The following is a 112,697-nucleotide window of genomic DNA, read 5'->3' as shown; positions in this document are numbered from 1 at the left end:
CACCGCAGCTCACGTCGGTCAGGTCGTAACCCTGCTGGCGCGCCACGATGTGGGCGAAGTTCTGCTCGGACTGCAGACACTGAAGCGGTGTCCCCGGTGCCAGTGGAAGCACTCCGTTTCCTGCGCTGAAGCTGTCGCCGAGGTTGACGTGTTCGATCGAGGATGCGGCCGCGGTAGAGGGCGTCGCCAGCGCGACCACGACGGCTGCGACAGCTCCGAGCCCGAACCGTCTCGTCCTACTTCGCACCACGAACCCCCTTGCCGCCGGATACCGTCTTAGATGGTATCTCCGCACGAATCTGCTCTAGGTTCAGTGCCATGAGAACTGCAGATGCCACCCGTCGACGCCTACTGCTCTTGCTGACCGTCATCGGCTTCGTCGTCCCCAACACCTTCGTGGTGACGTACTTCAAGGAGCACGGTGTCAGTCGCGAGAGCGCAACCGCCTTCTTTGCCGAGTGGGTCGCCTCGACGCCGAATCGTGCTTTGACGGCCGATCTCGGCATCACCAGCGTCGCGTTCGGGCTCTGGTCCCTGTGGGATTCGAGGGACAACGGGGTCAAGCATTGGTGGCTGGTGCCCGTCGGTACCGGTTCGGTCGGAATCTGCTTCGCGGCACCGCTGTACCTTTTGCTGCGCGAGTACTCGCGATAATCCCCGTTCGATGAGCCAACTCTTGAGAAGGACGCACTCCCATGACCGATGACACGCTGGCCGACTTCGAGCGAACCGAGTTCACCGCCGACGGGCGGACAGCGCCCGTCTACCGCATCGGAACCGGGCCGGCTGTGATCGTGATGTCGGAGATGCCCGGCATCACTCCGAGGGTCGCGGACTTCGCGAGAACCGTCGCCGGAATCGGTTGTACGGCCGTTGTTCCGCATCTGTTCGGAGTCGACGGCAAGGATCCGCTGGCCGCGCCACTGGGTGCGCTCGGCACCGTTGCAACCATGTCCCGCGCCATGGTTCCGGCGTGTATCAGTCGCGAATTCACCATTCTGGCCACCGGAAAATCGTCGCGCATCGTGGTGTGGTTGCGCGCCCTGGCAGCGCAGGAGCACGAGCGCTGCGGCGGACCGGGCGTCGGTGCCATCGGAATGTGTTTCACCGGCGGGTTCGCGCTTGCCATGGCGGCGGACGATCGACTGATCGCACCGGTGCTCTCGCAGCCGTCACTTCCGTTCGCGGCCTCGAAGTCTCGCAGTCGATCCATCGACATCACTCCGGGCGACCTCGACAAGGTGAAAAGCCGTTGTGCGGCAGGGGAGCTCACGGTCCTGGGCATGCGTTTCGAAGGCGACAAGATGTGCCCACCCGCGCGATTCCAATGGCTGCGCGAGCAGCTCGGCGACGCATTCGTCTCGGTGGAGCTGCCCGACTCCTCCTTCAATCCGGAAGCCTTCGGACCACCGCATTCGGTCGTCACCGAAGGACTGATCGACGAGCCGGGGGAGCCGACACGAGAGGCTCTGGATCAGGTACTCGACCTGTTCCGTAAGCGGTTGCTCCCGACAGATTGAGTAGATCGCTGTCTCGGCCCTGCTGAGTGACCGAGCAACTCGGTCAGCGAGCCCCCAGATTCATGACCACGGAACGGTGGCCTGTAGAACCGCCTCCTTCAGCGCGCCGGTCCGCAGTGCCGTCACCGCCTGATAATCGGGATCGGCCACCATTTCGCTGAATGCCTTGCGCGAGGGGTACTGCACCAGCAGGACCGCATCCCAGGCCTGACCGTCGTCGGCTACCAATGCCGTCGAGCCGTCGCCCGCGTACAGCACCGTCGCGCCGTAGCGCGGAAGGAACGTCTCGTCCAGTGCTTTCGCATATTCGGCGTATGAATCGCGGCCACCGTCGGCGAACCGCAGCAGGTTGAGCATCACCACAGCACCACCGGGGTCTTCTTCCAGATAGCGCTTGAGGTCTTTTCCTCGGGGATCTATAGCCATCGATCGAGTATGCGTCAGCCGACGATCCGATGGAGCGGTAATTGCAACCGCGCACGCACCACCGACGGCACCAATTATGTGGCCCGCAGCCCGCGCTCATCGACCTCGGCATCGGACCGGTAGAGCCGCAACCCCGAGGGACAGATGGCCCCACGGGCGCAGCAGTCGTGGCCCGGGGAGCCGGTCGGTGTCCAATTTCTCCATCGTGAAGCCGGCGTCCGTCACCAATTCGGGGACGTTGCGAACGAGGTGGCATCCGCCGGCGACGCGTTGCTCGATGCCGTCGAGGCGACGCTGCCACGCGGGAACGCGGGGGTCCGGGGACAGACCGTGCTCGAGAAAGAACAACTTGCCGCCAGGACGAAGCACGCGTCCGATCTCGCGCAACGCGAGAGCGGGGTCGGGCACACTACACAGCGTGAACGTGCTGACCGCGGCGTCGCAGCACCGCCGGGCAGTTCGCCATGGCCGCTGTCATGGGGAGCGCGCTCGATCTCCTTCGCCGCGTGACAGCTCCTCGGGGAGACTCGACCGCTCGTTCAGCGAGTCGATCCGCTGTTGGACCCCGAGACGGTGGTTCCATGGTCAGCGTAGAACTTGCAGAGCGGGAAACCAGTGACTCGATAAATGGGAAGTGTGTCGTCCATGACTGACGTTGAGAAAGTAGCCGTGTTCGGAACTGGAGTGCTCGGTTCACAGATCATGATGCAGGCTGCGTACCACGGAAAAACCGTTGTGGGATACGACATTTCAGACGAGCTATTGGCCAAACTGCCGGATCGCTGGGAATGGATGCGCGGATACTACAAGCGTGACCTGAAGACTTTCGACGAGGCGCGATTCGACGAGGCCATCGAATCCATCACGACCACCACCAGCGTCGCGGAAGCCGTTTCGGACGCCGACCTGGTGATCGAAGCAGTTCCGGAGGATCTCGAGCTGAAGAAAAAAGTCTGGTCGGATATCGGCGCGTCCGCCCCGCCGAGAACCATCTTCGTGACCAACTCGTCGTCGCTACTACCCAGCAGTTTTGCGGAGGCTACCGGGCGGCCGGAAAAATTTCTTGCATTGCACTTCGCCAATCTCGTGTGGCGGTACAACACAGGTGAGGTGATGGCAACTGCTGCAACAGATCCCGTCTACTTCGATACAGTACTGAACTTCGCTTCGGAGATCGGTCTCGTTCCCGTTCCGGTCCGAAAGGAAGTTCCGGGATACGTGTTGAACAGTCTTTTGATTCCGCTGCTGCAAGCAGGAGCCAACCTCTACGTCGGCGGGGTTGCGAATCCAGCGGACATCGACAACGTGTGGCGAATAGCCACCGGGGCACCCGCCGGTCCGTTCCAGATATACGACACGGTCGGCTTCAACGTCGCAGCTCACATCGCGCGCGCGAGCGGTGGCGAGGATCAAGTGAAATTCGCCGATATGCTGCAAAAGGGTATCGACGCGGGAAAGACAGGCCTCGGGGACGGAGAGGGCTTCTACACATACGATGCCGACGGCCAGCGACTCGATGCTGTCGAGTCGTGGAACATCAACTGAATCGCTTTGACGTCGCTGCCCACGCACTCTGTCGTCGGCCCCCCTTTTTTTCCGTGTCCGATGCCCAATAGTGGACACCGAGGTCACTGGGTTCAGCCGAGCCGGATCAACCGAGTTGCCGCAGTTGAATCGCGGTGTCGAGCGCCAGCCGATGCCACGCCGATCGCGGATCTCGGCCGGTCAGTTCCTGGGCTCGGCGCAGTCGGTAGCGCAGAGTCTGCGGGTGCACATGCAACTGTGTCGCGGCGGCCGTGGCGGTGCCGGTGGCGATGAAGGCCGAAAGCCCCTCGAGGATGTGCGCATTCGCGGCCTCGGTGAGCGAGCCGAGAACGGTGCGCACCACCTCGCTCGTGTCCGCGGTGGGCCGCGCGGTCAACAGTGCCAGCAGCTGCCCGTCACCGGTGTCGAGCACGGCACGGTCCTCGAACGCGTGATCCGGTGCAGTGTCCAGAGCCTCCGAAGCCAGTCTCCACGCGCTGCCGACACCGGCAATGGTCGATCGCTCCACGAGGCATCCACGCACACCGGTCGCCCGGGATGCGACGTCGACGTGGGCGCGACCGATCGCAGACGGCAGCAGCAGGATCGCCCGCTGCTCCCGCCGGGTGCAGAGGTGACTCCGCTGGGTCGACGGCGTGGTGCGATCGGGTGGCGCGAGTCCCAGTGCGAGAACGAGAGATTCGACAGTGTCGTCGGTCAGGGATCGGCCCACGCCTGTCGGCTCCACCACCAGCAGATTCGGGTGACTCGGCAGTTCGAGGTCGAGTTCGCGGGCGCGATCGGCCACGGTTCCGGGCGAATTGTGTCTGCCCGCCAGTAAGTCGTCCAGCAAGAGGGCGTGAGCCTGCGCCCGATTGGACGTGAGTTGTTCGCGCGCAACGATGTACGCGCCGATGATCTCCTCGGATATCGCGTCGATGGCGTCGAGCACGCCCAGGCTCAGATCGGCGATGTCCGGTGGGTCGAGCGCATCGAGGTACTCGGTCGCCACGTGCCGAACGAACACGCTCGACGCAACTCTGTACGCTCTGAGCACGTCGGCCAACGGCCGGCCGTCGGCTGCGCGAGCCGCACCGATCGCGCGGAAGCGACTGTGATCACGTTCGTCGATAGCCGGATCGCCGCCCGCCCACAACGTCATCAGGCGACGAAGCGACCAGTAGGCAATCGCCTCGACATCGGCCAACTGCGGACCGTGCAGGGTGCGATAGACCGGGATTGCATCCCGCACGGCCTGTACTGCCGACGCCACCACAGTGACCAGTTCCTTTTCGATCTCGGCGACCACCGCTGCCCGGGCTGGGTACATCGCGGCATCGTCTCATATTTGTCAGTGACTGATAAACCTAATCATCATCGATGCTGATTTGCTTGAGTTACGGTGCTCACGACAGCACAGTCGAGGGAGACAGACGGGTCGAGCAGAAGAGTGGGGCAATGGACGCAGACGTGATCGTGGTGGGTGCAGGCTTGGCCGGACTGGTGGCGACCGCCGAACTGGCCGACGCCGGAAAGCGGGTGCTGCTCCTCGACCAGGAGCCCGAGCAGAACCTGGGCGGTCAAGCGTTCTGGTCCCTGGGCGGTCTGTTCATGGTCGACACCCCGGAACAGCGACGCATGGGCATCAAGGATTCCGCGGATCTCGCGTGGCAGGACTGGCTCGGCACCGCTACCTTCGACCGCGGCATCGACGATCCCGCCGGGGAGGACTACTGGGGCCACCAGTGGGCGCGCGCGTACCTCGATTTCGCGTCGGGGGAGAAGCGGTCCTGGCTGCACGCGCAGGGCGTGCGGTGGGTACCCATCGTCGGGTGGGCCGAACGTGGTGGTTACCTCGCCGAGGGACACGGGAATTCCGTTCCGCGGTTCCACCTGACCTGGGGTACCGGACCTGGGGTCGTCGCGCCGTTCGAGCGACGCGTGCGTGAGGCCGCCGACAAAGGATTGGTGCGCTTCGGTTTTCGGCACCGCGTCGACGAGTTCATCGTCAGTGCAGGCACAGTCGAGGGAGTCCGAGGCGCAGTTCTCGAACCCAGTGCCGCGGAACGAGGTTCGGGTAGTACGCGCGTGGAGGTGGGCGAGTTCGAGTTGCGTGCCGGAGCCGTGCTCGTCACCGCGGGCGGTATCGGGGCCAATCATGACATGGTGCGGGAGAACTGGCCGGCGCGGTTGGGGACGGCTCCGAAGTCCCTGATCTCGGGAGTCCCCGAACATGTCGACGGCCGCATGCTCGGCATCACCGAGAAAGTCGGTGGCCGCTTGGTCAACAAGGACCGCATGTGGCACTACACCGAGGGCATCAAGAACTGGAATCCGATCTGGAAGAACCACGGAATCAGAATCATTCCAGGCCCGTCGTCCATGTGGTTCGACGCGCGTGGTCGACGGTTCCCGGTTCCCAACTTTCCCGGATTCGATACCCTCGGAACTTTGAAAGCCATCCAGGACAGTGGATTCGAGTACTCCTGGTTCGTTCTGACGCAGAAGATCATCGAGAAGGAGTTCGCGCTCTCGGGATCGGAGCAGAATCCGGACATCACCGGGAAGAACCTCAAGCTCGTTCTCGGCCGAGTGTTGCCCGGTGCCAGCGAACCGGTCGAGGCGTTCAAGAAGAACGGCGAGGACTTCGTCGTCGCGGACACGCTCGCCGAACTCGTCCAAGGCATGAACAGGATCTCCGGCGAAAATCTGATCGAGCTCGCCGATCTGAAGCGGCAGATCGAGGCCCGCGACCGTGAGGTCGACAACCCGTTCACCAAGGACCTGCAGATCTCCGCAATCCACAACTCGCGTCGTTCGCGCGGAGAGCGCATCGCGCGTACCGCCTCACCGCACAAGATCCTCGATCCCAAGTCGGGTCCGTTGATCGCCGTGCGTTTGAACATCATTACGCGAAAAACGTTGGGCGGCATCCAAACCGACCTGCAGGGCCGTGTCCTGGACGGCGACGGACACGCGATCGACGGCCTGTGGGCGGCAGGTGAGATCGCCGGTTTCGGCGGCGGCGGTGTACACGGGTACCGCTCACTGGAGGGAACGTTTCTGGGTGGGTGCATCTTCGGTGGCCGGCAGGCCGGACGCGCACTGGCCGCGCAGGCATAACGGTGGCCAGGAGGATCGGTCGTCCCGCGCTGCCGGGTCCGACGGAGATCGCCACCACTGCGTCGGCGTGTCCCAGGTCTCCGGTGACGGTGTCGTTCCTCGGTGTCAGCACCGTGCTCTTCGACGACGGCCGATCGGCGATCCTCACCGACGGCTTCTTCTCGCGACCGTCGCTTCCGAAAACCCTTGTGCTGCGGCTTCATTCCGATACGCGGCGCATCGATGCGGCCCTGCACAGAGCAGGGATCACCACGCTCGACGCTGTGCTGTGTGCCCACTCGCACTACGATCACGCACTCGACTCGGCGGCGGTAGCGCTGCGCACCGGTGCAGTTCTGGTCGGCGGTTCCTCGACCGGTTTCATCGGGCAGGGTTCGGGGCTCCCGAAAGACCGGATCGTCGTGGTCGAGAACGGTGAGACGACAACGCAGGGCAACTTTGCCGTCACGTTCGTCGAATCGGTTCACTCGTATCCGGACCGAGCGCACGGAACGATCGAGCGGCCACTGACCCAGCCGGCTCGGGTGCGCGAGTACCGGTGCGGCGAGGCATGGTCGATGCACATCGAACACGTTCCGAGCGGCCGGACCGCACTCGTGCACAGCAGCGCCGGGTTTCGGTCCGGCATGCTCGACGGTCGCCGTGCCGACGTGGTCTACCTCTCGATAGGACAACTCGGCCGCCGACCGCGCGCGTTCATCGAGCAGTACTGGCAGGAGACGGCCGTGGCGGTCGGTGCCCGACGCGTGGTATTGACGCACTGGGACAACTTCTTTCGGTCCCTGGACCAACCACTGCAGGCGCTCGCGTACGCCTTCGACGACATGTCTGCCTCCGTCGATGTGCTGAACGCCTGCGCGCGAAGAGACGACATCGACCTCGAATTGCCGACCCTGTGGCGACGCGGCGACCCATGGGCCGGCCAAGGCTGACCTACGGATCAGCCGGTGCCGTCCTCGATCGTCTCGACGATCGTGCGTGCGCACAGTTCGGGGTCGTCGATCATCGGAACGTGACCGACGCCGGGTAGTGCGACGAACCGGGCTCCGGGCAGCCGTTGCCGAGCGACGGGAACGAACTCGGCCGGCGGAAAGATGCGATCGTGGGCAGCCCACGCGACGGTCACCGGACACGGAAGTTCGAGGAGCGGTTCCATGTTCTCGCGAGTGTCGAGCAGTTCGTACGCCGCCTCGCACCCGACGAGGTCCTGGAACGATCGGACAGCTTGCTGCCTCGTCATTCGATCTCCGTGGACCGCGATGTCGCGCATGGCAATTCGCCGGCCCAAGTCGAACTTCATCAGCGGCGGAGCGAGATGGCGGGTCGCGTCGGCCAGCTTCTTGGTGCGGATCAGCGTGGCTCGGCTGGCACCGGGCTTCTCGTTCTTCTCCCACAACCCGGCCGGTGAGAATGCGCAGACCGACCGCGCCCGACCCCGTCGAGCAAGTTCGACGGCCATCCATCCGCCCATCGAGTTTCCAGCGATGTGGACTGCGTCGAGGCCGCGCTCGTCGAGTTCGCGTTCCGCGGTATCGGTGACGGCAGCGATTGTCGCCCCGGCTGCGAGCGTAGGACCTCCGCGATGGCCGGCTGCAGTGGGAACGATGAGGTCGAAACGCTCGGCGAGCAGCGGTACGACATCGTCCCATGCTGCTGCAGACATGGTGACGCCGTGCAACAGCATAAGCGCAGGTCTGTCGGTCATCGGCTGAACTCTGCCAGTCGAGTCGAAACCTGTTCCGGGAGGGCGTCGTTCTGCTTCTGAGCAGCCGTCAACACGTCGAGGTGGTTGTATCCGCGGAGCTTGACGGGAACGTCGCTCGGGCTGTCCGACGCACCGAGGTCGAGCCCGCCGTCGCCCTGCAGCGTCAGCACCGGGTTGCGGGTGACGCCGTCTCGGTAGAGGTAGTGAGCGGCGATCGACGGCGCGGTCGGTTGACCGAGATCGGTGTTGATGGCCGTCGGGAAGTACCACTCGGTGAAGTCCAAAGGCGGTTCGCTCAGACTCCGCACGATCTGCGAGATGGAGCTGACTTCCTTCGATGGGTCGGTGTACGAGTTCGGGGTCATCTCGTCGTAGTCCTGCCAGGTGTAGACGACGGATGGGTCCCCGTAACTCGTCGGTGCTGCTTTGCGGTCGCTGCCGAAGACCTGACCCAGGAACGGAATCGTCGCGATCACCTCGTTCGGCATCGGGAAGTATTTGTCCTGTACGGGCCCGTTGCCGATGAAGCCGACGCTGGTCTGCAGAAAACCGAGTGGCTGAGAATTGTCGTCGAGCAACGCGCCGACAACGGCTTCGTTGGTGGCGTACAGCGTCCTGATGTCGGGGAGTCCGGTCGCGGCCATGATGGGGTCCTTGGACAGCAAGGTTCGCAATGTCGCATCGAAGTTGAGGCTGCGCGGCAGTCGGTCGACGACGTCGTTGACTCCAGTCGGGTCCAATCGAGCGGCAAGTCCCGCTATCGCAAGCAGATTCGTCGTTTCCGGATTGATGACGGCGGGCAATCGCGTCACCGGGTACACGTCGGTCAACGCACCCGACGCGGCCTCGACGGGGCCGGCGAGCGCCGGCGGAACTTCCGGAAGGTCGAGGTTTCTGATGGGGTTCGGCGGACCGGCCTTGATCACGGTGTCGAGTGCGAAGTACCCGGAGCACTGGTTGTATCCGGCATCGTCGGTGGTTGCCGGGTTGCCGTCGAAATCCCAGTTCGCGAAGTAACCGGTCAGGAACCCACCGAGGGAATGGCCACCGCACAATACCTTCTGCTTACGGATTTTCTGGTCGGGGAATTCGAGACGCAGCACGTCGTACTGGTCGCGCATGGTCTGCACCAGGCCCTGGTCCTCGAGCCACGCGGTGCCCGCGCCGTCGGCGTATCCGGCGAACGTGCGGCCGTGGACGGTTCCCCCGGCGAAGTAGTAGTCCGTGGCGATGTCGAGGTCGTTCGCGGCGAGTGCCGCCTGGGTTCCGGTGTGGTCCTCTAGGCAGTTCGAGCGGCGGTCCAGGGCCCAGAACTCGATGTGTCTGCCCTCGGCGTCCGCCGCGGCGACAGTGTTGCGGGCGACGGACTCGAAGGCACCCGCACCCTCGAACACTCCGGGCTGTGCCACGAGCACTCGGTCGGCGTCCGCTGAATTCTCGGGGCCGTCCGCGGCTCGATATCGCAGATAGGAGAGCCGATCGCACTCCGCCGGGTGCGGCGCAGAACCCGCGGGAAGCGGGGCGTCGAGATCGACGACCGTCGCGACGACCCCGGTGACGGGTGAGGACGACGTGATCTCGCGTTCGGTGCGGCCCGGCACAGGCTCAGCAGACACTGCAGCAGGTACCACGGCTGAAGTCGACGCCACCAACGATATGCACACGGCACCACGCACGAACGAGCGCCGCGCGAATTCCCCCAGAATTGTCATGGCCCCCACCATCGGCATGAATACATCGTGCGTCTGGGAATCTAGCATCGGACCGCGCCGCGGCGAACCGCAATGGGTCAGAGATCGTCGAGGGTGACCAGGCCGTCCTGCAGTGCACGGGCCACGAGCGACGCTTTGGTCGGTGCAGCCCGACCGACAGTGGCGTACTTCGCGCGAATTCGAGTCAGGTGGGTATTGACCGTGCCGAGTGCGATGTGCAGGACCGCACACACTTCTTGTTTGGAGTCGCAGCGCAACCACGCATCCAGGACCGCGATTTCGCGCGCGGTGAGTCCTGGATCGGCGAATGTCGCCGCTTCCTTCTGGGACCTGGGTGTGTCGGTGCCGGAAGTCACGGCGGTCCTGGCCCGCACGGTCGATGCACTGCGGCGCGGCGCGAACCTCTGCGCCGGGTGGATCGCGGTACCGGACGCAGCCTGAATCGTGGTCGACACACCTGTACTCGTCACTCGCATTGCATCCGACCCCCGTTGTCCGACTTGGGTGTTTCGAGTATCCGACCACGCGAGAAAATATGAAACAACACCAATGGCTTCGAGGCGGAACACGGCATTGGAGACTTTTATCGATCCAGCTTTATTTGCTTGTAAAGTCAGCGGTTCATGACACGATTGCTATAGTTCACTGTCCACCGGATCGAATATCGTAGGCGGTCGTCGTTGAGTCCGAAATCCACACCCCGCGAAGAACTGCTCCTGGCGGGCTCACGATTGCTGACCGATCTCGATATGTCGGTGCTGGCCAGATCGTTGTCGATTGCCTCTCTCGTGGAAGAAGCCGGTCTGTCGCATCAGACCTTTCACAACGCGTACCCCGGGTCCTCCCGTGCCGGGGAGCGTGGTGGCAAGGAAGCGTTCGTCGAGGACCTGCTCGCGCACGTGACCCTGCGATACACGAGACCCGGCGACGCAGAGCATCCCTCGTCGGATCTCGCGTCCTACTTCGAACAACTGACCTCCGGTCTGCTGCGCAGGAGAATGATCGGCGCGATGATCGCCTCCGACCATGCCGGAGCGCGATCGTCGTTGGCACCCGAATTCGCAGCCATGGACGCCGCCGTCGAGGACGCCGTCCGCCACAAGCTCCGTGCGCTCGGTGGTTCGGTGAGAACGCCGCTCACAGTGACCGGACTGTCCATGGTCATCGTCGCTCTGCTCGACGGGCTCGCCTTCCGTGAAACCATCACGCCGGGAACGGTACCCACGTCTCGGGCGTCCGCGGCCGTCGAATCGCTGCTGGATTGGGCAGTGGACCCGGTTCACTCGGATCGTCGTGAACGCATCGCGGGACCGGCGGTCGCGCCTGCTTCTCTCGAGGGTCTCGATCATGCGAGGGCCGACATCGAATCCGATGTCATCGCGGCGACCGAGACGTTGTTCGCGGCACACGGATATTTCTCGGTCACCCTCGCCGACATCGCAACTGCCTCCTCGCTCACTGTTGCCGATCTCAAACGCCTGTTCCCGAGCAAAGTCGACATCATCGTTGCCGCACTGACGCCCGAGTTCGAACGCGTCCTCCGGCTGGGTCGGGCGGATGCCCGACTGGAGGTGGAACCCATTGCTGCCCTGGAGCGTTCGGTCAATCGGCTTGCGGAGTTCGTGGCGCGCAACCGGTCGATGAGCTCGGGGATGTTGCTGGCCCTGAGCTTCGAGCAGTTTCACGAGCCGAGCACCGTCACCACCGTTCGGGAGCAACTCCCACTGCCCTCGGCGCTCACCCCGATCCTCGAACGTGGCCAGCGTCGAGGCGACTTCGGTACCGAGGCGTCGGCGAGCGAACTTGCGACGATACTCGCCAACAACGTGGTGATCAGATCCGTCTCGCGGTCGGAGGAAGGCCCGGAAGAAGTCTCCGACTACGTCCTGCGGGTGTTTCTGTCAGGGATACGCGCACGTTGAGCGGACCCGCGGGCCCGGACAGCTACGAGTCGGCGTCGGCCCGGGGTACCTCGAAGGCGAGCAGTGCAACGTCGTCCTGCAGGCCGTCCCCGAAGGAGGCCAGCAGAGCCGTGAGGTCGTCGACGATCTTCGGTGCCGTCGTCGGACCCTTTCTGGCAGCGAAGGATTCGAGGCCACCGTCGTCGTCGAAGCGTGTGCGTCCGGGGCCGACTATTGCTTCGGTCAATCCGTCGGTGTAGAAGGCCATGACGTCGCCGGGTCGCAGGGTCACCGATGCCGATGCGAAGTGCGGCTCGGCCAACGCTCCGACCAACTGGCCACCGGTGGTGTCGACGAAGTCCACGACGGCGTCGCGAGTGATGCGCAGTGCCGGGGGATGTCCGCCGCTGGCGAGGTGTATCTCGGCGCCGTCCGGTCCCGGAGTGATGGTGCCGAACACCACCGTGCAGAAACGTGGGTCGTCGCCGTGAAACTCGTGGTGCAGAACGGTATTGAGGTTTTCGAGCACCGAGATCGGGTTGCGGTCGAACACTGCTGCGGCGCGCAGGGTGTACCGGGTCAGTGAGGTCACCGCGGCGGCTCCGGCACCCTTACCGCTCACGTCGCCGAGGAAGAATCCCCACGTCTGCTTGTCGAGGGGGAACACGTCGTAGAAGTCGCCACCGACCTCGTCGATGGACGCGGGGTGATAGTGGGCTGCCACGTTCATGCCCGTCGGAGCGGACAGTATCGGCGGCAGCAGAGTGCGTTGCAGCGTCGACGCCAGAATCTGCACCTGCGTTTTCTCCGCCTCGGCCTGCTTGCGTGCTTCCTCCGAAGCACCCAATGCGTCCTGTGATCTGTCCAGAGCGGCCTCGGCGTTGTCCTGGGCGGCCTCGGCATTGTCGCGGGCGTCGATCAGATCTTTCTCACGCACATGGCGTTCGGTCTCGTTGTGCAGCGTCATCGTCACCGTCACGGCCCCCGTGGGCGTGCGCAGACTGTTGGCCAGTATCGATACGGCTATCGCGGCACGTCGATCGGGCGCGACGGTCAACTTCGCGGTCGCTCCGATCGGCGAGTCCGATCCCGATGTCGACGCGACATCCATCAGGGCCGTCAGCATCGGCTCGAACTCGATCGTGAACAGGTCGGTGACGGTCGTCCCGACGAGCGCCTCGCGGCTGCGCGCGGTGATCCGAGCGGCGGCCGCGTTGGCATACAGGATTCGGGAAGTGGCGACGTCGACCGAGAACACCCCGCACGGTGCGGTGTCGAGTAGATCAGCAGCCGTGGCAGACATGGGGACTCCCTTCGGTCATGACGAGCGGGTGGCGGATCTCGAGCGGTCGGCTGTGACCGGATCGGTCCACACAGCAGTCACCACGGTGCCGAAACCCGGTCGGTGGTCGACGAGGAGGTCGTCGGCCACCGCGGCTGCGAGGTGCAGACCGTGGCTGCGATTGGTCGTCGGCGTCGGTGGACGCCACGTCCCGGTGTCGGAGATCGTCACTGTCAGTGTCCGGTGTTCGTAGGCGGCGGTGATCGTCATCGTCCCGGGCTCGGGCACCGATCGATACGCGTGTTCGACGACGTTCGCCAGTGCCTCGTAGACACCGAGGACGATGTCGTCCACCAGACCGTTGCTGACACCGAGCTCGAGGGTCCAATGGTGCAATCGGCGCCGGATGGCAGTAGCCACGGCGGGCTCGGCCGGAGCGGTGTGGCTCCAGCGCAGGGGAAACGGTGTTCGGCCACTCTCGGTCATGACAGGAGTCCGAATCGGTACCGGCCGGTCATCGGTCGACCTCCGTGTCGAGAGCTGCCGACCGAACGTGGGCCACCGCGTCCGGCAGGGTTGTGAAAGTCGCCATCACCCGATCGATTCCGCTGAGCTGCACAGGCCGAACCACGACTCCGTCGACCGCCACCAGCGCCATTCGCGAGGCGTCGGGGAGTCGATCGCACACTCGCACCAGCACCGTTATCGCGCTCGACGACAGGAAGCTGACGTCCGTCAGGTCCACCACGAGTCCACCTCGAGCGGTGTCGGCAGCGGGAAACGCTACGGCCGACAGTTCCGGGATGGTGTCGAGGTCGAGTTCGCCTCGAACGGTGAGCACCTGCGTCGCGTCGTGGGCTGCCGCCACGATCTCGAAGGGGGCTCCGGTCGGCTCGTCTGGCATATGCCCGACGTTACCTGTTGTCGAGTCGGATTCACGACCGAAACGTGTCGACGAACAGGTCGCCTGCGCCCAGTACTTCCAGGACCATGCGGACCGATCGGGCAGGTGCGAGCACGGCGATTTTCCCCGGATGTACGTAGGTGGCGTCGATGATCGCATTGGCGACGCCGGAGTACATGAACGACACCTCCGACAGATCGACCGAGACCCGATCGGACGTAGCGGCCAGGCGGTCGAGGCTGTGCACGAATTCGGCCCGGGTGGACATGTCGAGTTCGCCCGACGCGCGCAGTGTGTTGTGGCCGTCCGGTCGCACGACGGTCTCGACTCGGAACACGCCCTCGTCGTCGCGAATGGAGCGTTCCATGGTTGCGGTGCTGGTCAACATGTCGTTACCTCTTCCCCGAAGCGCTCGTCCCGGTCGGTTTGCCCGCCCGGTGCCGATGCTGAGTTGTTGTGCTTTCAACGATGTCAGTGCGCAATTGCAGAAGGCTTCGCCCCATATCTCGAACGAGTAACGAAATATCTCGTTTCGATAACGGCGCTACCGGGCCAGCACGTCGATGAGTGAACCGGTGATCTTCTTCTTCATCCAGCCACGCACGCCTCGCTGGCCCAGCGCTGCCCGGGCAGCATTGAGGCCGGCTGCTCCGTGCACTCCGCCACCCGGATGCGCCGATGCCGAACCCAGGAACAGCCCCTCCACCGGCGTTTCCGACCGCCCCAGTCCCGGCGTCGGTCGAAATATCAACTGCTGCTGCAGCTGCGCGGTTCCGCCGTTCACCGCACCACCGTGCAGATTGGCGTCGGCACCGTACAGATCGCTCGGTCGTTGCACGACCCGCCCGACGACCGAATCGAGAAAACCCGGTGCGTGGGCCTCGAGGACGTCGTCCACCCGATCCGCCACGGTGTCGGCGGCCGCGTCGTCGACGACGCCCCTCGGCAGATGTGTGTAGGCCCAGGCGCTTTCGGTGCCCTCCGGTGACCTGCTCCGATCGGCGGTGGTCATCTGGCCGAACAGCATGAACGGGCTCCGAGGAAGAACTCCGGTGGTGAGATCTGCCGCCCAGTGCACGAGGCCGTTGTCGTCCGCACCGAGATGGACGGTGCCGGCATCGGCCAAAGACGGTGAGTTCCAAGGTATTCGGCGATCGAGCGCGTAGTTCACCTTGACCACCGGGGTGTCCCATTCGAAGGTGCGCAAGTCCTCGTGCACTCGGCGAGGTACGGCGTCGAACGGAAGTAGTGAACCGTACAGGGCCGGCGCGGACACGTCGGCAATGATCGCCCTGCGCGCCCGAAACGTGTCTCCGGCCGCGGTGTGCACGTCACGAGCGCGGCCGCCGCGCACCTCGATGTGCTCGACCGCCTGACCGCACTCGAGCACCGCACCCGACGCGGCACCACGGCGAATCAGCGCGGTCGTCAGCGCAGACGATCCGCCCACGGGGGTCGGAAACCCGACGTCCTGGGCCAGCATCGTGAGCAGCCAGCCCATCATGCCGCTCACCGGGGCATCGGTCGGGACGTCACCGTGCATGGCGTTGCCCAGCAACAGGCAGCGAGCTGCCTCGCTGTGGAAGAGCTCGTGAGCCATCACCCGGGCGGGGAGGGCAGCGAATCGCGCGAAGCGCAGTGTCTCGGGCACCCCCAAGGTGTGTACGAGTCGGGCCGCCGGGACGACGGGTGGAAACGGTCCGAACAACGAATTCATGAAGGGCTCGCGAATGCGCTCCCACTGCTCGAAGAGCCGCAGCCAGGTTCGGCCGTCTCGCGCGTCGTGTTCCGACAGCCGCGCAGCGGTGGTCTCGACGTCGTGGTGAACGACCGGCGCGTCGGTGTCTTGCGGTGACCGCGCATGGCCGTACACCGCGGGGGAGTGCGACCACTGCAGCCCGTGGCTTTCCAGCTCGAGTGCCGTCATGGCAGGCGAGGCGAGAGCCAGCGGGTAGAAGGCGCTGAAGAGGTCGCTGGTGAAACCGGACACGAGCTCGGCGCTGCGCACAGCGCCGCCGGGATGTTCGGCGGCCTCGAGAACCACGACGTCCCAGCCGGCGTCGGCCATCGCTGCCGCCGCGACCAAGCCGTTGTGGCCACTGCCGATCACGATCGCGTCGACCTCGGTGGTGGTCATGAGACTGCACTCCTCTGGTCGGTATCGGTCTTGCTGGTCAGCAGGTTACCGACGAAGTACAGCGCTACTCCCACAGCGAGGAGCAATCCGGCGCGCAGCCACGTTGCCGCGGACTGTTGGGTCAGTAGAACTGCGCACGTGATCAATGCCAGGACGGGGAGTGCTGTCGGTGTCCGGAAATGACCGGAGTCGGCCCGATCGCTGCGAAGTACCAGCACCGCGACATTGGTGCTGATGAAGACGAACAGCAGGAGTAGCACCACGGTCTCCGCAAGCGCAGCGACGGAACCGGTGCTGCACAACACCATCGCGACGACCGTGGTGGCGACGATCGCCGCCCACGGAGTCTTGCGCCCCGGCAGAACCTTGGCCAATGCGCCGGGAAGCAGACCGTCACGCGCCATGCCGAAGGTCAGTCGCGACGCCATGATCATGGTCAGCAGTGCGCCGTTGGCCACGGCTACGAGTGCGACGAGGCTGAAGACCCAGGGCGCAATACCCGCATCGGCAGCGGCGACGACCTCGAGCAGTGGACCGGTCGATTGCGCCAGGGTGTCGGCGGGCACGACGGTGGACACTGCGAGACCGACGAGCACGTAGACCACCCCGGCCGCGGTGACAGCGCCGAGAAGTGCTCGCGGATAGACCCGTCGCACATCCTCGACTTCTTCGGCGATGTTCGCCGACGTTTCGAATCCCACGAACGAATAGAACGCGAGCAGAGCCGCGCCGAGCACTGCGAGCGTCGGAGTTGTCTCGTCGGTGAATTCGAGGACCCTGGACGGCGTGCCGTCGCCCCGGCTCAGGACGAGACCGGCGAGGGCGACGATCAGCACCAGACCCGATACCTCGACGATCGTCATGGCGAGATTCGCCCGCAACGATTCGGTGATCCCGCGGGCGTTGAGCAGCCCGACCAGAAGCAGGAAGACAACCGCGGCCGGCACGGCAGGCACGTCGAGGAACACACCCAGGTAGTCGCCCGAGAAGGCGAGCGCCAAGCCTGCGGCGCTGGTGACACCTGCGGCGAGCATTGAGAACCCCACCAGAAACGACACGAGCGGGCGCCCGTACGCGCGCTGCGCGAACACGGCCGCGCCACCTGCTCGTGGGTACTTGGTGACGAGTTCCGCATACGACGCAGCGGTCAGCAGCGCCATCAGCAGCGCGACGAGCATGGGTAGCCAGATCGCTCCGCCGACCTCACCCGCGATCTCGCCGACGAGAGCATAGATTCCGGCGCCGAGCACGTCGCCGAGAATGAACACGAACAGCATCTTCCCCGAGACTGCCTGTTGCAGTGGGGACTTGCTCACGGAGCCGTGGACCGCTCTGCCAGCAGAGCGAGCCGGCGTAGTGCCTCGGCGTTGCGCGGATGCGACAAGAGATGCTGCACCCTGTTCGGCACCAGGTCGAAGGGCGGCGTGATCGCATGTTCGATGATCTCGATGCGGCAGCCGGTGGCAATCGGATGCAGCCGCAAGGTGATCGACGCCTTGCCGAACGGCAACGCTCGCGCCTCGAGCCGGATTTCGCGGTCGGCATGAATTCCCACCGAGCGCGTGATGTCGCTCAGGACGGCGGGCCAGGCACCCACCGAGTGGTGGATCGCGGCACCGGCGGCGGGCCAGGTGTCGTCGACTGCGCGAATTCGGGATGCACCGACCACCCAGGTGGCGTACGTCCATCCGTTCGCCAGAACGTTCCAGACGTCCTCACAGCTGGCTGTGGTGTCTCTGCTCGTGGGCACGATTCGGCCTCCGAAATCTCTCGTGGTGTTGTGTGAGCGCGCGATCGGTGCTCGTCGACACTCCGGGGCTGGAAGTGGGGCACTCTCGATGCTGCGATCGTTCGGTGAAACGACCCGACACTGCCGTATGCCCCGAAACGGTCCACCTCAATCGAAGGTAGGAGAGCAGTTCGCAGGGACTGCGCACCATCGCACCGGTGTGAGAAGGTACGGACGGGACGCATGCGGTCGAAAGGATGAAGACGTGGAACAGGTCGACATCTACGAACGAATCTCGCAGATGGCTCTCACGGCGCACGGAACGGTCGTCCACGGATCTTTGACGCAGCAGCAGGTGTTGGAGGAGGTCACGGCGGCGGCCGTGCGATTACTCGACGGCGTGGACCATGCGGGGGTCACTCTGGTCCGGCGAGTAGGCAAGGGTCGACGCCCGGAGTACCTGGAGTCGACGGCCTCGACCGGCGATGCGCCTCGCACATTCGATGCATTGCAGCACGAGCATGGACAGGGCCCGTGTTTCGAGGCCATCTGGACTCATCAGACGGTGCGGATCGAGGATGTCGAAACGGAAGACCGGTGGCCACGTCTGACTCGTGCGGTGGTCGAACAGACTCCGGTCCGCTCGGTTCTGTCCATCCAGCTCTACACCGACGGACAGGAACTGGGCGCGCTCAATCTGCTCGCCGAGGGCACCGGCCGGTTCGATCCGGAGACCGAGGATTCGGCACTGAACCTGGCCACACACGCGGCGATCGCGCTGTCCAGTGCTCGGCGTGGTGAGCAATTTCGCAGCGCTCTGGCTTCGCGAGATCGAATCGGTCAGGCCAAAGGGATCATCATGGAGCGTTTCGATGTCGACGCCATCCGCGCCTTCGATATGCTCGGCGCGCTGTCGCAGGAAATGAACGTGCCGGTGTCGATTTTGGCGGCGCAGCTGATCAGCCGTGACCACCCGACCAAGCCCGATCTGCCGAGCTGACCGCACTGACCCGCCGCTCGACCACCTGATTCGAGGCGCAGCGGTGCTTGTCATACTGAGCTCATGTCGACTATCGCGTACGTGATCGCAGGTTCGGAAGCCACCGGTGGAGCCGGTTTGCAGGCAGATCTCAAGACATTCGAGCGGCTCGGGGTCTACGGAGTCGGCACCATCACGTGCATCGTCTCGTTCGATCCGAAGTCCGGCTGGGGCCATCGTTTCGTCCCCATCGACAGCTCGGTCATCGCCGATCAGATCGAAGTTGCCACAGCCGCACACGATCTCGATGTCGTCAAGATCGGCATGCTCGGCACGCCCGCTACCGTCGAGACCGTGGCGAGCTCGTTGCGTCTGCAGCCGTGGCGGCACGTGGTGGTCGATCCGGTGTTGATCTGCAAGGGGCAGGAGCCGGGCGCGGCGCTCGACACCGACAATGCGCTTCGGCGCGACATTCTTCCGCTGGCCACCGTGATCACCCCCAACCTGTTCGAAGCGCAGACGTTGTCCGGGATGGACGCCATCACCACCGTCGACGATCTGGGCGAGGCGGCCAAGCGAATTGCCGATCTCGGACCGGGCTACGTGGTGGTCAAGGGTGGTGCGGGATTGCCCGGCGACGAGGCCGTCGACGTCGTCTGGGACGGTTCCGAACTGACCGTGTTGCGCGCTCCCAAGATCGGCGACGAGCGGGTCTCGGGAGCGGGCTGCGTCTTCGCGGCGGCCATCACCGCTGAGCTGGCCAAGGGTGTGGACGTGCTCGATGCGGTGGCAACCGCCAAGGACTTCGCGCACGCAGGCATCATCGGCCGAGTGACGAGCAACGCACCGTTCGCTGCAGTGGGATGGCACGACTGATCGCTCGCGTCTCATCGGCCGAATCTATTGCGCAGCAGCAAATTTCGGCGCAGGGTACGGCAGGAGGACCCCTGCCGGACCCTGCAGGCGCGAGCTCCAGGGCTACTTCTCGTCGGGATCGAGCGCGTCCTTGATCTTGCCCATGACCCCCTTCTCCGTACCGAGTGCCGCCGTTGCGGGGGCACCCTTGGCGCCGTCGTACGTCGCGTAGAGAAGTGGATCGGGGGCGGGAGCCGACGCTTTGCCGCCCTTGGGCTGCGGATCGGCGTAGAAGCCCATCTGGTGCACGCCGTCCGGTGCCAACCTGTCGGCCCAGCCGCCGGTGGAGGAGAACTCACCGTCCGAGAGATGCCACAGATCGAACGCGTGGTTGCCCTGTTCTTCGACGTCGAGAAGGGCGTTGGGGGCAACGACGTCCTCGAGGCCGTCGGCCTGCAGTTCCTCGATGGCTGCGAGCCAGAGGTTCTGGTGGTGGGTGTCGCGCGCCAAGTTGAATTGGAGCATCGCCTTGACGCCCGGGTCGTCGGTCATGTTGTACAGACGTGCGGTCTGCAGTCGGCCTTGAGCCTCGGCTGCGACGTTGGCGCGAAAGTCGGCCAGAAGGTTACCGCTGGCCACGATGAATCGGCCGTTCCAGGGGACGCCGTTGGAATCGGACAGTGTCGGCCCACCGCCGGAGACGATTGCCTGCTGGGGATCCATGCCGCCCATCACCGCTGCTACGACGGGGTCGGCCGCTGCCATTGCGGTCGAGTCCGTGGCCGGCGCACCTTCGAGCAACCGGGCCACCATGGTGGCCAGCATTTCGACATGGCCCATTTCCTCGGTGGCGATGTCCATGATCAGGTCTTTGTATTTGCCTTCCATACGGCAATTCCATCCCTGGAACAGGTACTGCATCGTCACGGTCATCTCGCCGTAGGCACCGCCGATCAGCTCTTGGAGCTTACGGGCGTAGACCGGGTCCGGCTTTTCCGGCTTGACGTCCATTTGCATGAAATCGGTATGGCGAAACATGTAAACTCCATTTCAGTACGTAGCGAATTGTCAGTGGCTCAATTCGGTTACCCGCCAAAAAATCAAGCAAACCGCCTGTGTAGCAACAGTTTCGGCTGAAATTATCGGCCCGAAACCGCGATTTCCGGCTGTGCAAATCGGCGCGTATTTCGGTGTCAGGTTTGCCTCCGCCGAATTGCGGGAAGAAGGAGTGCAGCAGTCGTTGGTCGATTCTTCGAAACAGTTCTTCGATCGGCTGCCGGTATCAGCGCACATCACTTTCGAGAGGTCCACATGGCAGACGAGTACTCCGCCGATTCCGACGCCGGCGCCACCGACGAAGATCGGACCACACGTGGTCACGCCGGTGAGGCGATCGTCGACACCCGCAACTGGCCGGGATACATCTGCATCGGTCTGGCGTTGGTGAGCCTCGGCCTCACTCTCACCGCGGCCGGGTACGGGTTCAGTGGTTGGACGTGGATCGGGGCGGTGGCCGCGCCGATCCTCCTGATTGCCGGAATCGTGCTGGTGCTGCTCGAACGCCGCCGCGTCAAAGCGCAGGAGGGTAAGTCGCTGACGGACCCCGCAGGGCATTGACCGACTCCGCGTCGTACGAGAGCCAACGGTCACCGTCGAGAGTCGTCGGTGTGCCCCTGGCCGAACTGGCCCTCTCACTCGGATCACCGGAACCCATCGAGTCCGTTCGGGTGACCGGGGCCAGTGACGACTCGCGAACCGTGATGCCCGGGGACCTGTACGTAGCGCTTCCCGGCACCCGTGTTCACGGACTGGATTTTGAGATCGAGGCGTTCGGGCGCGGAGCAGTCGCAGTGCTGTCCGACCGAGTGTCGACCGTACTGCCGACCATCGTCGTTGCGGATCCGCGTCGAAGCGCCGGTCCGGTCTGCGCCCGGATCCATCGGTATCCGGCCGATGCGATGGGCATGTACGGCGTGACCGGCACCAATGGAAAGACCAGCACCGCGTTGCTTCTCGCCGCTGGACTCGCCGCGTCCGGAGAGGTTGTCGGCACGATGACCGGCATAGGTCTTCGAGGACCACTGACGTCGGTGCCGACGGCACGAACGACACCGGAGGCCGCCACCGTCCAGCGCACACTCGGACGATTTCGCGACGAGGGGGCAACCGCCGTTGCCCTCGAGGTGTCCTCGCACGCAGTCTCCGAACACCGCGTCGACGGCGTGCGGTTCGCAGCGGTCGGGTTCACCAATCTCGGCCCGGACCATCTCGACTATCACGGCAGCATGGACGAGTACTTCGCGGCGAAGGCCGAGTTGTTCGCAGCCGACCGAACGGCCGTCGCGGCGGTGGGGATCGACGACGTGCACGGCAGAAGACTGGCCCGGCTGGTCGACGTTCCGTGCTGGACGTGGTCTGCAGCCGATCCGCGCGCAGACGTCCTGGGCGAGAACATCGAGTGCACCGGGGTCGATACGTCCATGACGGTGCGAACTCCGCTGGGTTCGCTGCACATTCGCCTACCCCTGCTCGGACCGCATCAGGCGAGCAACGCGCTGACAGCGTTGGCCGTTGCATTGGCTGCGGGCAAAGATCTCGAGTCGGTCGCCGCCGGGTTCGAGCGCGTCCGTTCGGTTCCCGGCCGGCTCGAACGTATCGACGTCGGGCAGTCGTTTCTGGCCCTCGTCGACTACATGCACAACACCGCGGGGCAGCGCAGTTTGCTGCCGTTCGTGCGATCTCTGGTGACCGGACGGGTCATAGTGGTTGTCGGAGCGACAGGGGAACGCGATCCCGGCAAGCGCTTCCCGCTGGGTGCCACCGCGGCGGCTCTGGCGGACGTGGTGATCGTCAGCGATGAGAGCCCGCTGTCCGAGGACGCCGATGCCATCCGCCGAGCAGTGGCAGAGGGCGCGAGAGCTGCGCGGTCGGCAGTGGTGATGGTGGAGCCGGATCGCCGTGCCGCGCTGGCTCTTGCGGTGCACACCGCCGGGCCCGGAGACGTGGTTGTGATCGCGGGCCGAGGCTGCGACACCGAGCAGGTCTACGGTCGTGAGATCGTCGAGTTCGACGATCGCGTGGTGCTTCGAGAACTGTTGCGCGACATCGTCTGAGTCACGTGGTTGTGCCGGTCGACGGTGTCGTCGACCGGCTCTACGTGATCAGCGAACTGCGCGTCGAACCTTCAGTGCGGCCGTTGCGGCGAGCGTGATGACGGCACCGACGACAGCGGCACCGAGCAGGGACACACCCTGAGCGAGCTCGAAGTTCCAGCCGAGGAAGTTGATGTTGGTGTGAATCGTGTTCTGCAGCACGAAGATCACCAGTGCTGCGACGAGGACGAGCGTGATGAGGAGGGCGAACTTGGAGGCGAATCCGCCGCGCCGCTTGGTGGTGGTCGTATCGGTCGATGTGGTCATGAGGGGAATCCGTTCTCTGGTGTGAAGTGGGTGGGGTGAAAAGCGAGTGCCGCCGATCATCGAGATCGGCGGCACTCGATGCGAAGGGGGGTGGTTACTTGAAGGTGCCCTTGATGTTCTCGCCGACCTTCTTCACGCCTGCCGAGCCCTGGTCCTTCTTGCCCTCGGCCTCGAGGTCCTTGTTGTCGGTGGCGTCGCCGACAACTTCCTTGGCCTTGCCGATGGCGTCTTCTGCTGCGTTCTTGGCCTTGTCGATGAAGCTCATGTGGGCCCCTTTCAGGTGGCTGTGAATGTTGGTAACGGATACTTAGTCGGTTTTGGTCGCCGAAAACAAACGCCGCCGTGATGCAGATCACATCACGGCGGCGTTCGGTCGGAGGGTCAGGTGAGGGAGACCAGCTCGGTGATGTCGTCATGGGGGAGGTCGCCGTCGACCACCGCGGTGACCACGGAACTGTTCAGCGTGATGGCACCCTTGTGGTTGTCCAGGAATGCGGTGTCGGCGGCGTCGCGACCGACCGAGATGCGCACCAGCGTCGAGCGCGGGGCGAGGCAGGTGGCATCGACGACGCGCCACTGGCCACCCACGAACGCCTCGGCGACGGCGTGGAAGTCCATCGGATCGCAGCCGGGTGCGTACACCGCCACCAGGCGGGCCGGAACGTTGACCGCACGCAGCATGGCAACCACGAGGTGCGAGTAGTCCCGGCAGACGCCCTGTCCGGCGAGCAGCGTGTCGACAGCTCCATCGATCGGATCACTGCTTCCGGGAACGTAGCTCAGGCGAGCGCCGACCCACGCGGAAATCTTGGCCAGCAGTTCCTCGGAGTCCGCGTAGTCGCCGAATTCGGTTGCGGCGAAACCGTAGAACTTGTCGGCCTCGGCGTACCGGCTGGGTCGAAGGTAGAGCGACATGTCGTAGTCGGTGACCGGTGCCGGGGTGGTGTTTCCCAAGATCGTGGCGTCGTACGACACCTGCAGGTTGCCGACATCGGCAGGCATGACGTGAATTCGGTTGCCGTGCGGCCCGCTCACTTCCTTCGCCTCGATCGGGGTGCCGTCGAGAACGAAGGACAGTGATTCGGTGACCGTCGTGCCCGGGTGTGGCGCAATCGCGATCTGGAATTCGAGCGTGGTGGCTGCGGTGATGTCTACATCGAGGCGTGCGGATACGTCGCGTTTGAGCACTTAGAACTCCCGGCAGGTGGTGGTGGATGAACGTGCTGCCAGTACCCGTATCCGCCGAAACCAACCCCATCTCGCTCTGCGAGTGTTCAGCGCCACCCCAGCGCCGGGGCGACGTCACGCAGCACAGTGTCGAGGACGTGCGCGCAGTAGTCGACGCCCAATTGGTTGGGGACGGTGAGCAGTAGCGTATCGGCGGCTGCGATCGCTTCGTCCGCAGCGAGCTCCTCGATCAGTCGGTCGGGTTCGCCTGCGTATGTCTTGCCGAATCGGGCTTTGCCACCGTCGATGTAGCCGACTTGATCGTCGCCGCTGCCCTCTCGACCGAAGTAGGCGCGATCGAGATCGTTGACGATCGGAAAGATGCTGCGGCTCACCGACGTTCGCGGTGCGAAATCGTGTCCGGCGTCGCTCCACGTTTTGTGGAATCGTTCGATCTGCTCGGCCTGCAACTGATGGAACGGCACTCCGGTGTCTTCGCTCAACAGCGTCGAGCTCATCAGATTCATGCCTTGGCGCGCGGTCCATTCGGCGGTTTCGCGGGTGCCGGCACCCCACCAGATGCGCTGTCGGAGACCGGGGGAGTGCGGTTCGAGGCGCAGGAGTCCGGGCGGATTGGGAAACATCGGCCGTGGATTCGGCTGTGCGAAGCCCTTGCCCTCGAGTAGATCGAGGTAGATGCGGGTGTGCTCGCGGGCCATGTCTGCGTGATCGGAACCCTCGGCGGGTGTGTAGCCGAAATGGCGATACCCCTCGATGACCTGCTCGGGCGATCCTCGGCTGACCCCGAGCTGCAACCGTCCGCCCGAGATGAGATCGGCGGAACCCGAGTCCTCGGCCATGTAGAACGGATTCTCGTAGCGCATGTCGATGACGCCGGTGCCGATCTCGATGGTGCTCGTCTTGGCACCGACGGCGGCGAGGAGGGGGAACGGTGACGCGAGTTGGCTGGCAAAGTGATGGACGCGGTAGTACGCGCCGTCGGCACCCAGTTCTTCGGCCGCGACCGCGAGGTCGATGGACTGCAGCAGCACGTCCGACGCCGACCGCGTCTGTGACTGTGGGGACGCCGACCAATGCCCGAAGGACAGAAATCCGATCTTCTTCATCACGCGCTCTTTCGTTGAAGGATCAACTATTCACTGTACTTCAGCGTGTGTCGGGTCGAATCCATTCCCGGCGTCGGGGCTACGCACCGATGCCGGCGGTCAAGAGCTTCGCCAGTTCGAGATAGGCGTCGCCGTCGCTCAGTCCGGTCAGGCGGAACACCTCGCGAGTCTGAATGCGAACCATGACCGAGGAGGCGACGTCGCCGACGAAGGCCGCGTGCACGTCGCGCACCTCGCCACTGGCCACGCCCTCGCTGATCAACTCCTGGACGCGGCGCGCGGCGATCGCGGTGTTCCGTTCGTACACCGAGCGGGCCGCCTCGAGTGACGCCAGGTCCGTCATGAACTGCTCGGACGCCGACTCCAGGGCTGCTCCCACCGCAGTCAGATACGTGGTGATGCGATTGCGGGTGCCATCGACCTCGGCGACCGCGCTTTCGACCTGCGTGGTCATGGACTTGAAGTAGTGCACGGTGGCACCGCCGACAAGCTGGTCCTTGCTCGACGCCAGTGTGTACAGCGTGGACTTGGAGCAGCGGAGGCGGGCCGCGATGGTGTCGAGCGTCAGGTGCGCGAAGCCCTCTGCCAGAAACAGACTCACGAGCTGGTCGAAGAGCTCGGAACGGCGAGCCGTGGCATGCGAGGTCACGGGTGCGTTCACATCAGGGATGGTACTGCATCGTCTTGTGCAGTACTCTGCATCAGTACTGCGGATCGCCCTGCAGTACTGATCCGAACTTTCCGGAGGTTTTTCACGTGCCCGTCGATCGTCTGTTGCCCACTGCCGAAGCGCGCGACCTCATCGCGCTGACCCGCGACGTGGCAGACAAGGTGCTCGACCCGATCGTCGACGATCACGAACGGCGCGAGGCGTACCCCGACGGAGTGTTCGACACCCTCGGCGAGGCGGGCCTGTTGAGCCTGCCGTACGCGGAGGAATGGGGCGGGGGAGGACAACCGTACGAGGTCTATCTCCAGGTTCTCGAAGAACTGGCATCGCGCTGGGCGGCAGTGGCCGTTGCGGTGAGCGTGCACGGCCTGGCCTGCCACCCCCTGATGGTTTTCGGTACCGATCAGCAGAAAGCCGACAAGCTTCCCGGGATGCTCGGTGGTGCACAGATCGGCGCGTACTCACTGTCCGAGGCGCAGGCCGGCTCCGACGCCGCCGCACTGAGCTGCAAGGCCACCCCGACCGAGGGTGGCTACACGGTCAACGGTTCGAAGGCGTGGATCACGCACGGCGGAGTGGCCGACTTCTACAACCTGTTCGCCCGGACAGGCGAAGGATCGAAGGGCATCTCGTGCTTTCTAGTTCCGGATGGAACCGACGGTCTGAGCTTCGGCAGGCCCGAGGAGAAGATGGGACTGCACGCGATCCCGACGACCTCGGCGCACTACGACAACGTGCACGTACCCACCGAGTGGCGAATCGGTGCGGAGGGGCAGGGGTTGCAGATCGCCTTCAGCGCACTCGATGCCGGACGGCTCGGAATTGCCGCTGTGGCAGTGGGAATCGCGCAGGCGGCGCTCGACGACGCGGTGAAGTACGCCCAGGAGCGGACGGCGTTCGGCAAGAAGATCATCGACCACCAGGGCCTGGGTTTCGTGCTGGCGGACATGGCGGCCGCAGTGGACTCGGCCCGCGCCACCTACCTCGATGCTGCCCGCCGGCGTGACGCCGGACTTCCGTACTCGCGCAACGCTTCCGTGGCAAAGCTGATCGCCACCGATGCTGCCATGAAGGTGACCACCGATGCGGTGCAGGTGTTCGGTGGCTACGGGTACACCCGCGACTTCCGCGTCGAGCGATACATGCGCGACGCCAAGATCACTCAGATCTTCGAGGGCACCAACCAGATTCAGCGTCTGGTGATCGCACGCTCTCTTGCCACGAACTGACGATCGAAATCTGCCATTCCACACAACGTAGGGGACATCTGCATGACGACAACCGAACCCGATATCCATACCACTGCGGGTAAATTGGCCGATCTTCGTAAACGTCTCGCGGTTGCGGAGATTCCGTCCGGTGAGGCAGCGGTGGACAAGGTCCACGCCAAAGGCAAGCTGACCGCCCGCGAGCGGATCACCGCCCTGCTCGACGAGGGCTCGTTCGTCGAACTCGACGCCCTGGCCCGGCACCGCTCCCAGAACTTCGGGTTGGCCGACAACCGGCCCTTCGGTGACGGTGTCGTCACCGGCTACGGCACCGTCGACGGCCGCGATGTGTGCGTGTTCTCCCAGGACGCGACCGTCTTCGGCGGCTCGTTGGGGGAAATCTACGGCGAGAAGATCGTCAAAGTGATGGACCTGGCCGTCAAGACCGGCCGCCCTCTGGTCGGCATCAACGAAGGCGCCGGAGCCCGCATCCAGGAAGGGGTCGTCTCCCTCGGACTGTACGGCGAGATCTTCCACCGCAACGTCCGCGCGTCGGGGGTCATCCCGCAGATCTCGGTGATCATGGGACCCGCCGCAGGCGGGCACGTCTACTCCCCGGCGTTGACCGACTTCGTGGTCATGGTCGACGGCACGAGCCAGATGTTCGTCACCGGACCCGACGTCATCAAAACCGTCACCGGTGAGAACGTCACGATGGAAGAACTCGGCGGCGCGAGAACCCACATGGAGAAATCCGGGGTCGCGCACTACGTCGCCTCCGGAGAACAGGACGCCCTCGACTACGTCCGCGACCTGCTGTCGTACCTGCCGTCGAACAATCGCGCCGACGCCCCCCGCACCGCACCGTCGGACCCGGTTGTCGGGTCCATCGAGGACTCGCTCACTGCCGAGGATCTCGAACTCGACACCCTGATCCCCGATTCACCGAACACCCCCTACGACATGCACGAGGTCATCACCCGGATCCTCGACGACGACGAATTCCTCGAAGTCCAGGAAGGTCGGGCACGCAACATCATCGTCGGGTTCGGGCGCATCGACGGCCGATCGGTGGGGATCGTGGCCAACCAACCCACCCAGTTCGCGGGCACATTGGATATCGACGCCTCCGAGAAGGCTGCCCGGTTCGTGCGCACCTGCGACTGCTTCAACGTCCCGATCATCACCCTGGTCGACGTACCGGGCTTTCTGCCCGGCACCGGCCAGGAATACAACGGCATCATCCGACGCGGCGCGAAACTGCTCTACGCCTACGGCGAAGCAACGGTCGGGAAGATCACCGTCATCACCCGCAAAGCGTACGGCGGGGCGTACGACGTGATGGGATCCAAGCACATGGGAGCCGACGTCAACCTCGCCTGGCCCACCGCGCAGATCGCGGTCATGGGAGCCTCCGGTGCCGTCGGATTCGTCTACCGCAAACAGTTGCTCGAGGCGGCGAAGAACGGTGAAGACGTCGACGCCCTCCGGTTGACGTTGCAGCAGGAATACGAGGACACCCTCGTCAACCCCTACATCGCCGCCGAACGCGGCTACCTCGACGCCGTCATCCCCCCGAGCCACACCCGCGGCCAGATCGTCACCGCACTACGACTACTCGAACGCAAACAAGTCACCCTCCCACCCAAGAAACACGGAAACATCCCACTATGAGCGGCGAAGCGAATCATGACGCAGTGAGCAACGAAACGAACGGCGACGCGAATCATGTTGCTGCGTCGCCTGGTTGGTCGTTTCGCGGAAGCCCCACCGACGCCGACATCGCTGCCGTTGTTGCTGTTCTGACCGCAGCGCGGTCTTCGGCGACCGTCGAAGCTCCGGTTGTATCGGATCTGTGGGGTCGTCCCGAGGATCTGCATCGATACGGACTTGCCAGTGCCCCAGCTCTTTTCGTCAATGCCCGATATGGCCAGTGAAGGAATTTCAATACATGACTACCTCGACTTCCCATAAGAAAATCTCGAAGGTTCTTGTCGCCAATCGTGGTGAGATCGCGGTGCGGGTGATCCGGGCGGCCGCCGATGCCGGGTTGGCCAGTGTCGCTGTGTACGCCGAGCCCGATGCCGATGCCCCGTTCGTCCGATTGGCCGACGAAGCCTTCGCTCTCGGTGGGCAGTCGTCGGCGGAGTCGTATCTGGTGATCGACAAGATCTTGGATGCGGCCGCCAAGTCCGGTGCCGACGCCATCCACCCCGGCTACGGATTTCTCTCCGAGAACGCCGACTTCGCCCAGGCCGTCATGGACGCCGGACTGATCTGGATCGGACCGTCCCCGCAGTCGATCCGCGACCTCGGCGACAAGGTCACCGCCCGTCACATCGCCGCCCGCGCCAAAGCCCCGTCGGTCCCCGGTACGTCCGAGCCGGTCAAGGATGCCGACGAAATCCTTGCGTTCGTCGACGAACACGGCCTCCCGATCGCGATCAAGGCCGCGTTCGGTGGCGGCGGACGCGGCATGAAAGTCGCCCGCACCCGCGAGGAAATTCCCGAACTGTTCGATTCGGCCACCCGCGAAGCGGTCGCCGCGTTCGGGCGTGGGGAATGCTTCGTCGAGCGCTACCTCGACAAGCCCCGCCACGTCGAAGCCCAGGTGATTGCCGACCAGCACGGCAACGTCATCGTCGCCGGCACCCGCGACTGCTCGCTGCAGCGCCGGTTCCAGAAACTCGTCGAAGAAGCCCCCGCCCCGTTCCTCACCGACGCCCAACGCAAAGAAATTCACTCGAGCGCCAAAGCCATCTGCCTCGAAGCCGGCTACTACGGTGCCGGCACCGTCGAATACCTCGTCGGCCAAGACGGCCTCGTCTCCTTCCTCGAGGTCAACACCCGACTGCAGGTCGAGCATCCCGTCACCGAGGAAACCTCCGGCATCGACCTGGTGCTGCAGCAGTTCAAGATCGCCAACGGCGAAGAACTGTCCATCACCGAAGACCCCGAACCGCGGGGGCATTCGTTCGAGTTCCGGATCAACGGCGAAGACGCCGGACGCGGGTTCCTGCCCGCCCCCGGACCGGTCACCACCTTCACCGCCCCCTCCGGGCCCGGTGTGCGCGTCGATTCCGGAGTCGAATCCGGCTCGGTGATCGGGGGCCAGTTCGACTCGATGCTCGCCAAGCTCATCGTCACCGGAGCCACCCGCGAGGAAGCGTTGGCGCGTTCGCGTCGAGCGCTCGCGGAGTTCACCGTCGAAGGGTTGGCGACGGTGATTCCGTTCCACGCCGCGGTGGTCTCCGATCCCGCGTTCATCGGCGACGGCGAATCCTTCGACGTCCACACCCGCTGGATCGAAACCGAATGGGACAACCAGGTCCCCCCGTTCACCGCCGGACAACCCATCGACGACGACGAGGTCCTGCCCCGGCAGTCGGTGGTCGTCGAGGTCGGCGGCCGACGCGTCGAGGTCTCCCTACCCGGGGAACTGTCCCTCGGTGGCAACGGCGGCGGACCTGCGGGAGCGGTGCGCCGCAAACCCAAAGCCCGCACCCGCGGCGGAGCCGGAGCCGGCGCGGCATCCGGCGACTCGGTCACCGCACCGATGCAGGGCACCGTGGTCAAAGTCGCCGTCACCGAAGGCCAAACCGTCGACGCAGGCGACCTCATCGCCGTCCTCGAAGCAATGAAAATGGAAAACCCCGTCAACGCCCACAAAGCAGGCACCATCACCGGCCTGACCGTCACCGCAGGCGACGCCATCACCCAAGGCACCGTCCTCGCAGAGATCAAGTAGGGGAGTGTCCGATGACTGCCCTCGCTGAATCGTTCGACGGTGGTACCTCTCCGGTGCATTCCACCGAGCTCGAAATCGTGTCCACGGTGCTGCGCATGGCGTCGGCCGCGCGGGTTCGTCTGGCGGAGGCACTGGATGCGCAGGGGCTGAGCTGGGCGAGGTACGAGGTGCTGGAACTGGTGTCCAGGCGAGGGCCGATGTCCTACAGTGCGCTGTCGCGTGAGTTGGTGCGACACCGGACGAGTATCACCGCCACGACGGCCAGTCTCGTCGAGGCGGGGTTGCTGGTGCGTAGCGTCAATCCGCGAAATCGGCAGCAGTACATGGTCGAGGCCACCGACTCGGGGCACCGTGCGGTCACTCGGGCCGAGCGTGCGCTCGAGCGCGCTCGGTCGAGGATGGCGGTCGATGCCGACTCTGCTCGGACGCTCGAGGTGTTGCGTGGCATCGAGAAACAGTGGAACGGTCGGCGCTGACCGGCGGGTGACAACACCGGCTATTCGGCTCTGAAGAACAAGTACCCCTGAGGTGATACCCCCAGGGGTACTTGCATACCCCCTTGGGTATGTGCGAAGGTGGGCAGGTTCGTTCGTTCGAGGGTTTCGTCTGCCCCGTTCGATACCCCCACCCGTATAGGAGCACAATGTCGCTGCGTGACGCCGAAGTTCTTCGCCCACCTGATGATCGGCCTCAGGCCGAGCCGGGCCTGCTCGGCCGCGCGGGCGGCTCGATGGTGACTCACCGGCGGTGGGTGTTCGGTGTGTGGCTCATCGTGCTCGTGGGCCTCGGTTCGTTTGCGCCCTCGGTGTTCTCGTCGCTGGCCGGAGCAGGATGGCAGGCGAACGGATCCGAATCCGTACAGGTTCGAGAGTTGGCCCAGCAGCACTTCGGCGGTAATTCCTCCGCGGCGGTGCAGGTGGTCGTCCACTCCGACTCGGCACCCATCACCGATCCCGCTGTTCAGGATGTGATTGCCGACGTCTCCGACGTATTCACCGGCGACACCAGATTCGGGGACGTCGTTGCGCCGCAACCGGGTATGACGATCAGCCCGGACGGCCGCACCGGCATCGTCATCGCCGGGGCGAACGGCACCACCGACGAGATGGTCAAAGCCGTCGACGATGTGAAGGAGCGGTTGACCGCGCTCTCGACCGACGGAATCGAGGTGTATCCCACCGGTTCGTCGGCCCTGTGGTCGGACTTCAACAAGGCGAACCACGATGCGATGATCCAGGCCGAATTATTTTCGTGGCCAGTCACATTGGCGATCATGGTGCTTGCGTTCGGATCGCTCGTCGCCGCGGGATTGCCGCTGCTGCTCACCGTCGCCGGACTCGTCGCATCCGCTGGTGGTCTCGTTCTGCTCAACGGTGTCACGCCGATCTCGGTGTGGGCCATGAACTTCGCGATGATGTTCGCCCTCGCGCTCGGAATCGACTACGCGCTGTTCATTGTCGCTCGATTCCGCGACGCGTTGCGCAACGCCGACCCTCGGGCCGCAGTGGCCGAAACCATGGACACCGCAGGCAAAGCCGTCGTGTTGTCCGGGCTGACGGTGCTGGTGAGTCTGTCCGCCGTGCTGCTCGTCCCCGCGCCTGCGGTGCGCACGATGGCGGTCGGGATCATGCTGGCCGTCGCCTTCGTATTGTTGGCGACGATGACACTGTTGCCCGCGGCGTTGGGTGCACTCGGACCCAAGGTCAATGCCGCCTCGTTGCCGTACGCCAAACGGCAGGAGCATCGATCCCCGAAGTTCGCCGCCTGGGGCGAGCTGTTGCACAAGCACCCGTGGCCGTTCGCCGTCGTCTCCGTGGGAATTCTGATCGCCCTGGCGCTTCCGGTACTCGGCTTGAAAGTAGCGATGCCGTCGATCGCGGTGGTGCCCGAGGACGCACCGGTGCGGCAGGGCTACGAACTCGTGCAGGCCCAGTTCGGACCGGGCGCACCGGGAGCGCTGCAGATCGTGGTGCCCGACGCCGATGCCGTCGAGACCGCGACCGCGGCTGCCGGGGTCGACGGGATCTCGATGGTGACGCCGCCGCAGAGTGCCGCTGACGGTTCGGGATTTGCTCTGCTGCAGGCAATTCCGTCGGTGGATCCGTCCGACGAATCGATGAGTACCGTTCTCGCCGATCTGCGATCCACGCTGCCCGATTCGGCACTCGTCGGCGGAGCGCCCGCGGAGAACCTGGACCTCCAGCAGGCCCTGAACGACTACCTGCCGATCGTCGTCGGGATCATCCTGGTCCTCGGGTTCGTGCTGCTTCTGGTGGCGCTGCAGGCCCCACTGATCGCGCTGCTCGGCACCCTGGTGAGCCTGCTGTCCACCGCGGCGGCCTTCGGAGTCGCCAAGTTGATCTTCCAGGACGGCCACGGGGCGTCACTGCTCGGTTTCACCCCGCAAGGATTCCTGGACGGCTGGGGCCCGGTGTTCTTCTTCGCGATGATCTTCGCCATCGCCATGGACTACACGGTGTTCCTGCTGGCCACCGCCAAGGAACACTACGAACGCTCGGGTGACTCCAGGGTTGCTCAGGTCGACGGGTTGGCCCACTCCGGGCGGGTCATCTTTGCCGCAGCAGCGGTGATGGTGGCAGTGTTCTTCACGTTCGCACTCTCCGATCCGCTGCCACCCAAGGAGATGGGCATCATCCTCGGTGTCGCTGTACTGCTCGACGCGTTCCTCGTTCGACTCGTGCTGCTTCCCGTCCTGTTGCGATTGACCGGGCACGGTGCCTGGTGGTCGCCGGCATGGCTGCGCGCCGTACTGCCCTCCATCCGCTTTTCGCACTGACACAACAATTTCTCAGGAGTCACCATGAACATCGCATTGTCCACCACACTGACCGACACCGACTTCGACACCGCGATCGACAGCACCAGAAAGGCGTTGTCGGAGCAAGGATTCGGAGTTCTCACCGAAATCGACATGCAGGCCACCCTCAAAGCCAAGCTCGGCGAGGACATGGAGCGTTACGTGATTCTCGGGGCATGCAACCCGGGACTCGCTCATCGCGCCGTCGGAGTGATGAAGCAGATCGGCCTGCTGTTGCCGTGCAACGTGGTGGTCCGAGAGAACATGGCCGTAGTGGGATCCGTCGTCGTCGAGGCGATGAATCCGGCCATCATGGTCGAGGTCACCGGTGAGCCCGAGTTGGGTGCGGTCGCCTCCGAGGCCACCGCGAAACTGCAGGCGGCGATCGCGGCACTGGGCGGTACCGGATCCGATCCCGCTTGATGCCCCCGGGGGTACCATCGGGTTCACTACCACAACCATCGAGGGGATCGACATGATCGGCGACGAAGACAGCATCGCACTGGTACTGAACCGGCTCAAGCGTGCGCACGGTCAGCTGGCCGGCGTCATCGGGATGATCGAGAACGGGCGCGATTGCAAGGATGTGGTCACTCAGCTCGCTGCTGTCTCCAGAGCGCTGGACAAGGCCGGATTCAAGATCGTGGCGACCGGTCTGCGTGAATGCATGACCGGCGAGAGCGCGGGCGAGAAGAAGCCGATGACCGAGGCCGAACTGGAGAAGCTATTCCTGGCGCTGGCCTGATCCTGGGTCGAATCCCACGAGGGAGCGACGGGAGAGCGAACAGTGGGAGTCGCGATTGCTCCGTGACGACGCTGTTGTGCGACGTCGAGGTCGACATCCGACGAATTCCGCTGCATACTTGACTTTGTCCAGAAAAGCGGAGGATAGTATTACTGTGATGCCGATCTCACCGTACGCGGAGCTGTTACGCACCGCCGACATGCGCGTGACCCGTCCCAGGGTCGCGGTGCTCGAGGTCGTCGGATCCAATCCTCATGCAGACACCGACACGATCCTCGGACTCGTGCGATCGGTGCTGCCCGAGGTGTCGCGGCAAACCGTGTACGACGTGCTCAATGCGTTGACCGCGGCGCGCCTGGTACGGCGAATCGAACCGGCAGGATCGCCTGCTCGGTACGAATCTCGTGTCGGCGACAACCACCACCACGCGGTGTGCCGCTCCTGCGGCGTCATCGCCGACGTGGACTGCGCGGTCGGCGAAACGCCGTGTCTCACCGCATCGGACTCCGTCGGTTTCACGATCGACGAGGCGGAAGTCATCTACTGGGGCTTCTGCGCACAGTGTTCGACTGCTCGAGGGCAGTCGACAGCTCCTGTTTCGTTCCCTCCCGGTTCTCGGACACAGCAGAGTTCGTGAACCGACCTCGATCACAGCCCGATCGTCACACCTTGGAAGGAAGCACGTGTCAGAAGATCACACAACACGCGAAAAAGAGATGAACGAGGATCAGCCACAGGAGTCGGGTGGCAAGTGTCCCGTCATGCACGACTCGATGCCGATGCCCGTCGAGGGTGGCAGCAACCGCGAGTGGTGGCCCAAGACTCTGAACCTCAAGATTCTCAAGAAGAATCCGGCCGTCGGCGACCCGATGGGTGCCGATTACGACTATGCCGCCGAGTTCAACTCCCTCGACCTCGCCGAGGTCAAGCGCGACATCGAAGCCCTCATGACCAATTCGCAGCCCTGGTGGCCTGCCGACTTCGGTCACTACGGCCCCTTCTTCATCCGCATGGCGTGGCACGCCGCGGGCACGTACCGCAAGCAGGACGGACGCGGCGGTGCCGGAGCGGGCATGCAGCGCTTCGCACCCCTGAACAGCTGGCCGGACAACGCCAGCCTGGACAAGGCTCGTCGTCTGATCTGGCCGGTCAAGCAGAAGTACGGCCGCAAGCTCTCCTGGGCGGACCTCATCGTGCTCACCGGCAACGTCGCCATCGAATCGATGGGCCTACCCACCTACGGCTTCGCCGGCGGACGCGTCGACGCCTGGGAGCCGGACGAGGACGTCTACTGGGGCCCGGAGCAGACCTGGCTCGGCGACGAGCGCTACGACGGTGATCGCACGAGCCTCGAGAACCCGCTTGCCGCAGTGCAGATGGGCTTGATCTACGTCAACCCCGAAGGCCCCAACGGCAACCCGGATCCGGTGCAGTCCGCACTGGACATTCGCGAGACCTTCGGCCGGATGGCCATGAACGACATCGAGACCGCGGCACTGGCCGTCGGTGGGCACACGTTCGGCAAGACGCACGGTGCAGCGGATCCCGACGTGCACATCGGTGCCGAGCCCGAGGGCGCACCCATCGAGCAGATGGGCCTCGGCTGGAAGAACAGCTACCAGAGCGGCGTCGGCGCAGACGCGATCACCAGCGGTCTCGAGGTCATCTGGACCCCCACGCCCACCCAGTGGGACAACAGCTTCCTCGAGACGCTGTACGGATTCGAGTGGGAGCTCTACAAGAGCCCCGCAGGTGCGCACCAGTGGCGCCCGAAGAACGGCGAGGGCGCGGATCTCGTCCCCGACCCCGCCGATCCCACCAAGCGTCGCCACCCGTCGATGCTGACCTCCGACATCGCGATGCGTGTCGATCCGATCTACGAGCAGATCACCCGTCGCTGGCTCGACCATCCCGAGGAGCTCGCAGAAGAGTTCCAGAAGGCCTGGTTCAAGCTCACCCACCGCGACATGGGACCCGTCTCGCGGTACCTCGGCCCCGAGGTCCCGTCCGAGACCTTGCTCTGGCAGGACCCGATCCCGGCCGTCGATCATGAGCTGATCGGTGAGGCGCAGATCGCCGAGCTCAAGAAGACGATCCTCGACTCCGAACTGACTCAGGAGCAGCTGATTTCGGCTGCCTGGGCCGCGGCATCGTCTTTCCGGGTCAGCGACAAGCGCGGCGGTGCCAACGGTGGCCGTCTGCGCCTGCAGCCGCAGGCAGGCTGGGAGGTCAACGAGCCCGACGAGCTCGCACAGGTCATTCGTGTGCTCGAAGGAATCCAGCAGTCGTTCTCCGGAACGGTCTCGTTCGCCGACCTCGTCGTTCTCGGTGGCGTTGCCGCACTCGAGCAGGCAGCCGGTGTCAGTGTGCCGTTCACTCCGGGCCGCATGGACGCGACGCAGGAGCAGACGGACGTCGATTCGTTCTCCGATCTCGAGCCGAAGGCCGACGGTTTCCGTAACTTCCTCGGCAAGGGCCAGAAGCTTCCGGCGGAATACTCCCTCGTCGATCGGGCGAACCTGTTGTCGCTCAGCGCACCCGAGATGACCGTGCTCGTCGGCGGACTGCGTGTGCTCGGAGCCAACTTCGGAAACTCGTCGCACGGCGTCCTGACGGACAAGGTCGGAACGCTCACCAACGACTTCTTCGTCAACCTCCTCGACATGGGCACCGAATGGGTCCCCGCCGCGGAGGACGGCATCTACGAGGCCAAGGACGCGGCGACCGGTGAGACGAAGTGGACCGGAACCCGCAACGACCTGGTGTTCGGATCGAACTCCGAATTGCGCGCTCTCGCTGAGGTTTACGCCTGCGACGACGCCAAGGACAAGTTCGTTGCGGACTTCGTCGCTGCCTGGGACAAGGTCATGATGCTCGATCGGTTCGAGCTGGCCTGATTTTCTGTACCGAACTCGAAGTTATGGATGGAAACCGTGCTCGATCCATCCATAGCTTCGAGTTCGTCGTTATCGGTCCGTTACCTTTCGTTGCCAATTCGTGTCCTCGGTCCCTGACTCGCTGCAATTTGCGAGCGGCAAGCTACAAGACATGACACACGACGAGGGGGCGGCAGGAGCCGTCGATCACAATATGGACGAATCACGCAAGGGAGCATCCGGGTTCGGGTCGTTCCTGGAGATGTTCCAGGATGCCTCCACCGACAAGTCCGACATCGAGCGCTGATCGTCAGCGAGTCCCGATCGTATTGGTGACCGAACCGATTCGTTCGATGCTCAGTTCGACGCGATCGCCCGGGGCGATCCAGCGGTCGAGTTCCAGTCCGCATCCGCGTGGCAGCGTGCCGGACGTCAACAGCTCACCGGGGTAGACGTTTTCGCCGCGACAGGCGTACGCGAGCGATTCGCCGACCGAGTACCGCATGCCTGCGGTGCCGGTCGTCGACCACACTTCGTCGTTGACCGTGACGCTGGCCGTCAACGAGTCCAGATGCGGTGCCACCTCGTCGGCGGTGACGATGTCGGCTCCCATGGAGCTGGCGAAGGTCTTGGTCTTGACCACCGGGCCGAACGGGGTGCGGCGCTGCTCCTCCCATTGGGTGTCGCGGGCACTGATGTCGTCGAACACCACGTACCCGCCGATCGCAGCGGTGGCCTCTCGCTCGGATACGTCGCGGACGGGCCTGGTCACCACGGCTCCGAACTCGAGCTCGAAATCCAGTACCCGGCTGTAGGACGGCCACTCGACCGGAGCTTCGTCGGCGACGACGGTGAGGTGATTGCCGGTGTAGTAGACCGGATGGTCGTCGAATCCCGGCCCAGGACGGAGCGCAGGAAACGTCGATCGAGTGGCGGCTTCGAAACTGCGGATGAAGGGGACGGCTTTCGGGAGGTTGCGGCGAACCAGGTTGTGCGCAGCCAGATCCCAGTGTGCCTCCCAGCCGAGGAAGCAGCGAAGCGACGCCGGGATCACCGGCAGCGTCGGTGCCGGTCGCTCGATCACCGCGACTCCCTCGGACACCGCACGCTGCACCACGGCCGACGCCGCGTCGCGCGCGCGTTCACCGGCATCGAGGAACCCGAGCACGGTGCGGGTCAGGGGGCGTAGGGCCTCGTCGGCCCCCAATGTCGACACCGCGGCATCGAGATCGACCCACGACCCCGACTCGGGTGCGTACACGGCCAGACGGTCTGCCGAGTCGGCAGCGATCATGCGTCGCAATCGCACTTGAGGAATCCGATCTTCGCGTGAGGGGGCTCCACAACGGTTGAGGAACCAGGAGTGTAAACGGCAGCACAGCTGTGGTGTCAAGACCTCCTCGTCGAGGACTAGCGTGGACACATGAGATCGCCTGTTCCCGAATACCTGGCTTCCGTGTTGGAGGACTGTCGAGCGTTCGACGGCGGGACGGTGACCGAGGGCAACCCGGTGGTGGCCTCGGCGGATCCCGACACGTTTGCAGTCGCCCTGGCCACCGTCGGGGGTTCGCTGCACGGAGCGGGCGATACCGACACCGAATTCTCGATCCAATCGATAGCCAAAGCGCTCGCGTATGCGCTCGCCATCGAGGACAACGGCATCGAAGCGGTGCTCGAGGCCGTCGACGTCGAACCGTCGGGCGACTCGTTCAACGAGATATCCCTGGAAGCGGAGACCGGAAGGCCACGGAACCCCTTGATCAATGCCGGTGCGCTGGCGGTGCATTCGATGATTCGAGGCCACGGGAGCGAAGAGCGGGCGGGGCGATTGACGGATCTTCTGAGCAGAATGGCCGGACGCGAACTCTCCGTCGACCGTCAGGTGTACGAGGCCGAACTGGAATCCGACGACCGGAACACCGCGATCGCACACCTACTGAAGTCGGTCGGCCACCTCGGAGCCGAGCCCGCCGATGTCGTCGACGGTTACGCACGGCAGTGCGCGGTGACTGTGACCTGCAACGACCTGGCCCGGATCGCCGCGGTGCTGGCGAACGGCGGGAAAGACCCCGAGTCGGGCGAACAGGTACTCGACCCGGCGATCGATCGCCACGTACTGGCGGTCATGGCGACCTGTGGAATGTACGACGGCAGTGGCAGCTGGCTCGCGACCGTGGGGATACCCGCCAAGAGCGGGGTTGCCGGGGCGGTCATCGGTGTATTGCCGGGTCAGGTGGGGATTGCCGTGCTGTCGCCGAGACTGAACGAGCACGGCAACAGTGTGCGTGGGGTGGCGGTGTTCGAGAGGCTGTCGCGCGATCTGGGTCTGCACATGATGCATGTCGCGCCCAGCGGTGAATCGGCGATCCGTAGCGTGACCGAGGACGACGGCGTGGCCACCGTGGAGCTGCAGGGCGATCTTCGGTTCGCGGGTGCTGAGGCGGTCACGGCTCGCTTGGTCGACGGTTTCGGTGAAAACACTTGCACAAAGGTCGATTTCAGCGAGGCACGTGCAATCGACGGCGCGGCTCGACGGCTCCTGAGCGATGCATTTCGCGCCCTGGAGGACGACGGTCACCGGGTCGTCGTCCACGACCCCGACGGGTTCATGGAGTCGCCCGACGGGTCAGAGTCGGCCGGCGAGAATCATGTTCCAGTAGGACAGCGGTAGGCCGTATCGGTCGAACGCCCAGGCGGCGCGCCTCGGCTTCAGCGGATCGAGGAACGACGGCAGCGATGGCGTCAGGGTTCCGGTGCGGTCGAACTCGGCGGCGATCAAGCTGTGTGCGCCCACCGCGATGGGGGCAACGGTGTAGCCGTCGTACTCCGACAACGGTTGCCCGCTGCGCGCTGCGATCAGATTGTCGACGAGAATCGAAATCTGCTTGCGCAGTGCGCCACCCGAGGAGTCGGTGTCGATGGCTGCGCCGTCACCCGCGGCCCAGACCTCCGAATACACCCGGTGGCGCAGAGTTTTTCCGTCGATGTCGACGACACCGTGCGGCGCAGAACCGGTCAGGTTCGATTCCTCCAGCCACGTCGGACCGCGGAACGGCGGTACGAGGTGCAGCATGTCGTAGCCGATGCGCTCGTCGACGCCGTCGTGGTCCGTGACGGTGATGTGTCCGCTCTCCGGGTGCAGTGCCGTCACCGCGGTGCGGGCGAGGATTCGCACGCCGAGCTCGCGTAGTCGCCCGACGACGATGGCGTCGAGCTCCGGCACACCCATCAGTCGAGGTCGATCCACCACCAGCGTGATGTCGATTCCCGGCATGCGGCCGGTGCGGGTCCAGTGGTCTGCGGCGAGGAACAACGGCTTGAGTGTGGTGCCGGTGCACCCGACCGGTGGGCGCGGCACGGTGAACACCGCACTGCTGTGGGCGGGTAGATCGCGTACCAGTTGCCAGGTGTGTTCGGCTCGGTCGAGGTAATTGCTGGTGACAGTGGGGGATCGGAGCGCAGCCCACACTCCGGGCAGCGCGTCGGTGTCGACGACGAGGCCCTGACCGAGCACCAGGTCGCGGTAGCCGTATTCCGTACCCGAGGCGCATCGCACCAGACGATTCACCGGGTCGATCGCAACCGCCGAGTCTTCGAGCCAGACGCATCCGGTCGGAATCACCGAACGCTGGGTACGCTCGGCCTCGGTCAGCGCCGCCTGACCGGAGCCCACGTACGACAGCAGTGGGCGATAGGTGTGCACCTGCTTGGGCTCGATGACCGCGACGTCGGAGATGCCCTTCTTCAGCAGTCGCGCTGCCGCGCTGATGCCTGCGTTGCCTCCGCCGACGACGAGCACGTCGTAGGTCGTGTTCGGGGTGGTCACAGCGACACCATGCGTGCTTCGACGGGTGCCCTGGCCGTCACCGAACGGATCACCGGGTGTCTGCTGTCGGCGCGATCACGGACTCGGTCGTCGATCGACGCACCTCGACTCGCGTCGGTACGAGATCGATGCCGGACTGCTGCAGAGCCGGTGAAAGCACCACGGCGAGCCGCTGATTCCAGCGTCCCAGTCGGATGGCGGTGGCGTCGAGCACGGAGTTGACACCTGCGGCGACGCCTGCCACCGACGACAGGTCGAGGATCAACGCTCGCCCTCGCTCGGCGGCCTCACCGAGGGTTTCGGCCAGAACAGGGACGTCCGAGTCTCCGATCGTGCCGATCACTCGTACGACGATGTCGGCGCCTGCGCTCTCGTCGACCGACAGTGTCATCTCGGTGACGAGGCTCTGCGAGTCGATCAGTGACGGAATCACTTCCACGAGCGGGGACGAAATGGACGGTACGACGATCATGAACACACTCCTGAGCAGCCGAACTCCTCGCCCGGCGCACGGGGAGTCGACAGTCGACATACGGGGACTGCGGGCTACTCCTCAACCACGCTTGGATGGACTACCCGGGGTGGGGTGTTCGTAAGCCTCGAAACGGCAACGGGTTTGACTGCGGGTCCGACGGGAATACGAGAACGATCGCTACACCGTGGGAGGCACGCCGATGACGACAGCCGAATCCGATTACGTTCGAACCCTGACCTCCGTGCACGCCGATCCCGGAGTGTACGAACCGCAGGAGGATTCGCTTCTGCTGTGCGACATCGCCGCCACGACGGGCATCGTTCCCGGCGCGCGGGTACTGGACATGTGCACCGGAAGTGGTGCTGTTGCCATCACTGCTGCACTGTTGGGCGCGCGTGAGGTGGTGGCGTTCGACATCGCGCCCCGCGCAGTGGACTGCGCCCAGCGCAACGCGCGCTCGGTAGGGGTCGAGGTGGACGTCAGAGTGGGATCCTTGGCAGAGGCGGCCGAACTCGAATCGTTCGACGTGGTGCTCTGCAATCCACCGTACGTTCCGTCCGAGATGATGCCGACCGGAATGGGGCTGCACCGTGCCTGGGACGCAGGCGAGGACGGCCGGATGGTGCTCGATCCACTCTGCCGAGCCGCTGCCTCCTTGCTGGCTCCCGGCGGGGTGCTGCTCGTCGTCCACTCGGAGTTCTCCGGACCTCGACGCACCGTGGACATGCTGTCCGACAACGGATTGTCGGTGACGGAGGTCAGCAGGCGCACCATCGATTTCGGGCCCGTGATGCACCGTCGCGCTCAGTGGCTCGAAGCTCGTGGAGTACTGGCTCCGGGTCGTCGAACAGAGGAGTTGGTGGTTGTTCGTGGCGACAGGCGATGACTCGGCATCTGCGCGCACAACGGTGAGAATCGTGCGCGGCGGACCGATGCTGATCGACGGACCGGTGAACATCGAACTCGACGACGGTACGCGAGTGGAATCGGATCGCTTCGTCGTCGCGGTGTGCACGTGTCGGCGTAGCAAGAACTATCCACTGTGCGACACGAGCCACCGCGCGAAGAAACGACCTTCTCAGTCCAACGAGGACTGACCGGCAGACCATCGCTTCATCACGTGGTCGGCGAGTTCGTTCTCGACGAAGTCCAGTGCACGCATTCCGAACACCACATCTGCCTCGAGTTCGGGCTCGTGGCGAAGAAGAGTGCCGACCACATCGTGACGCAGCACCTGCTCGTGTACGGCGTCGGCCTCGACGTGCTCGGCGTAGAACGCAATGCATGCAGCAGGGGCATAGAGCCTTTGCAGTCCCTGCACGTAGCGCTGGGAGCCGGGCGACGAGGTGATCTCGGTTGCCGCCAGGTGGCCAACGGTGGCACCGCGCAGTCCTCGGTGCAAACCGAACAAGGACATGAGATTGACCCAGGCCAAGGTCTGCGCCGGGACGCGATCGACGTAGCCGAGGTACGACGCATCGAGATTTGCGGCCACCATCGATTCGGCCCACAGATGCTGGTGCAGGCGATCGCCCTTGCCGCCGCCGTACTCATCGAATTCGACTGCCACATAAGAAGCTTTGGTCTGACCCGTCAACCGGGGGATCGCCCAGGCGTGCGGATCGGCTTCCTTGAGGTGATAGACGGAGCGGTGCACGAAGTACTCGCACATCTGCTCCCATGACCCCTCGTCGCGCAGGAACCACGACGGGCCGGTTCCCGAGGTCGCCTCGACGGACAGCGCGTCCATCTCGGCCACCGCGTCGGTGCCGGGTTCCACGTTCTCGCGTACGTACGTCAGAAACGCGGACTCGAGCGCTGCTCGTAGTCGGAGGAGTTCGGGGTCCCACTCCCAGGCGTCGGAGACACCTTCGAACCCGCGGTAGTGCAGTTCGTAACAGATCAGAAGCGACAGTTGCACGTCTCGTGACGTGGGATCGACCTCGGTCGGCGTCGCCACGATTGCAGTCCCGTTGGGCTCACCTGCGGTCAGGCACCGAGTGACGGCCTCGGAGATCGGCCCACAGGGGGTGGGCAGTGCGGGCGAGCGAGCGGTGGACGGGTCGACTGAGAACAACGCGGTCATAGTGGTGGCTACCCGTTGCCGGCCGGTACCAACCACTGACGGCCTGCGTGTTTGTGACCTGTCACAACAGGCAATGCGCAGTGCACGACATCGAACTTCGGAGTCGTTCCATCGGAAGGACCACATGCGCGCAGTGACCTGGCAAGGCAAGAGGAAAGTCAGCGTGGACACCGTTCCCGATCCGCGGATAGAACTGCCGACGGACGCGATCGTGAAGATCACGACCACCAACATCTGCGGTTCGGACCTGCACCTGTACGAAACACTCGGTGCCTTCATGGACGAAGGTGACATCCTCGGCCACGAGCCGATGGGCATCGTCGAGGAAGTCGGCTCGCAGACAGGGGATTTGGCAGTCGGAGACCGAGTGGTCATTCCGTTCCAGATCTCCTGCGGGCACTGCTACATGTGCAATTCGAGCCTGTACACCCAGTGCGAGACCACCCAGGTCCGCGAGCAGGGAATGGGCGCAGCACTGTTCGGCTTCTCGAAGCTCTACGGTCAGGTTCCCGGTGGTCAGGCCGAGTACCTCCGCGTCCCGCAGGCACAGTTCACGCACATCAAAGTGCCGGAGGGGCCGTCGGATTCGCGATTCGTCTACCTCTCCGATGTGTTGCCCACCGCATGGCAATCGGTCGAATACGCGGCAATTCCCGACGGGGGATCGGTGACCGTCCTCGGTCTCGGGCCCATCGGAGACATGGCAGCGCGTATCGCACAGCACAAGGGCGCGCGAGTGATCGCGGTCGACCTCGTACCCGAGCGACTGGCCCGCGCCGCGGCACGGGGAATCGAGACGGTGAACCTGGCCGAGCACAGCGGTGGCGTCGGCGACGTCATCCGCGAGATGACCGACGGCCGGGGCACGGACTCGGTCATCGATGCGGTGGGCATGGAGGCGCACGGATCTCCGGTCGGCAAACTCGCCCAGCAGATCGTCGGTATGCTCCCGGACGCCGTGGCCGCGCCGATGATGCAGAAGGCCGGTGTCGATCGACTCGGCGCGCTGTACTCGGCAATCGACATCGTCCGCCGCGGCGGAACCATCTCGATCATCGGGGTGTACGGCGGCATGGCCGATCCGCTGCCGCTGATGACCATGTTCGACAAGCAGATTCAGCTCCGCATGGGGCAGGCGAACATCAAGAAGTGGGTCGACGACATCATGCCGTTGCTCGGCGACGACGATCCTCTCGGCGTCGATTCGTTCGCCACGCACGAGCTGTCGATCGAGGAGGCTCCGCATGCATACGAGATCTTCCAGAAGAAGCAGGACGGTGCCATCAAGGTGTTGCTGAAGCCCTGACGATCTGCTTCGAATACAGCGATGCGGCCCGGAAGTTCACGGGCCGCATCGGTATTCGCAGAAGGGTCGATCAAGCTACATCAGTCGATGGAGATGACATCCTTGGCGATTGCTGCCACGCGTGTCTGTCCTGCGGACACGACTCCGTGGCGGTTCTTGTGTGCCTCTTCGTACGTCACGACGGTGCGAACGTCGGTCGGGTTCGTGAGGTCCTTGATGGCGGCGACGGCGTCCGAGACGTTCAGGTCGTCGTAGTCGGCGATCGGCAGCTCGTCGGCGTCGAGGGTTCCGCCGGCCGATCGTGCGGTGTGGATCGCGTCGGCGACGGTGTCGACTCCCTCGCTACGGGTGACGTCCTCGGCTGCCTCCAGTGCTGCATCGCGGCTCGCCGTCAGCGTCTTGACTGCCACGTCACCGGCGTGAGCGCCGCGGCCCAGCAGTGCGGCGAGGCGGTCCGGGGTGGCGCGAGCTGCGTCCAGCGCGCGGTCGAGACCGCGAGCCGACCATGTTGCCGGTGCGTTGACGATCTTGACCGCGGTGCCTGCTGCGGCCTGGAACGGAGTACGACGCAGCGCTGCGGGTCCGCCGAGGGCGTCTTCCGCGAGCACCGTCTCGAGCCATTCCACCGTTGCGCTGTGCGCCGTGGCCAGCCGGGTCGCCAGTGCGACGACGGTGGGCTCGTTCGCTGCCGTGGCCAGTGCCTTGATGTACTTGGCGCGGCCCAGCAGCTGCTGCTCGAGTGCGAGATCGCCCAGCAGGGCCTCGTCGAACGGCTGTGCCTGCTCCGCGACCGTCTTGACGGCAGCGAGTGTGCGCCCCAGGAACGGTGCGACGAGTTCGGGCAGTCCGCCGAGTCCGCGAAGGGCTTCTTCGATGGCTGCCGCGCGCTCGCGGCCGTTTGCGGCGTTCTGAGTCAACTCCCTGCGTACCGCCTCGGTGCGCGCCTGAACGACGCGAGTTTCCGCGATCTGGATCTCGGTGTTCGTCAGCTGCAGTGCGATGCGCAACTGGGCGATCAACGTGGATGTGCTCATGGTGCTCCCCTTTCGGTTGGGTGGTCGATTTTCTCTGGCCGATGCCTGTGGGTCACAGCGTGATGCTCGGCCCTGACAGCAGCGTTACCCGTCGGTAGGTTCGGTCAAACTGATGTGTCCGATGTGTGAAGATCGACACGTACCTTTCGGTTTCGTCTCGGGCGCACGAGCCCCGGCGGTTTCGATCGGCTGCCGACTGGACATCCGACATCGATGAACACCGAGCTGTACACAGCAACTGTCTCTGCCACCGCGACGGGAGTCACCTCCGACGACGGGGTTCTGTCCCTCGGTGTACGCGAACCGAAGCAACTCGGTGGGCCGGGGGAGCACACCAACCCGGAACAGCTGATGGCCGCCGCATTGTCGAGCTGCTTGGTCGAATCTCTGCGCATCGCGCTCGGAACCGTCGGAGGTAGCGTCGACGAGCTCGCAGTGAAGGGCACTGTCGTACTCACCGACTCGGACGCATCCGGTTACGACGCGAGGTTCGCCCTCGCGGTCTCTCTTCCGGGCACCGCCGACGCCGAAGCAGTATTGGCGCAGGCAACCTCGATCTGCCCGTTTCTCAAGGTCATCGACGGAGTGGACATCACCCTTGAATGATGCCGTGACAGTCGGCGTGTTCAGCGGTGCCCGCGCGAGATGACCTCGATACGTACCAGGGCAACGCGGGCAGTCGGCGCGATCAAAGCCGGGTTCGCCCGCGAGGACACCACCTTGATCGCGGGTGGCCTGACCTTCTACGCCGTCATCGCTGTGGTGCCGTTGCTGCTCCTGACCATCCGCGCCTGCACTCTGTTGGTGTCGGCGGACTGGGTACGCGGCGGATTCGACGCCATGTCGGCCTTGTTGCCCGACGCCCTCGGCGCTCGCGCGGCGGTGGATGGATTGGCCACGGCCGGAGTCGAACTCGGCCCGATCGGTGTCCTGATCGCCATCTTCCCCGCAACCTTCTACGGGGAGGGTCTGCGCCGGGCGATCGTGCGCTTCGCTCCGACCAGAGAATCGTTCACCGGTTGGCGGGGTCGGTTGGCGATGGTGCCGTTCTTCGCCGCCGCACCGGTCTTGCTGGCGGGGGTCCTCTGCGTTGCGCGGTTGCTCGACGCATCGACCGGGGGCGGCGGAGTCGGTGCCATGGCGCTGCGTGTATTCCTCGGCTTCAACTGCCTGTGGGTGATCCTGTCGGTGCCCCTGGCGTGGACCTATCGCGTGATTGCGCCACGTGCGGTGGGCTGGCGGGCGTTGATCGTCGGATCACTCGTCACCTCGTCCATCGTCACCGGATTCGTACACGGATTCATCTTGTTCCTGGCGATACCGGTGGACCTGGGTGCGCCGTTCGGAGGCCTCACCGCGATCGGCGGCGGGGTCGCAATCATGTTGTGGATGTTCGTGTTCCATGTGCTGGCCCTCGCCGGCTGGCTGGTCACCGCCGATTTCGATCGGCCCGACGATGCAACCCGAACATCAACTGGCTGAACCCGACGACCGCGAGCGCGCACGTCACCGACATTCCGATGGTCGCCGATGTTCCGGCAGCAGCCGGAGCGGCACCGGCAACCGTCGCCGTGACCGCAGCAGCGATCACCCGCGAAGGACGTTCCCATACCGTCAAGAAGCCGACATCCTCGATGCCGGAACCCACCGCGCGAGCACGTGCCATCTCGTGCAGCAACGTCACCACCCCGACCGCGACGACGAGCGGCATCGGGGCTCCCAGAGCGAGACCGCTCGCCAGCAGCAGCAGGTCGCTGCAGCGATCGGCGACGGTATCGAGCAGGTACCCCCACTGGGATTGGGACCGGCCGATCATCGCGACACCGCCGTCGATACCGTCGAGCAGGCCGGAGATCACGATCAGCACGGCTGCGATCAGCGGTGCCGAGGTGCCGGGCCGCGACAGCGCCACCGCCGCCCCTGCCACGACCACGGCGGTGAGGGTGACGGTGTGGGCGGAGACGGACGCGCGAACCAGCGGCGCGCTCAGCGAATACACGACGCGAAGCCAACCCGAGACCAACGCAGACGAGGAAGGATCGATGCCGTTGTGCAGCGTCGACCACGTCGACAGATACTCCTCACGAGTCGCCGGTTGTACCGACGTACCGTGCTGCTTCGACGTACTGCGCTGATTGACCATCGAGAACCCTTGCTCGGCACTGACTGAGAGGAACTCGACGAGCAGGTGACCGGCGATCGCGCGTCGAGACTTCGAAGCGGAGTACCCGCCCATCGCGTTCTCAATCCGCATCCCGGCCGAGTCGTCAGTCGTCGTCGGAGTTGCTCGCTCTCCGGCGCGCTTTCAGACGCGAGATCTTGATACCCACGGCAGCGAACACGATCAGCCATCCCGAGATCAACACTCCGCCGCCCACGAACGCCGCACGGCGCAACGGATGTTCGTCGGCGTACACGTAACCGACTGTGCCCCAGATCAATGCAATCAAGGCGATGATCGCCATCATCCAGATCATCGAATACAGCGTTCTGTTCACAATTCACCCGACCTTGCTGTTACGTCGTCCCCGACGAGCGCGGAAATCCATTCTTCCATCTTTGGCCGCCGCGTCGTATTCCCCGTCACCAGGACAGATTCGGTTGATGTTCACCGGTCGAGATCCCGAATTCGACGGCCGTGCGGTGCATGTGCCCGAAGAGATCCTCGGTCACGTCGAGCGGATCACGACCGAGCGCATCGGCCCACCGCGCCGCACGCGCACTCGAACGCGAACTGCGACACTCGACGACACCGCTGCCGCCGACGTCCACGGTCATGCGATCGGCACCGGTTGCCAGCATTCGCCGCAGAGCGTGCTCTCCGAACAGTACGAGTCCGTGCACGTGCACGACGATGTGGCTGCGGCCGGTGTTGTCGGGCCGACCCAGATGAATGCGGGGGTCGACGTCGCCCCACTGCTCTCGCAACGACACCGCGTCCGGACCGTCTATCCACACTGCGCAATCTCGCTTGCGCAGAACGGATCCGACCGTGGCGAGCAGCGAGGCCGAGCTGTGTCCGGTGGAATCGACGACCACGACGATCTCGGGCACCGCGTAGACGAGGCCGTGAGTGCGAGCCGCGGGGTCGGTGATACGCGAGGACAGCATCAGGGCTTCGAGATTCTTGCGTTCGCGATCCCCGCCCGTCCGCTCGGCCCATTCGGGTCCGTCGTGCCAGGCGACCGCACGGGGCAGGTGGGCCAGGACGGCACCGGCGTCATAGGCGCGATGCGCGAAATCCCAGTCCTCTCCGCCGTATCCGACGAAGGTCTCGTCGAATCCACCGATCTCGCAGAACAGCTGACGGCTGCACGACATGACGGCGCTGATGATGTACCGGTACGAACGCCGATCGGCGTCGAGCAGGTCGCGCGAGCGGACATACCCGTCCCGAAGCCACCCCGGTTCCGACAACTCCGGCGGCCCGGACGATCTGCCGCCGAACCACTCGGCCACGTCGTCGGCGGACCAGCCCGTCAGATCGGCGTGGCGTCGCCGACCCACGGTGAGGGCATCAGGAACTGCTCCGGTCAGCCGTGCCGATTCCGCGATGTACCCGGGCTCGGGAACGGTGTCCGCGTCCAGAAAACACAGAATCTCCCCGTCGGCGGCCGATGCGCCGAGATTGCGTGCAGCCGCCGCGCGAAAGCCGAGATCCTCCTGTCGAACGACGGTGACGTCGAGAGCGGACCGAAAGGCATCGACGTCCGGTGCGTCGGGCGAGCCGTCGTCTGCCACGATCACCTGGAGCAGGGCCGCCGGGTAGCTCTGCAGTGTCAGCGCGGTGAGTACGAACTCCAGCTGACGCTGCTGGCGAAAGTACGGGATCACCACGGACACTCGCGGGTTGCGGTCGACAGGTGGGGCGAGATCCCACCGATTGCCCGGTACCACCCACCGGCCGTCGGGTAGCTCGTGCGCCGCTGTCGCGCGCTGTTCGTCGAACAGTGCGCGGTACAGCGCGGCTGCCTGCTCGAGTGTGGGGTAGGTGACCACGTCGTGCTGCTGCCATGTCCTGTCGGGATGGCGTAGTGCCTCTGTCATCGCGGCGGCGAGGCCCTCGATCGAGTTCTCGTGAATCCACAGGGCGCCGGGGGAGTTGGCCTCCATCTCCTCCACGTACCGACTGCGCGGGACGAGTGGTCGACGGCCTGCTGCGATCCAGGAATTGATCGAACCCGATGCCGATACGTGTCGGTGGAATGCGACGGGAATCGCGACCGACCGCAGGATCTCGTCCAGCTCGGCATCGGGAACGAAACCGGTCGAGGTGAACGATCGACCGAGTTGCTCTGCAGCAGAGCTGAGTTCGCCGATCATGGATTCGTGGCCCGGTGACGCGGACCCGATCGAGAGAACGTCGACGTCGGCGTCCAGTTTCGTCATGGCACCGAGTACCTCCTCGTGCCCCTTACCTGGATAGACGAACCCGAGTACACCGACGACTCTCCGCGGGGCGACGGGGTCTGCGGTCCGCGCCGCAGCACGTCCGATCGGAAGAGGGATCACCCGAACGTCGTGCCGACGGTCCAGGACGTCCTCGAGCAGCAGTCGCTCGTGCATGCTGGAGACCACCACCGTCGCCGCGCAGTCGATCACCCGTCGATAGCAGTGCGTACGCGCCTCGAATGCGTGGCCGTCGGATGCCTGCGGGACATCGTGCACCGTGAGGGTGATCGGTGCGCGGTGCCGCTGAGCGAAGTCGACGAAGGCATCCGCTGCCTCCTGGGCAGTGCGGCCGAACAACCGGTCGGTGAAGTGCACGTGGATCGCAGTGTCGAGGGGAAGATGCTCGAGATCGGAGATCACCGGACTCGCTGTTGCGGAGGCCAGTTCGCGCGCACAGCGGACGACACCGTGCTCGACCGGCCCCATCACCAGATGATGTATCGACCCGGTCACGGTGCCAGCCCCAGGGCTCGGATCAGCTCGGCGTGACGTTCGAGCGCCGCACCGACGAATTCGGGATGATCTGCGTACCACTGCAGGTGAGCGCGGTGAACGGAATCCGGCGACAATTCCGCGCCGTCGACCGACCAGTTCGGCCGCGGATCACCTTGCAGGCCAAGTGCTTTCAAGACTCGTTCCTCGACGGGCGCGCGAACACCTCCGAGCAATTCGCGTCCCGGATCCCGGACCGTGCTGCCGGTATCCAGATGATCGAGTATCCGCTGCGCGAGAGCGCCGAGCACCGGATTGGTCGCATGGTTGATCGTGTGGGTGGCGTTGCTTCCGGCATCTCGGAACAGGTCGGACGCAACGATGTCGGTGTCCCGGCGTTCGCGTCGGCGCAACTCGTCGAGGCTCTCTTCGGCTGCCCGTCGCAGACCGTCTTCCGAGACCGTTACGTCCCAGTCGGCGTCGCTGCCGAGGCCGCGATGGGCGGCGAGGATCGTCCGTAAGTCGTGGTACGGCACCATGTTCGGGACGGCAGCGGGATCGCTCGGGTGGCGAACGATGACCTGGAAGGGGTGCAACCCCGCGTATCTGAGCACCGGCCACCGGACGACGGTGGCGTCGGGCGCGAGAGCTTCGGCGAGGTCGGGCACCCCCAGTGGCAGTGACCGATAGCCGGCTCGAACCGGCTGGGTGAGCAGCACCGACGCCTGCCGCACGAGTCGGTCGACGTGGGGCAGGTCCGAGGATTCGAGTTCGTGCACAGGAGGGATGCGCACCGTCCGCAGCGGCATGTCCGGATCGGAATCGAGGAGGATGCGCAGCGCCTCGGCCTGGCAATTTCCCCAGACGAGCAGAAGGGGTCTGTCATCGGCGGAGCGAACCGGCTCGTGTGCTGTTGCGTAGAAGTCGCCGTAGTGGCGGGTGCGACCGTCCATGCTTGCCCCGACGTCGTGTGCTCGTTCGTGTTGGACCATTCTCTCGTCAACGTAGACCCGGTGGACGGGCTTCGCCAACCCCGATTGAACCCGGGTGCAACTGGGTACTGGCTACGTATCGCGTGTCGGGACCAGGCACGATCCACCTGCCTGTACTCGAAGGAATTCATGATTCGCGTTGCATCGGTTCCGTCCTCACACGCCTATGTCCGACACCTGCAACCCGTCGTCGGCGACTCCGCACGCGCGGCGTCGGCAGACCCGTCGGCGGTGATCGTGCTACCCGATCCGGCTCCTGTCCGTGTCGATGTACCCGGCCAGTGGTGGCCCCCACGACTGCTCGATGCTCGGTGGCTCGCCGAGCAGACCGACGTGCACTTCGATGTTCTACACGTGCATTTCGGTTTCGAGTCCTTCGCCCCGGACGAGCTCACCCGTACCGTCGACCATCTGCGCGCCCACCGGCAGCCGTTGGTGCTGACGGTCCACGACCTGCACAATCCCCATGTCGCGAACAACGCCGATCATCTGCGACAGCTGGACGTACTTGTTCGCGCGGCCGCCGCCGTCATCACTCTCACCGCGGGAGCTGCTGCCTGGATTCACGATCGGTGGGGCGTGGAGGCAACGGTGGTGGACCATCCGCACGTCGTGCCGCTCGAGCGGATGGCACACCCGCGCCCGGTGTCGGACTCGTTCGTCATCGGCGTCAACGCCAAGAATCTGCGGTCCAACATGGACCCGTTGGCTGTGATGGATGCGGTGGTCGAGGCCGCACGATCGCTACCCGACGCCACCGTCCGGTTGGACATCGACGAGGACGTGTTCGAGTCCTCCAGTCATTGGTACAGCCCGACGGTCGGCGCAAAGTTGCTGGACTACACGAGTTTTCCCGATGTCGACGTGCGCGTGCACGAACGTTTCGACGACGACGCGCTGTGGGACTATCTGTCGTCGATCGATGTCTCGGTGCTGCCGTATCGATTCGGAACACACTCGGGCTGGCTCGAGGCCTGCCGCGATCTCGGGACCTCCGTCGTCGCGTCCGACTGCGGCTTCTACGCAGATCAGGCCCGGGTGCACAGTTTCCGAATGGGTATCGATTCGTTCGATCCCGCCACCCTCGTTGCTGCCGTACAGGCATCGCACGCCGAGCGAACGCCGGCGGTCGAACCCGGCGTTCGCGCGGAGCAACGACAACGAATCGCCGCAACTCATGCCGCGATCTACTCAGCAGTGACAAAGGAGATGCGTTGAACGAGAACCCACTTCGCATCGCGGTGCTGGCCTCGTCGAGTTTTCCGGTGGCGCAGCCCTTCGCCGGCGGTCTGGAGGCACACGTCTACAACCTGGTGCGCGCGCTCACCCAGCGTGGACATCAGGTGAGTCTGTTCGCTGCAGACGGATCGAGCGTCGACCTGGATGCAACGCTGCTGCCGGTCCGAACGTTGGATCTGAGTCCGATCTCCATCGCCGACGTGGCGATCACACCCACCGCGATCCGCGAGCATCACGCGTATCTGGCCGTGATGCTGGAACTTGCCGGGACGCTGTCTCGGTCCTTCGACATCGTGCACAACCACAGCCTGCACTACCTGCCGCTGGCGATGTCGGCGACGCTGTCGGTACCGATGGTGACGACACTGCACACACCGCCGTTCGCGTGGCTCGAGTCCGCAGTTGCGTTGGCCCCTGCGCGTGCCAACACATTTGCCGCGGTCAGCGAGTTCGCCGCCTCGCAGTGGGCCGATGTCACCGCCGGAACCGTCGTCATTCGTAACGGAATCTCGTTGGAGGAGTGGCCGTTCGGCACCGGCGGTGACTACGTGGTGTGGTCGGGTCGGGTGGTTCCGGAGAAGGGGCTGCACCTGGCCATTGCGGCGGCGAAGGAAGCAGGCCGCTCGCTGCGCATCGCCGGACCGCTGAGCAATCTCGAGTACTTCCACGAGTTCGTCGAACCGATGCTCGACGAGAACATCCGCTATGTCGGACACCTCGATCAGCCCGCCCTGGCGGCGTTGGTGGCCGGTGCCGAGGTGGCGCTCGTCTCGCCGGTCTGGTCCGAGCCGTACGGCCTGGTGGTGGCGGAAGCACTGGCCTGCGGCACTCCCGTCGCCGCGTTCGCCAGGGGCGGCATACCGGAGATCGTCGACGCCTCGTCGGGAGTACTGGTGGCGGCCGACGACGTACACGGCCTCGCCGCAGCGATCCCCGCGGCGGCAGCGCTGCGCAGGCCCGACGTCCGGGCGCGGGCGGAGCAGGTGTGCTCGATGGACCGGATGGTGGACGAGTACGAGGCGCTGTACCACTCGACCCTGGACGCGCACGTCGAGAAGCTCGACGACCGGCTCGCGATCGCATGATCGGGTACTACGCGCACCACCACGGGGTCGGTCACATCACGCGTTCCGACGCCATCGCACGGTCGATGGGCGAGCCGATGACGGTGCTGTCCTCGCGCGCTCGACCGGCAGCGCATGCGGCGACCGAGTGGATCTCGCTTCCCCTCGATGTCGACGATTCCGTGGAAGGCGATGCGGCGGAACACAGTTCGGCGGGAGGGGTGCTGCACTGGGCTCCCCACGACGTGGACGGTCTGACCGAGCGGATGGCGATCATCGCGGAGTGGGTGGCGCGCGAGCGGCCGCGGGCAGTGGTGGTCGACGTATCGGTCGAAGTAGTGATGTTCCTGCGGCTCATGGGTGTTCGCGTGATCGTGATGGCAATACCGGGGGAGCGGGATGATCCGATCCACGATCTCGCCTATCGGGCAGCGACCCACATCGTCGCACCGTGGTCACTCGAGGTCTACGACCCGACGTGGCTGCGTCCCTTCGCGGAGAAGACCACCTATGCAGGCTCCATCAGCCGATTCGCCGAACGGGAGCGAGTCACTGCCGACGCCGATCCGACGGTGGTGGTTCTCGGTGCCGCGGGTGGCACGGAGTTGACCCGAGACCTGGTGGACTCGTGGTCGGCGGTGGACGCCCGATTCGAGTTCCGCGCGCTCGGCGTCGCAGGCGGCGACTGGGTGGACGACGTGTGGCCGGTGTTGTGTTCGGCAGCACTCGTCGTCACGCACGCCGGTCAGAACGCCATCGCCGACGTCGCCGCGTCGGGCGCGCCCGCCATCGTGGTACCGCAGGCTCGACCTTTCGCCGAGCAGTCGGCCACCGGACGAGCCCTGGCCCACGGGTCGGTTGCCGAGGTGCTCGATACGTGGCCGTCCGTCGCGCGGTGGCACGCTGCGGCGAACCGCGCCCTCGAGATCGGTGGCCGTCGGTGGTCGGCTCTGCGCACCGAGGGTGCGCCCGCCCGCGCCGCCAGGGCGATCGAGCAGGCCGCCCCTCGGACGGTGCGACAGTGAAGATCGTCGTCGTCACCGTGGTGTCCGGTCGACACGAGCACCTGGCCGCGCAGGTGCGCGGTCTGCGAGGCAGCCCCGAGGAACAGGTCGACCACATCGTCGTGTCCATGGGCGACGACGCGATCGTCGACGTACTCGCTCGATCGGGATCCGCAGCGACGTGCATCGAGATGCCCGCGCAGCACCCGCTCCCGCTGGCGAGCGCCCGCAATCTGGGCGCGGCCGCGGCACTCGATCGCGGCGCGGAGTTGCTGGTGTTCCTGGACGTGGACTGCATCCCCGGTCCGGGATTGCTGGAGCGATACCGCCGGGCGGCAACGCTGCCCGGCAACGGGCGATCGCTGCTCTGCGGTCCGGTGACCTATCTGAAAGAGAAGGACATCGGTGCCGAGGGCGAGGCTCTGACGTTGCTGACCGCGCCGCATCCGGCGCGGCCGAACCCACCGGTCGGCGCCGTCGAGCACGGAGACAACTTCGATCTGTTCTGGTCGCTGTCCTTCGCGGTCGGGGCAGCGACCTGGACCGAACTCGTCGGTTTCTGCGAGGACTACACCGGCTACGGCGGTGAGGACACCGATTTCGCTGCCACCGCGGAGGCGTCGGGCATGGGGTTGCGGTGGGTCGGTGGGGCGCACGCCTACCACCAGTTCCATCCGGTCTCCGATCCTCCGGTGGAACATCTCGATGACATCGTCGCCAACGCGCGCACGTTCTTCGATCGATGGGGTCGGTGGCCGATGATCGGCTGGCTCGACGCCTTCGCCGCTCGCGGCCTCGTCGAGTTCGACGGCTCCGGGATTCGCCGCGTCGTTTCGTGAGATGGACGAGGTGGCGCCCGCGCAGCAGTGAGGGCGACCGGCGTCGATGCCGATCGCCCTCACCGAGGTGAAGCCTTGCCGATTGCTACCCGCCGGTGACTAGCCGCCGGTGATGGGCGCGTTGAATGCGCACGGGATCGACCTCGTGGGGAAGCCCTTCGGATCCAGTGCATTCTTCACGATGCCGATCGCGCGAGGCGAGACCGAGATCGACAGGTGATCCGACAGATCGATCTCGCAACCGTTCTGCAGGGTGACGTTGTTGACCGTGGCACCGGGGCCTGCGGTGAGGAACGTCGTCTTGTACGGGGTGACGACCTCGTCGTACTTGGTGCCGATCACGGTGTACTTGATGCCGGGGTCGGTGTCACCGCCCACTGCCAATCCCTTGACCAAGTCCGAGTCGATGACCTGGTCCGAGGCAGCGGGTCCGGCGATGGCCCCGACGACGCCGAGCACGTTCAGGCCCAGGTTGTTGATCGTGCGACCCAGGGTGCCGATACCGACGAGTGTGGTGCCGTGGTTCGATCCGGCGACGCTGACGACGGTGTTCACCTTGTTCTGCGTCGGGTCGGCCGGATTGGCTCCGCCCTCGAAGCGCAGGTACTGGCGGGTCACGAGTCCACCCTGGGAATGGCCGACGATGTCGACCTGAGCGGACCCGGTGGCGGCGCGCACCGCGTCGATGTAGGTCGCGATCTCCTTCGCGCTCGACGCAACCGATGCCGTGCCGCGCAGCGACTCGAGGTTGCCGACGATGCTCGAGTCCTTGTCACCGTAGTTCAGCGCGAAGATGCAGTAGCCCTCCTTCTTCAGCGCAGGCGACATCCGCGCGAAGTTGTTGTAGGCGTTCTCCCAGGTGCCGTGCAGCAGCACGACCGGGCGCGGATGCGCTGCCGACGGCTTGCAGTTCCAGTCGTTGGCACCCTGAGGAGCGACGTTGGGGTTGACGATGCTGTAGAGGAATCCGGCCAGGAAGTTCTTCTGCTCCGGTCCGTAACCCGTGGTCTCGGTCCGTGGGTCGTAGGTGATGGTCGCGGGAGCGGCGGATTCGATGTTCGGCTGGGCGATACCCTGGTCTGCGGCCTTGGGTGATGCCTCGGTCGGGCCGGGCGGAACAACCGTGTCGCCCTGCACGGTGGCAGGCGGAGCGGGCGTGGTGGCGGGCTGTGCCTGCGCTGCAACACCGGTACCGAGGGTAAGTGAGCACGCCATTGCCGCGATCATCGCAGCGCGCACCGTCGTTGCCTTCCGCGTTGTGCGGAAGGTGGACCGAGAAGTGGTCATGGAGCCTGACTTTCGACGAGGGTTGTTGGACAAGGCGGAACAGTAAGCGCGGATTTCGGTCGTTTGTGCTCTCCTGCCAGGCGTTTGGAATCTGCCCGTAACCGACGCGTCATATGTGAGAGAACGTCACAACTGAGTTCTCGGGTCCCGAATCTGGATGGACTGCCGGATATATTCGGAAAAACAATCCACGGGTTTGGTTGTTGTTCTACTGTTCGTGTGTCTGCTTCTCGCCCGGTTTCGATCGGTACGGATGCATGCGCGCGACGTCGAGACCGAGCGATCTTTCGAGATGGCAGTCCGGCAGGAAAACAAACCTGAAGTAGGTTTCGAGTTCGAGGGGTGGGGTCGGGTTGACGGCAGCAGAGAGCGTGCACGTGTCGCAGGAGGAGTACGTCAGCGGGCGACGGGCCTCCGACCGTCTGCGGACGCCGAGAGAGACTGCCGCACGCATGCTGGATCAGTACTTCGGCGAACCCGAGGACACACCACCGCCGCGCGAGTGCGCCCGCGGTGAGCTCGACGACATGACGACGACGTGCTGCGAACTGGCGACCGGAGTCCTCGAATCCGGTCGGCTGCCGATACCCGGTGCCATGGACGTCTTTCGCGATGCGGCAACCCGGTGGGCCCGTGACGGCGTACCGCTCGGCCGTATTCAACATGCCGTCAACGAGGGCTGCGCACTGGCGGTACAACAGGCACCGCGATCGGTCGGCGAGGGTGCCGACGATCGGCTCGTCGACGGAACCGTACTGGTCATGGAACTGTTGGACGTCGTCACCGCGGCCGTGTCCGATGCCTACCTGACCGAATTTCGGACGCTGACGCAGAACGGTCCCCGTCACGACGTGGAACTGCTCGATGCGCTGCTCACCGGTGACGGCACGGCTCGCAAGATCGCCGATCGGATGGGTACGCTGCTCGCCGAGGACTATCACGTTGTGGCCCTGCACTTTCCGGCCCACGCCGACGAAGGGGGCCGACGGATCGACGCCGCAATGATGGCGGCTCGGAAGCTGCGAAGAATCCACACAGCGTTGGCGACGTTCGACGCGGAGTGCCTGCCCATCGCCTCGATCAGTCCCACCGGCGGAACCGTCCTACTGCCCGATGTTCCCGGTGTCGACATCGGGGAACTGGTCGATCGTCTGGCCGACGCGGGTCAGGTGGCGGTGACCGCAACGACCGGGTCGGCCGCGATCGACGACATCGCCACGACCGCGCCCCACCTGTACGAGCTGCTCGGTCTCGTGCGGCGGCTCCGGTACGCGCCCGGGACATACCGAATGTCGGATCTCGTGTTCGAGTACCAGGTGAGCAGGCCGGGCCTGGGGCGCAAACATCTTGTGACACTGATCGATCCGCTGCGCGATTCGGTCGACCTGTTGCCGACGCTGCAAGCATTCGTCGACTCGGACTCCAACCGAAAGAAGACGGCCACCTGGCTGACGGTGCATCCCAACACCGTCGACTACCGCTTGAAGAGGGTGGAGCAGCTCACCGGACTCGATCCGATGAAGCCGTCCGGACTGCGAAGACTGCATGCTGCTCTGATCGCCGACCGCCTCGAAGCCCGTCGCGTTCCGGTGGACGAGCGATCACTGTGACCGCGCCGGACGGCGCGGTGTTCGCAGCATCGGCGGCGCTCGATTCGGTGGAGTCCGTCGCTGCTCTGTTTCAGCCCGTCGTCGAACTGGCCACCGGGGTGGTCGTCGGATACGAGGCTCTGGCCAGGTGGCCGTCGCCGAGCCTGGCCGTTCCCGAGGACGTGTTCGCGCTGGCCCGAGAGCGAGGGATGGTGGGTCGCGTCGACGTCGCATGTCGCGCCGCCGCGCTGCGGGCGGCGCGCGAGCGCGCATATTCGCGTCGGGTGCGCTTCTTTCTCAATATCGAGCCGGGCTGCTTCGTCGACGAACGCGACGTCGACAGCCACCTCGATGCGATCGGTGACGACCTCGACGTCGTCCTCGAGATCACCGAGCGAGACCTCGACCGAAACGTCCCGTTGCTGATGGCCCTGGTTCGAGGAGCCCGCGCTCGCGGTATGTCGGTGGCCATGGACGACGTCGGTGCCACGCCTGCAACATTGGAATTGTTGGCCGCCGTCGCGCCGGACATCGTCAAACTCGACGCGTCGATCATCCGGTCCCCGTATCGGTCGCGCGCCGCGGTGCGGCAGGTGCGGGCTTACGTCCGCACGAGCGATGCCGTTCTGCTGGCAGAAGGAATCGAAACCCGCAGACATTTGCGTCGCGCCAGGTCCCTGGGAGCAACCCTCGGCCAAGGCTGGATGTTCGGCCGTCCGTTGCCGCTGCCGAATCCGCAGATCTGATCGGTGGCAGGCAACGAAGAAACCCCGCACCTTCGAAGGCCGGGGCCTGGGTGCGGGGTTTCGATACGACCGATCGAGACGATCAGTTCGTGAACTTGTCCTTGATGTTGCCTGCGGCGTCCGAGACGTCGTCGCCGACCTGCTTGGTCTTGCCCGACGCCTGATCCTTTGCGCCTTCGGCAGCAAGATCGTCGTTGTCGGTCTTGTGGCCGATCTTTTCCTTGGCGTCGCCCACGAGCTCTTCTGCCTTGTGCTTTGCCTTGTCGATGAAATCAGCCATGAAAACTCCTCGAAATCGATTGTCTTCGTCCGTTCACGGGAAGCTATACCCGGGATCGGAGTCGTTAATCATCGACGGCGCGTGCGGATTGTGCCGGGCCGATTCGGGTAACCGACGCCCATGGACCCAGACAACGACGCCAAGTCCGCCTCCGACATGCCCTCGCCCGAACATCAGCGCCCGAGCGGCGTGGACGATGCGACCGTGGCCGCTGTGGGAAAGCTGTCCGAGGCCCTCGAATGTGTGGAGCGCGCTCGTGGGCACCTCTACTCGTTTCACCAGCTGATGGGTCACGCAGATCTACTGCTCGGCGACGCCGTCGATGCGCTCGCCGACGCCGGCCACACCGCCACCTCCGAGCGAATCGACACGGACATGATCGGCCGCAACATCGCGCCGGGGCGCTGGACGTTTCAGCTCGTCGAGGAGTTCGACGACGGATATTGGGGCCCGTTGCGCGAACACGATCGTGTGGTGCGAAGCGAGTTGATGGAGGGTCGTCGCCACGTCTTCGAGGCAGAGATGAAGGAAAAGCGTCGAACCCACGGTCGCGCCGGGCACGAAGCGACACCGACCGACTGACGTCGGCCGGAAACGACGAAGCACCGATCTCGCCGGGATACGGCGAGATCGGTGCTCGAATGGAGAGTGTCTAGCCTGCTTGCTGTGCTGCCTCTACTTCGCTGCCTGCATTTGCGGTGGAGAGCTGGCCACCGGAGTTCTCCAGGTGTGCCCGCACGAACCAGTGGAAGAGTTCGAGCTGTGCGCTCTGGCCGATGAGCATGTCCTCGGTCACCGGGTCGATCTCGCCGACCTCTTCGATGTTCTTGCGAGTGGTCTCGATGACTCCGGTGTAGACCAGGTCGAGTGCTCCGAGGTGCTCGATGGCCGTCGCGCGACCGATCGAGTAGTCGTCCCAGCTGCGCTCGGAGACGATGGTGCCCGGGGTGCCCTTGGCCGAGGAGCCGAGGGTCGCGATGCGCTCGGCGACGTCGTCCGCGAAACCGCGGACTGCTTCGACCTGAGGATCGAGCATCTCGTGTACCGAGATGAAGTTGGGTCCGACGACATTCCAGTGAATGTGCTTGAGAGTCAGATGGAGATCGTTGTAGGCGTTCAGTCGATCCTGAAGGATCGCGGCAACGCGCGCGCCCACTTCCGAGGTGAGTCCGGGAACGGTGTACGAGTTCTTTTCAGCCATGTGCAGTGATTGCCCCATCCCCTCGGAACACAAACATGCCCCGCCGAATCGAATTCGGCGGGGCATGTGTGGTGAGGGGTCAGGACTTGTCGAGTCTCGGTGAATCCGTGCCCGACGTTCCGGTCGACGGGGTGCCGGCCGAGGAGGTTCCGTCCGTCGGATCGACGATCGGGCTGTCGGCAGCGACGTCGTCGATCACGTCGGCGCTGTCGTCTTCGGCCGGGGGATTCTTCAGGCTCAGGATGATCGAGCCTGCCAGGACCACGATGATGACCACCAGGCTGACCAGCGAGGGGATCTCGGGGATCGAGGTGCTGATCACCTTGTGTCCGGCCTGGAGGATCAGCTTGACGCCGATGAAGGCGAGGATGATCGCCAGTCCCTTGGACAGGTAGTGGAACTTCTCGAGCAGCCCCGCGAGCAGGAAGTACAGGGCTCGAAGGCCGAGGATGGCGAACGCGTTCGAGGAGTAGACGATGAACGGGTCGTCGGTCACCGCGAGAACGGCAGGAACGCTGTCCACTGCGAACACCAGGTCGGCGGCTTCGATGGCAACCACGACGGCGAGAAGTGGCGTGGCCACGCGCTTGCCGGCTTCCTTGACGAAGAACTTGGTACCGGAGTACTCGTCTTGGACCGGGATGATCTTGCGCAGCAGACGAACCGCGATCGAGTTGCCCGGGTCGTACGACTCCTCCTCGTCCTTCATCAGCTTGTATGCGCTGTAGAGAAGGATGGCTGCGAAGACGAACAGAACGGCAGCGAACTTGCTGACGATGGCCACACCGGCGGCCAGGAAGATGGCACGGAAGACCAGGGCACCGATCACACCGAAGAACAGCACGCGGTGCTGGTACTCACGGGGAACTTTGAAGTAACCGAAGATCAGCGCGAAGACGAAGAGATTGTCGACGGACAGACTCTTCTCGAGCAACCAGGCCGTCGTGTATTCGACTCCGGCCGTGGTTCCCAACGTGAAGAACACCACGATGCCGAAGATGATGGCCACGCCGACCCACAGGGCGCTCCACCATGCGGCTTCCTTGAAACCGATGATGTGGGCACCGCGGTGCGCCAACAGGTCGATGGCCAACAGGATCAGTACGACGGCACCGAATGCCGCCCATGCCCACCACGGGACGACGTTCATGAACGGCCACCTCTACTCGTGAATTTGCTGCCGAGTTGCTTCAACTTCGCCTGATTCTCGGGCTTGGTCGCGTACCGACGTGCTTGATCGATCATCTTCTTGCCCTGTGGGCTGCGAGCGAACGATGTCAACTTCTGTGTCAACGACGCCATCTGTCACACGCTCCTTTTCGTTCTCGTCTGTCTTTTTCCTACCGGTGTTCCGGCCGTGCGTTCGGGCCTCGGCGGAAAACGCTCGGTCATTCCGCGACTACTCCAGTGTGACTGTTCGCTTTCCTGCAGGCATGGTCGTTTTGCGGACACGTTTCGACCGATTTCGTTGCCCGGTTACGGCAATCAGAGCGGTCTCTCCACTTCACGACGACGAGCGCACCTCGGGCCAGTCGAGCAGCTTCGCTCCGAGTACCGCCGTGTGCAGCGCGAATGCCTCGACGGGGTTGCCCACATTCTGCCCGGTCAAATCCTTTATTCGAGACAATCTGTAGGTGACCGCCCGCACCGACAGGTGCATCCGTCGTGCGGTGGAGGCGGTGTTCGCGCCGGTGTCGAAGTACACCTGCAACGTCTCCAGCAGCGGACCCGCACCGCCTCGCGCGCCCAGCAGCGGTGTCAACAAAGTATCGACCAGATCGGCGATCGCCGCACGATCGCTGATCAGGACGCGGTAGACGAGCAGATCACGAGCATCGACGACAGATGCGTCGAATCCGAGCGAGGCGGCGAGATCGAGTGCGTCGAGGGCCTCCCGGTACGACGCCGCGACACCCACCGCCCCGCTGCGCGGGCGGCCGATCCCGATCTGCGTCCGGCCGTATTCGCCTTTGCGACGGAGATCGACCGATTCGCTCGACGCCGAGGTACCGAGTGCGCGTCCCACCCGGTTGAGGACGTGGTCGACGGCGTCGAGGTCGGGTGCCGGGAACACCAGGATCAACCGGTCCTGCTTGGTGGCCACGAGCAACTCGGCGTCTCCCTTGCTGCCCTGCACGCTGCGCTCGACGAGGGTGATGGCAGAGCTGGCGTCGGTGAACGGCTTGGTCGACGTCACCACGGCCACTACGTGGGGACTCGACAGGTCGAGGCCGAACGTCTGCGCGCGCCCGAGTACCCCGGCGACATCGGAGGTGCCCGAAAGTAGATCGTCGACGAATTCCCGGCGGGCGAGTACCTCGGCTCGCACGAGAGTGCGCCGGGCGAGCTGAAATCCCTCGGCCAGTTCGGCCACCGCGTCGTCGACCGCTCGCAGCATCACCTCGCCGGCGGTGACCACCCCGGCCGGGTCATCCGCGGCGGCGACGACAGCGGGTAGCTCGCGCCACAGTCGCCACGCCGAGGTCAGGTACAGATCCAGCAACGCGCGCAGTGCGACGCCCGCGCGGGCAGCAGCGTCGCCCTGCGCTCGAAACTCGTGCAGCTGCCCGCGGCTCAGTGGCACGCCGGCATCGACGGCGTCGGCGAGGACGTCGAGAAAGCTACCCAGCAGAGCGACGTCGAGTCCGCCGGCGTCAGACGCTGCCTGCGCAGCGACCGAATCCAGCGGTAGCGCATCGCGCTGTGTGACCATCTGTTCTCGTGTCTCCCATCCGGACTCGAGGTCAATGGTATGCATCGCGGACGCGGCGGAGAAACGGATCGGTGTGTGAATCGACCGATTCCACCGCGTGTTCGGCGTGCGAGAGGCGGTATCTGAGAGCACAATCAGCCGATCCGCACCGTTCGTCTCCACGTTGGGAGTGCCGGCCATGACATCGTCGAACAGACCTGCATCGAGTCTGCGATCGCAACTGCTTCGCAAGAAGCCGATCGTGGATCCGGACCAGCAGAGCAGTGGCGGGTTGGAACGGACCATCGGCACCTTCCAACTGACGATGTTCGGCGTCGGTGCCACCATCGGTACCGGCATCTTTTTCGTTCTCTCGCTCGCGGTTCCCGAAGCCGGTCCCGCAGTGGTGCTCTCGTTCCTGGCCGCGGGTATCGCGGCCGGTCTCGCAGCCATCTGTTACGCCGAAATGGCATCGGCGGTACCGGTTTCGGGCTCGACCTACTCCTACGCGTACGTGACGATGGGCGAGGTGGTCGCGATGGGCGTCGCGGCTTGCCTGTTGCTCGAGTACGGAGTGTCCAGCGCTGCCGTTGCCGTCGGGTGGAGTGGGTACCTCAACGAGTTGTTGAACAACCTCTTCGGCTTCACCATCCCGCACGCGCTGTCCGCTGCGCCGGGTGACGCCGATCCCGGCATCATGAATCTGCCTGCAGTGGTGCTGATCGTGCTGTGCGCCGTTCTGCTCATTCGCGGTGCGAGCGAGTCGGCGGCCGTCAATGCAGTCATGGTCGTCATCAAACTCGGTGTGCTGGCGCTGTTCGCGATCGTCGGATTCACCGCCTTCGACTCCGGTAACTTCTCGGACTTCATGCCTTTGGGCGCAGCAGGCGTGACGGCGGCCGCTGGCACGATCTTCTTCTCGTTCATCGGACTCGACGCGGTGTCCACCGCGGGCGACGAGGTGAAAGATCCGCAGAAGACCATGCCGCGGGCCATCATTGCGGCACTGATCGTCGTCATCGTCTTCTATCTCGTCGTGGCCGTGGCCGCCCTGGGAACTCAGCCGTGGACCGACTTCGCCGGCCAGGAGGAAGCCGGGCTGGCGGAGATCCTGCGCAACGTCACCGGGCAGGCCTGGCCGGCAACGATTCTGGCTGCAGGTGCAGTTATCTCGATCTTCTCGGTGACCCTGGTGACGATGTACGGGCAGACTCGCATCCTGTTCGCCATGGGCCGAGACGGCATGTTGCCCAAAGCTTTCGCCAAGGTCAGTCCACGCACACACACGCCGGTCAACAACACGATCGTCGTCGCCGTCGTGATCTCGATCCTGGCCGCGTTCATTCCACTCGACAAGCTGGCGGACCTGGTGTCGATCGGCACCCTCGTCGCGTTCATCGTCGTGTCGATCGGAGTGATCGTGTTGCGCCGCTCGATGCCCGATCTCGAACGGCCGTTCAAGGTTCCTGGATACCCGGTGACTCCGGTGCTGTCGGTTCTCGCCTGCCTGTACATCCTGTCCGGACTGCACTGGACCACGTGGTTCTGGTTCGGGCTCTGGCTCGCGGTGGTGTTGGCGTTCTACTGGTTCTGGGGCCGGCACCACTCGACGCTGCGCGGTGCAGAACAGGACGCACGATGAGCGTGCTGATCGCATTCGCACCGGGGAAGGGCAGCGTCGGTGCCCTCGATCTCGGTGCCCAGCTCGCGCGGTCGTTGGGTACCGACATCGACGTGGCGACGGTGGTGCCCAAGCCGTGGTCGACTCCGTCGATGGCACGGGTGGATGCGGAGTTCGCCGACTGGGCAGCGACGACCGCAGCCGAGTCGGAGGCGAAAGCGCGCCACTATCTCGAAGACCGGGCACCGGATATCACCGCGTCGTTCCACCGATTCGCACACCGCTCGGTCTCGACGGCGTTGACCGAGGCGGCCGAGAGCATGTCGGCCTCGGTGCTGGTTCTCGGCTCCTCGGGCGACGGTGCTCTCGGCCAGGTGGTCGTCGGGTCGACGGCAGACAAGCTTCTGCACTCGTCCCCGGTGACCGTGGCGCTCGCTCCCCGCGGCTATCGGATGCGCGAACGCGCCACACTGACCCGGATCACGTGCGCGTTCTCCGGCGACAGCGAGGCCTCGCGGGTCGTGGGTCCTACCGCCGAACTCGCCCGAGACGCGGGCATCCCGCTCCGCCTGGCATCGTTCGTCGTCCGCGGGGCGACCATGTACCCGCCCGAGGTCGGCCTACGCGTCGAGGACGACGTCGCCGCCGAACTCGCCGTGGGGTTGAGCGAAGCATTGACCGCAGCGATGGACGACGCAGTCGCAGTGGGGCTTTCGGCCGACCAGGTGACAACCGAACTGGCCATGGCAGGAAGTTGGCGCGAGGCCCTCGACGAAGTTCACTGGCAGGACGGCGAAGTGCTGACGATCGGATCGTCCGGACCACTGGGACCCATCGCTCGGGTGTTTCTCGGGTCGCGGGCGACCAAGATCATCCGTCATTCGCCGGTGCCGATCCTGGTGCTGCCGAGGCGGTGACGTTCTATCGGTTGAGAGCCAGCACCGAGAGCAATTCGTAGGCCACGTGAGCCGCAGCGATTCCGGTGATCTCGGCGTGATCGTAGGCCGGCGCGACCTCGACGATGTCGGCACCGACCACGTTCAGGCCGACGAGTCCGCGCAGAGTGTTGAGCAACTCGCGAGACGTCATGCCACCGGCCTCGGGAGTGCCGGTACCGGGTGCATGCGCCGGGTCGAGAACGTCGATGTCGACCGAGACGTAGACCGGGCCGCCGTCGAGCCGGCGACGCATCCGTTCGACGATGCTGGCCACGCCGTCCACCTCGTAGTCGTCGGACCGAATCACCTGGAAGCCGAGCACGCGATCGTCCTCGAGGTCCTGCTCGCTGTACAGCGGGCCGCGAATGCCGATGTGCTGTGAGCGTTCGAGATCGATCAGACCTTCTTCGCTGGCCCGTCGGAACGGTGTGCCGTGAGTGTAGGGAGCACCGAAGTACGTGTCCCACGTATCGAGGTGCGCGTCGAAGTGCAATACCGCGATCGGCCCGTGATCGCGTGCGAGCGAACGCAGAATCGGCAGTGCGATGGTGTGGTCGCCGCCGAGGGTGAGAACCGACGAGCCGTCGGCGCGCAGGTCCGTCACCGCGTCGTGCACCGTGGTCAGTGCCTCGGTGATGTCGAACGGATTGACGCCGATGTCGCCGAAATCCGCCACCTGTTGGCGAGCGAAGGGTGAGACCTTCAGCGCAGGGTTGTAGGGCCGCAACAGTTTCGAGGCCGCTCTGATGTGCCCCGGACCGAAACGTGCGCCGGGACGGTAACTCACGCCGGAATCGAACGGGACGCCGAGGATGGTCACGTCGGCCCGGGACACCTCGTCGAGACGGGGCAGCCGCGCGAAGGTGGTCGGCTCGGCGAAGCGGGGGACCTTGGTGGCGTCGACCGGACCGATCGGTGGGTGCTCGGGATTGCTCGGGTTCATCGAGAGTTCCTTCCGAATTTTCATCAGTCCGGTGACGCTGGGGTCGACCAGTTCGCCCGGCAAGCGTTACTCTGATGCTCGATCTTGTCAACACGAGTTTCCTGAGAGGCGAGAGCGGTGTCCCTTGCTACGTCGGTCGACAACGATGCGCCGCGTATCGGTGCGCGGCTCAAGGAGGCTCGGCAGAAGAAGCGACTGACTCTCGACGCGCTCGCCGACACCTGTGGAGTGACCAAGGGGTATCTGTCCAAGCTCGAACGCGACCAGGTCAATGCGTCGGTGGCGTCCCTGGTTCGGGTCTGCGCCGCTTTGGAGCTTCCGGTCGGCTCGCTGTTCGACGACGCGCCGTCCGGTGAGGTGGTCCGGGCGCAATCGTTGCCGCGCATCATGTTCGGCGGGGAAGCGATGACCGAGTATCTGCTGACCCCGGTGGGGGAGCGTCGGGTGCAGGTGCTGCTGGGCCACATCGACGCCGGTGGCGGCAGCGGAGCCGAGGCGTACACCCTTCCGCTCGACGTGACGTTCGTGCACGTGATCGCGGGCGAGTTGCGGGTGACCTTCGAGGCCGAAGTGGACGGTACGTTCGCGGGCGACGAGGTGCTGCTCGGTCCCGGAGATGCGTTCACCTTCTCGCCGCGTCGCAATCACAGTTTTCGAGCCGAAGGCAGGGACGGCGCTCAGGTCCTGTGGGTGTTGGCACCCGCGCTACCCGAGGAGTTGCCGATGAGGAAACAGGAGTTGCAGGCATGACCGTCACCGTGTCGCTGTTCCAAGGGCCCGAACGTGCCGGCGATGTCGACGCGAACCTCGCCGCACTCGATGACGCAGCGAGGCGTGCGGCCTCGGCAGGCGCGTCGATCCTGGTGACCCCCGAGATGTCGGTCAGCGGATACGACATCGGTGATCTCGTGCTCGAACGAGCGGAACCGTTCGACGGGCCGATCTTCGAGAAGGTGTCGACGATCGCTCGATCTCATGGCCTCGCAATCGTCTACGGATACCCCGAGAGCAGTGGTGAATCCGTGTTCAATTCGGTCCAGGTGGTCGATGCATCCGGGCTGTCGATCGCGCGCTACCGCAAGACCCACCTGTTCGGTGAACTCGATCGCGCTCACTTCACTCGTGGGCCGGAACTGTTGGTGCAGTTCGACTTCGGCGGACTGCGCTGCGGTCTGCTCACCTGCTACGACGTCGAATTCCCGGAAACCGTTCGTGCTCACGCCGACGCAGGAACGCAGTGGTTGATCGTCCCGACCGGCCTGATGACCCCGTTCGAGATCATCGCAACACACGTGGTTCCGACGAGGGCGTACGAGAGTCAACTGTTCGTCACCTACGTCAACCGCTGTGGCACGGAGACGAGTCTGACGTACTGCGGATTGACCTGCGCCGTCGCGCCGGGCGGTGCCGACCTCGCGCGCGCAGGCGCGCACGAAGAGCTTCTGACGGTGGATCTGGATCCGGCCGAGCTCGCTCGATCCCGTGCGGTCAACACCCACCTGGCCGATCGCCGAACCGACCTCTACCCGACAGGACCCTCACGGGCCGAGCAGGAGACCGACCGATGACCACACCCGTCACCCCGGACAGCGCGATCGAATCCGAGGCCGACCAGCCGCTCACGATGTTCGGTCCGGACTTCCCGTTCGCCTACGACGACTACCTGGCGCACCCGGCCGGCCTCGGACGTGTTCCCGACGCGGCCCTCGGTACCCGGGTAGCCGTGATCGGCGGCGGACTCGCAGGCATGGTCGTCGCCCATGAATTGCTCAGGCTCGGCCTGGAACCCGTTGTGTACGAATCGGATCGGATCGGCGGCCGGATGCGGTCGGTGCCGTTCGAGGGGCACCCGGGTGTGGTGGCCGAGATGGGTGCGATGCGGTTTCCGCCGTCGTCGACTGCGCTGTTCCACTACCTCGACGCAGTCGGGCTCGAGACCACGCCGTTTCCGAACCCGCTGGCAGAGGTGACTCCGAGTACGGTGATCGACCTCAAGGGCGAGAGCCACTACGCCCAGAAGCTCGAGGATCTTCCGCCGGTGTTCGCCGAGGTCGCCGACGCGTGGAACCGGACGCTCGAGGAACACGCCGAGTTGGTTCCGCTGCAGCGTGCCATTCGCAGGCGCGATGTTGCCGAGATCAAGCGAATCTGGAACGAGCTGATCGTGAAGTTCGACGACCAGACCTTCTACGGATTTCTGGCCGCATCCGAACACTTCTCGTCGTTTCGGATGCGAGAGCTGTTCGGCCAGGTGGGATTCGGAACGGGTGGTTGGGACACCGACTACCCCAATTCGATTCTCGAGATCCTCCGAGTCGTCATCACGGCAGCGGACGACCACCATCGCGGAATCGTCGGCGGCTCACAGCAACTGCCGATGCGGTTGTGGACCGACACGCCTGCGAACATGGCGCACTGGCCCGCGGGCACATCGGTGGCCTCGCTGAACGGCGGCACCACGATGTCGCGCGTCACCGAGATCAGACGCACCGACGGTGGCACCACGATCCACGACGACCGCGGCAACATCCAGACGTACGCGGCCGCCGTCGTGACCGCCCAGAGTTGGATGCTGCTCAGCAACATCAGGTGTGACGACGATCTGTTTCCCATCGACCACTGGACCGCCATCGAACGCACCCACTACATGGGTTCGACCAAGGTGTTCGCACTCGTCGACCGGCCGTTCTGGAAGGACAAGGATCCGGTCACCGGGCGCGATCTGGTCAGCATGACGCTGACCGACCGGATGAGTCGTGGCACCTACCTACTCGACCAGGGCGAGGGCAAGCCTGGGCTGATCTGCCTGTCCTACACGTGGTCGGACGATTCGCTCAAGCTGCTGGCCCTCGACCCCACCGAACGAATGAACATCATGCTGCGCTCGCTCGAGGAGATCTACCCGGGCGTCGACTTCCGCAGCCACATCATCTCCACCCCGGTGACGCTGTCCTGGGAAACCGAACGCGATTTCATGGGTGCCTTCAAAGCCAACCTGCCGGGTCACTACCGCTACCAGGAAAGGCTGTTCACGCACTTCGTGCAACACCGACTCGACCCGCGACATCGAGGAATCTTCCTTGCCGGCGACGACATCTCGTGGACGGCGGGTTGGGCCGAGGGTGCCATTCACACTGCACTGAATGCGGTGTGGGGCGTCGTACATCACTTGGGCGGTTCGTCGGCAGAAGGCAACCCGGGGCCGGGCGATGTGTTCGAATCCATTGCTCCGCTTCGGTTGGGCGACTGACCTTTCGGAGGCAACGTCCTGGGTGTGCGCTCGTCGAACACGAACAGTGCCAGCGCGATGGTCAGCATGACGGCGACGACCCAGCTTGCCCGTAGCCCGAACAGTTCGACCGCGACTGCGCCGAGCAGCGCTCCGCCGAAGAATCCCGAGATCACCGCGCCGAACCGTCGGGCGCGGGTCCCGGCCTCCAGATCGTGTTCGACCACCCGATGGAATGCGGCCATCGCCATGCTGCGGAGATTCCCGGTCGTCATGGTGGTGTTGAACGGCGAATCCACCAGCACGCGAAAGGTGGTCACCTGCACGCCGGCAACGTGAGCGAGGATCACCGAGACCACCGCATCGGGCACGGTTCCCGGCAGAAATCCGACGACGAGGACCACCAGGATCTCGAACACCAGCACCGCCCGCACCGGTCTTCGCACGATCTTCGCAACCGCGGGCAGTGCGATGAATTCCGCGGTCGCGACGCGCAGGACGAAGGCCGCCAACGGTGGCAGGAAGGCCAGCGCCTCGATCCACCTGCCACCGGCGACATCGACACCGAGCAGCACCACGTTGCCGGTCTGCGCACCGGCGAACACGCCGCCGCGGGTGATGTAGGTGTACGCGTCGAGGAATCCGCCGACTGCCGCCAGCAGTACTCCGAGCCGCACCGATTTCGCAGTTGCGACGGCGATGTGGGGTTCGGGACGAGGCGTGGTCATCGGGAAATCCTGACACGTGTGCCGATATTCACGTTGTCGCGGCAAGCAGTGAGAGCAACAGTTCGGCTCGCACCCGCGCCGACGTCAGATCCACCGCGAGCAATTCCTCGCACCGCGTGATCCGGTTTCGCAGCGTGTGACGATGCACGGACAGGTGCGCCGCAGCGGTTTCCCAATGCCCGTTCGCCTCGAGGAAAGCCCGAAGCGATCCGACCAGATCGGCGGAATGGGTGCGGTCGTACTCGGCCAGTACCGCGATGGTCACGGCAGCCATGGCACGCAACGACTCCTGTACCGGTTCGGAGGCCAACAGCATCGATCCGGTGAATTCCACGATCCGATCGCTCGTGCCGGCTGCGGCGCACGCGAGCGAAGCCTGCTTCAGAGCGTCGGGGGTCTCGGTGATGTGGTGGCTGGAACTGAGGCCGACGCACACCGACTTCGGCAGTGAATCGAGCAGTCGGGCAACGACATCCGAGTCATCGGAACCGCGCAACAGCACCGCGACACCGGTGTCGGTCTTCCGTGCGAACGTGGGCCGCGCCCGGGCCCGGCACTCGGCATCGATGGCCTCGACGATGCGCTCGGAGGGTCCGCGGACCACAGCAACCCTGATGCGAGAGTCGTCGTCGGCGGCGTCGACGAGATAGCTCGGTAGCGCAGAGCCGTCCGGGGAAGGCAGATGGCCGTCCAGCAACAACCCGAGCGCGAGTGTGTTGAGTCGGGACTGCTCTGCGCGCAGCCGCGTGGGCTTCTCGAGTTCGAGGGTCACCAGCGACACCGCGTGCCCGAGCAGGATCTGCTCGACGCCCGTCACCGGGCCCGCGGTGCGAATGGCGAGAAAGCTCGAGGCCCCGCCGGAGATCGCGACGGAATGCAGAGTCACGGTGCACCCCGGTTCGCTGACCGACACCGTGGCCGGTGACGACGACGGGCGAATGCTGCGGGCGACGTCGCGGGCGCGTTCGACGAGATCGGCTGCGGCGGCGGGATGGAACGATTCGGTGCGATTGCCGATCAGCGCCACCGACGTGGACGTGGCGACCGCCAGTTCGCGAACGATCGCGTCGACGCCGCCGTGCAGCGCTGCCCGAGTGATGCGAGTCTGGACCGAGGCCGCGCGCAGAACCTGCTCGTACTCCTGCTCGGCGATGCGCTTCATGACCGCTCTGATCACGGCGGCGAACGGGGTGTCGTAGGGGACCTCCACGACGGGGAGCCCGACATCCTCGGCCGTGTCGAGAATATGACGCGGAATCGAGCTGTGGGACAAACCGACTCCGAATCCGAGGCAGGCGACACCCGCGGCCGCCAAGGTCCGGACGTAAGTGCCGAGAGCTGGGCCGTCGGCCTCGAAGCCGAGCCCGGTCGTGAGAATCAGTTCCCCGCCGGACAGCCAGGGACTGGGATCGGTGAGTTCGGTCGCCTGCGCGAAGGTGATCGGCGCAGTACTGCGCTCCGGCCCGCCGCGATGACTCAGGCGGAGCTGATGCTGCCTCAGCAGCCAGGACATCTGCACGCTCACCCGTCGAACTGTAGCGCTGTGGCTGCCGGAATGGAGTGCGATCTCGCCATGAGGTGTACGAAATGGCGTCCGGCTGTCGCGCTCGGAGAGTCGCATACTGGCTGAACAATCCCACACGAAAGGTGCGACCATGGCCTCGATCGAGTACCGACTTCCGCAGGAGCGCAGGATCGTCACCGCCTTCCCCGGGCCGAAGTCGGCGGCGTTGGCGCAGCGCCGCAAGGCCGTCGTCGGTGCAGGCGTGGCGTCGACGCTGCCGGTGTACGTGGCCGACGCGAACGGTGGCGTCGTGGTCGATGTCGACGGGAACTCGCTGATCGACCTCGGGGCCGGAATCGCGGTGACGACAGTCGGTGCGTCCAATCCGGCAGTCGTTGCGGCAGTGCAGGATCAGGTCGCACACTTCACCCACACGTGTTTCATGATCGCGCCGTACGAGGGGTACATCGAGGTCGCCGAGAAGCTGGCAGAGTTGACGCCGGGGGATCACGACAAGCGCAGCGTCCTGTTCAACAGCGGTGCCGAGGCGGTCGAGAACGCCGTGAAGATCGCTCGTCATGCCACCGGGCGGTCGGCTGTCGTCGTGTTCGATCACGCGTACCACGGCCGTACCAATCTGACGATGGCGCTGACGTCCAAGTCGATGCCGTACAAGAGCGGGTTCGGGCCGTTCGCTCCGGAGGTCTACCGGGCCCCGATGTCATACCCGTTCCGAGAGGGCCTGAACTCCGACGGTTCCGCGGTCACCGGTGCCCAGGCTGCGGCCCGGGCGATCTCCGTCATCGAAAAACAGGTCGGCGCAGCCGATCTCGCGGCCATCCTGATCGAGCCGATCCAGGGCGAGGGCGGCTTCATCGTGCCCGCAGAAGGATTCCTGCCGGCACTGGCGGACTGGGCACGCGAGAACGGCGTGGTGTTCATCGCAGACGAGGTGCAGTCCGGATTCACCCGCACCGGAGCCTGGTTCGCGAGCGAACACGAGGCCGTCGTGCCGGATCTGATCACCATGGCGAAGGGGATCGCAGGAGGTATGCCGCTGGCCGCGGTCACCGGCCGTGCCGATCTGATCGACGCTGTGCACCCCGGTGGACTCGGTGGCACCTACGGCGGCAACCCGGTGGCCTGCGCCGCGGCCCTGGCGTCCATCGAGCAGATGGAGACACTCGACCTCAATGCGCGCGCCCGCGAGATCGAGCGCATTGTGTTCGAGCGACTGAATGCGTTGAGTGCCGAGGTCGGCATCATCGGTGAGGTGCGCGGCCGCGGAGCCATGCTTGCTATCGAGCTCGTCGTGCCGGGTGGGCGTGAGCCGAACCCGGAGGGGACCAAAGCCGTTGCGGCGGCGGCACTCGAGGCCGGGGTGATCGTGCTGACGTGCGGTACCTACGGCAACGTCATCCGCCTGCTGCCGCCCCTGGTGATCTCCGACGAGCTGCTGGACGACGCGCTCACCGTCCTCGAAGACGCGCTGCGCACTGTGGCACAGGGGAACTGACATGTCGGCTACCGACCTGATCTCGAAGCTGCCCACCGAACTGTGGCTCGGCGGCGTGCAGTCACCGTCGGCGTCGGGTGCACGATTCGCCGTGCTGAACCCGGCGACCGGCGAGGAGTTGACCACCGTCGCCGACGCCACCGCGGCCGATGGCATCACAGCGCTCGACCTTGCCGCCGAGGCGCAGCCGGGGTGGGCCGCGACGCCCCCTCGTGAGCGAGCCGAGATTCTGCGGCGCGCCTTCGACCTGCTGCAGGAGCGTGCTGCCGACTTCGCTCTGCTGATGACACTCGAAATGGGAAAGTCGTTGGCGGAGAGCCACGGTGAAGTGAAGTACGGCAGCGAATTCCTGCGCTGGTTCGGTGAGGAGGCCGTCCGAATCGGCGGCCGGTTCACCCCTGCCCCTGCGGGCAACGGCTCGATCCTGGTCACCAAGTCTCCGGTCGGCCCGGTCCTGGCGATCACCCCGTGGAACTTTCCGCTGGCCATGGGCACACGCAAGATCGGCCCGGCCCTGGCGGCGGGCTGCACCGTCATCGTCAAACCGGCCGAGGACACCCCGCTGACGATGCTGCTCCTCGGGCAGGTGTTCGCCGACGCCGGGTTGCCCCGCGGCGTGCTGTCGGTACTCCCGGCCTCCGACGCCGCGTCCGTCACCGGACCATTGATGGACGATCCGAGGCTGCGGAAGATCACGTTCACCGGTTCGACCGGAGTGGGAAAGTTGTTGGTGCGCAATTCAGCCGATCGACTACTGCGGACGTCGATGGAGCTCGGCGGCAACGCCCCGTTCATCGTGTTCGACGACGCAGACGTCGACGCCGCCGTCGACGGAGCGATGCTGGCCAAGATGCGCAACGGCGGCGAGGCGTGCACGGCAGCGAATCGGCTGTACGTTGCCAAGTCGGTGCGCGAGGAATTCACCGCGAAGCTGACCGAGCGAATCGAGGCGTTGACCGTCGGTCCGGGTGACCGAGACGGCACCGATATCGGACCGCTCATCAACGACAAGCAGCGTCGAACGGTCATGGCACTGGTCGACGACGCCGTCGCGAAGGGAGCCCGGGTGCGCACCGGCGGAACCGCGCCCGACGGACCCGGATTCTTCTACGCGCCGACGGTCCTCGACCGAATCCCGGCCGACGCGAATCTGTTGCAGGACGAGATCTTCGGGCCCGTCGCGGCGATCATCGGATTCGACACCGAGGACGAGGCCGTCGCTGCAGCCAACGACACCCGATACGGGTTGGTGGCCTACTTCTACACCGAGAGCCTCGACCGAGCCCTTCGGGTGTCGGCAGCACTGGACACCGGCATGGTCGGGGTCAATCGCGGTGCGATCTCCGACGCCGCAGCCCCGTTCGGTGGTGTGAAGGAATCGGGCTTCGGACGCGAAGGCGGGTCGGAAGGTATCGAGGAATACCTCGAGACCAAGTACATCGCGCTTCGGTAGATCTGCACGTTTCGCTCCACTCTGTGACCGTCAGTGCGGGAATCCCCGATCGACGGCCGAGAGTGGAGCGAAGCTTGCTTGTGATCAGCTGCGAGCAGCCGCGATTCGATCCTCGGCCAGTCGATCGGCTGCTGCGCCGAGCAGGATGCCCTCGGCGCGGGCGATGGCGAAGATGCCCGTGACGGTGTCGCGGATCTTGCCGATCGTGGCCATCACTTCTTCCGAATCCTTCCCGCGCAGTTCGCCTTCCACCTGGATCAGACCGCCGGCGTTGGCGACGTAATCGGGTACCCATACGATTCCGCGCGCAGCCAACATGGCCTCGACATCGGGTGTGAGGAGTTGATTGTTCGCCGCGCCGCACACGATGGACGCCGACAACCGGGCCACCGACGAGGCATCGAGGGTGGAACCCATGGCGCACGGCGCATAGACGTCGATGTCGGCACCGATGATGTCGGATTCGACGGTGACACCGGGGAAGTCCAGGGCGATGCGGTCGAGGGCAGGCGGGTAGGAGTCGCTGACGACCACCTCGGCACCGGCCTCGCGCAGCAGTGCAACGAGGTTGTAGCCCACTTTGCCCGCACCCTCGACGCCGACGCGCTTGCCGGTCAGATCGTCCGAGCCCCATGTCGATTCGGCTGCGGCGAGGAGCGAGAGAAAGACCCCGAGCGCGGTCTGGGGGCCGCTGTCGCCGGTGCCGCCCGCGGTGGTGTTCTTGCCGACGACGTGTGCCGTCTCCTCGGCGATGATGTCGAGGTCGTCGCTGTTGGTGCCCACATCACCTGCCGTCACGTAGGTGCCACCGAGTGATTCGACGAACCGGCCGTATGCGTTCAGCAGAGTCGGGGTCTTGATGGCGTTGGGGTTGCCGATGATCACTGCTTTGCCGCCGCCCAGATCGACTCCCGCGACGGCTGCCTTGTACGTCATTCCGCGGGAGAGGCGCAGCACGTCGGTCAACGCTTCCTGCTCGGAAACGTAGGGGTAGAAGCGAGTTCCGCCGAGAGCCGGACCGAGGGCTGTGGAGTGGACCGCGATGATCGCGCGCAGACCGGTGTCGGGGTCCTGGCAGAACACGACGCGTTCGTGTGCGCAGTCGCGCGGCATGTCGGGACGATCGAAGACGCCCGTCGGCAGGTGATCGGTCAGGGTGGGTACGGCGGCGGGGTGGTCGGCAACGACGGACACAGGCGGTCTCTTTCGGTGATGAGGCGGCGGTACCGGAAATGGGTGGTATCCGGAATTCGTGTCCTCGAAGAGTGTCGTGAACGTGCACGCTGGTCAACCGCTGTTGCCGAGAATGTGCATGTTGCACGGTGCATCTCGGATCGACCGCGCCGGGGTGGTCGGGCTGCTCAGCGACGACCGTCCTCGGCGAGCTGCTCGAGCAACGGCTTGGTGCGGTACTGGATCAGCTCGCTCATCGCGATGGACATGTTGGTGCGCTCGACTCCGGGGATATCGAGAATGAGACCCGCGATGCGATACAGGTCGTCGGCGTCGACGGCCGCGATGCGGATGTGCATGTCCGCTGCTCCGGACAGCCCGAACACTTCGAGCACCTCCGGGATGGTGCGAAGGTGTTGGGTCACTGCGGCGAGCGTGTGTTGGTTGACCTGTGCGGTGACGAATGCTTGTAGCGGCCGCCCCAGAGACTTCGGTGGGATGCGGTGATCGATCGGCGTGAGCGATCCCTTGTCGTCCCATCGACCGAGGCGCGCCTGCACGGTGTTGCGGGACAGGCCCAAGGTCGTGGCGAGTTCGACGCCGGTGGCTCGTGGTTTGGCGCACAGGGCGAGAAGGAGGCGGGCGTCGGTCTTGTCCAGATCTGTCATTGCGCACTTCCTGTAGCTCAGTCGTTACCCAATATTGTGCACACTGCGCAGTTGTGAAGTCATCACTTGTGCAGGGTGGATGTCGGTGGTGTGCTTGTGAAAGACATCACACCACGACGGAGAGTGCCACGAACATGAACACCACCTCGCTGGTACAGCTGATCAAAGAATCTGGAACGGTGGTCCGCAACGAGACCTACTCGCCTCTCGTCGCCGACATCGACCCGGCCGCGATGATGGAGATGTACCGCGATCTCGTGGTCGTCCGGCGCATCGACACCGAGGCGACCGCGCTCCAGCGACAGGGCGAACTGGGGTTGTGGGCACCGCTGCTCGGGCAGGAAGCGGCGCAGGTCGGTTCGGCCCGCGCGCTCGACACCGAGGACTTCGTGTTCGCCAGCTACCGCGAGCACGGGGTCGCCTACTGCCGAGGCGTCGACCCCACCCGGATGCTGCGCTTCTGGCGCGGATCGACCCTCTCCGGCTGGGACCCGTACGAATACCGCATGACGACGCCGGCCATCATCGTCGGGTCGCAGGGCCTGCACGCAACCGGGTACGCCATCGGCATGCAACTCGAGGGAGCCGAGGGCGCGGCCATCACCTACTTCGGCGACGGTGCCACCAGCCAGGGCGATATTTCCGAGGCACTCGGCTTCGCCGCGAGTTTCCACGCACCGGTGGTCTTCTTCTGCCAGAACAACCAGTGGGCCATTTCCGAACCGGTGACGGTGCAGACGAAGGCGACGATCGCCGCCCGCGGTGAGGGATACGGAATTCCGTCGGTCCGCGTCGACGGCAACGACGTTCTCGCCGTCCTGGCTGTGACCAGGGCAGCACTCGCCCGCGCCCGCGAAGGTAGCGGCCCGACGCTCATCGAGGCGGTCACCTACCGGATGGGCCCGCACACCACCTCCGACGATCCGACGCGATACCGCTCGGGTGCCACCGACGACGAATGGCGCGCCAAGGATCCGATCGACCGAATCGAGAAGTTGCTCAGACGAATCGGCGTGTTCGACGACGCGTTCGCCGCCTCGGTGAAGCGCACCGCCGACGAGGTCGCAGCCGAGCTTCGTCGCGGTTGTCTCGAGACCGTCGAACCGGAAGCGATGTCGGTGTTCGACAACGTCTATGCCGATCCACACCCCCTTCTGGACGACGAGCGGGCCCAGTTCGCCTCGTACCAAGCCGGATTCGAAGGAGCTACGTCATGACCACCTTGGAACGGCCCACCAGTCTTCCGTTGGGCAAGGCCATCAATGCAGGTCTGCGACGAGCGATGGAGAACGACCCGAAAGTTCTGCTGATGGGCGAGGACATCGGCAAACTCGGCGGCGTCTTCCGCATCACCGACGGTTTGCAGAAGGACTTCGGCCCCGGCCGGGTACTCGACATGCCGTTGGCGGAATCGGGCATCATCGGGACCGCCGTCGGGCTCGCGATGCGAGGTTTTCGGCCGGTGTGCGAGATCCAGTTCGACGGCTTCATCTACCCGGCGTTCGACCAGATCGTCTCGCAGGTGGCCAAGCTGCATTACCGCACGAGCGGCAACGTCAAGATTCCCATGACGATTCGGGTGCCGTACGGCGGTGGGATCGGTGCCGTCGAGCACCATTCGGAGTCTCCCGAAGGGTATTTCGCACAGACCGCAGGCCTTCGCGTGGTCACCTGCAGCAACGCTGCCGACGGCTACTCGATGATTCAGCAGGCCATTGCGAGTGACGACCCGGTGTTGTTCTTCGAGCCCAAGCGTCGGTACTGGGAGAAGAGCCCGATCGATCTCGACACCGACGCGTCGTACCCGCTGCATCGGGCGCGAGTGGTCACCGAGGGCACCGATGTCACCCTGATCGCGTACGGACCTCTCGTCGCCACCGCACGCAAGGCCGCCGAAGTCGCTGCCCACGAGGGAGTGTCGATCGAGGTCATCGATCTTCGTTCGCTCTCGCCCATCGACTTCGAGACCATCGAGGCCTCGGTACGCAAGACCGGGCGTCTGGTCATCACGCACGAGGCTCCGGTGTTCATGGGACTCGGTTCGGAGATCGCAGCTCGAATCTCCGAACGGTGCTTCTACAACCTCGAGGCACCGGTGTTGCGCGTCGGTGGCTTCGGCACCCCGTACCCGGCATCGAAACTGGAGAAATTCTTCCTTCCCGATGTAGACCGGATCCTCGACGCAGTCGACCGCTGCCGCTCGCACTGACCTCGCGCTCACCGAACGCCGATATCGACACCGAACAGGATTCAACGATGCCCACCATCAAGAGCTTTCCGTTGCCCGACCTCGGGGAGGGCCTCACCGAGGCCGATCTGCTGACCTGGCTCGTCGCGGTCGGCGACACGATCGAGTTGAACCAGAACATCGCCGAGGTCGAAACGGCCAAGGCCGCCGTCGAACTTCCGTCGCCGTTTGCCGGTGTCGTTGCCGCGCTGCATGTCTCGGAGGGTGACACCGTCGAGGTCGGGGTGCCGATCATCGACATCAGGGTCGGTGGCGACGACGAGAGCGGTTCCGAGCCGGAGCCCGTCGCTCCCCTCACCGACGGTGCCGCCCCGGCCGAGGACGGCGAAGAACGCGTGCCGGTTCTGGTCGGATACGGCGTGGCGAAGGAAGGCTCCAGTCGACGCGGCGGCCGTGGAACTGCAGCGGTCACCCCGACACCGAACGCGCAGAACGGAAAACCGCTGGCGGCACCGCCGGTGCGAAAGATCGCCAAGGACAACGCTGTCGATCTGGCCGAGGTTCCCCCGACCGGAACTCGCGGCGACGTCACCCGCGAGGATATCGAGTCGTATCTGCACGGAGCCGACACTGCAGGGGAGCAGGCCCCGCTACGGGTCGGTCGCGAAGAGCGCACACCGATCAAGGGGGTGCGCAAGCACACGGCGGATGCGATGGTGCGCAGTGCATTCACCGCTCCGCACGTCACCGAGTTCGTGACCGTGGACGTCACCGACACCCTGACGTTGCTGGAGTCTCTGCGGTCCTCGGCCCATTTCGCAGACGTGCGGCTGACCCCGCTGGCTCTGGTCGCCAAGGCGGTTCTCGTTGCGCTGAAATCGAATCCGTCGCTCAACTCCTCCTGGGACGAGACGACTCAGGAGATCGTCACCAAGCATTACGTCAATCTCGGTATCGCCGCCGCGACTCCGCGCGGACTGATGGTGCCGAACATCAAGGACGCACACGAGAAGTCTCTGGTGGACATCGCCCGTGCACTGTCGGATCTGACGCGAACGGCCAAGGAAGGCAAGAGCAGCCCGGCCGATCTCGCCGACGGCACAATCACCATCACCAACGTCGGAGTGTTCGGAGTCGACTCCGGTACGCCGATCCTCAACCCCGGCGAGGCCGCCATCCTCTGTTTCGGCTCCATTCGCCGCATGCCGTGGGAACACGAGGGCGAGATCGCACTACGGTCGGTGACGACACTGTCGCTCTCGTTCGACCATCGCCTCGTCGACGGTCAGCAAGGATCGCAGTTTCTCGCGCTCGTCGGCCGGTTGTTGAGCTCTCCGGTGGATATGATCGCGCTGGGCTGACTTCCCGGCTCGTACCGTGAGAAGAAGAGGGGCGAGCGTGGCGAACGCGATCGACGCGCATTTCCTGGACCGGATCAGGGTCGCCTCGACGAGCGGGCCGGAGCTCGCCGATCCGGATCGTCTGCTGAGGTACTTCGATGCGCAGCTCGCGAGCCGGCACCTGGACTTCGCAGCCCGTTGGTTGCAGTCCGAGGGCTTCGGCTACTACACCATCGGATCGTCTGGGCACGAAGCAAATGCAGCCGTCGGTGCCGCGACGACGGTCACCGACCCGGCACTGCTGCACTACCGCTCGGGCGGTTTCTATGCCGCACGTGCACAACAGCATTCGGGCTCGAACCCGATCCACGACGTGCTGGCCGGGTTGGTCGCGTCCACCCGCGACCCCATCTCGGGCGGACGCCACAAGGTGTTCGGGCACCCGGATCTGGGCATCGTGCCACAGACCTCCACCATCGGTTCGCAGGTTCCGCGCGCGGTCGGACTGGCGTTCGCTCTCGGGCGCGCGAAGGCGCTGCGTCATCGAACGCCGTGGCCCGAGGACGCCATCGTGGTGTGCAGCTTCGGCGATGCCTCGGCCAATCATTCGACGACGGTCGGTGCGCTCAATTCGGCTGCGTACTGTGCCCACCAGTCGATTCCGATGCCGATCCTTCTCGTCTGCGAGGACAACGGCATCGGAATCAGTACCCGGTCACCGCGGGGCTGGATCACGCAGTCGCTCAGCCGATTTCCGTCGATCGAGTACGTCCGAGCCGACGGGACCGACCCGGTCGCGCTGATGAGTACCGTGGACGCCGCTGTCGCCGCAGTGCGGTCGGGGCGTCGGCCGGTGATGTTGCACCTCGAGACGGTGCGATTGATGGGCCACGCCGGATCCGACGCCGAGCTCGCGTACCGAACCAACGCAGACATCGTCGGCGACTACGCACGAGATCCGTTGCTGGCCTGCGCACGTGCGCTGATCGGGGCCGGTGTGCTCTCGGCAGCCGACGTCGAAGGTCGCTACGAGGCACTACGCGAGACCGTGATGACCGAGGCCGAGGCGATGGTCGAGTCGCTGCGGTCCGGGGCATCGTCGCGCCTGGACACCGCGGACGCGGTGATGGCTCCGCTCACCGAACGGCGACCGATTGCCGTGGCCGCCACCGAGCAGAGCCTGCGACCGGCACAGGGTGGGCCGCGTCTGACGCTGGCGGCCATGATCAACACGACGCTCGCCGACATCATGGCGGCGCGACCGGAGGTCCTCGTGTTCGGGGAGGACGTGGCCGTCAAGGGCGGCGTCTACGGCGTCACGAAGGGTCTGCGCAAGAAATACGGCGCAGCAAGGGTTTTCGATACGGTGCTCGACGAGCAGACGGTGCTCGGCACCGCCCTCGGTGCCGCGCTCGCAGGATTCGTCCCGATACCCGAGATTCAGTATCTGGCGTACCTGCACAATGCCGAGGATCAGCTGCGCGGTGAGGCCGCGTCGCTCAAGTTCTTCTCCGATGCGCAGTTCACCAACGGGATGGTCGTGCGCATCGCCGGTCTGGCGTACCAGCGCGGTTTCGGTGGGCACTTTCACAACGACAACGCGGTTGCGGTTCTGCGCGATATTCCGGGCATCGTCGTTGCCGTTCCGAGTTCCGCTGCCGAGGCCGCCGCGCTGCTGCGGACGTGCGTGGCGCTGGCCGTGGAGGAGGGACGGGTATGCGTCTTTCTGGAGCCGATTGCGCTGTATCACCGCGTCGATCTGGACGACGGCGACGGGGCGTTGCGGTGCGTCGACGACGCGTCGGCCGAGTTCGCGACCATCGCAACCCATTCGGACGGTGAGGATCTGGCCATCGTCACCTTCGGTAACGGGGTGGTGATGAGCAGGCGCGCCGCGTCGAGGTTGCGTGAGCGCGGGATCGGCGTGACGATCGTCGATCTGCGCTGGATCGTTCCGCTGCCGGTCGACGACCTTCTGCGCCGGCTCGAAGGCTTCGATCGAGTGTTGATCGCGGACGAGACCCGGCACGACGGGGGAGTGGGAGAAGGCGTCGTGACGGCCCTGATCGAGGGTGGCTACGCGGGTACGATTCGCCGAGTGGCGAGCAAGAATTCGTTCGTTCCGCTGGGCGGCGCAGCCGATCTCGTCCTCCTGTCGGAAGACGAGATCGTGTCTGCGGCTGCGGAGATGGTCGAATCCGGTTGACTCAGTGCACCGGCTGTACGGGAGCGATCTCGTCGAGATCCTTGCGTGCCGGGGCGCGGATGAAGAACGACGCCGCCACGGCCACCAGAGATACTGCGCCGCCGTAGAGGAAGGCGGTGTGGATACCGGCCTCCGAACCGCCGACCTGGGTTGCGCCGTCGGAGATTCGGGCTGCTGCGGTGTTCGACATGACGGTGACGAACAGGGCGGTACCCGCAGCACCGGCCAACTGCTGAACCGTGTTGAAGATGGCGCTTCCGTGTGAGTACAGCTGTGCCGGAAGCGATCCCAGCGACGATGTCATCAGCGGCGTCATGATGAGAGCGAGACCCGCCGAGAGCAGCATGTGGATACCGATCACGAGCGGGAGCGCAGATTGCGCGTCCAGCACGGTCATCGACCACAGTGCGGCGCTCACCACCATCGCGCCCGGAATGACCAACGGGCGCGGACCGATTCGGTCGAAGATGCGTCCGACGAACGGCGCGAGCAGACCCATCAGCAGTCCGCCGGGGAGCAGCATCAGTCCGGTGTCGAGAGTGTCGAGTCCGCGGACGTTCTGCAGATACATCGGCAGCAGGATCAGAGCGCCGAACAGTGCCATCATCGAGATCGCGATCATACCGAGGCCGATGCTGAAAGTGGGGGTGCGGAACGGACGCATGTCCAGCAGTGCGCCGCCGCGATCCTGGCGCGAGATCTGCCGGAGAACGAACACGACGAGGGAGATCGCACCGACCACCAGCGGCAGCCACACCGGCACCACGGACTCCTCGGCCGAGTGTCCGAGGCTGCTCAGGCCGTAGACGATCCCGCCGAACGCCAACGCGGACAACACGACCGACGGCGGATCGAACGACGGTCGCCCGGTCTGGGTCACGTTCTTCACGAGAGTGGTCCCGATCGCGAACGCGACGAGGGCGATCGGCAGGACGAGCCAGAACATCCAGCGCCAGTCCAGCGAGTTGAGAATGATGCCCGAGATCGTCGGACCGACAGCGGGTGCCACGGCGATGACGATGGAGATCACGCCCATCATCGCGCCGCGCTTGTGGGCCGGGACGACGGTGAGCACCGTGGTCATGAGCAGCGGCAACATGATTGCCGTGCCGCTGGCCTGGGTGATGCGTCCGAGCAGGAGCAGTTCGAATCCCGGGGCCGAGGCCGCGAGCAGTGTGCCGACGGTGAACAGCGTCATCGCTGCGACGAACACCTGACGCAACGTGAATCGCTGGAACAGGAATCCGGTGATGGGGATGACCACGGCCATGGTCAGCAGGAACCCGGTGGTGAGCCACTGCGCCGTCGTCGCCGTGATGTCGAGGTCGACCATCAGGGTCGGTAGTGCCACGCTCATGATCGTCTCGTTGAGGATCATGACGAACGCCGCGATGACGAGAATGCCGATCAGTAGTTTGCTGCCCGGCGCGAGTTCGTCGCCCGACGTGGGCTCGGATATGTGGTCGGTCTCAGGTGAGGTCATCGGAAGCTTTCGAGTATGGGTTCGAAGTGCGGACTTTCGGCCCGCTCAGATAGCTTGAATCATCATGACAGTGACTGTCAACTTGAATACTACTGGTAAGTTGACAGCGAGAACACGAAGGAGTGACGAGGATGACCGAACGAGCGCCCGATCTGCGAGAGCGACGTCGCCGAGACACCCAACTCGAGATCACCCGCGCCGCGCTCGACCTGTTCGAGAAGCAAGGGTGCGCCGCGACGACGGTCGACGAGATCGCGCGTCGGGCCGGGGTGTCGCCCAGCACGTTCTTCCGCAGCTTCGCGTCGAAGGAGGAGTCCGTCCTCGGAAACGACCCGGACCTGGATGTCGACCTGAACGCCTGGCTGGCGTCCACGGCACCGAAGAACATCACCATCACCGGTATCGAAGCACTCTACGAGCGATCCGTCGAACGACTTTCCTCCGCGCCTGACGAGGTGCGAGATCGTCTCCGACGTACCCGACGGTTGATCGGGGCCGACGCGCACCTGCGATCCGCGGCCTTCGCCCACGACGCGATGACATTGTGCCGCGTCACCGATGCGGTGGCCGAGAAGCTCGGTGGCCACGAGCCACGTTCCTACGCGAGACTTCTGGTCGAGGGGGCCGGGATGGTCATGCGCATCGCCTTCGACGACTGGGCCGAGCGAGTCGACGGTGGGCAGGACGCCGATCTACTGGACATCTACCGAACCACGGTGCGTGATCTCCGACGCGTCGTGGCCGATTGAGCTTGTCGATGTGAGTGGAACTTCGTAGCCCAGGTCGAGCTTTCGTGCACGTGGCGCGGAGCGCCTCTCACCCGAAGCGCTGCGGAGCCAAGTCGTCGGCCAGTAGTCCGCGGGCGGCCACGTCCTGCGGAAGCGGTTCTCCGCGAACGATTGTCGCGCCGACTCGGGCCAGCGCCGCACAGGTCTGGATTCCGTATCCACCCTGACCGGCGCACCAGAAGAAGCCCTCGACCTTCCGATCGAAGCCCACGACCGGGGTGCGATCGGGAACGAAGCTGCGCAGGCCAGCCCAGGACGACCGCAGATGCCGGCCCGTCAGCGTGGTGGCCTCGGCGATGTCGTCGAACGCGCGCGCGATCTCCAACTCGTCGGGACGCGCGTCACTGGGCTCGGTGGGCGTCTCGTCAGCCGGTGAGCACAACAACTGTGCGCCTTCTGGTTTGATATAGAACTTCTCGTCCATGTCGCTCAACGTCGCCAGATTCGCGGTGTCCAGATCATCGGGCGCGGCGACCATGAACACCGAGCGACGCATCGGGACGAGTCCGATCGGATCGGCACCCGCCATCTCGCCGACGACGTCCGCCCATGCGCCTGCTGCGTCGACGACGAGAGGAGCGGTGTGGACCGACCCGTCCGTGGTGTGCACGTGCCACAGTCCGTCGACGCGGCTGAGCTGCGTCACGCCTGCCCCGGTGTGGACTCGTCCACCTCGATCGCGCAGCCCCCGCACGAAGCCCTGATGCAGTGCGTGGACGTCGACCTCCATCGAATGTGGTTCGTACAGTGCGCAATCGATCAGTTCGGGACGTAGCGGCGGGAAGAGCGTACGCGCGTCGGCCGGGGAGACCAATTGGGCGTCGGGTGTCAGTCGGCTGACGTCCGCGTACAGGGCCTCGAGCGCGTCACCTCGCCCGGTGGCCGCGAACTGCAGCAGCGGACGCGGGGCGAGCAGCTCGGATCGGAAGTGCTCCGGCGGGTCGACCAGAAATGCCCGGCTGGCCGTCGTCAGTGCCCGAATGGTGCTGTTGCCGTAGGTTTCCAGAAACAGGGCGGCCGAACGTCCGGTGGTGTGGAAGGCCAGGGTCGATTCGCGCTCGAGCAGTGCGACGCGTCGGTCGCTCGCGAGTTCGTAACCGAGCGAGACACCCCCGATTCCGCCGCCGATCACGATCACGTCGGTGAAGTTCGGTTCTCGCTCGGGCGTGGTCATGGATTGCTCCCGTTCGTCGTCTCGGCGGTCCACTGCGCGCCGGGTCCGATCGCCTCGTCGAAGATCAGCCAGGTTCGCGTCGACAGTATCCCGTCGAGTCCCTGCAGCTTGTCGAGCACCAGATGGCGTAGTGCCGAGGTGTCCGGAGCTCGCACCAGAACGAGTGCGTCGAAGTCGCCGCCCATGAGGCTGACGTGTTCGACGAACGGGAAGGTGCTCAGGTCGTCGGCGACGGCGCGCCAGGAATCCTGCCGAATGGACAGTGCCACATACGCCGACGCGCCGAACCCCGCTTTCTCGTAGGCGATGCGTGCGGTGAATCCCTCGATGACCCCTTCGTCGACGAGACGGTCGACGCGCACGTACGCGTGCGCCCGCGAGATATGGGTGGCCTCGGCCAGGGCACGCATGGACATTCGGCCGTCACGGCTGAGCTCGGTGACGATGCGTCGGTCCACGTCGTCGAGCTGGTACTCGGGTCGGTGCTGTGCCATCCGTCCACTCCAGGTCGCTCGAGAAGGGTCTCTGTAGACGAATTGTCACATTCTTTCCTTCCATAAGCCATCGATCTCCGATCCGACTCTCGATTTGAATGTAGGTCCATGTGGCCGCACTCTGTGTAGAACACATCGATCCGCGACGAACACGCGCAGGAGGGGTACCGCATGACCACGACCGACACGCTCGATCACGTCACGACCTCGGTCGCACGACGCGTTCGTCAGGGATACGAGGCCGACTTCGTGGAGTGGACCGATCACGGGATGGATCTCGTCCGAACCTTTCCCGGATTTCTCGGTGGCGGTTGGCTGCGTAGTTCCGGCGATTCCAGCGACTACCACGTGGTGTATCGATTCGAGACACACGACAACCTCGATGCCTGGCTGCGCTCGGATGCCAGGCGCACGTGGCTCAGCACCGGCCGTCCCATCGCCGACGACGTTGCGACACATCGACTCTCCGGTGTGGAGGGATGGTTCGAGCCGCAGTCCAATCTCACCGACGCCGTCCGGGTGATCGGTGGTCCGCCGCCGCGGTGGAAGCAGGCGATTTCGATCGGCGTGGCCTTCTACGCCGTGAGTTTGCTCGTCAACATCGTTCTGACACCACACCTGACGGACCTGAACGTGGCTCTGCGCACCGCGCTGGTGGTGATGATGTGCACGCCGCTGATGGTCTACGTGGTGATGCCGTTCGTCACCGCCCGGCTACGTCGGTGGCTGGTACCGCGCTCGTAGCATTGCCTTCGATAGGGTCGAACCCATGCCCGACGCCCCGGTACACGATCAATTCGCCCTCGACGGGGCCTGGAACTTCCGCGATCTCGGCGGCGCGCGTACCACGGACGGGGCGACGGTTCGGCCCGGATCGTTCTATCGCGCATCCGAATTGAGTGCGCTGACCGAGCACGGTCGACGCACAATCGCGGACCTCGGCATTCGCACGGTGTTCGACTTTCGTGGTGAGCCGGAGATAGGCCGAAGTGGCGCGGACCGAGTTCCCGAGGGGGTCCGATCGATCTCGGTGCCGTTCGACACCGTGCGGGGCGAGCGCGCCCCCCACGAAGCCCCGATCAGCGACGAGCAGAGCCAAGTGGACTACATGCTGCGGGCCTACGCCTCCTATCCGACACTCGACGGGGCGTCGTATGCCATCAAACGAGTGGTCGACGCCCTCGCCGAACGACGCGGTGGGGTTCTGGTCCACTGCGCCGCGGGTAAGGACCGAGCAGGGTGGACCGTGTCGACGGTCCTGCGGGCCGCGGGGGTCGACGAGGACGACATCGTCGCGGATTACCTGAGAAGCAACGACGCGGTGGCCCCACTGCTCGCTCACGTGCGCCGCACATGGGCGGGAGCCGCGGAGGCGGACGGCCTACCCACCGACGCGATGTTGGGGGTCCGCGCGTCCTACCTGGAGCACGGACTGGACGTCATGAAGTCGACGCACGGCTCGTTCGAGGGATATTTGAACTACCTGGGCATCGATCGGGATCTCCGACAACGCCTGACTGCCGCCCTCGTGGAGGGCTGAGCGGTAACCTCGGGCCCATGCGCATCGGAAAGACCGCCCCGGACTTCGAGTTGCCGGACCATTCCGGCGAACTCCGTGCGCTCTCCGACCTGACCGCGTCGGGTCCGGTCGTGCTGTTCTTCTACCCGGCGGCCAACAGCCCCATCTGCACGGCCGAAGCGTGTCACTTCAGGGACTTGGGCACGGAATTCGAGAGATTCGGCGCACAACGGGTGGGCATCAGTACCGACACCCGAGACCGCAACCAGCATTTCGCGCTGCAGAGGTCGTTCGACTACCCGTTGCTGTCCGACTCCGATGGTGCGGTGGCAGAGCAGTTCGGAGTGCGACGAGGCGGGTGGTTCACCCGGCGGCGTCGGCTTCGTGAGCTCGAACGCGGGCGGGCGCATGCAGCCAACCGTGGGTATCTTCGGCAGCTACTGTCCGTGAAGCGGACGACATTCGTGATCGATCGGAACCGAGTGGTGCGGATGGTGGTGCAGAGCGAACGCGGTCACGTGCATGCGACCAAGGCGTTGGAGTACCTGCGCTACCTGTCGTGAAGGGCTGTTCTCGTTATTCGTTCGCGCCGCTGAACAGGGCGGTGTAGACGGCAGGCTTGGAGGTTTCGGCGTGTGCATCGGTGGACGCATCGTCGGGATGGCTGAAGAGCGCCTCGTTCTTGTCTTGGTGTTCCATTCCCCGAGCATGCCCCTGATTCGCGGCAATAGCCACTCGCCGCGCGGGCTGTCTGGGCTCCGCCGGGTGGGATACTGCTCGAGTGCCCGATGAATCCCTGTTCGACGCCCTTCGTCGTGAGCCCGACGCCGAGGCACCCAACCTCCATGCCGTCGACGCTGCGGACCGCCTCGTCCTCGATACCGTCGACGAACTTCCCGGAATCGACAGGACCACGCCGATCGCGGTGATCGGCGACCGGTACGGAGCCCTGACCCTCGGGGCCGTTTCTCTCGGGTTCGCCGCGGTACGCGTTCATCAGGACGCCGTCACCGGAGTGCGCGCGCTCGAGCTGAACGCTGCGCGGGTTTCGATGTCGGGCTCCTACACCCAGCACGCACTGGGTGCCGAACTGCTCGACGGCGTCGGGGTGGTGTTGATGCAGTTGCCGCGCGGTCTGGCCGAACTGACCGAGATCGCCGAGCACATCGCCGCACACGCGTCGGCGGACGTCGTCGTCCTCGCGGGCGGACGAGACAAGCACATGACCCCGGCAATGAACGACGTCCTGCGAAAGTCGTTCGAGACCGTCACGGCCGGCCGAGGACGGCAGAAAGCCCGAGTGCTCACCGCACGTGGGGCGGTGGCGTCGGGCATGACGTATCCGGTGAGCAAGCGGATTGCCGATCTGGACTTGACGGTGGTGGCGCACGGCGCGGTGTTCGCGGGGGCCGGTCTCGACATCGGGACGCGCTATCTGCTCGAGTACGTTCCGAAGATGCTCCCGCGAGCCCGTGTTGCCGTCGACTTGGGTTGTGGCACAGGAATTCTCGCCACCGAGCTGGCCCGGTCCAGGCCTGATCTCGAGGTGATCGCCACCGATCGCTCGGCCGCAGCGATCGCGTCGGCGGCGGCCACAGCCGAGGCCAACGGGACGCGAGTGTCGGTGCTCGCCGACGATGCGATGTCCACTGTCGAGTCCGAGTCGGTCGATCTGGTGGTCTGCAACCCGCCGTTCCACGAGGGTGCCGCAGTGCACACGGGCGGCGCGAGCAAGTTGTTCGCGGCGGCGGGTCGAGTCCTGAGGCCCGGCGGGCAGCTGTGGACGGTGTTCAACACCCATCTGAACTATCGACGCGAACTGGCCGACGCCGTTGGCCCCACCGACCTGATGGGGCGCAACGGCAAGTTCACCGTCGCTCGCTCGGTACGCCCGAGCGAGTAACGGTGAGCATCAGGTGACCGGGCCGCCGTCTTCGGGGGTTCCGTCGATCTGGCCTCGGTTGCGGCCGAGATCCTCGACGAGAGTGCCCTCGACGATTTCGGCCTGACGCTGACCTTCCGCGTAATCGATGTCGGGATCCTCGTCGGATTCCTCGACCACGTGATCGACCAGTTCCTCGGTCAGCTCGTCGTCGGGTGTCTCCGCGATAGGGCGGTCGAGATCCTCCTCGACGGCGACGTCGGGTTCTTCCTCGCTGAGCTTGAGGTCCAGACTCTCGCCCTCGGCGGCCTCGCGAGCGGTGGTGCCGAAGCTGTTGGCCTCGCTCCAGTGGTCGGGAGGATCGACCACGGTGTCGCCGTCATCGTTGCGCACCTCGTCGGAGTCGACGCTTTCGCTGGGGTCCAAGGTCTGGTCGGGTCCGTCTTCGATTGCCATTTCCTCATAGTGCCCGTTTCGATTCGGTGTCACACACGCCGTCGTCTCCGCGTGTCGAGGCCGTACCCGGTAGAGTCCGATTTGTCCGTCGTAGAAGTTCTCCTCCTGGGAACTTTTGTCCGGATGTCAGACGTTCTACTGATGACCGACGGGGAGATCCCCGGTGGGGATCAGAACTTACGAAGGGAAGAGACACGGTGCGCACCTCCAGCAACCCGGTGTTCCGCAACCTGCCCAAGCAGCAGGGCGGCGGCTACGCCACATTCGGATCTGCGACGGCTGGAGCCTCGCAGGCCGCAACCTTCGGCCAGCATCCCGGAACGCAGGCCGATCCGTACACCACGCAGCCCGCGCAGCGGGCCATGACGATCGACGACGTCGTCACCAAGACCGGCATCACCCTCGGTGTGCTGAGCGTCACGGCGATCATCTCGTACCTCCTCGTCCAGAACAACAACGATCTGGCCATGCCGTTCGTCATCGTCGGTGGCCTGGTCGGTTTCGGTCTGGTCATGTTCGCGGCGTTCGGCCGCAAGATGGACAACAAGGCGATCGTTCTCGCTTACGCGGCAGCGGAGGGCATCTTCCTCGGTGCCCTGTCCTTCCTGTTCACCTTCGATATCCAGGGGGCCGGAGCCGGGACCCTCATCTCGCAGGCCGTCCTCGGCACGTTCGGCGTGTTCTTCGGCATGCTGATCGTCTACAAGACCGGTGCGATTCGCGTCACCCCGCGGTTGACCCGCATGATCGTCGGTGCCCTCATCGGTGTCGTGGTGCTGATGCTCGGCAACCTTGTGGCCAGCTTCTTCATGGACGGTGGATTCGGGCTTCGCGACGGCGGACCCATCGCCATCATCTTCAGCCTCGTCTGCATCGGCATCGCGGCATTCAGCTTCCTGCTCGACTTCGACCAGGCCGATCAACTGATCCGCGCACAGGCTCCGGAGAAGGCAGCCTGGGGCGTCGCTCTCGGTCTGACCATCACGTTGGTCTGGCTGTACGTCGAGATCCTGCGTCTGCTGAGCTACTTCCAGAACGACTAGTACTCACACGAAAAAGCCCCGCCACTCCTTCGAGGAGGGCGGGGCTTTTTCGTGGTGGTGCCGCGACTCAGCTGAGACGTTCCAGCACCATGGCCATACCCATGCCGCCGCCGACGCACATGGTCTCGACGCCGAACGTCTTGTCCTGTGTGGTCAGGTTGTTCAGCAGCGTGGTGGTGATGCGTGCACCGGTCATACCGAACGGGTGGCCGATCGCGATGGCACCGCCGGAGACGTTGAGCTTGTCCTCCTCGATGCCGAGGTCGCGCGCCGATCCGAGGACCTGCACGGCGAAGGCCTCGTTGATCTCGAACAGGTCGATGTCGGAGATCGACATACCCGCGATCTTCAGCGCCTTCCGAGTTGCCTCGATCGGTCCAAGGCCCATGATCTCTGGAGACGTGCCGGTGACGCCGGTGGAGACGATGCGGGCCAACGGGGTCAGACCCAGTTCCTTGGCCTTGGTGTCGCTCATGATGACGAGCGCTGCTGCGCCGTCGTTGAGCGGGCACGCGTTGCCCGCCGTGATGGTGCCGTTCGGACGGAAGACCGGCTTGAGCTGGCTGATCTTCTCGTAGGTGGTGCCGGCGCGAGGGCCGTCGTCGGTGTTGACGACGGTGCCGTCGGGCAGGGTCACCGGGGTGATCTCCCGCTCGAAGAAACCTGCGTTGATGGCCTCCTCGGCGCGGTTCTGGCTGCGTACGCCCCAGTGGTCCTGGTCCTCGCGAGTGATGCCGGTGAGCAGGGCGACGTTCTCGGCCGTTTGGCCCATCGCGATGTACGCGTCGGGCAGTTCGCCGTTCTCGCGGGGGTCGGTCCAGCTGTCCGCGCCCTCTTCCTGTGCCTTCTTGGTGCGTGCTTCGGCGTCGGCGAAGATCGGGTTGTGGCTTTCCGGAAGCGAATCCGAGCTGCCGTGGACGAAGCTCGACACGCTCTCGACGCCTGCGGAGATGAACACGTCACCTTCGCCTGCCTTGATCGCGTGCAGCGCCATGCGGGTGGTCTGCAGCGAGGACGAACAGTAGCGCGTGATCGTCGTTCCGGGCAGCGAGTCGTAGCCGAGCTGCACTGCGACGATACGAGCGAGGTTGTTGCCCTGCATGCCGCCGGGCAGACCGCAGCCCAGGAGCAGGTCGTCGATGTCCTTCGGGTCCAGCGAAGGCACCTTGGCCAGCGCGGCGGCGACCATCTGAGCGGTGAGGTCGTCGGGACGAATGTCCTTGAGCGACCCCTTCATCGCCCTGCCGATCGGTGAGCGCGCGGTGGCGACGATGACTGCCTCTGGCATGAGATCTCCTTCGAATCGATACTGCTTACCTGCTCTGTTACCGCCGAGTAGGCGATGTCTCCTGACCGAACTTACAACCCCGCCCGACCGCCGCCGCCACGACGTACGAGATCCTCCGACGCAGTGACGATCTCGGCATCGAGCTCTGCCGTTCTGCGACGCAGGAAACGATCGAGTGCGGCCGTGGCGCGGGGAATGGCCTTGCGTGATTCGGCGGCAGCGGACACGGTCGGCAGCTCGGGCAGCGGGCCGCCGTGCCACACCCCCAACGCCGATGCGAGCACCGGCAGAATCTGCTGCGCCGCGAGCTCGTAGCCGGCGGCCGACGGGTGGAAGCGGTCCGCGGAGAACATGGTGTCGGGTGCCGCGAGAAACTCGGGCGAGAGCAGATCCGCCAGTGCCACCGGATGCCCGCCTGCGCTCAGCGTGCGGGCCGTCTGCGCGTGCGCAAGACGTCGACCCCAATTGCGGACGACGGTGCGCAGCGGCTGCGGAATGGCCGTCACGACACCGAGATCGGGGCACGTACCCACCGCGACGACGCAGCCCTTTGCCGTCAATCGTTCGACCGCGTCGCCCAACCGGGCCGCGGACGCCGCAATGGAGAACTTCTTGGTGACGTCGTTCGCGCCGACGAAGATGACCGCCGCGTCCGGGGGCGGGCCCGCGACGAACATCGCGTCGACCTGGCCTTCGAGTCCCTTCGAGGTGGCACCGGCAATTGCTTTGGTGCTCAATCGAATTCGTTGCCCGGTTTCCTCGGCCAGGCCGCGGGCGAGCAGCACGCCGGGAACTTCGTCGGCGACGATGCAGCCCACGCCCGCTGCAGTGGAGTCGCCGAAGATCATCAGATGAATATCTGCTGAATTTCCCATCCGCCACCGTTCCGGGGCCGCGCATCCCGCCGTGTAGACGCCGTCGGCCTCCGGTGGTTTGGCGGTGGTGCGCCCGATGACACCACGAGCCGCAGCGGCCTGCGCCATCAGATGTCGGTACGCGGCCCAGGACGCAGTCCCTGCTCCGGAGCCTGCGAGAACCGTCGCGGCGCTCGCTTTCGCAGCGGTACGCCATCCGCTCGCCGTCACAGATCGATCCCTCTCGTCGCGCCGTCGACACCATCGTATGCGGGGTGTCGACGGCCGTGACCGAGAGTCGAATACCCGCATCTGGGAAGATGGTGCAATGCGCATCGCACAGCACATCACCGAACTCATCGGCAACACCCCGTTGGTGAAGTTGTCCACCGTCGTCGGCGACGGTGCAGGCACAGTCGCGGCCAAGATCGAGTACCTCAACCCGGGTGGTTCGTCGAAGGACCGCATCGCGGTCAAGATGATCGACGCGGCCGAGGCAGCCGGCGAACTGAAGCCCGGCGGCACCATCGTCGAGCCCACGTCCGGCAACACCGGTGTCGGTCTCGCACTGGTAGCTCAGCAGCGCGGCTACAAGTGCGTGTTCGTGTGCCCCGACAAGGTCGGCGAGGACAAGCGCAACGTGCTGCGCGCCTACGGAGCCGAGGTCGTCGTCTGCCCGACGGCCGTCGCACCGGAGGACCCCAACAGCTACTACAGCGTCTCCGATCGGCTCGTCCGCGAGATCGACGGAGCCTGGAAGCCCAATCAGTACGCCAACCCCGCAGGCCCGGCCAGCCACTACGAGAGCACCGGTCCCGAGATCTGGGCCGACACCGACGGAAAGATCACTCACTTCGTCGCAGGCGTCGGCACCGGTGGCACCATCTCCGGCACCGGCAAGTACCTCAAGGAGGTCTCCGGCGGCAAGGTCAAGGTCATCGGCGTCGACCCCGAGGGGTCGGTGTATTCCGGTGGTACGGGACGCCCGTACCTCGTCGAGGGCGTCGGCGAGGACTTCTGGCCGACCGCGTACGACCCGTCCATCCCGGACGAGATCATCGCCGTCTCCGACGCCGATTCGTTCGATATGACCCGTCGCCTCGCACGGGAAGAAGGCCTGCTGGTCGGCGGCTCGTGCGGCATGGCTGCCGTCGGCGCAATCCAGGTCGCCGAGCGTGAAGGTCCCGACGCACTGGTCGTCGTTCTGCTGCCCGACGGCGGACGCGGCTACCTGGCGAAGATCTTCAACGACTCGTGGATGTCGTCGTACGGATTCCTGCGGTCCAGGTTGGACGGCAAAACCAAGGAGACCTCCGTCGGCGCAGTGCTGCGCGGAAAGTCCGGCGCGCTCCCGGATCTGGTGCACACCCACCCGTCGGAAACCGTGCGCGACGCCATCGAGATCCTGCGCGAGTACGGCGTCTCGCAGATGCCCGTCGTCGGTGCCGAGCCGCCCGTCATGGCAGGCGAGGTGGCCGGCAGTGTCACCGAGCGTGATCTGCTCAGTGCCGTGTTCGAGGGTCGCGCCGCGTTGGCAGACCCGGTCGCCAAGCACATGAGTTCGCCGTTCCCGCTGATCGGCGCAGGCGAAACCGTCTCCGACGCCACCAAGGCACTCGGCGAATCCGATGCGCTGATGGTCGTCGAAGAAGGCAAGCCCGTCGGCGTCATCACGCGCCACGATCTGCTCGGATTCCTCAGCAAGGGTGCCTAGGCCTCGTGCGCGTTTTGCGTACTCAGAAGGACGCAAAACGCGCACGTGGGCGTAACCCGCTGCATTACGTCGAGTCCGGAGACGGTCCGGAAGTGCTGTTTCTGCACGGCAACCCGACATCGTCGTATCTCTGGCGCAATGTGATCGATATCGTCGCACCTGCCGGCTATCGCTGTATTGCCGTCGATCTCGTCGGGATGGGTCGCTCAGGCGCGTCGTCCTCGGGCTACCGTCTGGTCGACCACATCGCCCACGTCGGTGAATTCATCGACGAACTCGGTCTGTCCGACGTCACTCTCGTCGGCCACGACTGGGGCGCTGTCATTGCTCTCGCTCTCGCCCGCTCGGATCCGGGCAGGGTGCGCGGCGTAGCGGTGATGGAGGGTCATATTCATCCCATCGATAACTGGGACGACATGGACGACGGCGCAAGAGAACTGTTCTCGGCGTTGCGAACTGTCGGTGTGGGTGAGCGAATGGTGTTCGAGGACAACGTCATGATCGAGGCAGTGCTGCCATCGGGAATCCTTCGGTCACTGAGTCCCGACGAGATGGATGCCTACCGTCGGCCATTCACGGATCCGGCCTCGCGCACACCGATGCTGCAGTGGGCCCGTGAAATTCCGATCGCAGGGGAGCCGTCGGATGTCGTCTCGATCGTGACGAGCAACCAACAGGTGTTCGTGGATGCAACGATGCCGACCTTGCTCATGCACGGCACTCCTGGTGCGGTTGTCGGCCGCACCGAAGTCGAGTGGTGCCGAAACCATGGACGCGCGATGACGATCGTCGACGTGGGCAGAGGCACGCACTTTCTTCCCGAGGATCAACCCGCTGCAACAGCCGACGCCCTCCTGGGCTGGCTGGGCGCCGGCCGCTCTACCGCACCGCGCTGGAGCCCGTCAGAGCCTGCCCGATCACGAGTTGATGGACCTCGGATGTGCCCTCGTAGGTGAGGACGGATTCGAGGTTGTTGGCGTGTCGGAGCACCGGGTATTCCAGCGTGATTCCGTTGGCCCCCAATATCGTTCGGCATTCACGAGCAATTTTGATGGCCTCGCGCACGTTGTTGAGCTTGCCGAGTGACACTCGCTCGCCCGGCAGTTCGCCTTTGTCCTTGAGTCGGCCCAGGTGCAGGGCGAGCAGCTGACCCTTGCCGAGTTCGAGGGCCATGTTGGCGAGCTTGGCCTGGGTGAGCTGGTATCCGGCAAGTGGCTTGTCGAACACCGCGCGAGTCTGCGAGTACTCGATCGCCGATTCGATGCAATCCCGCGCCGCGCCCATCGCGCCGAAGACGATGCCGAAGCGCGCCTCGTTGAGGCAACTCAACGGTCCGCTCAGACCGCGGGCCTCGGGCAGCATCGCGTCTGCGGGGAGTCGGACGTCGTCGAACACCAATTCGCCGGTGATCGACGCACGCAGCGACAACTTCTTCTTGACCGTGTTGGCGGTGAATCCCGGTGTATCGGTGGGAACGACGAATCCGCGGATCTTGTCCTCGGTCTGGGCCCACACGACGGCGACATCGGCGACGGGTCCGTTGGTGATCCACATCTTGCTGCCGTTGAGGATCCAGTCGTCACCGTCGCGCTTGGCGCGGGTGAGCATGCCGCCCGGGTTCGATCCGAAGTCGGCCTCGGTGAGCCCGAAGCAGCCGATCAGCGATCCCTCGGCCATGCCCGGAAGCCACTGCTGCTTCTGCTCCTCGGAGCCGTACTTCCAGATGGCGAACATCGCCAGCGAGCCCTGCACCGACACCAGCGATCGGATGCCGGAGTCGATCGCTTCGAGCTCGAGGCAGGCCAGGCCGTACGCCGTCGCGGACGTTCCGGCGCAGCCGTATCCCTCGAGGTGCATGCCCAACAGGCCGAGCGAGCCCAGTTCCTTGGCCAGTTCACGCGCCGGCACGGTGCCCTCGTCGAACCAGTCGGCGATGTGCGGACGGATGCGCTCGTTGCCGAACTTGCGGACGGTGTCCCGGATCTGGCGCTCCTCGTCGTCGAGAAGTGAATCGATCGCGAACAGTTCGTCGACGCTCTGGGAGTTGGCCACGGTGCCTCTTTCCGCTGGGGGTTGTCTTCGCAGGTTACCCACGACCCCGCGCGGCCACGCAGGCCGATTAGTGTGGAGGCCATGAGTGAGCAGCGCAGCAAGGCAGACAACACTTCCTGGCAGGGCTTTTCCACCAAGGCAGTGCATGCCGGGTACGAGCCCGATCCGCAGACCGGCGCGGTGAACGTGCCGATCTACGCCAGCTCCACCTTCGCGCAGGACGGCGTCGGCGGCATGCGCAGCGGATTCGAGTACGCGCGCACCGGCAACCCGACGCGTCGGCCGCTCGAAGCCAATCTCGCGGCCATCGAATCCGGCACCTATGGTCGCGCGTTCTCCTCGGGCATGGCGGCGACGGACTGCCTGCTGCGCTCGGCGCTGCGTCCCGGCGATCACCTCGTCATCCCCAACGACGCCTACGGCGGCACGTACCGATTGATCGACAAGGTCTTCACCCAGTGGGGCATCGAGTACTCGGTGGCCGCAGTGTCGGACGTCGACGAGGTCCGCGCGGCGATGCGTCCGAACACCAAGCTCGTCTGGGTCGAGACGCCCACCAACCCGCTACTCAACGTCGGTGACATCGAGGCGCTCTCGGGCGTCGCGCACGAGGGCGGGGCCAAGCTCGTCGTCGACAACACCTTCGCGTCCCCGTACCTCCAGCAGCCTCTGAGTCTCGGTGCCGACGTGGTGCTGCACTCGACCACCAAATACATCGGTGGTCACTCCGATGTGGTCGGCGGCGCACTGGTGACCGACAGCGAGGAACTGGACACGGCCTTCGCGTTCCTGCAGAACGGCGCGGGCGGGGTTCCCGGACCGTTCGACGCGTTCCTGACCCTGCGCGGCATCAAGACTCTTGCGCTGCGGATGGAGCGACACAGCGACAACGCCGAGAAGATCGTCGAATTCCTCGACGGGCATCCGGCCATCTCGCAGGTCATCTACCCGGGGCTCGAATCCCACCCGTCCCACGCGGTCGCCGCGAGGCAGATGCGACGCTTCGGCGGCATGGTGTCGGTGCGTCTGGCCGGCGGCAAGCAGGCGGCGCTGGACTTCTGCGCGAAGACCGAGATCTTCACCCTCGCCGAGTCGCTCGGCGGCGTCGAATCGTTGATCGAACACCCCGGCGCGATGACGCATGCCTCGACGGCCGGTTCGTTGCTCGAGGTGCCCGACGACTTGGTGCGGCTGTCGGTCGGCATCGAGGACGGTGCCGATCTGGTCGGTGACGTGGAGCAAGCGCTGGCATGATCGTCGCACTGATCGACTCGGGCCTGGGGATGCTCCCGACGGCTGCGCGGCTGAGACACGCGCGCCCCGAGCTAGATCTGGTGCTGATGATGGACCCCGACAACGCTCCGTGGGGACCCAAGCCGGACGGGTGGGTCGTCGACCGGGTGGTCGGCACAGCGCAGCACGCCGTCGAACTCGGTGCCGAGGTGGTGGTGCTTCCGTGCAACACCGCCAGTGTGACGGCGCTGAGTCACGTTCGGGCCGCGCTCGGTGACACGATTCCGGTGGTCGGTACCGTTCCGGCGATCAAACCCGCTGCCGCGGTGAGCGATCGGATCGCTATCTGGGCGACGGCGGCCACAACCGCGAGCGCCTATCAGGGACGTTTGATCGAGCAGTTCGCGTCGCACCGGACGGTGACGAGCGTGGCGTGCCACGGTCTGGCGGATTCGATCGATCGCGGTGACGCGCGGGGGATCGGTGCCGCCATTGCCGCGGCCGTGGCAGCCACCCCCGCCGACGTCGAGTCGATCGTGCTGGGTTGCACGCACTACCCGCTGGTGCTCGACGAGATCGTGGCGCAGTTGCCCACCGAGGTGACGATGTTCGACAGCGCCGAGGCGGTTGCCAACCAGACGGTGCGACGCGTCGACGAAGTCGGTTCGAGCGATTCGGGCACCGGCCGTGTGTCGGTGTGGTTGAGCGGAATCGAGGGCGGGTTGCCTGCGAGTGCGCAGCGGTACCGCGAAGCAAAGCTGCTGCGGGGCGACGCACGAGCAGAGCAATACTGACCGTCGGGGAATGCGGGACGCTCCCGAACGTTGTCTTTCACTGAGCTAACGGTTACTGCGGTGAAGGGAAACACATGGTCGGCGTGGACACTCGGAGTCCAACGGGGCGGACGGCGGTGCGCATGCCGCATCGATATGCGTTCTGGGTTGTCGGCGTCGCCTTCATCGTCCTGATGGCGTCCTCGGCGGCACCGTCTCCGCTGTACCCGGTGTACCAGCAGTCGTGGGGATTCAGCGCGATCACGCTCACCGTCATCTTCGCCGTCTACGCGGTGGCGCTGCTGGCGACACTGCTCACGGTCGGAAGCCTGTCGGACCACATCGGCCGCAAGCCGATTCTCATCACATCGCTGCTGTTGCTCGTCGTGAGCCTGGTGCTGTTCATCGTCGCCGACAGCGTTCCGCTTCTCATAGCGGCACGCGTCGTGCAGGGAATCGCCGCAGGCGCGGCCACGGGAGCGATGAGCGCGGCCGTCATCGATCTGCAGCCCAACACCTCCACCGGGCCGTTGCTCAACAGTGTCGCCCCCTCCCTCGGTCTGGCAGGTGGTGCGCTCGGTGCCGGGCTGCTGGTCCAGCTGGCCCCCGCGCCCGAAATACTGGTTTTCGTACTGCTGATCGTCGCGGCCCTGACCCTGGCCGTCGCGCTGCTGTTCGTCCCAGAGACCTCGGTATTGCGCGGCTTCGATTCCCGCCGCCACCTCGCGTCGACCCTGCTGCCGAGAATGTCGATCCCGAAGTCGGTGCGGGCACCTTTCCTTCTCATCGCCCCCGCTCTGTTCGCTACCTGGTCTCTCGGTGGCTTCCACCTCTCGCTCGGGCCCTCGATCGTCGGCGGCGTCTTCGGTATCGACAACCACATCGTCGGCGGGCTGGAAATCTTCGCACTGTTCGCCTCGGGCGCAGTGGCAGCTGCGGTGGTGCGCAACGGGTTCCCTCGTACGGTGATGATGACCGGCGCGACGGTGTTGGCGGCAGGCGTCGCGCTGACCCTGGTGTCGGTGCAGATCGAGTCGGTAGCGATGTACTTCGTCGGGGCCGTCATCGCCGGATCGGGCTGGGGAGCAACATTTCTCGGTGCGATGCGCACCCTCGGTGCCCTGGTACCCGCCGCACAGCGCGGCGGGGTGTTCGCCACGACGTTCGTCATCAGCTACCTCGCCTTCAGCGTGCCCGCCGTGGTCGCCGGATTGTCGGTGCACCGGCTGGGGCTGAGCACGACGGTGGAGGTGTACGGCGCGTTCGTCATCGCGATGGCGTTGCTCTCGGTTCTCGGATTCTCGCTGGCGCAGCGGCGAGATCGGTAGTGCGGCAGAGTCTGTGAGTCTTCCTCTGCCGAGGGTGAGCGAGTACTCCTACCCGATCGGGTAGTTCGGTCGGGTCGTTGGCAGGGTTCCCGCCTCGAGGTGTTCCCAACCCGGTGCCTGGCAGTGGAGTGTGGTCATCAGTGAGACGCCGATCACAGTGGAAGGCGTCTTGTCACTCACACTCACCGAGGAGACACCGATGGTTATCGAGCTCAATCAGATCTGGGAATTCCCCATCAAGGAGTTTCACCCGCTGCCGCGCGCCAAGCTCGGAGTCGGCGCACACGACATGATCGGCGTCGAGGCCAAGGAACTCGGGTTCAAGCGGTCGTTGCTCGTCACGACGGGTCTGCGCGGGTCCGGAATCATCGAGGAACTGATCGGCAAGATCGAGTACCAGGGCGTCGAGGTGGTCCTCTACGACAAGGTCGAGTCCAATCCCAAGGACTACAACGTCATGGACGGTGCCGCGCTGTACCAGAAGGAGAAGTGCGACAGCGTCATCTCCGTCGGTGGTGGCTCGAGCCACGACGCGGCCAAGGGTATCCGCGTCGTCGTTGCACACGACGGCCGCAACATCAACGAGTTCGAGGGCTTCTCCAAGTCCACCAACAAGCAGAACCCGCCGCACATCGCCGTATCGACCACTGCCGGAACGGGTTCGGAGACATCCTGGGCCTACGTGATCACCGACACCTCGGACATGGAGAAGCCGCACAAGTGGCTCGCCTTCGACGAGGCGTCGACACCGACTCTGGCACTGGACGATCCGCTGCTCTACTACACCTGCCCCCAGCAGTGGACCGCGTTCTGTGGCTTCGACGTCCTCGCACACGGTGCCGAGCCGTACGTCTCGCGTCTGGACTTCGCGCCGTCGCTGGGCAATGCGATCTACTCGATCGGGCTGGTCTCCAAGCATCTTCGTGAGGCCGTGTACGACCCGGGCAACCTGAAGGCTCGCGAGGGCATGATGAACGCCCAGTACATCGCCACGCAGGCCTTCAACTCCGGCGGACTCGGCGTCATCCACTCGATCTCGCACGCGATCAGCGCGTTCTACGACAGCGCTCACGGCCTCAACAACGCCATCGCTCTGCCGCGCGTGTGGGAGTACAACCTGCCCTCGCGCTACGAGCGCTACGCCGAGATCGCCGTGGCCATGGGCGTCGACACGAAGAACATGACCACCGTGCAGGCGGCCGATGCTGCCGTCGAAGCCGCCATCCGGCTCGCCAAGGATGTCGGAATTCCCGACAACTTCGGCTCCATCCGTTCGGCGACGTACGACAAGAACCGGATGAACACCGGCAAGTACGCGGGCAAGGGCGACGTGATCAAGGGCGACGAGAAGTCGGTTCTGAAGATCTCCGAGCACATCCAGGAGGACTGGTGCACCCCGGGCAACCCCCGTGAGGTCACCGTGGAGTCGATGATTCCCGTCGTTTCTCACGCGATCAACGAGTCGTACTAACCGCCACCCATGTGAGCGGAACTTCGTAGCAGGGTACGAAGTTCCGCTCACATGCGGCGCAGCCGCCTTCCGAAGGGAAACACATGACCTCGCTGTCGACAGTGCGCAACGACGACACCGGCACCGTTCGATTCACCGACGCCGCGGATCTGCAGCGCGCGCTCGGCGAGCAGGACTACATCGCCGACGACGACCTCGCCACCGTGGTGCATCTGGCGACAGCACTCGACCGTCCGCTCCTGCTCGAAGGCCCTGCGGGCGTGGGCAAAACCGAGCTGGCCAAGTCCCTCGCCGCGGCGAGCGGCCGCAAGCTGGTTCGGCTGCAGTGCTACGAGGGTCTCGACGACAACCGAGCCCTCTACGAGTGGGACTACGCCAAGCAGCTGCTGCACGTGCAGATGCTGCGCGAGCACATCGGCGCGCTCACTCAGCACGTCACCGACATCGACGACGCGTCGAAGATGCTCGCTGCCAAGGACTTCGGCCTCTACTCCGAGCCTTTCCTCGCCGTCCGCCCCCTGCTGGAATCGGTGCTCTCGGAGGAGCCGGTGGTGCTCCTGGTCGACGAGGTCGATCGCACCGAGGAATCGATGGAGGCGTTGCTGCTCGAGGTACTCGCGGAGAAGCAGGTGACGATCCCCGAGGTCGGCACGTTCACCGCGCGCAGCGATCCGTGGGTGATATTGACCTCCAACGACACTCGCGAGCTGTCCTCGGCGCTCAAGCGTCGCTGCCTGCACTTCCACCTCGACTATCCGACGGCCGCGCGCGAACGCGAGATCGTCACCGCGCGTGCTCCTGAGGTGCCCGCACACATCGCGGCCGACATCGTCGCACTGGCAACGGAATTGCGTGAGCTACCGCTGCGCAAGAGCCCGTCCATCTCGGAGGTGATCGACGCTGCCCGCATCGCGTCGGTCCTCGGACACACCGACGAGACCCGCAAGTATCTGCTCGCCGCGCTGGTCAAGTACTCGTCGGACATGAAGATCGCCATGGCCGGACCGGTAGCAGAAACATCCTCTGCAGCAACATCACTCGGCACGGTGGCCAACACGACGGCGACGGCCTTTCGAGGACACGGTGGGCGCGACAAGGGCGGCATCGGAATACGACGATGACCGGGCACCGGCCGTTCTCGGCATCGGTGGTGCTGGATGTGTTGGCGGCTGTCTTCGGCCGAACGCTGCGGCGCTTCGGAGTAGCGGCGTCGCCGGCCGAGGTCATCGAGGTACGACGCGTCCTCGGTCTCCTCGGGGGCCGTGACCTCACGATCCTGCGTGCGGCTCTGCGCGCGACGTGCGCCAAGTACGACCACGAACAGCACGGTTTCGATCTCGCCTTCGAGTCGATGTTCGAGGCCCCCATCGACAGTGCCGCGGACGAGCATCGATCGCCGTTGGGTGCACAGGTGGCGGGTGGACTTCCGACGGACCTCGATGTGGGAGCGGACCAGGAGGCCGCCAAGTACGCCGAGTACAACGAGCGTGCCGTCGAGATCGGGGATCTGCTGGATGCGCCCGAGGCCGACAAGGGCTTCAACCCGCACAAGGACGACGACGACATCAGCCTGTCCTCCGAGGATCACGATCTGTCGATCGACACCGACGGCGACATGGGTCGTCGCGGAGTCACCTACACCGTCGACCTGGAGCGGTCCGGATCGACGGCGGCAGGGGAGTTGGCGTCGAGCACCAGCGGAGCGGTTGCAGGACAACTGAACTGGGAGGATCCGGCGAGCATCCTGGCGTGGTTCGACGCCTACGATCCGAGTGGCGTCTACGGCGACGGCGGTGATTCCGGTCCGCTCAGTGCCGCGATGCTGGACCGGATCACCGATGCCGTCGAGGCTTTCGTCGCGGCGCTGGGTGAGCTGACCGGCACGATGTCCTCACCGGTACCGATCGACGGTGCGGCGCAGGCGATGGACCGACACGCCGAGATCGAGCGCGCGAGTCACGAAGTGCTGCGGCACATGCGCGGCACCCCGCGACCGCGGCCGCGCGAGCACTCGCGAGGGCCGTTGGACATGCGGCGCACCGTGCGATCGAGTCTGCGGACCGACGGAATTCCGTTTCGTCTGGTGACGAAGACACCGGTACCGGACAAGGTCCGACTCCTCGTGCTTGCCGACGTCTCACTGTCGGTACGGCCCATCACCGCGTTCACCTTGAGGCTCGCCCAGGCCATGCATGCGCGTGCACATCGATGCACGGTGATGGGGTTCGTCGATGCACCGGTGGACGTGACGACCACCCTGCTCGGCAGTACCGGGGACGGCGCGCTGGCGGCGGTGCTCGCGGATGCGCGTCTGGACCTCGAAGCCAGTAGCGATTACGGCACCACGTTCGCCGATCTGCTCGACTCGCACGCCGAGGTGCTGAACAAGCGCACCGCGGTGATCATCGTCGGCGACGGCCGGTGCAACGGCCGCCCGTCGGGGCTCGACGCGCTGGAGAAGATTCGAAACAAGGTGCATCGCATCGCGTGGATCACCCCGGAAGCGCGCCGCTACTGGGCGCAGGCCGCATGTTCGATGGAGGACTACGAGCAGATCTGTGACCGGGTTGTGGTGGCGAGGGACGGGGAACAGCTGACGGCGCAGGCAGCCGAACTGGGGCATGCGCTGTCGTGACCTGACCGTCAGCGCCCACCACCTACCCGATCGGGTAGGTCGGAACCTGGCCCGGTGCTGGTGGGATTCGACGAACCCCCCTCGTAGGGTTGTAACCTGAATCACATGCCCGGATGTCTCGGGCCGATGGACAGCGAGGGTGTGAACCGTGGACCAGGCCGCTACTGCGAACGTAGGCAAGGCGCTGCACGACCTCGACGACCGACGCGGCCGCGCGGAGGCACCCCGCGTGCTCAAGTTCCATGCCCCGGAGATCGTGTTCGGTCAGGATTCGTTGGGTGAAGTGGCGCACGCGACGCTTCGGTTGGGCGGAGTGCGTCCGCTGGTGGTCACCGATGCCGGTCTGATCGACAGCGGTTGGGCGGGTCAGTTGATCGATCTGCTCACCGCACAGGGCCTGTTTCCCCAGGTGTGGAGCGAACTGACGCCCAACCCCAAGGACGTCGAGATCGAAGCCGGATATGCCGTCTACACCGCGTCGGGCTGCGATGTGCTGGTGGCCATCGGCGGGGGATCGGTGATGGATGCAGCCAAAGGCATTGCGATCCTGGCCGGCAACGGCGGCAGAATCCTCGACTACGAGGGCGTCGACCAGGCCACGCGTCCGATTCCTCCCCTGGTCATGGTGCCGACGACCTCCGGCACCGGTGCCGACGTCTCCCAGTTCTGCATCGTCACCGACACGGCGCGCTCGACGAAGATCACCATTCTCGGCCGGGCTCTGGTCCCCGACATCACCGTGATCGACCCACGTCTGCTCACCACGATGCCCGAATGGCTCAATGCAGCAACGGGTTTGGACGCCCTGACGCACGGAATCGAGGCGTTCGTCTCGCTCGGGCACAATCAGCTCACCGACCACCATGCCCTTCGGGCCATCACCATGGTGATGTCGCAGCTGGCGCGGACCATCGACGAACCCGCCGACATGGTTGCGCGCGGATCGATGGCCCAGGCGAGTCTCGAAGCGGGACTGGCCTTCACCAACGCGATCCTCGGTGCAACGCATGCGATGAGCCACCAGGTGGGCGGGTTGCTCGACCTGCCGCACGGCGTGATCAACGGGGTGCTCCTGCCCCACGTCATTCGCTTCAATGCAGCCGAGGATCCGTTGCCGTACGTGGCCATCGCGACGAGCCTCGGACTGCCCGAGGGTAGCGCGAGTCCGGAAGAGGCCGCGATGGCCGTGGCCGACCGCGTCGACCGACTCGCGCGACAGGTCGGTGTCCCTTCGGGCCTCGCTCAGATCGGCGTCAGTGAGTCGGATCTCGATGTGTTGGCCACCAACGCTTTACACGATGCCTGCATGTCCACCAATCCGCGCTCCGCGACGCACCGCGAGATGGTCGAACTGTTCCGGAGTGCGCTGTGACGTCGGGACCTGATGTGACATCGGGACCCGACCTGTCGCTGTTGACGGGACTGCGCTCGGGCAAGAACACGTTCTATCCCCAGTATCGCGGTGCGGCCGAACGGCTCGAACGCGTCGTCTATGCGCTGGAGCTGATTTCACGGGCGCTGGTGCGGACGGTCGACGGCCCCGAGACGCTGGTGTGCGCGGTCGCGGAAGCAGCGCGTGCCCATCTGAGCGCGCAGTGGGTCGTGTTCGCGCTCGCCGACGGTGCCCTCCCGGATGCCGGTCCCCGGCGGCTGGTGCTCGGACCGGACGCGACGCCGTTTCTGGTCGACAATGTCGAGGGTCCGCCGCTGCCGGACGACGTCATCGACTGCCTCGAGTCGATTCGGACGTCCACCTGCGGTGACGGGCAGACCCCGGTCATCTCGGCCCATCACGCATTCGTGCCGATCGCGTTCGACGGTGGCGTCGTCGGCGCGTTCGCGGCGTGGACCGGCGATCAACGGGTGCTCGACGCCACCGACGCGGCCGTGTTGAGCATTCTGGCGAGTCAAACGGCTGTGGCGCTGCAGAATTCGGCTCTGTTCCAGAGCCGGCGACAGTTGCTCGAACGCACCGAGAACGCGTATGCGCAGGCCCACCGCACAGCAGCGGATCTGGCGGCCCGCAACGCCGAACTCGAAGTGACTCAGCGGCAGCTGGGTGCCGCGCATCGGCATCAGGTGCTCGACGACGAACGGCATCGCATCGCCCGCGAACTGCACGACAGCGTGACGCAGGCCGTGCTGTCCGCGGGGATGCAGATAGAGGTGTGCCGCAGCGACATCCCGGCCGAGGAGCGCGGTGAACGGCTCGATCTGGCCAAGGAGTTGACGCGTCGAGCCGTCGAACAACTGCGGTCTGCGATCTATGCGCTCAACCATCCGCAGGATGCCGATCGAACGTCTCTGCCCGAGATGCTCGAGCAACTCTCGGTGGTACACATGCCCGACGAGTTGCAGGTGTCGTTGCGAGTGGAGGGAACTCCGGTCGAGCTGAGCAGCGAATGCGAGCACGCCCTCCTGCGCATCGCCGGTGAGGCGCTGTTCAACACCGCGGTGCATGCCCACGCGTCGCGGGCAATTCTGAGACTGACCTACTCGCCCGATCAGGTGCAGTTGTCGATAGCCGACGACGGCGACGGCGATCCGGCCCATCTGCGGATGATGCTGCATCTGTCCGAGTCCACCGACGTCGACGGTCGGCATCGAGGGTTGGCGAACATGGCGGCCCGTACCCGCGAGCACGGAGGCGTCTTCGAGATCAGACGTGCCCGTACCGGGGGAGTGCGAGTGACCGTGCGAATCCCGCTCGGCAGCAATCCCCTCGGCAGTACTTCGGAGAAGGGCGACACCCCGTGAGCGTACCGACGATCCGCGAGGGCCAAGGTCAGGTGGCCGCACCCACGGTCCGCATCGTGCTGGTCGACGATCATGCGATTCTGCGCGACGGGCTACGGTCGGTGCTCGAACGCGAGTCGGACCTGACGATCGTGGGGGAAGCGTCGACACGGGAGGAGGGATTGGCCGTCGTCGCGCGGGTGGAGCCCGACATCGTGCTGATGGACCTCAAGCTCTCGGCCAGCTCGGACTACGAGGGCCTTGCCTTGTGTGCGCAATTGGCCAAGGCACACAACGGAATCGGTCTTCTGGTGCTCACGACCTTCCTCGACGACCGGCTCGTGGTGGAGGCGGTGCATGCGGGAGCGCGGGGATACGTGGTCAAGGACGTCGACACCACCGAGCTGGTGCGCGCGATCCGCGCAGTCTCACGAGGCGAGAGCGCCTTCGACTCGCGGAGTGCCTCGGCCGTCGTTCGCTCTCTCAACGGCACACCGAGCAGCATCGAGCGCCTCACCGAGCGCGAACTCGAAGTGCTTCGGCTACTGGCAACGGGATTGTCCAACAACATGATCGGAACGAGACTGTTCATTTCGGCGACGACCGTCAAGTTCCACGTCAGCAACATCATGCGCAAGCTGGCGGTGTCCAGACGAGCCGAGGCCGTGTACGCGGCGAGCAAGCAGGGGCTCATCTAGAACGACGGACTCATGCCGAGGCCGGTCGCGTCTCGACCCGCTGCTTCAGTGCTCGATTGAACGAGGCATAGCCGTCGTCCTCTTTGCTGGTGAACAGTCGTCGGAACGGCCGAACGGAGACACCGGAGAAGGTTTCGACGTTGTTCAGTCGGGTGGTTCCGTCCTCGTTCGGGATCAGGGTGAAGGTGTGACGACCGACGAAGAAGCGTTCGGAGGCGATCTTCGCCGACCACTCGAGCTCCTGATTCGGAACGGCCGCGGTCACGAACGGCCGAAAGGACATGCCAGGCATGCGAATGGAGAGCCTGGTGCCCTTCGTCGCTGTTCCGCTCACGCGGGAGAAGTTGCTCCACTGGCCGTAGGAATCGAAGTCGGAGAGCACGTCCCAGACTTGCTCGGGGGTGGCGGCAATGTCGATGGTGGAAGTGAGCACGATGCCCATGATGTGTCCGTTCGTGAAGGTTCGGGTGGGAGTCAGGCGCTGTGTACGGCGGTGAGAAATTCGAGCACGGCGTGGGCGGTCACATCGGGTTGCTGCGCCTGCGGGTAGTGGCCGGCTTCGGCGACCATGACGGCCTCGCCATGGAGCGTGTCGGCGATCCAGTGGGCCTCGGCCGCGGGATCCTTGAAGTCCGGGTCGAGTTCTCCCATGATCACCACGACGGGCGCGGCAACCTCACCGAGTCGGGCCTTGGCAACCGCGTGATCGGTCTGTCGTGTCGTTTCCGAGAACGCCTTGCCGTACGGCTTGCGTTTCAGGCTGGTCACGACGGCGGTGCGGTAGTCGTCGAAGTCGTCGGGCTTGCGTCCCGCGTACAGGGTGGGCATGTAGGACTTCCACATCACGGCAACCCACAGCGGGGCCATCATCGTGTGAAACATGGCCCGCGTGAACACATTCGAGGGTGGGTTGCGAACGTACGGTCCGACCAGCACCAACCCGTCGACCTGGTGGGGATGATCGGCGGCCACGATCACCGCTGCTCCCGCGGCCAGCGAGTTCCCGACGATGACCGCCGATCCGCCGAGATGGGTGATCAGCGCGTGCACATCGCCCGCAGTCTCGGTATCGCCGTAGGAGGAGAACGTGGTGTCGCTGTCGCCGTGGCCACGCAGATCGGTGGTTGCCACCGAATATCCGGCTGCGACGAGGGCGGGCGTCAGAAAGCGGTAGGAGGAGCGCAACTCGCCCATGCCGGGAACGAGGACGAGAAGGGGTCCATCGCCCTGAAGGTCGTAGGCGATCCGTCCTTCCGGGTGGGAGATGTACTGGGTCGACGGGATGGGATGCGGTGTTGAGGAAGTCATGAAAGCTACTATTGCATGCCATTTGGCTATTGGCAATAGCCAAACTCGAATTGGTCAGGTTCAGGGGGCTTGGGTGGTCAGCGCATAGCTATTGACGCTAGCCACGATGTGGGGTAGCCATAGCCTGTGAGTACTTTCATCTCGAAGACCCATTCCTGCATCGGTAACGGTGGGAGGTCGATGCCTCGTGCCTAGGGCAGGTCTGACGCGTGCACGCGTGGCAGAGGAAGCGGCGGTGATGGCCGATCACGTCGGTCTCGGCAAGCTCACCTTGGCCGCACTGGCGGACCGACTCGGCGTGCGGCAGCCCTCCTTGTACAAACACATCGACTCGATGGCAGGCCTGCACCGCGACATCGCCGTCAACGCCAAGCGTGAACTCGGCGAAGTGCTCGCGCGAGCGGCAGTAGGTCGTTCGGGAGCAGAGAGCATTTCCGCCATGTCTCGGGCCTACCGCGCCTGGGCGCTCGAGCATCCGGCCAGGTACGAGGCGTCGAATCTGATGCCCGCCCCGGGCGACAGCGAGGACGAGTCGGTATCGATGGCCGCCATCGGTGTCATCGCCGACGTCCTGACCGCGTACCGCCTCGAAGGCGACGATGCGATCGATGCGATCCGGGCGTTCCGATCCACCCTGCACGGATTCGTCTCCTACGAAACGGCAGGAGCGTTTGCCATGAGTGCAGACATCGATCGAAGCTTCGAGCGTCTCGTCGACGGGTTCGTCATCGCTCTGACTCGATGGGCGGACACCAAGCCCAGCCCGGAGCCCGAGTCGGATTGATGCGAGCACCCATCGCGCGGGCGCAGAGCGCAAAGTAGACGGCGCTCCGCGTCCTGTTCGGAGCGTCCGCGAGGTGCAGGCTTCGGATAACACACACCAGTGATATCCATGCCGAGGAGCACCCATGACCGTTCAGGAAGACACACGCCCAGACGACGCTCCCACCGACCGCCCGACGGAGCTCACGGTTCTCGGAGCCTGCGGCCAGGACTGTCCGGACTCCTGCTCGATGGTGGTCACCGTCGCGGACGGTGTGGCGACCAGCGTCAGCGGCAGCAAGACCAACCCGTACACCAACGGTGGACTGTGCGTGAAGGTGGACAACTACCTGGACAAGGTCTACAGTCCCGATCGAGTTCTCTACCCGCTCAAACGATCCGGACCCAAGGGCTCCGGCCGCTTCGAGCGAATCTCGTGGGACGAGGCCGTTGCCACCATCGCGGAGAAGTTCACCGCCATCGCCGAGGAATTCGGCCCGGAAGCGATCATGCCGTGCAACTACCTCGGCACCCAGGGAATCACGCAGGGGCTCAACGTCGGGGACGCATTCTTCAACCGACTCGGCGCAACGGTCGCCGAGCGCACCTACTGCGACGCCGGCTCGTGCACTGCCTACGCGATGACGGTCGGCGACACGGCAGGCGTCGATCCCGAGAGCTTCGTCCATTCCAAGTTCATCCTGATCTGGGCGTCGAACATCATGAGCACCAATCTGCACCTCTGGCCGTATGTCGCCGAGGCGAAGAAGCGCGGTGCCAAGGTCGTCGTGATCGATCCGGTCAAGACCAGAACCGCGAAGGCCGCGAGTTGGTACATCCCCATCCGCCCCGGCACCGACGGCGCACTCGCGCTGGCGATGATGCACGTCATCATCGACGAAGGACTGACGGACACGGATTACATCGAGAGTCACACCATCGGCTTCGACGAGTTGGCCGAGCGCGTGCAGCAGTACACCCCGCAGTGGGCATCGGAGGAGACGGGCATTCCGGTCGAGGACATCTACACGCTGGCAAGGGAATACGCGCAGAGTCAGCCGTCCGTGATTCGTATCGGCGTTGCGATCGAGCGCAGTGCCGGTGGCGGACAGAGTGTTCGGGCAATTTCGTGTCTTCCGTCGTTGGTGGGCGCGTGGCGGAAGCCGGGCGGCGGGATCCTGCAGCTGCCGCTGTGGGCGTTTCCGGTGAACTGGCCGGAATTCCTGCAGACGGACCTGCAGACTCCCGGCACGCGCGTGATCAATCTGTACCAACTCGGGGAAGCGCTGACCGGTGGGCTGAACCTGGACACGCCCCTCAAGGGCCTGATGGTCTACAACTCGAATCCGGTGGTGGTGTGCCCCGATCAGAAGCGGATGA

Annotated in this window: 113 protein-coding genes and 1 pseudogene (2 of these 114 cut by a window edge); 64 read left to right on the top strand and 50 right to left on the bottom strand. The window is 65.1% G+C overall.

Going from position 1 to position 112,697, the window contains the following annotated elements:
* Positions 1–250, bottom strand: the beginning of a protein-coding gene (locus AB0366_RS00800) for an SGNH/GDSL hydrolase family protein (protein WP_366242330.1). It extends 608 nt beyond the left edge of the window; only the first 250 of its 858 coding nucleotides appear in the window; its start codon is at positions 248–250; the stop codon falls past the left edge of the window.
* Between the two features lie 68 nt (positions 251–318).
* On the opposite strand from AB0366_RS00800, the gene AB0366_RS00795 reads away from it, so the two are divergent.
* Entirely contained in the window at positions 319–654 is a 336-nt protein-coding gene (locus AB0366_RS00795) for a DUF2834 domain-containing protein (RefSeq protein ID WP_121870559.1), read from the top strand.
* A 41-nt stretch (positions 655–695) separates the two neighbouring features.
* Positions 696–1,520: a dienelactone hydrolase family protein gene (locus AB0366_RS00790; RefSeq protein WP_366242329.1), complete on the top strand. Its 825-nt coding sequence runs from the start codon at positions 696–698 to the stop codon at positions 1,518–1,520.
* Between the two features lie 60 nt (positions 1,521–1,580).
* On the opposite strand, the gene AB0366_RS00785 is transcribed toward AB0366_RS00790, so the two are convergent.
* Together AB0366_RS00785 and AB0366_RS00780 are read right to left on the bottom strand one after the other, a co-directional pair.
* Positions 1,581–1,946, bottom strand: a complete 366-nt coding sequence (locus AB0366_RS00785) for a DUF1330 domain-containing protein (protein WP_121870557.1) — start codon at positions 1,944–1,946, stop codon at positions 1,581–1,583.
* 96 nt (positions 1,947–2,042) lie between these two features.
* Positions 2,043–2,381 (bottom strand): annotated as a pseudogene (locus AB0366_RS00780) (methyltransferase domain-containing protein); the annotation flags it as partial.
* 210 nt (positions 2,382–2,591) lie between these two features.
* Here AB0366_RS00780 and AB0366_RS00775 point away from each other — a divergent pair.
* Entirely contained in the window at positions 2,592–3,491 is a 900-nt protein-coding gene (locus AB0366_RS00775; protein ID WP_366242952.1) for a 3-hydroxyacyl-CoA dehydrogenase, read from the top strand.
* A 106-nt stretch (positions 3,492–3,597) separates the two neighbouring features.
* Here the strand turns inward: AB0366_RS00775 and AB0366_RS00770 are convergent, their stop codons facing one another.
* A complete protein-coding gene (locus AB0366_RS00770; RefSeq protein ID WP_366242328.1) occupies positions 3,598–4,800 on the bottom strand; it encodes a helix-turn-helix domain-containing protein in 1,203 nt (400 codons plus the stop codon).
* Positions 4,801–4,928: 128 nt separating this feature from the next.
* Between AB0366_RS00770 and AB0366_RS00765 the strand changes: the two genes are divergently transcribed.
* Positions 4,929–6,593: an FAD-binding dehydrogenase gene (locus AB0366_RS00765; RefSeq protein ID WP_366242327.1), complete on the top strand. Its 1,665-nt coding sequence runs from the start codon at positions 4,929–4,931 to the stop codon at positions 6,591–6,593.
* Positions 6,594–6,595: 2 nt separating this feature from the next.
* Positions 6,596–7,525, top strand: coding sequence for an MBL fold metallo-hydrolase (locus AB0366_RS00760; protein ID WP_366242326.1), 930 nt, complete (start codon positions 6,596–6,598; stop codon positions 7,523–7,525).
* Between the two features lie 8 nt (positions 7,526–7,533).
* On the opposite strand, the gene AB0366_RS00755 is transcribed toward AB0366_RS00760, so the two are convergent.
* The 3 genes from AB0366_RS00755 to AB0366_RS00745 form a co-directional block, all read right to left on the bottom strand.
* Positions 7,534–8,298, bottom strand: a complete 765-nt coding sequence (locus AB0366_RS00755; RefSeq protein ID WP_366242325.1) for an alpha/beta hydrolase — start codon at positions 8,296–8,298, stop codon at positions 7,534–7,536.
* On the bottom strand, positions 8,295–10,010 hold the full coding sequence (locus AB0366_RS00750) for a hypothetical protein (RefSeq protein WP_366242324.1): 1,716 nt from the start codon (positions 10,008–10,010) through the stop codon (positions 8,295–8,297). The genes AB0366_RS00755 and AB0366_RS00750 overlap by 4 nt, the downstream gene beginning before the upstream one ends.
* A 77-nt stretch (positions 10,011–10,087) precedes the next feature.
* The gene (locus tag AB0366_RS00745; RefSeq protein WP_237669125.1) at positions 10,088–10,465 is read right to left on the bottom strand and encodes a LuxR C-terminal-related transcriptional regulator; all 378 of its coding nucleotides are present in this window, start codon (positions 10,463–10,465) and stop codon (positions 10,088–10,090) included.
* Positions 10,466–10,690: 225 nt separating this feature from the next.
* Between AB0366_RS00745 and AB0366_RS00740 the strand changes: the two genes are divergently transcribed.
* Positions 10,691–11,932 carry a TetR/AcrR family transcriptional regulator gene (locus tag AB0366_RS00740; protein WP_366242323.1) on the top strand — a complete coding sequence of 414 codons (1,242 nt, stop codon included), beginning with the start codon at positions 10,691–10,693 and terminating at the stop codon, positions 11,930–11,932.
* A gap of 22 nt (positions 11,933–11,954) precedes the next feature.
* On the opposite strand, the gene AB0366_RS00735 is transcribed toward AB0366_RS00740, so the two are convergent.
* The 7 genes from AB0366_RS00735 to AB0366_RS00705 all read right to left on the bottom strand — a co-directional run bounded on the left by AB0366_RS00735 (position 11,955) and on the right by AB0366_RS00705 (position 17,984).
* A complete protein-coding gene (locus tag AB0366_RS00735; protein WP_121870550.1) occupies positions 11,955–13,214 on the bottom strand; it encodes a PP2C family protein-serine/threonine phosphatase in 1,260 nt (419 codons plus the stop codon).
* A 15-nt stretch (positions 13,215–13,229) separates the two neighbouring features.
* Complete coding sequence (locus AB0366_RS00730) at positions 13,230–13,679, bottom strand: ATP-binding protein (protein WP_121870549.1); 450 nt, start codon at positions 13,677–13,679, stop codon at positions 13,230–13,232.
* Between the two features lie 28 nt (positions 13,680–13,707).
* Positions 13,708–14,097, bottom strand: coding sequence for an STAS domain-containing protein (locus tag AB0366_RS00725; RefSeq protein WP_366242322.1), 390 nt, complete (start codon positions 14,095–14,097; stop codon positions 13,708–13,710).
* Between the two features lie 31 nt (positions 14,098–14,128).
* Positions 14,129–14,485, bottom strand: coding sequence for an STAS domain-containing protein (locus AB0366_RS00720; RefSeq protein WP_121870547.1), 357 nt, complete (start codon positions 14,483–14,485; stop codon positions 14,129–14,131).
* A gap of 156 nt (positions 14,486–14,641) precedes the next feature.
* Complete coding sequence (locus AB0366_RS00715; protein WP_366242321.1) at positions 14,642–16,234, bottom strand: NAD(P)/FAD-dependent oxidoreductase; 1,593 nt, start codon at positions 16,232–16,234, stop codon at positions 14,642–14,644.
* Positions 16,231–17,511, bottom strand: coding sequence for an APC family permease (locus AB0366_RS00710; protein WP_366242951.1), 1,281 nt, complete (start codon positions 17,509–17,511; stop codon positions 16,231–16,233). Before AB0366_RS00710 ends, AB0366_RS00715 begins: the two co-directional genes overlap by 4 nt.
* Before the next feature lie 35 nt (positions 17,512–17,546).
* The gene (locus AB0366_RS00705; RefSeq protein ID WP_121870545.1) at positions 17,547–17,984 is read right to left on the bottom strand and encodes an SRPBCC family protein; all 438 of its coding nucleotides are present in this window, start codon (positions 17,982–17,984) and stop codon (positions 17,547–17,549) included.
* Between the two features lie 244 nt (positions 17,985–18,228).
* Here AB0366_RS00705 and AB0366_RS00700 point away from each other — a divergent pair, with 244 nt between their 5' ends.
* Together AB0366_RS00700 and thiD are read left to right on the top strand one after the other, a co-directional pair.
* A complete protein-coding gene (locus AB0366_RS00700) occupies positions 18,229–18,963 on the top strand; it encodes a GAF and ANTAR domain-containing protein (RefSeq protein WP_366242320.1) in 735 nt (244 codons plus the stop codon).
* A 63-nt stretch (positions 18,964–19,026) separates the two neighbouring features.
* Positions 19,027–19,818, top strand: a complete 792-nt coding sequence (gene thiD, locus AB0366_RS00695; protein ID WP_366242319.1) for a bifunctional hydroxymethylpyrimidine kinase/phosphomethylpyrimidine kinase — start codon at positions 19,027–19,029, stop codon at positions 19,816–19,818.
* A gap of 102 nt (positions 19,819–19,920) precedes the next feature.
* Here the strand turns inward: thiD and AB0366_RS00690 are convergent, their stop codons facing one another.
* The gene (locus AB0366_RS00690; protein WP_366242318.1) at positions 19,921–20,835 is read right to left on the bottom strand and encodes a manganese catalase family protein; all 915 of its coding nucleotides are present in this window, start codon (positions 20,833–20,835) and stop codon (positions 19,921–19,923) included.
* A gap of 273 nt (positions 20,836–21,108) precedes the next feature.
* Here AB0366_RS00690 and AB0366_RS00685 point away from each other — a divergent pair, with 273 nt between their 5' ends.
* Both AB0366_RS00685 and AB0366_RS00680 read left to right on the top strand, forming a co-directional pair.
* Entirely contained in the window at positions 21,109–21,414 is a 306-nt protein-coding gene (locus tag AB0366_RS00685) for a hypothetical protein (RefSeq protein ID WP_366242317.1), read from the top strand.
* On the top strand, positions 21,411–22,910 hold the full coding sequence (locus AB0366_RS00680; protein ID WP_366242316.1) for a UDP-N-acetylmuramoyl-L-alanyl-D-glutamate--2,6-diaminopimelate ligase: 1,500 nt from the start codon (positions 21,411–21,413) through the stop codon (positions 22,908–22,910). The genes AB0366_RS00685 and AB0366_RS00680 overlap by 4 nt, the downstream gene beginning before the upstream one ends.
* A 48-nt stretch (positions 22,911–22,958) precedes the next feature.
* On the opposite strand, the gene AB0366_RS00675 is transcribed toward AB0366_RS00680, so the two are convergent.
* The 5 genes from AB0366_RS00675 to AB0366_RS00655 all read right to left on the bottom strand — a co-directional run bounded on the left by AB0366_RS00675 (position 22,959) and on the right by AB0366_RS00655 (position 26,171).
* Positions 22,959–23,216: a DUF1049 domain-containing protein gene (locus tag AB0366_RS00675; RefSeq protein ID WP_314142059.1), complete on the bottom strand. Its 258-nt coding sequence runs from the start codon at positions 23,214–23,216 to the stop codon at positions 22,959–22,961.
* A gap of 94 nt (positions 23,217–23,310) precedes the next feature.
* Entirely contained in the window at positions 23,311–23,481 is a 171-nt protein-coding gene (locus AB0366_RS00670) for a CsbD family protein (protein WP_366242315.1), read from the bottom strand.
* A gap of 116 nt (positions 23,482–23,597) precedes the next feature.
* The gene (locus AB0366_RS00665) at positions 23,598–24,404 is read right to left on the bottom strand and encodes a transglutaminase family protein (RefSeq protein WP_366242314.1); all 807 of its coding nucleotides are present in this window, start codon (positions 24,402–24,404) and stop codon (positions 23,598–23,600) included.
* A gap of 86 nt (positions 24,405–24,490) precedes the next feature.
* Positions 24,491–25,510 (bottom strand): LLM class flavin-dependent oxidoreductase, encoded by a 1,020-nt coding sequence (locus AB0366_RS00660; RefSeq protein ID WP_314142299.1) that lies wholly within the window; start codon positions 25,508–25,510, stop codon positions 24,491–24,493.
* Positions 25,511–25,589: 79 nt separating this feature from the next.
* Complete coding sequence (locus tag AB0366_RS00655) at positions 25,590–26,171, bottom strand: TetR/AcrR family transcriptional regulator (protein ID WP_230596325.1); 582 nt, start codon at positions 26,169–26,171, stop codon at positions 25,590–25,592.
* 95 nt (positions 26,172–26,266) lie between these two features.
* On the opposite strand from AB0366_RS00655, the gene AB0366_RS00650 reads away from it, so the two are divergent.
* From AB0366_RS00650 to AB0366_RS00600, 11 genes are all read left to right on the top strand, one after another.
* Positions 26,267–27,409 carry an acyl-CoA dehydrogenase family protein gene (locus tag AB0366_RS00650; protein ID WP_121870540.1) on the top strand — a complete coding sequence of 381 codons (1,143 nt, stop codon included), beginning with the start codon at positions 26,267–26,269 and terminating at the stop codon, positions 27,407–27,409.
* A 42-nt stretch (positions 27,410–27,451) separates the two neighbouring features.
* A complete protein-coding gene (locus AB0366_RS00645; protein ID WP_366242313.1) occupies positions 27,452–29,062 on the top strand; it encodes an acyl-CoA carboxylase subunit beta in 1,611 nt (536 codons plus the stop codon).
* Between the two features lie 23 nt (positions 29,063–29,085).
* Positions 29,086–29,325: an acyl-CoA carboxylase epsilon subunit gene (locus tag AB0366_RS00640; protein ID WP_183130215.1), complete on the top strand. Its 240-nt coding sequence runs from the start codon at positions 29,086–29,088 to the stop codon at positions 29,323–29,325.
* 14 nt (positions 29,326–29,339) lie between these two features.
* Positions 29,340–31,136, top strand: a complete 1,797-nt coding sequence (locus tag AB0366_RS00635) for an acetyl/propionyl/methylcrotonyl-CoA carboxylase subunit alpha (RefSeq protein ID WP_366242312.1) — start codon at positions 29,340–29,342, stop codon at positions 31,134–31,136.
* Between the two features lie 11 nt (positions 31,137–31,147).
* Positions 31,148–31,612: a MarR family transcriptional regulator gene (locus tag AB0366_RS00630; RefSeq protein WP_121870537.1), complete on the top strand. Its 465-nt coding sequence runs from the start codon at positions 31,148–31,150 to the stop codon at positions 31,610–31,612.
* A 167-nt stretch (positions 31,613–31,779) separates the two neighbouring features.
* Entirely contained in the window at positions 31,780–33,933 is a 2,154-nt protein-coding gene (locus AB0366_RS00625) for an MMPL family transporter (RefSeq protein WP_366242311.1), read from the top strand.
* 24 nt (positions 33,934–33,957) lie between these two features.
* Positions 33,958–34,377 carry a DUF302 domain-containing protein gene (locus tag AB0366_RS00620; RefSeq protein WP_366242310.1) on the top strand — a complete coding sequence of 140 codons (420 nt, stop codon included), beginning with the start codon at positions 33,958–33,960 and terminating at the stop codon, positions 34,375–34,377.
* A 52-nt stretch (positions 34,378–34,429) separates the two neighbouring features.
* On the top strand, positions 34,430–34,699 hold the full coding sequence (locus tag AB0366_RS00615) for a metal-sensitive transcriptional regulator (protein WP_366242309.1): 270 nt from the start codon (positions 34,430–34,432) through the stop codon (positions 34,697–34,699).
* Positions 34,700–34,856: 157 nt separating this feature from the next.
* Positions 34,857–35,336 carry a Fur family transcriptional regulator gene (locus AB0366_RS00610; protein WP_121870535.1) on the top strand — a complete coding sequence of 160 codons (480 nt, stop codon included), beginning with the start codon at positions 34,857–34,859 and terminating at the stop codon, positions 35,334–35,336.
* A 79-nt stretch (positions 35,337–35,415) separates the two neighbouring features.
* Positions 35,416–37,596 carry a catalase/peroxidase HPI gene (gene katG, locus AB0366_RS00605; protein ID WP_366242950.1) on the top strand — a complete coding sequence of 727 codons (2,181 nt, stop codon included), beginning with the start codon at positions 35,416–35,418 and terminating at the stop codon, positions 37,594–37,596.
* Between the two features lie 151 nt (positions 37,597–37,747).
* The gene (locus AB0366_RS00600; RefSeq protein WP_254923937.1) at positions 37,748–37,882 is read left to right on the top strand and encodes a hypothetical protein; all 135 of its coding nucleotides are present in this window, start codon (positions 37,748–37,750) and stop codon (positions 37,880–37,882) included.
* 3 nt (positions 37,883–37,885) lie between these two features.
* On the opposite strand, the gene AB0366_RS00595 is transcribed toward AB0366_RS00600, so the two are convergent.
* Positions 37,886–38,869 (bottom strand): fumarylacetoacetate hydrolase family protein, encoded by a 984-nt coding sequence (locus tag AB0366_RS00595; protein WP_366242308.1) that lies wholly within the window; start codon positions 38,867–38,869, stop codon positions 37,886–37,888.
* A gap of 129 nt (positions 38,870–38,998) precedes the next feature.
* On the opposite strand from AB0366_RS00595, the gene glsA reads away from it, so the two are divergent.
* Entirely contained in the window at positions 38,999–40,246 is a 1,248-nt protein-coding gene (gene glsA, locus AB0366_RS00590; RefSeq protein ID WP_366242307.1) for a glutaminase A, read from the top strand.
* Here the strand turns inward: glsA and AB0366_RS00585 are convergent.
* Both AB0366_RS00585 and AB0366_RS00580 read right to left on the bottom strand, forming a co-directional pair.
* Positions 40,202–41,401, bottom strand: a complete 1,200-nt coding sequence (locus AB0366_RS00585) for an FAD/NAD(P)-binding oxidoreductase (RefSeq protein WP_366242306.1) — start codon at positions 41,399–41,401, stop codon at positions 40,202–40,204. The two genes, glsA and AB0366_RS00585, sit on opposite strands and share 45 nt — an antisense overlap.
* A gap of 49 nt (positions 41,402–41,450) precedes the next feature.
* Positions 41,451–41,873 (bottom strand): hypothetical protein, encoded by a 423-nt coding sequence (locus AB0366_RS00580; RefSeq protein WP_366242305.1) that lies wholly within the window; start codon positions 41,871–41,873, stop codon positions 41,451–41,453.
* Between the two features lie 202 nt (positions 41,874–42,075).
* Between AB0366_RS00580 and AB0366_RS00575 the strand changes: the two genes are divergently transcribed.
* Positions 42,076–42,762 carry a HemK2/MTQ2 family protein methyltransferase gene (locus tag AB0366_RS00575; protein ID WP_366242304.1) on the top strand — a complete coding sequence of 229 codons (687 nt, stop codon included), beginning with the start codon at positions 42,076–42,078 and terminating at the stop codon, positions 42,760–42,762.
* Positions 42,763–42,808: 46 nt separating this feature from the next.
* On the top strand, positions 42,809–42,973 hold the full coding sequence (locus AB0366_RS00570; protein WP_121872582.1) for a CDGSH iron-sulfur domain-containing protein: 165 nt from the start codon (positions 42,809–42,811) through the stop codon (positions 42,971–42,973).
* On the opposite strand, the gene AB0366_RS00565 is transcribed toward AB0366_RS00570, so the two are convergent.
* Positions 42,955–43,962 (bottom strand): iron-containing redox enzyme family protein, encoded by a 1,008-nt coding sequence (locus AB0366_RS00565; protein ID WP_366242303.1) that lies wholly within the window; start codon positions 43,960–43,962, stop codon positions 42,955–42,957. The two genes, AB0366_RS00570 and AB0366_RS00565, sit on opposite strands and share 19 nt — an antisense overlap.
* A 124-nt stretch (positions 43,963–44,086) precedes the next feature.
* Here AB0366_RS00565 and AB0366_RS00560 point away from each other — a divergent pair, with 124 nt between their 5' ends.
* The gene (locus tag AB0366_RS00560) at positions 44,087–45,268 is read left to right on the top strand and encodes a zinc-dependent alcohol dehydrogenase (RefSeq protein ID WP_366242302.1); all 1,182 of its coding nucleotides are present in this window, start codon (positions 44,087–44,089) and stop codon (positions 45,266–45,268) included.
* Positions 45,269–45,348: 80 nt separating this feature from the next.
* Here the strand turns inward: AB0366_RS00560 and AB0366_RS00555 are convergent, their stop codons facing one another.
* Positions 45,349–46,302: a ferritin-like domain-containing protein gene (locus AB0366_RS00555; protein ID WP_366242301.1), complete on the bottom strand. Its 954-nt coding sequence runs from the start codon at positions 46,300–46,302 to the stop codon at positions 45,349–45,351.
* A gap of 213 nt (positions 46,303–46,515) precedes the next feature.
* Between AB0366_RS00555 and AB0366_RS00550 the strand changes: the two genes are divergently transcribed.
* Together AB0366_RS00550 and AB0366_RS00545 are read left to right on the top strand one after the other, a co-directional pair.
* Positions 46,516–46,908, top strand: coding sequence for an OsmC family protein (locus tag AB0366_RS00550; RefSeq protein ID WP_366242300.1), 393 nt, complete (start codon positions 46,516–46,518; stop codon positions 46,906–46,908).
* A gap of 39 nt (positions 46,909–46,947) precedes the next feature.
* Positions 46,948–47,784, top strand: coding sequence for a YihY/virulence factor BrkB family protein (locus AB0366_RS00545; RefSeq protein WP_121870524.1), 837 nt, complete (start codon positions 46,948–46,950; stop codon positions 47,782–47,784).
* Here AB0366_RS00545 and AB0366_RS00540 read toward each other — a convergent pair.
* The 4 genes from AB0366_RS00540 to AB0366_RS00525 all read right to left on the bottom strand — a co-directional run bounded on the left by AB0366_RS00540 (position 47,732) and on the right by AB0366_RS00525 (position 52,139).
* Positions 47,732–48,556 (bottom strand): CDP-alcohol phosphatidyltransferase family protein, encoded by an 825-nt coding sequence (locus AB0366_RS00540; RefSeq protein ID WP_366242299.1) that lies wholly within the window; start codon positions 48,554–48,556, stop codon positions 47,732–47,734. The genes AB0366_RS00545 and AB0366_RS00540 overlap by 53 nt on opposite strands.
* Before the next feature lie 13 nt (positions 48,557–48,569).
* Positions 48,570–48,800, bottom strand: coding sequence for a hypothetical protein (locus tag AB0366_RS00535; RefSeq protein ID WP_237669098.1), 231 nt, complete (start codon positions 48,798–48,800; stop codon positions 48,570–48,572).
* Positions 48,801–48,885: 85 nt separating this feature from the next.
* On the bottom strand, positions 48,886–51,207 hold the full coding sequence (locus AB0366_RS00530) for a glycosyltransferase (RefSeq protein WP_366242298.1): 2,322 nt from the start codon (positions 51,205–51,207) through the stop codon (positions 48,886–48,888).
* Positions 51,204–52,139 carry a WcbI family polysaccharide biosynthesis putative acetyltransferase gene (locus tag AB0366_RS00525; protein WP_366242297.1) on the bottom strand — a complete coding sequence of 312 codons (936 nt, stop codon included), beginning with the start codon at positions 52,137–52,139 and terminating at the stop codon, positions 51,204–51,206. The genes AB0366_RS00530 and AB0366_RS00525 overlap by 4 nt, the downstream gene beginning before the upstream one ends.
* A 168-nt stretch (positions 52,140–52,307) precedes the next feature.
* On the opposite strand from AB0366_RS00525, the gene AB0366_RS00520 reads away from it, so the two are divergent.
* Genes AB0366_RS00520 through AB0366_RS00505 form a run of 4 tightly spaced genes read left to right on the top strand, consistent with a single transcriptional unit; the run spans position 52,308 to position 56,324 of the window.
* The gene (locus AB0366_RS00520; protein ID WP_366242296.1) at positions 52,308–53,396 is read left to right on the top strand and encodes a glycosyltransferase family 1 protein; all 1,089 of its coding nucleotides are present in this window, start codon (positions 52,308–52,310) and stop codon (positions 53,394–53,396) included.
* Positions 53,393–54,502 (top strand): glycosyltransferase, encoded by a 1,110-nt coding sequence (locus AB0366_RS00515; RefSeq protein ID WP_366242295.1) that lies wholly within the window; start codon positions 53,393–53,395, stop codon positions 54,500–54,502. Before AB0366_RS00520 ends, AB0366_RS00515 begins: the two co-directional genes overlap by 4 nt.
* On the top strand, positions 54,499–55,506 hold the full coding sequence (locus tag AB0366_RS00510; protein WP_366242294.1) for a glycosyltransferase: 1,008 nt from the start codon (positions 54,499–54,501) through the stop codon (positions 55,504–55,506). Before AB0366_RS00515 ends, AB0366_RS00510 begins: the two co-directional genes overlap by 4 nt.
* Positions 55,503–56,324, top strand: a complete 822-nt coding sequence (locus tag AB0366_RS00505; protein ID WP_366242293.1) for a galactosyltransferase-related protein — start codon at positions 55,503–55,505, stop codon at positions 56,322–56,324. The genes AB0366_RS00510 and AB0366_RS00505 overlap by 4 nt, the downstream gene beginning before the upstream one ends.
* Before the next feature lie 99 nt (positions 56,325–56,423).
* Here AB0366_RS00505 and AB0366_RS00500 read toward each other — a convergent pair whose 3' ends face one another.
* A complete protein-coding gene (locus AB0366_RS00500; RefSeq protein WP_366242292.1) occupies positions 56,424–57,611 on the bottom strand; it encodes an alpha/beta fold hydrolase in 1,188 nt (395 codons plus the stop codon).
* 353 nt (positions 57,612–57,964) lie between these two features.
* Here AB0366_RS00500 and AB0366_RS00495 point away from each other — a divergent pair, with 353 nt between their 5' ends.
* A complete protein-coding gene (locus AB0366_RS00495) occupies positions 57,965–59,221 on the top strand; it encodes a helix-turn-helix domain-containing protein (protein ID WP_366242291.1) in 1,257 nt (418 codons plus the stop codon).
* Positions 59,218–59,946 carry an EAL domain-containing protein gene (locus AB0366_RS00490; protein ID WP_259467971.1) on the top strand — a complete coding sequence of 243 codons (729 nt, stop codon included), beginning with the start codon at positions 59,218–59,220 and terminating at the stop codon, positions 59,944–59,946. The genes AB0366_RS00495 and AB0366_RS00490 overlap by 4 nt, the downstream gene beginning before the upstream one ends.
* Positions 59,947–60,028: 82 nt before the next feature.
* Here AB0366_RS00490 and AB0366_RS00485 read toward each other — a convergent pair whose 3' ends face one another.
* Entirely contained in the window at positions 60,029–60,226 is a 198-nt protein-coding gene (locus AB0366_RS00485; RefSeq protein WP_121870515.1) for a CsbD family protein, read from the bottom strand.
* A 120-nt stretch (positions 60,227–60,346) separates the two neighbouring features.
* Here AB0366_RS00485 and AB0366_RS00480 point away from each other — a divergent pair, with 120 nt between their 5' ends.
* Positions 60,347–60,808, top strand: a complete 462-nt coding sequence (locus AB0366_RS00480) for a hypothetical protein (RefSeq protein WP_366242290.1) — start codon at positions 60,347–60,349, stop codon at positions 60,806–60,808.
* 70 nt (positions 60,809–60,878) lie between these two features.
* Here AB0366_RS00480 and AB0366_RS00475 read toward each other — a convergent pair whose 3' ends face one another.
* From AB0366_RS00475 to AB0366_RS00460, 4 genes are all read right to left on the bottom strand, one after another.
* Positions 60,879–61,427, bottom strand: coding sequence for a DNA starvation/stationary phase protection protein (locus AB0366_RS00475; protein WP_366242289.1), 549 nt, complete (start codon positions 61,425–61,427; stop codon positions 60,879–60,881).
* A gap of 79 nt (positions 61,428–61,506) precedes the next feature.
* Entirely contained in the window at positions 61,507–62,577 is a 1,071-nt protein-coding gene (locus AB0366_RS00470; RefSeq protein ID WP_121870513.1) for a TerC family protein, read from the bottom strand.
* On the bottom strand, positions 62,574–62,729 hold the full coding sequence (locus AB0366_RS00465) for a hypothetical protein (RefSeq protein WP_183130214.1): 156 nt from the start codon (positions 62,727–62,729) through the stop codon (positions 62,574–62,576). Before AB0366_RS00465 ends, AB0366_RS00470 begins: the two co-directional genes overlap by 4 nt.
* A gap of 202 nt (positions 62,730–62,931) precedes the next feature.
* Complete coding sequence (locus AB0366_RS00460) at positions 62,932–64,140, bottom strand: helix-turn-helix domain-containing protein (protein WP_366242288.1); 1,209 nt, start codon at positions 64,138–64,140, stop codon at positions 62,932–62,934.
* A 178-nt stretch (positions 64,141–64,318) separates the two neighbouring features.
* Here AB0366_RS00460 and AB0366_RS00455 point away from each other — a divergent pair, with 178 nt between their 5' ends.
* Positions 64,319–65,761 (top strand): amino acid permease, encoded by a 1,443-nt coding sequence (locus AB0366_RS00455; protein ID WP_094611952.1) that lies wholly within the window; start codon positions 64,319–64,321, stop codon positions 65,759–65,761.
* Positions 65,758–66,657, top strand: coding sequence for a universal stress protein (locus AB0366_RS00450; RefSeq protein WP_366242287.1), 900 nt, complete (start codon positions 65,758–65,760; stop codon positions 66,655–66,657). The genes AB0366_RS00455 and AB0366_RS00450 overlap by 4 nt, the downstream gene beginning before the upstream one ends.
* A gap of 4 nt (positions 66,658–66,661) precedes the next feature.
* On the opposite strand, the gene speB is transcribed toward AB0366_RS00450, so the two are convergent.
* Positions 66,662–67,621: an agmatinase gene (gene speB / locus AB0366_RS00445; RefSeq protein ID WP_032405057.1), complete on the bottom strand. Its 960-nt coding sequence runs from the start codon at positions 67,619–67,621 to the stop codon at positions 66,662–66,664.
* Positions 67,622–67,738: 117 nt separating this feature from the next.
* Here speB and AB0366_RS00440 point away from each other — a divergent pair, with 117 nt between their 5' ends.
* From AB0366_RS00440 to AB0366_RS00430, 3 genes are read left to right on the top strand one after another with little or no spacing between them, the layout of a single operon-like run.
* Entirely contained in the window at positions 67,739–68,371 is a 633-nt protein-coding gene (locus tag AB0366_RS00440; RefSeq protein ID WP_366242286.1) for an XRE family transcriptional regulator, read from the top strand.
* On the top strand, positions 68,368–69,189 hold the full coding sequence (locus AB0366_RS00435) for a carbon-nitrogen hydrolase family protein (protein WP_366242285.1): 822 nt from the start codon (positions 68,368–68,370) through the stop codon (positions 69,187–69,189). Before AB0366_RS00440 ends, AB0366_RS00435 begins: the two co-directional genes overlap by 4 nt.
* Positions 69,186–70,871 (top strand): NAD(P)/FAD-dependent oxidoreductase, encoded by a 1,686-nt coding sequence (locus AB0366_RS00430; RefSeq protein WP_366242284.1) that lies wholly within the window; start codon positions 69,186–69,188, stop codon positions 70,869–70,871. Before AB0366_RS00435 ends, AB0366_RS00430 begins: the two co-directional genes overlap by 4 nt.
* On the opposite strand, the gene AB0366_RS00425 is transcribed toward AB0366_RS00430, so the two are convergent.
* Positions 70,787–71,578, bottom strand: a complete 792-nt coding sequence (locus tag AB0366_RS00425; protein ID WP_366242283.1) for a YoaK family protein — start codon at positions 71,576–71,578, stop codon at positions 70,787–70,789. The two genes, AB0366_RS00430 and AB0366_RS00425, sit on opposite strands and share 85 nt — an antisense overlap.
* Before the next feature lie 28 nt (positions 71,579–71,606).
* Entirely contained in the window at positions 71,607–73,103 is a 1,497-nt protein-coding gene (locus AB0366_RS00420) for a PucR family transcriptional regulator ligand-binding domain-containing protein (protein ID WP_366242282.1), read from the bottom strand.
* Positions 73,104–73,233: 130 nt separating this feature from the next.
* On the opposite strand from AB0366_RS00420, the gene gabT reads away from it, so the two are divergent.
* Together gabT and AB0366_RS00410 are read left to right on the top strand one after the other, a co-directional pair.
* On the top strand, positions 73,234–74,598 hold the full coding sequence (gabT, locus tag AB0366_RS00415) for a 4-aminobutyrate--2-oxoglutarate transaminase (RefSeq protein WP_366242281.1): 1,365 nt from the start codon (positions 73,234–73,236) through the stop codon (positions 74,596–74,598).
* A gap of 1 nt (position 74,599) precedes the next feature.
* Positions 74,600–76,051, top strand: coding sequence for an NAD-dependent succinate-semialdehyde dehydrogenase (locus tag AB0366_RS00410; protein ID WP_366242280.1), 1,452 nt, complete (start codon positions 74,600–74,602; stop codon positions 76,049–76,051).
* An 84-nt stretch (positions 76,052–76,135) separates the two neighbouring features.
* On the opposite strand, the gene AB0366_RS00405 is transcribed toward AB0366_RS00410, so the two are convergent.
* Both AB0366_RS00405 and AB0366_RS00400 read right to left on the bottom strand, forming a co-directional pair.
* On the bottom strand, positions 76,136–77,164 hold the full coding sequence (locus AB0366_RS00405; RefSeq protein ID WP_366242949.1) for a Glu/Leu/Phe/Val dehydrogenase dimerization domain-containing protein: 1,029 nt from the start codon (positions 77,162–77,164) through the stop codon (positions 76,136–76,138).
* 248 nt (positions 77,165–77,412) lie between these two features.
* Positions 77,413–77,892: an Lrp/AsnC family transcriptional regulator gene (locus tag AB0366_RS00400; RefSeq protein ID WP_032397602.1), complete on the bottom strand. Its 480-nt coding sequence runs from the start codon at positions 77,890–77,892 to the stop codon at positions 77,413–77,415.
* A 134-nt stretch (positions 77,893–78,026) separates the two neighbouring features.
* Between AB0366_RS00400 and pdhA the strand changes: the two genes are divergently transcribed.
* Genes pdhA through AB0366_RS00380 form a run of 4 tightly spaced genes read left to right on the top strand, consistent with a single transcriptional unit; the run spans position 78,027 to position 83,626 of the window.
* Entirely contained in the window at positions 78,027–79,109 is a 1,083-nt protein-coding gene (pdhA, locus tag AB0366_RS00395) for a pyruvate dehydrogenase (acetyl-transferring) E1 component subunit alpha (protein WP_366242279.1), read from the top strand.
* A complete protein-coding gene (locus AB0366_RS00390; protein ID WP_366242278.1) occupies positions 79,106–80,101 on the top strand; it encodes an alpha-ketoacid dehydrogenase subunit beta in 996 nt (331 codons plus the stop codon). Before pdhA ends, AB0366_RS00390 begins: the two co-directional genes overlap by 4 nt.
* 47 nt (positions 80,102–80,148) lie before the next feature.
* Positions 80,149–81,441, top strand: coding sequence for a dihydrolipoamide acetyltransferase family protein (locus AB0366_RS00385; protein WP_366242277.1), 1,293 nt, complete (start codon positions 80,149–80,151; stop codon positions 81,439–81,441).
* Between the two features lie 37 nt (positions 81,442–81,478).
* On the top strand, positions 81,479–83,626 hold the full coding sequence (locus tag AB0366_RS00380) for a thiamine pyrophosphate-dependent enzyme (RefSeq protein WP_366242276.1): 2,148 nt from the start codon (positions 81,479–81,481) through the stop codon (positions 83,624–83,626).
* Between the two features lies 1 nt (position 83,627).
* Here the strand turns inward: AB0366_RS00380 and AB0366_RS00375 are convergent, their stop codons facing one another.
* Positions 83,628–85,109 (bottom strand): MDR family MFS transporter, encoded by a 1,482-nt coding sequence (locus AB0366_RS00375; RefSeq protein WP_366242275.1) that lies wholly within the window; start codon positions 85,107–85,109, stop codon positions 83,628–83,630.
* A gap of 131 nt (positions 85,110–85,240) precedes the next feature.
* Between AB0366_RS00375 and AB0366_RS00370 the strand changes: the two genes are divergently transcribed.
* Positions 85,241–85,858 carry a helix-turn-helix domain-containing protein gene (locus tag AB0366_RS00370; RefSeq protein ID WP_366242274.1) on the top strand — a complete coding sequence of 206 codons (618 nt, stop codon included), beginning with the start codon at positions 85,241–85,243 and terminating at the stop codon, positions 85,856–85,858.
* Positions 85,859–85,925: 67 nt separating this feature from the next.
* Here the strand turns inward: AB0366_RS00370 and AB0366_RS00365 are convergent, their stop codons facing one another.
* Entirely contained in the window at positions 85,926–87,071 is a 1,146-nt protein-coding gene (locus AB0366_RS00365) for an FAD-binding oxidoreductase (RefSeq protein WP_366242273.1), read from the bottom strand.
* A complete protein-coding gene (locus AB0366_RS00360) occupies positions 87,068–87,565 on the bottom strand; it encodes an Lrp/AsnC family transcriptional regulator (protein ID WP_366242272.1) in 498 nt (165 codons plus the stop codon). The genes AB0366_RS00365 and AB0366_RS00360 overlap by 4 nt, the downstream gene beginning before the upstream one ends.
* A 171-nt stretch (positions 87,566–87,736) precedes the next feature.
* Here AB0366_RS00360 and AB0366_RS00355 point away from each other — a divergent pair, with 171 nt between their 5' ends.
* The 3 genes from AB0366_RS00355 to AB0366_RS00345 are packed head-to-tail and all read left to right on the top strand — an operon-like array spanning position 87,737 to position 89,647.
* Positions 87,737–88,309 carry an antibiotic biosynthesis monooxygenase gene (locus AB0366_RS00355; RefSeq protein ID WP_366242271.1) on the top strand — a complete coding sequence of 191 codons (573 nt, stop codon included), beginning with the start codon at positions 87,737–87,739 and terminating at the stop codon, positions 88,307–88,309.
* A 25-nt stretch (positions 88,310–88,334) separates the two neighbouring features.
* On the top strand, positions 88,335–89,105 hold the full coding sequence (locus AB0366_RS00350; RefSeq protein ID WP_366242270.1) for a tyrosine-protein phosphatase: 771 nt from the start codon (positions 88,335–88,337) through the stop codon (positions 89,103–89,105).
* Between the two features lie 17 nt (positions 89,106–89,122).
* Complete coding sequence (locus AB0366_RS00345) at positions 89,123–89,647, top strand: peroxiredoxin (RefSeq protein WP_366242269.1); 525 nt, start codon at positions 89,123–89,125, stop codon at positions 89,645–89,647.
* A 13-nt stretch (positions 89,648–89,660) separates the two neighbouring features.
* Here AB0366_RS00345 and AB0366_RS00340 read toward each other — a convergent pair whose 3' ends face one another.
* Positions 89,661–89,783 (bottom strand): hypothetical protein, encoded by a 123-nt coding sequence (locus tag AB0366_RS00340; RefSeq protein ID WP_259467969.1) that lies wholly within the window; start codon positions 89,781–89,783, stop codon positions 89,661–89,663.
* Positions 89,784–89,865: 82 nt separating this feature from the next.
* Here AB0366_RS00340 and AB0366_RS00335 point away from each other — a divergent pair, with 82 nt between their 5' ends.
* Positions 89,866–90,987, top strand: coding sequence for a methyltransferase (locus tag AB0366_RS00335; protein ID WP_366242268.1), 1,122 nt, complete (start codon positions 89,866–89,868; stop codon positions 90,985–90,987).
* A gap of 9 nt (positions 90,988–90,996) precedes the next feature.
* Here the strand turns inward: AB0366_RS00335 and AB0366_RS00330 are convergent, their stop codons facing one another.
* Positions 90,997–91,422 carry a hypothetical protein gene (locus AB0366_RS00330; protein ID WP_366242267.1) on the bottom strand — a complete coding sequence of 142 codons (426 nt, stop codon included), beginning with the start codon at positions 91,420–91,422 and terminating at the stop codon, positions 90,997–90,999.
* A 197-nt stretch (positions 91,423–91,619) separates the two neighbouring features.
* On the opposite strand from AB0366_RS00330, the gene AB0366_RS00325 reads away from it, so the two are divergent.
* Positions 91,620–92,465 (top strand): Bax inhibitor-1/YccA family protein, encoded by an 846-nt coding sequence (locus AB0366_RS00325; protein WP_366242266.1) that lies wholly within the window; start codon positions 91,620–91,622, stop codon positions 92,463–92,465.
* A 67-nt stretch (positions 92,466–92,532) separates the two neighbouring features.
* On the opposite strand, the gene AB0366_RS00320 is transcribed toward AB0366_RS00325, so the two are convergent.
* Together AB0366_RS00320 and AB0366_RS00315 are read right to left on the bottom strand one after the other, a co-directional pair.
* On the bottom strand, positions 92,533–93,753 hold the full coding sequence (locus AB0366_RS00320) for an acetyl-CoA C-acetyltransferase (protein ID WP_366242265.1): 1,221 nt from the start codon (positions 93,751–93,753) through the stop codon (positions 92,533–92,535).
* A gap of 71 nt (positions 93,754–93,824) precedes the next feature.
* Positions 93,825–94,838 carry an SGNH/GDSL hydrolase family protein gene (locus AB0366_RS00315; protein ID WP_366242264.1) on the bottom strand — a complete coding sequence of 338 codons (1,014 nt, stop codon included), beginning with the start codon at positions 94,836–94,838 and terminating at the stop codon, positions 93,825–93,827.
* A gap of 97 nt (positions 94,839–94,935) precedes the next feature.
* Between AB0366_RS00315 and AB0366_RS00310 the strand changes: the two genes are divergently transcribed.
* A complete protein-coding gene (locus tag AB0366_RS00310; RefSeq protein ID WP_366242263.1) occupies positions 94,936–96,321 on the top strand; it encodes a cystathionine beta-synthase in 1,386 nt (461 codons plus the stop codon).
* Between the two features lie 5 nt (positions 96,322–96,326).
* A complete protein-coding gene (locus tag AB0366_RS00305) occupies positions 96,327–97,277 on the top strand; it encodes a haloalkane dehalogenase (protein ID WP_366242262.1) in 951 nt (316 codons plus the stop codon).
* On the opposite strand, the gene AB0366_RS00300 is transcribed toward AB0366_RS00305, so the two are convergent.
* The gene (locus AB0366_RS00300; RefSeq protein WP_366242261.1) at positions 97,201–98,373 is read right to left on the bottom strand and encodes an acyl-CoA dehydrogenase family protein; all 1,173 of its coding nucleotides are present in this window, start codon (positions 98,371–98,373) and stop codon (positions 97,201–97,203) included. The genes AB0366_RS00305 and AB0366_RS00300 overlap by 77 nt on opposite strands.
* An 81-nt stretch (positions 98,374–98,454) precedes the next feature.
* On the opposite strand from AB0366_RS00300, the gene AB0366_RS00295 reads away from it, so the two are divergent.
* From AB0366_RS00295 to AB0366_RS00255, 9 genes are all read left to right on the top strand, one after another.
* Positions 98,455–99,627: a cystathionine gamma-synthase gene (locus tag AB0366_RS00295; protein ID WP_366242260.1), complete on the top strand. Its 1,173-nt coding sequence runs from the start codon at positions 98,455–98,457 to the stop codon at positions 99,625–99,627.
* The gene (locus AB0366_RS00290) at positions 99,624–100,400 is read left to right on the top strand and encodes an aspartate/glutamate racemase family protein (RefSeq protein WP_366242259.1); all 777 of its coding nucleotides are present in this window, start codon (positions 99,624–99,626) and stop codon (positions 100,398–100,400) included. The genes AB0366_RS00295 and AB0366_RS00290 overlap by 4 nt, the downstream gene beginning before the upstream one ends.
* A 122-nt stretch (positions 100,401–100,522) precedes the next feature.
* Positions 100,523–101,707 carry an MFS transporter gene (locus tag AB0366_RS00285; protein WP_366242258.1) on the top strand — a complete coding sequence of 395 codons (1,185 nt, stop codon included), beginning with the start codon at positions 100,523–100,525 and terminating at the stop codon, positions 101,705–101,707.
* 199 nt (positions 101,708–101,906) lie between these two features.
* Positions 101,907–103,178, top strand: a complete 1,272-nt coding sequence (gene mdo, locus AB0366_RS00280) for an NDMA-dependent methanol dehydrogenase (protein WP_032376592.1) — start codon at positions 101,907–101,909, stop codon at positions 103,176–103,178.
* Positions 103,179–103,261: 83 nt separating this feature from the next.
* The gene (locus AB0366_RS00275) at positions 103,262–104,299 is read left to right on the top strand and encodes a MoxR family ATPase (protein WP_366242257.1); all 1,038 of its coding nucleotides are present in this window, start codon (positions 103,262–103,264) and stop codon (positions 104,297–104,299) included.
* Entirely contained in the window at positions 104,296–105,813 is a 1,518-nt protein-coding gene (locus AB0366_RS00270; protein WP_366242256.1) for a VWA domain-containing protein, read from the top strand. Before AB0366_RS00275 ends, AB0366_RS00270 begins: the two co-directional genes overlap by 4 nt.
* Positions 105,814–105,997: 184 nt before the next feature.
* The gene (locus tag AB0366_RS00265) at positions 105,998–107,185 is read left to right on the top strand and encodes an iron-containing alcohol dehydrogenase (protein ID WP_366242948.1); all 1,188 of its coding nucleotides are present in this window, start codon (positions 105,998–106,000) and stop codon (positions 107,183–107,185) included.
* Between the two features lie 14 nt (positions 107,186–107,199).
* Positions 107,200–108,570 carry a histidine kinase gene (locus AB0366_RS00260; RefSeq protein WP_366242255.1) on the top strand — a complete coding sequence of 457 codons (1,371 nt, stop codon included), beginning with the start codon at positions 107,200–107,202 and terminating at the stop codon, positions 108,568–108,570.
* Positions 108,567–109,247 carry a response regulator transcription factor gene (locus AB0366_RS00255; RefSeq protein ID WP_306436830.1) on the top strand — a complete coding sequence of 227 codons (681 nt, stop codon included), beginning with the start codon at positions 108,567–108,569 and terminating at the stop codon, positions 109,245–109,247. The genes AB0366_RS00260 and AB0366_RS00255 overlap by 4 nt, the downstream gene beginning before the upstream one ends.
* Before the next feature lie 10 nt (positions 109,248–109,257).
* On the opposite strand, the gene AB0366_RS00250 is transcribed toward AB0366_RS00255, so the two are convergent.
* On the bottom strand, positions 109,258–109,680 hold the full coding sequence (locus AB0366_RS00250; RefSeq protein WP_366242254.1) for an SRPBCC domain-containing protein: 423 nt from the start codon (positions 109,678–109,680) through the stop codon (positions 109,258–109,260).
* A gap of 41 nt (positions 109,681–109,721) precedes the next feature.
* The gene (locus tag AB0366_RS00245; protein ID WP_366242253.1) at positions 109,722–110,555 is read right to left on the bottom strand and encodes an alpha/beta hydrolase; all 834 of its coding nucleotides are present in this window, start codon (positions 110,553–110,555) and stop codon (positions 109,722–109,724) included.
* 217 nt (positions 110,556–110,772) lie between these two features.
* Here AB0366_RS00245 and AB0366_RS00240 point away from each other — a divergent pair, with 217 nt between their 5' ends.
* Both AB0366_RS00240 and AB0366_RS00235 read left to right on the top strand, forming a co-directional pair.
* Positions 110,773–111,339 (top strand): TetR-like C-terminal domain-containing protein, encoded by a 567-nt coding sequence (locus AB0366_RS00240; RefSeq protein ID WP_366242252.1) that lies wholly within the window; start codon positions 110,773–110,775, stop codon positions 111,337–111,339.
* Positions 111,340–111,463: 124 nt separating this feature from the next.
* Positions 111,464–112,697, top strand: partial view of a molybdopterin-dependent oxidoreductase gene (locus AB0366_RS00235; RefSeq protein WP_366242251.1) — the 5' portion only. The gene runs 944 nt beyond the window's last position; 1,234 of the gene's 2,178 nt are visible here — the first part of the coding sequence; the start codon lies at positions 111,464–111,466; the stop codon falls past the right edge of the window.

The organism is Rhodococcus sp. NPDC076796 (genome assembly GCF_040702765.1).
Classification (GTDB): domain Bacteria; phylum Actinomycetota; class Actinomycetes; order Mycobacteriales; family Mycobacteriaceae; genus Rhodococcoides.
Note: the sequence above shows the minus strand (reverse complement) of the source record. Positions and strands in the feature narration are given on the sequence as shown.

What these genes read in the sequence shown, in the direction of transcription:
- AB0366_RS00795 (WP_121870559.1), top strand. Translation starts at nt 319, where the DNA reads ATGAGAACTGCAGATGCCACCCGTCGACGCCTACTGCTCTTGCTGACC.
- AB0366_RS00790 (WP_366242329.1), top strand. Translation starts at nt 696, where the DNA reads ATGACCGATGACACGCTGGCCGACTTCGAGCGAACCGAGTTCACCGCC.
- AB0366_RS00785 (WP_121870557.1), bottom strand. Translation starts at nt 1,946, where the DNA reads ATGGCTATAGATCCCCGAGGAAAAGACCTCAAGCGCTATCTGGAAGAA.
- AB0366_RS00775 (WP_366242952.1), top strand. Translation starts at nt 2,592, where the DNA reads ATGACTGACGTTGAGAAAGTAGCCGTGTTCGGAACTGGAGTGCTCGGT.
- AB0366_RS00770 (WP_366242328.1), bottom strand. Translation starts at nt 4,800, where the DNA reads ATGTACCCAGCCCGGGCAGCGGTGGTCGCCGAGATCGAAAAGGAACTG.
- AB0366_RS00765 (WP_366242327.1), top strand. Translation starts at nt 4,929, where the DNA reads ATGGACGCAGACGTGATCGTGGTGGGTGCAGGCTTGGCCGGACTGGTG.
- AB0366_RS00755 (WP_366242325.1), bottom strand. Translation starts at nt 8,298, where the DNA reads ATGACCGACAGACCTGCGCTTATGCTGTTGCACGGCGTCACCATGTCT.
- AB0366_RS00750 (WP_366242324.1), bottom strand. Translation starts at nt 10,010, where the DNA reads ATGACAATTCTGGGGGAATTCGCGCGGCGCTCGTTCGTGCGTGGTGCC.
- AB0366_RS00735 (WP_121870550.1), bottom strand. Translation starts at nt 13,214, where the DNA reads ATGTCTGCCACGGCTGCTGATCTACTCGACACCGCACCGTGCGGGGTG.
- AB0366_RS00730 (WP_121870549.1), bottom strand. Translation starts at nt 13,679, where the DNA reads ATGACCGAGAGTGGCCGAACACCGTTTCCCCTGCGCTGGAGCCACACC.
- AB0366_RS00725 (WP_366242322.1), bottom strand. Translation starts at nt 14,097, where the DNA reads ATGCCAGACGAGCCGACCGGAGCCCCCTTCGAGATCGTGGCGGCAGCC.
- AB0366_RS00720 (WP_121870547.1), bottom strand. Translation starts at nt 14,485, where the DNA reads ATGTTGACCAGCACCGCAACCATGGAACGCTCCATTCGCGACGACGAG.
- AB0366_RS00715 (WP_366242321.1), bottom strand. Translation starts at nt 16,234, where the DNA reads ATGACCACCACCGAGGTCGACGCGATCGTGATCGGCAGTGGCCACAAC.
- AB0366_RS00710 (WP_366242951.1), bottom strand. Translation starts at nt 17,511, where the DNA reads ATGCTGTTCGTGTTCATTCTCGGCGACGTGCTCGGCGCCGGAATCTAT.
- thiD (WP_366242319.1), top strand. Translation starts at nt 19,027, where the DNA reads ATGTCGACTATCGCGTACGTGATCGCAGGTTCGGAAGCCACCGGTGGA.
- AB0366_RS00690 (WP_366242318.1), bottom strand. Translation starts at nt 20,835, where the DNA reads ATGTTTCGCCATACCGATTTCATGCAAATGGACGTCAAGCCGGAAAAG.
- AB0366_RS00685 (WP_366242317.1), top strand. Translation starts at nt 21,109, where the DNA reads ATGGCAGACGAGTACTCCGCCGATTCCGACGCCGGCGCCACCGACGAA.
- AB0366_RS00675 (WP_314142059.1), bottom strand. Translation starts at nt 23,216, where the DNA reads ATGACCACATCGACCGATACGACCACCACCAAGCGGCGCGGCGGATTC.
- AB0366_RS00670 (WP_366242315.1), bottom strand. Translation starts at nt 23,481, where the DNA reads ATGAGCTTCATCGACAAGGCCAAGAACGCAGCAGAAGACGCCATCGGC.
- AB0366_RS00660 (WP_314142299.1), bottom strand. Translation starts at nt 25,510, where the DNA reads ATGAAGAAGATCGGATTTCTGTCCTTCGGGCATTGGTCGGCGTCCCCA.
- AB0366_RS00645 (WP_366242313.1), top strand. Translation starts at nt 27,452, where the DNA reads ATGACGACAACCGAACCCGATATCCATACCACTGCGGGTAAATTGGCC.
- AB0366_RS00635 (WP_366242312.1), top strand. Translation starts at nt 29,340, where the DNA reads ATGACTACCTCGACTTCCCATAAGAAAATCTCGAAGGTTCTTGTCGCC.
- AB0366_RS00630 (WP_121870537.1), top strand. Translation starts at nt 31,148, where the DNA reads ATGACTGCCCTCGCTGAATCGTTCGACGGTGGTACCTCTCCGGTGCAT.
- AB0366_RS00625 (WP_366242311.1), top strand. Translation starts at nt 31,780, where the DNA reads ATGTCGCTGCGTGACGCCGAAGTTCTTCGCCCACCTGATGATCGGCCT.
- AB0366_RS00620 (WP_366242310.1), top strand. Translation starts at nt 33,958, where the DNA reads ATGAACATCGCATTGTCCACCACACTGACCGACACCGACTTCGACACC.
- AB0366_RS00615 (WP_366242309.1), top strand. Translation starts at nt 34,430, where the DNA reads ATGATCGGCGACGAAGACAGCATCGCACTGGTACTGAACCGGCTCAAG.
- AB0366_RS00610 (WP_121870535.1), top strand. Translation starts at nt 34,857, where the DNA reads ATGCCGATCTCACCGTACGCGGAGCTGTTACGCACCGCCGACATGCGC.
- katG (WP_366242950.1), top strand. Translation starts at nt 35,416, where the DNA reads ATGAACGAGGATCAGCCACAGGAGTCGGGTGGCAAGTGTCCCGTCATG.
- AB0366_RS00600 (WP_254923937.1), top strand. Translation starts at nt 37,748, where the DNA reads ATGACACACGACGAGGGGGCGGCAGGAGCCGTCGATCACAATATGGAC.
- AB0366_RS00595 (WP_366242308.1), bottom strand. Translation starts at nt 38,869, where the DNA reads ATGATCGCTGCCGACTCGGCAGACCGTCTGGCCGTGTACGCACCCGAG.
- glsA (WP_366242307.1), top strand. Translation starts at nt 38,999, where the DNA reads ATGAGATCGCCTGTTCCCGAATACCTGGCTTCCGTGTTGGAGGACTGT.
- AB0366_RS00580 (WP_366242305.1), bottom strand. Translation starts at nt 41,873, where the DNA reads ATGATCGTCGTACCGTCCATTTCGTCCCCGCTCGTGGAAGTGATTCCG.
- AB0366_RS00575 (WP_366242304.1), top strand. Translation starts at nt 42,076, where the DNA reads ATGACGACAGCCGAATCCGATTACGTTCGAACCCTGACCTCCGTGCAC.
- AB0366_RS00570 (WP_121872582.1), top strand. Translation starts at nt 42,809, where the DNA reads ATGCTGATCGACGGACCGGTGAACATCGAACTCGACGACGGTACGCGA.
- AB0366_RS00565 (WP_366242303.1), bottom strand. Translation starts at nt 43,962, where the DNA reads ATGACCGCGTTGTTCTCAGTCGACCCGTCCACCGCTCGCTCGCCCGCA.
- AB0366_RS00560 (WP_366242302.1), top strand. Translation starts at nt 44,087, where the DNA reads ATGCGCGCAGTGACCTGGCAAGGCAAGAGGAAAGTCAGCGTGGACACC.
- AB0366_RS00555 (WP_366242301.1), bottom strand. Translation starts at nt 46,302, where the DNA reads ATGAGCACATCCACGTTGATCGCCCAGTTGCGCATCGCACTGCAGCTG.
- AB0366_RS00550 (WP_366242300.1), top strand. Translation starts at nt 46,516, where the DNA reads ATGAACACCGAGCTGTACACAGCAACTGTCTCTGCCACCGCGACGGGA.
- AB0366_RS00545 (WP_121870524.1), top strand. Translation starts at nt 46,948, where the DNA reads ATGACCTCGATACGTACCAGGGCAACGCGGGCAGTCGGCGCGATCAAA.
- AB0366_RS00540 (WP_366242299.1), bottom strand. Translation starts at nt 48,556, where the DNA reads ATGCGGATTGAGAACGCGATGGGCGGGTACTCCGCTTCGAAGTCTCGA.
- AB0366_RS00525 (WP_366242297.1), bottom strand. Translation starts at nt 52,139, where the DNA reads ATGGACGGTCGCACCCGCCACTACGGCGACTTCTACGCAACAGCACAC.
- AB0366_RS00520 (WP_366242296.1), top strand. Translation starts at nt 52,308, where the DNA reads ATGATTCGCGTTGCATCGGTTCCGTCCTCACACGCCTATGTCCGACAC.
- AB0366_RS00510 (WP_366242294.1), top strand. Translation starts at nt 54,499, where the DNA reads ATGATCGGGTACTACGCGCACCACCACGGGGTCGGTCACATCACGCGT.
- AB0366_RS00500 (WP_366242292.1), bottom strand. Translation starts at nt 57,611, where the DNA reads ATGACCACTTCTCGGTCCACCTTCCGCACAACGCGGAAGGCAACGACG.
- AB0366_RS00485 (WP_121870515.1), bottom strand. Translation starts at nt 60,226, where the DNA reads ATGGCTGATTTCATCGACAAGGCAAAGCACAAGGCAGAAGAGCTCGTG.
- AB0366_RS00480 (WP_366242290.1), top strand. Translation starts at nt 60,347, where the DNA reads ATGGACCCAGACAACGACGCCAAGTCCGCCTCCGACATGCCCTCGCCC.
- AB0366_RS00475 (WP_366242289.1), bottom strand. Translation starts at nt 61,427, where the DNA reads ATGGCTGAAAAGAACTCGTACACCGTTCCCGGACTCACCTCGGAAGTG.
- AB0366_RS00470 (WP_121870513.1), bottom strand. Translation starts at nt 62,577, where the DNA reads ATGAACGTCGTCCCGTGGTGGGCATGGGCGGCATTCGGTGCCGTCGTA.
- AB0366_RS00465 (WP_183130214.1), bottom strand. Translation starts at nt 62,729, where the DNA reads ATGGCGTCGTTGACACAGAAGTTGACATCGTTCGCTCGCAGCCCACAG.
- AB0366_RS00460 (WP_366242288.1), bottom strand. Translation starts at nt 64,140, where the DNA reads ATGGTCACACAGCGCGATGCGCTACCGCTGGATTCGGTCGCTGCGCAG.
- AB0366_RS00455 (WP_094611952.1), top strand. Translation starts at nt 64,319, where the DNA reads ATGACATCGTCGAACAGACCTGCATCGAGTCTGCGATCGCAACTGCTT.
- AB0366_RS00450 (WP_366242287.1), top strand. Translation starts at nt 65,758, where the DNA reads ATGAGCGTGCTGATCGCATTCGCACCGGGGAAGGGCAGCGTCGGTGCC.
- speB (WP_032405057.1), bottom strand. Translation starts at nt 67,621, where the DNA reads ATGAACCCGAGCAATCCCGAGCACCCACCGATCGGTCCGGTCGACGCC.
- AB0366_RS00435 (WP_366242285.1), top strand. Translation starts at nt 68,368, where the DNA reads ATGACCGTCACCGTGTCGCTGTTCCAAGGGCCCGAACGTGCCGGCGAT.
- AB0366_RS00430 (WP_366242284.1), top strand. Translation starts at nt 69,186, where the DNA reads ATGACCACACCCGTCACCCCGGACAGCGCGATCGAATCCGAGGCCGAC.
- AB0366_RS00425 (WP_366242283.1), bottom strand. Translation starts at nt 71,578, where the DNA reads ATGACCACGCCTCGTCCCGAACCCCACATCGCCGTCGCAACTGCGAAA.
- gabT (WP_366242281.1), top strand. Translation starts at nt 73,234, where the DNA reads ATGGCCTCGATCGAGTACCGACTTCCGCAGGAGCGCAGGATCGTCACC.
- AB0366_RS00410 (WP_366242280.1), top strand. Translation starts at nt 74,600, where the DNA reads ATGTCGGCTACCGACCTGATCTCGAAGCTGCCCACCGAACTGTGGCTC.
- AB0366_RS00405 (WP_366242949.1), bottom strand. Translation starts at nt 77,164, where the DNA reads ATGCCGCGCGACTGCGCACACGAACGCGTCGTGTTCTGCCAGGACCCC.
- AB0366_RS00400 (WP_032397602.1), bottom strand. Translation starts at nt 77,892, where the DNA reads ATGACAGATCTGGACAAGACCGACGCCCGCCTCCTTCTCGCCCTGTGC.
- pdhA (WP_366242279.1), top strand. Translation starts at nt 78,027, where the DNA reads ATGAACACCACCTCGCTGGTACAGCTGATCAAAGAATCTGGAACGGTG.
- AB0366_RS00390 (WP_366242278.1), top strand. Translation starts at nt 79,106, where the DNA reads ATGACCACCTTGGAACGGCCCACCAGTCTTCCGTTGGGCAAGGCCATC.
- AB0366_RS00385 (WP_366242277.1), top strand. Translation starts at nt 80,149, where the DNA reads ATGCCCACCATCAAGAGCTTTCCGTTGCCCGACCTCGGGGAGGGCCTC.
- AB0366_RS00375 (WP_366242275.1), bottom strand. Translation starts at nt 85,109, where the DNA reads ATGACCTCACCTGAGACCGACCACATATCCGAGCCCACGTCGGGCGAC.
- AB0366_RS00370 (WP_366242274.1), top strand. Translation starts at nt 85,241, where the DNA reads ATGACCGAACGAGCGCCCGATCTGCGAGAGCGACGTCGCCGAGACACC.
- AB0366_RS00365 (WP_366242273.1), bottom strand. Translation starts at nt 87,071, where the DNA reads ATGACCACGCCCGAGCGAGAACCGAACTTCACCGACGTGATCGTGATC.
- AB0366_RS00360 (WP_366242272.1), bottom strand. Translation starts at nt 87,565, where the DNA reads ATGGCACAGCACCGACCCGAGTACCAGCTCGACGACGTGGACCGACGC.
- AB0366_RS00355 (WP_366242271.1), top strand. Translation starts at nt 87,737, where the DNA reads ATGACCACGACCGACACGCTCGATCACGTCACGACCTCGGTCGCACGA.
- AB0366_RS00350 (WP_366242270.1), top strand. Translation starts at nt 88,335, where the DNA reads ATGCCCGACGCCCCGGTACACGATCAATTCGCCCTCGACGGGGCCTGG.
- AB0366_RS00345 (WP_366242269.1), top strand. Translation starts at nt 89,123, where the DNA reads ATGCGCATCGGAAAGACCGCCCCGGACTTCGAGTTGCCGGACCATTCC.
- AB0366_RS00340 (WP_259467969.1), bottom strand. Translation starts at nt 89,783, where the DNA reads ATGGAACACCAAGACAAGAACGAGGCGCTCTTCAGCCATCCCGACGAT.
- AB0366_RS00330 (WP_366242267.1), bottom strand. Translation starts at nt 91,422, where the DNA reads ATGGCAATCGAAGACGGACCCGACCAGACCTTGGACCCCAGCGAAAGC.
- AB0366_RS00320 (WP_366242265.1), bottom strand. Translation starts at nt 93,753, where the DNA reads ATGCCAGAGGCAGTCATCGTCGCCACCGCGCGCTCACCGATCGGCAGG.
- AB0366_RS00310 (WP_366242263.1), top strand. Translation starts at nt 94,936, where the DNA reads ATGCGCATCGCACAGCACATCACCGAACTCATCGGCAACACCCCGTTG.
- AB0366_RS00295 (WP_366242260.1), top strand. Translation starts at nt 98,455, where the DNA reads ATGAGTGAGCAGCGCAGCAAGGCAGACAACACTTCCTGGCAGGGCTTT.
- AB0366_RS00290 (WP_366242259.1), top strand. Translation starts at nt 99,624, where the DNA reads ATGATCGTCGCACTGATCGACTCGGGCCTGGGGATGCTCCCGACGGCT.
- AB0366_RS00285 (WP_366242258.1), top strand. Translation starts at nt 100,523, where the DNA reads ATGCCGCATCGATATGCGTTCTGGGTTGTCGGCGTCGCCTTCATCGTC.
- mdo (WP_032376592.1), top strand. Translation starts at nt 101,907, where the DNA reads ATGGTTATCGAGCTCAATCAGATCTGGGAATTCCCCATCAAGGAGTTT.
- AB0366_RS00275 (WP_366242257.1), top strand. Translation starts at nt 103,262, where the DNA reads ATGACCTCGCTGTCGACAGTGCGCAACGACGACACCGGCACCGTTCGA.
- AB0366_RS00270 (WP_366242256.1), top strand. Translation starts at nt 104,296, where the DNA reads ATGACCGGGCACCGGCCGTTCTCGGCATCGGTGGTGCTGGATGTGTTG.
- AB0366_RS00245 (WP_366242253.1), bottom strand. Translation starts at nt 110,555, where the DNA reads ATGACTTCCTCAACACCGCATCCCATCCCGTCGACCCAGTACATCTCC.